Origin of the sequence: Desulfofundulus thermocisternus DSM 10259, assembly GCF_000686645.1 — a bacterium.
Classification (GTDB): domain Bacteria; phylum Bacillota; class Desulfotomaculia; order Desulfotomaculales; family Desulfovirgulaceae; genus Desulfofundulus; species Desulfofundulus australicus.
Window position 1 is genome coordinate 57,672 of sequence record NZ_JMLG01000001.1, and the last position, 115,343, is coordinate 173,014.

Consider the following 115,343-nt stretch of genomic DNA (forward strand, 5'->3'; position numbering starts at 1 on the left):
TGCCCCTTTCTCGCGAAGGGGCCAACAGCACCCGCAGGCAGGTATCCTGGCTCCCGGATCATTGCCTGCCCTGCGCCTTCCCTGGCGGTGGCATTGCAGGGCTACTCCCCGGTTACAGTGGCGGAGACCGCTCAGGTTTTTCACCTGATTCCCTATTCTCCCCTACGGGGCACCTGCAGGTTAAAAACTTTTTTAAATTTTTCCTTACTTGCTTTATTCGACAGAGTAACTTCAAAATCCTTTTACATCCTGATAATTCCTGTTAAATTTCTGTTACCACCAGCATCTAATGCCTGTCTTCCCCCAGGTATTCTTTCACCCGCTGAACCAGTTCTTCAATCAAATGGGGAAGAGGCTCAGCCCGCAGGCCCACCAGCTCTACGGAACCGCGGACCAGGGGTAACAGGATTTTTTTGGCCGGGCTCGCGGCAATGGCCGTGGCCATGGACGGTGTCAGCTCCCCCATCATGGCATGGGGGAAAAGAATACTCACCGGGCCTACGATCAGATCTACCCGGGGTGCATTGAAAATTACTGCATTCTCTCCAGTGGCCCCCTCGTTGGCACCGGCGCGAAGCATCATTGAAGTAGCCAGAGCATTGGTACCCAGCGCCAGGATCTCCACGTCTTCAGGCAGCTCCCGGCGCAGCCTCTCCATAATATGCTTTCCAATGCCACCCCCCTGCCCGTCCACCACAGCAATACGCATGTTCTTCGCTCCCATATCCAAAATTAAAATTTAATACAGGCATTTGTTTCATAAATCAGCTCCCGGGATGACGGGACATATAATCTTTTAATCTCGACTCCAGTTCGAGAATCTGGATATTTTTTCGCAATAAAGATCGCGCATACCGGTAATTGGCCCGGTGCAGGCGCTTATTCTCTCTTTCCAGCCGGGCCAGGAAGGCGGACTTTTCCCTTTCCATCCGCTCAATTAAATTCATCAAGACCCGGCGGCTTAAGCGGAGCTGCTCCACCTTTTCTTCTAATTCCTGGATTCTCCTTTGCATTTCAAGCACATCCATTGATCCACCACCCCAGGCAGCAGGTCTGATTTTAGTATATGCTACCCCTGGTGGCAATAGACGAAAGGCTACCGGAAAGTAAATGCGCTACCAATACGCTCCACAGCCTCAGCCAGCACTTCCTCCTCCTGGACCAGCGCCATCCGTACATATCCTTCTCCTCTGGAACCAAAAGCCAGCCCCGGAATAACCAGCACCCCTGCACGCTCCAGCAATTCCAGCGCAAACTGCCGTGAAGACGTATAACCGCCGGGCAGGGGAGCCCAGACAAACATGGAAGCATTGGGTTTGGGCATATGCCAGCCATACCGGGCCAGCCCGTCCACCAGTACGTCTCGCCGACGCTGGTAAGTACGGGCTGTCTCTTCTACACAATCCTGGGGACCTTCAAGGGCTGCTATGCCTGCTTCCTGGACCACCCTGAACACACCATAATCTATATTGGACTTAAGGCGAGACAGGGCTGCCAGCACATCCCGGTTTCCCACGGCAAAACCTATGCGGCAACCGGCCATATTATAGGTTTTGGAAAGAGAATAAAACTCCACACCAACTTCCTTTGCACCGGGTACTTCTAAAAAACTCATGGGCTTAAAGCCATCATAAGCCAGCTCGGCATAAGCAATGTCGTGACATACCAGAATGTCGTACCGGCGAGCAAATTCAACTACCCGTTCAAAAAAATTACGGTTGGCCGAAACGGCTACAGGGTTATTGGGGTAGTTAAGCCACATCAGCCTGGCCTTTACAGCCACTTCTTCGGGTATGGAGGCCAGGTCCGGAAGGAAATCATTTTCAGCCAAAAGGGGCATGGGATATATTTCCCCACCCGCCAGAAGAATACTGCACGCATAAATAGGATAGCCTGGATCGGGAACCAGGGCTATATCCCCGGGATCTATATAAGCCAGGGCAATATGAGCCAGGCCGTCCTGAGAACCCATCAGCACCAGCACCTCATGATCCGGATCCAGTTCCACCCCAAAACGCCTTTGATACCAGCGGGCCACCGCCCGGTAGAGAGCCGGCAGGCCCTCCAGCGGATAACGATAGTTAGCCGGATTATCAATTGCCCGGTGCAGGGCGGCAATAATATGGGGGGCCGGGGGGCGGTCCGGGCTGCCTACACCTAGATTAATCACCTTTATTCCCCGGGCCTCCACCTGCTTCTTATAATGTTCCATCTCGTTGAAAATAGCCGACTCCAAACTTTTAATGCGCTGAGCTATTTGCATTTCCCCACCCCGTTACATAAAAATGTTTTTCAAAAAGCAATTCCTGGCCTTTGGCTAAATATTTGCCGGGCCCGTCTGCTGCCCGGCCAGTTCCTTTAATGACCATATTACTTCATCAGGAACAGTGGATGCCCCCAGGCAGCCGTGTTCACGGTGACCTGAACCGTGGTAATCAGAGCCTCCGGTGGCCACCAGGTGGTAGCGACGGCAGAGCTTTTCATAGTACCATACCATCTCCTGGGAATGGGCAGGATAATAGACTTCCAGACCCTGGAGGCCATGCTCAACCAGGCGGGGGATAAGATAATCACAGCGGGTCAGCCCCGGATGGGCCAGCACGGCTACTCCGCCCGCCCGGTGAAGCAAGTTTATTGCTTCCCGTGGAGCCAGTTTATACCTGGGTACGTAAGCCACCCTGTCTTTACCAATATATTTTTCAAATGCTTCCCCTATCGTAGCTACAGCCCCTATCTGAACCAGCGCCCGGGCTACATGGGGACGCCCTACAGCCCCTTCACCGGCCAGCTCCAGAACCTGTTCCAGCTCTACCGGAATTCCCAGCCTGCGCAGCCGCTCCACCATCTTTACCACGCGCTCTAACCGCGTCTGACGGAAAAAAGCCAGCTTTTCCAGCAACTCGGGATGATCAAGCTGAAAAAGGTAGCCCAGGATATGCAGCTCATGGCCATTTTCTTCGGTACTGAACTCCACTCCCGGAAGTACACAAATCGACAGTTTTCTACCCGCTTCCAGAGCAGGAGGAATTCCATCCACGGTATCATGATCCGTAATGGCCAGGGCAGACAGCCCCGCCCTGTACGCATCCTCTACTACCTTCTCAGGAACGTCGGTACCGTCAGAAGCGCTGGTGTGTACGTGCAGGTCACAGGGCATCATTTCACCTCATTCGACATTGCCGGGGATTGTTCCTGCCTGCCGGGCAGAACCTGGTGCAGCACCCGCAAGAAGTTTCCACCCAGGATAGCAGAAATTTCTTCGGCCCGGTACCCCCGCTGGTATAAAGCTTCGGTTAAAAGAGGGAGGCAGGATACATCCTTCAATTCCGGAATAGCCTCCTCAATACCATCAAAATCCGAGCCTATTCCCACGCAACCTATACCACCCACCTGTACCATATGATCGAGATGATCCAGCAGCTTGCTCAAAGACGGCTGCGTGGGATGAACAAATGGAGGGTAAAAACACAACCCTATGACCCCCCCTTGAGCGGCCAGGGCCCGGATTTGCTCATCGCTCAAGTTGCGGCGGTGATCGCAGATATATCTGCTGTTGGCGTGGGTGGCAACCACCGGCCGGCTTGATACCTCCAGCACATCCCAGAAACCGGCTTCAGAGAGATGGGAGACATCCACCAGCATTCCCAACCGGTTCATTTCCCGGACCACTTCCCGGCCGAAACGCGTCAGCCCCCCTCTGGTACCCTCTTCGGCCACCCCGTCAGCCAGCTCGTTGCGCCCGTTCCAGGTAAGGGTGATGCTCCTCACCCCCAGGCGGTATAAAATGCGCAGCACCTCAAGACTGCCACCCAAAGCCTCTCCCCCTTCAATGGTTAAAAGAACGCCCACCTTACCTGCTGCTCGGGCGGCAGCAATATCCTCATAACAGGTAACCATCATCAATTCTTCCCCATTAGCTTCCAGTTCACTATAAAAACGGTCGATAAGGATCATTGCCCTGGCCACGGCCCGCTCCCGGTAAGCCGGGGCAATGAAGGCAGCCATGAACAGGAGATCAATTCCTCCCCGGCGCAGGCGTTCTAGGTCCACGTGCCCGCCCTTTCCTGCCTCATTTAACCGCCGGTTCTGCACCTCCATTGCTGTAAGCACGTCACAATGAGCATCTACCACCACGCTCTGGTGGTGTAAAGATAACCAGTCCATCGACCACTTTCACTCCTATGGAAAACTTATATTTTTTCTCCGCTCAAACTAAAAAACCTGTTTATTCATTCCATAGAATAAACAGGCCGCCTGCAAAAAAATTTTGTTTTAGTCTCTATCTTGGTTCAACTATTAACTTTATAGCCGTTCTCTCTTCACCATCAATTATAATATCCGTGAAGGCAGGTATGCAGATCAGATCCATTCCATGGGGTGCAACGAATCCCCGCGCAATGGCTACTGCTTTTACGGCCTGGTTAAGGGCACCGGCACCAATGGCCTGTATTTCCGCGCAGCCACGCTCACGGAGAACTCCGGCCAGAGCTCCAGCGACAGAATTGGGGTTGGATTTTGCTGAAACTTTTAATACTTCCATCCTTTTAAAGACCTCCTTCTTCTCTGAAAATATTTTCCGGCAACTGCTACAGTTATAAGTTATATATTCGCTAAGGTCAAAAAAATTCCTTTTTTACGTTGCACCCTTTCGCGATCTTTTTTTATCACTTGTTTGATTATTCATAATTTTGAATCCGCTTTATCTGCCGCGCCTCGCCGGTCTCATCGTCAATATCAATAACCACAGCGTTAAACTGGTATGGACCGGAGGCCACTTCAAACCGGCGGGGTAATTGAGTAAGAAATTTGCTCAGGACCAGTTCCTTTTTGACACCTATTACTGAATCCCGGGGACCGGTCATGCCCACGTCGGTAATATAAGCTGTACCGCCGGGTAAAATACGTTCATCGGCCGTCTGGACGTGGGTATGGGTGCCGCAAACTGCCGATACCCGCCCGGCCAGATACCAGCCCAGGGCCATTTTTTCCGAAGTTGCTTCAGCATGAAAATCCACCAGGATTACCTTTTGGGAATCACCCAGCTGTTCCAGCAGCTGATCTGCCACGCGGAAAGGGCAATCAAGCTCCGGCATAAAGACTCTCCCGGCCAGGTTTAAAACAACAATTTCAACGCCACCCCTTGTTTCAAACACACCAAGGCCAACTCCCGGTACCCCGGGCGGGTAATTGGCCGGGCGTAAAATTCTTTTTTCCCGTTCAATAAGCTCAAAAATTTCCTTATGATCCCACACGTGATTACCCATGGTAATAACATCAATACCGCTGGCCAGAAGTTCTCTGGCCACTTCCCGGGTAATACCGTTGCCCCCGGCAGCATTTTCACCATTGGCCACAACAAAATCTATATCCAGCTCCCGTTGTAAACCGGGCAGGTTTTCCTTTAAAGCCCGCCTGCCGGGGCGCCCTACAATATCACCAATAAAAAGCAAACGCACTGGAATTTTCCCCCTGCCTACTTGTTAAAAACCAGAACACGGCCGCCTTCACGAAAAGCGAAAAGCGGCTTGTCTTCGGCAGTTACGCGCATACTGTCGAGCATATGTTCAATAATTTCCTCCTGGATCAACAGATCTTCTTCAAAGAAGGAATCATTGGCTTCGGCAACCAGGTTGTCATCGAGAAGCTGGCGCAAAAGCTGTACAATCAGAGCTATTTCTTCCTGAACCAGCGTTTCCACGTCGCGCTGAACCTCAATCATGGTCAGGTGGTCACAGATTTGATGACTAATATGGCTAATGCGGGTTTGTTTTCCTTCCAGCATGCTGAAAACCTCTATACTGTCGAGCAGTCGTTTCTTTATATCTGTCAACTCCCTGCGGTTGAGAACGCGGGATACAATGAAATTAAACTTCAAAACCTGCCTGCCGGGGTCAAAATTAATGGTAGCCACTTCGGGATAACGTACCAGTATGGAAATTAACAACCCCACGCTATCCGTAACGTCTTCCCTACCTGTAACCAAAGAAGTCACCTTCCTTTTTCCCTCATACCAAGCAATACGTTTTAATTCGGTTTCAGCGGTTAAGTTCCTGCTTTTCTTTCGAGTTAGTCCCAAAAAATTTTATTCCATAAAAGGAAAAACCCCTGACGGGGTTATTACTTGGCATACTCCACCACCCGGGTTTCCCGGATTATAGTCACCTTAATCTGACCTGGATAGTCCAGTTCCTTCTCAATTTTCCTGGCTATCTCCCGGCTCAGGCGGATGGCTCCCAGATCGTCAACTTTATCCGGTTTTACCATAATCCTGATCTCCCGCCCGGCCTGGATGGCATAACACTTTTCCACACCTTCAAAGGAGCCAGCTATTTCCTCCAGTTTTTGTAACCTTTTAATATAAGCCTCCAGGGTTTCCCGCCTGGCCCCCGGGCGGGCTGCAGATATGGCATCAGCCGCCTGCACCAGCACCGCCGTAATGGACTGTGCTTCCTGATCCCCATGGTGGGCAGCAATAGCGTTAATCACTTCGGGGTGTTCACGATACTTTTTCGCCAGCTCCACACCAATAGAGACATGGGGACCCTCTACCTCGTGGTCCACTGCTTTACCGATATCATGCAGTAAACCAGCCCGCTTGGCAATCTGCGGATCAACACCCAGTTCAGCAGCCATCAATCCGGCCAGATGGGCAACCTCTATAGAGTGCTTGAGGACATTTTGCCCATAACTGGTGCGGAATTTTAAACGACCCAGAAGGGTAATCAGTTCAGGATGCAAGCCATGCACCCCGGTTTCGAAGGTGGCCTGCTCTCCCGCCTCACGGATTTGAGCTTCCACCTCCTTACGGGCTTTTTCCACCATTTCTTCAATGCGAGCAGGATGAATGCGCCCATCCATGATGAGTTTTTCCAGGGCGATCCGGGCAATCTCCCGCCGGATAGGATCGAATCCAGATAAAATTACCGCTTCAGGAGTATCATCAATTATCAGGTCGATCCCGGTGAGAGTCTCAAAAGCGCGGATATTACGCCCTTCCCGGCCAATAATGCGCCCTTTCATTTCATCGCTGGGCAGGGGAATAACCGCCACTGTAGTTTCAGTGACGTGATCTGCAGCGCAGCGTTGTATGGCCAGGGAAATTATCTCCCGGGCGCGTCTTTCCGCTTCCTCCCGGGCTTTATTTTCTACATCCTTAATCATCAGGGCGGCCTCGTGCTGCACTTCCTTCTCAATGCCAGCAAGAAGCTGCTGGCGTGCTTCTTCCGAGGTAAGCCCGGAGATCCGTTCAAGTTCGCTAACCTGTTGTTGATAAATTTCATTCAGGCGCGACCTCAAACTCTCAATTTCCGCTTCCTTGCGATTGAGAGCTTCTTCCTTGCGTTCGATGGATTCGATTTTGCGGTCGAGGGTTTCCTCCTTCTGCAACAGCCGCCGTTCCAGGCGTTGCAATTCGGAACGACGCTCTTTATTTTCCCTCTCCATTTCGTTCCGTAACCGCAACACCTCTTCTTTAGCCTCAAGGATAGCTTCCCGCTTTTTGGCCTCAGCAGCCTTTTCCGCTTCTTCTATTATTTTCTTTGCTTCAGCTTCAGCCGAAGCAAGCCTGGCCTCAATTAGATACCTGCGGACAAAATATCCTGCGGCAAAAGCAACCAGTGCCGTGCCTGTAACAACCAGGAGCACTGTTATAGTCTGCAATTAATCTCACCTCCTTAACCCATCTTTTACAGCCAGTACGGCTTCAGATCATTTACCTGTTGTAATTGAAACAGGCGTACAAAAAAAAGACCGAGTCAACCTCGGTAGAAAAAGAATCGGTACTACCTTCTTCTTCGGTTACGGGCAGAAAAAGAGCCCCCCTCCCCCATTGCAGAGGACAATTCAGGATTATATCCCTTCCTGGAGAAGGTTGTATCTATTTCAAGCCCGCACCAGTAGTAACCAATTCTATTTTCTCCCAACGTTAATTCTATATTTTTTATTAAAGAATGTCAAGGTTGACCCTGCTCACTGGTAACGGGCAGTATGACCGGTTACCCAATATGCACGGCAAAATAGATTGTCCGAAGGGATGGGTAAAATCATCCGCCATGAAGCATAACCCGCTTTAAATACTTTCCTCCCCCGTTCTGGGGTCCTCGGCCGAAGGCATTTTTATACCGCCAATCTGCAACTGCTGGCGAATTTTCTGTTCAATTTCATGAGCAACCTCTGGATGCTCGCGCAAATACTCCTTTACATTTTCCCGACCCTGTCCCAACCGCTCTTCACCATAAGAGTACCAGGTACCACTCTTGCTGATAATTTTCATTTCCGTGGCCAGATCCAGGAGCGTCCCCTCCCGGGAAATCCCCATCCCGTACATGATATCAAAATCCGCCTGTTTAAAGGGCGGAGCCAGCTTATTTTTGACCACTTTTACCCTGGTGCGGCATCCGATAATTTCTGACCCCTGCTTCAAAGCCTCCAGCTTACGCACTTCCAGGCGCACCGAGGCATAAAACTTCAACGCCCTGCCGCCGGGCGTGGTCTCGGGGTTACCAAACATCACTCCCACTTTTTCCCGCAGCTGGTTAATAAAAATAGCCGTAGTACGGGATTTACTGATAGCACCGGTCAGCTTGCGCAGAGCCTGGGACATCAAACGGGCCTGCAATCCCACCTGAAGTTCGCCCATTTCCCCTTCTATTTCCGCCTTTGGCACCAGGGCTGCCACCGAATCGATAACCACCACGTCAATGGCACCGCTCCGTACCAGCGCCTCACAGATTTCCAGGGCCTGTTCACCGGTATCAGGCTGGGATACCAGCAGGTTATCAATATCTACCCCCAGGTTCCTGGCATAAACCGGATCCAGGGCGTGTTCCGCGTCAATAAAAGCAGCTATTCCACCGGCCTTTTGAGCCTCCGCAATAATATGCAGCGCCACAGTGGTTTTACCTGAAGATTCCGGACCAAAGATTTCCACCACCCTGCCCCGGGGTACTCCACCCACCCCCAGAGCAATATCCAGGGACAGGGCACCCGTAGGGATAACTTCCACGCTAAGCCTGGCAGTTTCCCCCAGCCTCATAATAGCCCCTTTGCCAAAATTTTGCTCAATTTTACTGAGAGTTGCTTCCAGGACCTTTAATTTCTCACTAGACATAAATGCACCACCCTTATTAAATAAAGTAATAACACGGGACCTGCCCGGAGACCCTGGTCAAAACCGGGCAGATGAATTATTATTATAAAGGTGAGAAAGGAGAACAGGCAGATAAATGAACAAAAATCATTTTTTCCTGGGAGCCAGAGATGCCCTGCCCATTGTACTGGGTTACTTCCCCCTGGCCATGACCTTTGGAGTACTGGCCCGTTCCAGCAATCTCTCCCTGGACCAGATAGTGGCCATGTCATTGATGATTTACTCCGGCTCGGCCCAGTTTATTGCTGTGAGTATGCTGGGCAGCGGTGCTACCCCGCCCGGCATCATAGCCACAATTTTACTGGTTAATTCCCGGCTGATCCTCCTGAGTGCCTCCCTGGCACCCTATCTTCCCCGTATGGCAGCCCCTGTCCTTTCATTCCTCGCCCACGGACTTACTGACGAGACATACGCTGTAGCAGTAAGCCGGACAGGCGAACCCCCACCCACCAGGTGGTACCTGAGCGGGCTGTTCATCACCTCTCACCTGGCCTGGGTAGGCGGCAGTGCGCTGGGCGGATTTATGGGTGCCCTGCTCGGTGATACCTCCAGGTGGGGGTTCGATTTTGCCCTTACGGCTATGTTTATTTGCCTTTTAATCATGCAATTAAAAAATAATATTACCATTGCGGTAGCCTGCCTGGCCGGGCTGATTTCGATTACTGCCGCCACCATGCTCGGTAGAGGCTGGAATATCATACTGGCTACCGTTCTTGCTGCTACCATAGGAGTGCTGATGGAAAAATGGAACAAACCGTCTGGATAATCATCCTGGTTATAGCTGCCGCAAATTACCTGTTTCGCGTAACCCCGCTTTTACTTCTCAGCCGGTTCCGGATTCCCCCATCCTGGATCAGGTGGCTGGGTTATGTGCCGGTAGCTGTTCTGGCGGCCCTGGTTGCTCCGGAAATATTTCTCAAGGGAGATATACTGGTACTCACGCCGGAGAATAAAAATTTAATAGCTGCCATTCCTGCTTTTGGAGTGGCCGTTAAAACCAGAAGTTTACTTTTTACTCTGCTGGCGGGTGTAGCCTCAATGGCCCTTCTCAATTCCCTGCCTTAAGCTGCTCCAGTAAATGCAGGCGGATCATGTTCAGGGCAGCGTTAGCTGCACCCTGCCTTACTGCCTGGCGATGGCCGGGGAAATGAAATTCCTGACAGGTAGTTCCTTCTGCGGTAGCCAGAGCAATATATGTCAGGCCCACTGGTTTCACCGGTGTGCTTCCGCCAGGCCCGGCAATACCGGTAATGGATAAACCCAAATGCGTGCCCATAAGGTTTCTTACTCCTTCAGCCATGGCAATGGCTGTTGGCCGGCTAACAGCTCCGTGGGTTTCAAGAACCCCGGCCGGAACTCCCAGAACCTTTTCTTTAACCCGGTTATCGTAAGCTACAACGCTGCCCCAAAAATAGGCAGAACTACCCGGTATGGAGGTTAAACGCGCGGCTACCAATCCTCCGGTACAGGATTCTGCCAGGGCACAGGTCAGGCCCTTTTTAACCAGTAATTTACCCACCACTTCTTCCAGAACCTCGTCATCCATTCCAAAAACGTAGTCGGCCAACCGTTGCCGTACTTTCTCCAGCAATTCATCGATCATCCGGTCAGCAACGGCAACACTGGGAGCTTGAGCACTGATTCGCACATGAACCTCACCCGGCTTGGCCAGGTATGCTATTCCGGGGTTACCCTGCCCTCCCAGGTTACCTATACGTTCCTGAACTTCTGATTCCGAAATACCGGTTATCTTGAGCAACCTGGTACGGGTAACCATACCCCTGTTCCCCAGCGAAATCAGGTAGGGAACAACGGAAGCTTCAAAAATGGCCTTTAATTCCCGCGGCGGACCAGGGAGAAGGATTATTATCCTGCCCTGATATTCCAGCAGGGCACCCGGGGCAGTTCCCGCAGGATTGGGTAAAACCCTGGCTCCTGCGGGGAAATAGGCTTGCCGCGCCATACTTTCGGATAGAGAAGACCCCCGCCGGTCCACAAATTCCCGCAGCAGCTGAAGAGTTTGCCCGTCAGGTAGCATGGGCAAACCCAGTACACGGGCAACAATATCCTTGGTCAGGTCATCGCTGGTGGGACCCAGGCCGCCGGTAATAACAATTAAATCCGCCCTCCGCAGGGCAATCTCAAAAGCTTCTGCCAGCCGGTCCCAATTATCACCCACAGTAGTATGTAAAATGACCTCAATCCCAAGGGCTGCCATTTGCTGGCTCAAGTACTGGGCGTGGGTATTTAAAACCTCTCCCAGAAGCAATTCGGTTCCGGTAAAAATTAATTCGGCCTGCATTTGATCATTACCTCACTCTTCTCCCTTCCTGCCTGCCCCTTCCATATTGTTTTCGCCAGGATCTCTTTAAAACCTGCCGGGGCCTGAAAAATGTAATACAGGGAGGTCAAGAAGACCTCCCCCCGTTATGCAGCCGGCAGGTCAATCAAGCTACGGAATTCCTCGCCGGTAATCTTTTCCTTTTCCAGGAGCAACTGGGAAACCCGTTCCAGTACATCCCGCCTTTCGCTCAGGTAAGAACGTACACGTTCCTCCTGTTCCCGCAGGATTTCCGTAAGTACACGGTACCTCAATCCACCGGGAAGATTGTCCACATCCACTACGCCCAGGCGGGACATACCGTTCCTGATAATCTGTTCCGCCACCCTGGTAGCTTCTCGAAAATCGTTACCGGCACCTGTACTGCGATTGCCAAGAATTATTTCTTCCGCCACCGCTCCGGCCAGCATAATGGCAATCTGATTCTCCAGGTAATCCCTGGTATACAGGTAAGTATCATCCTCGGGAATCTGGCGCATGTAACCCAGCGCCTGCCCCCGGGGAGTTATGGTCAGGGTGGAGACGGAACCGCTTCTAATCAGCTCGCTAACCAGGGCGTGACCAGTTTCATGAATAGCTACCCGCCTTAATTCGGCCGGAGCAGGTCTGCGATCCAACCGGTCGCCCATCATCACCTTATCCACCGCTTCATGGAAATGCCGCTGGTGGATGGCCTCACATCCCTCGCGCATAGCCAGGATAGCTGCCTCATTGGCCAGGCTCTCCAGGTGAGCGCCGCTAAAGCCAAAGGTCTCCTTGGCCAGTTCCTCCAGAGAAACATCCTCTGCCAGGGGTTTATTTTTGGTATGCAACTTGAGTATCTCCAGTCTCCCCTGCTTATCCGGCAGTTCCACCCTTACCTGGCGGTCAAAGCGGCCGGGCCTCAACAGCGCAGGGTCCAGCATATCCACCCTGTTGGTAGCCGCCACCACCAGTACCTGTACCTTATCATCCACCTTCAGGCCATCCATTTCTACCAGCAACTGGTTAAGAGTTTGATCATATTCATGGTGGCTGGTAGTTTGCCCGCGCCTTGCTCCGAGGATATCTATTTCATCTATGAAGATCAAAGCATGCTTTTTGCCCTGTCTTAAAGCGCTTTCCCGGGCTGTTTGAAACAGGCGTCTTACCCGCTGTGCACCTACCCCTGCATACATTTCAATGAATTCCGAGCCGCTGCAGGCTACAAAAGCAGCATCTGTATAGCTGGCTGCAGCCCTGGCCAGCAGGGTTTTCCCCGTACCGGGCGGCCCTGTTAATAAGATACCCTTCAATGGCCTGATGCCCAGCTTCTGTATATACTGATAGTTTTTTATAAAATCAAGGGCCTCGCGCAACTCCTGAATGGCAGCCGCCTGGCCACCGATATCAGCAAAGGATACCTCCTGCCGGGAAACCACCTGTTCACCTGCAAAATTACGGGCCAGCAGGCCGCGGGAACGGGCTATATAATATAAACCTGCCGAGGCTACAGCCAAAAAGATCAGGGGAGTTACGTCATAACCATTTATAAGCAGGAAAAGGATACCGGCCAGCACCAAACCCAGGCCAATTTCCTTCAACATGAGCTACCTTCCCTTCAAACCAGCTGATTTACCGGCAAGTCATTTGTCCAGAACATTAATTATTATATCATACACAGGCTAAAGACCGTTCAGGGAATCTATACCATATACACATGGTGACGGGACCGGCCTCTACCGGTAGGAATCAGCCGTTTCCGGGTTCAAATTAACCCTCCGGGGTACCACCGCATAAAGATGATGTTCCCCGTGCTTCATATGCACATAAATGTTTTCATCATCAAGGGAAATATTGGCCTGTGCCCCTACCGATGCCGCGCGTTCCTCAATATAACGTACCATTTCCCGGTAATTACCCCGTACTTGAGCCTCATACAGGGCAAACTGGCTGTAATAATAGGCATTGTTCAATTCCTGATCACGATTATCTCTTATTTCTAAAGTATAAGGATGGCGCCCCAAAACATCCTCAATGGATTTTTTCAATTTGCGGTAAGTTTCACCCAGGTCAGCCGTACCTTTAAGCTGCACGGTAATATTAAATAGCCCATCCCGCTTTTCTATAGAAAAACTCTGGATCGCTTCTTCCGCTCTTAAAACCCTGGACAGGGGTTCTTGATAATTGTAATGGTTATAAAGCCACTGAACAGCAAAGAAAAAGGAAAGACCAACCACCAATGCTGCCAGGATAACTGGAACACGCCAACCGTACCACTGCATATACCCGATTCCCTTCAATCTTATATTTCAAATAAACAGCAGTTAAAACCACTTTCTTAAAAGCCGCCTTTTTTCAAGATACTCCAGCCCCGGTTTAGATAATCCAGCCCCGACCAGATGGTAAAAATAATGGCTACCCACATGGCCAGGTTACCAGGAGTAAATCGCATTACGCTGAAAGGAGTATCCTGCAAAAGGAGGCTAACAATGGCGATAATCTGGGTAATGGTTTTAAGTTTACCCGGAATACTGGCTCCAAGAACGACCCCTTCGGCGGCCATCAAGGAACGCAAACCGGTAATGGCAAATTCCCGCCCGATTATAATCATAGCCACCCAACCGGGCAGGCGATGCAGTTCAACCAGTGAAATCAGAGCACTGGAAATTAAAAGTTTATCTGCCAGGGGGTCCATTAACATGCCCAACCGGGTAACGAGATGGCATTTCCTGGCAATATAGCCGTCAAGTCCATCGGTGCTTGCGGCTAAAATAAAGACGGCGGCAGCAAGATAATCACCATAGGGCACCTGAAGAGAAACCACCGTTACAAAAAGGGGAATTAAAAAAATCCTGGCCAGAGTTAAACGGTTGGGCAAATTCATGGAAGCTCCCCCATCAGGTCGTACTCACGGGCCAGGGTTATCTTAACCGGTACAAAATCGCCCGGTCTGGGAGAAATCCTGCCGGCAGTAAAATAAACCTGGCCGTCAATCCCGGGAGCGTCGGCTTCAGTACGGCCAGAATAGTAATTGCCCTTTTTACCTTCCACCAGAACTTTCAGCTGGCTGCCCACCAGGGAACGATTGTATTCCAGGGATATTTGTTGCTGCAAAGCCATGGCCCTGTGGAAACGCTCCTCTTTAACATTTTCCGGCACCTGGCAGTCCATACTGGCAGCCGGGGTACCCTCTTCGGCACAAAATTTAAATACTCCCACCCTTTCAAACCGCATTTCCCGCATAAAGTCGAGCAGCTGTTGAAAATCCTCCTCTTTTTCCCCCGGAAAACCAACCATAAATGTAGTGCGCAGGATCAATCCGGGAATATCCCGGCGCAACCTGTGGAGCAAGGCTCGTAACCCGGCAGTGTCATTACTGCGGCCCATGCGGGCGAGAACCGGGGGACTGGCATGCTGTAGAGGCAAATCGAGATAGCGGCATATTTTCTCACATGACGCAAAAACATCAACAAGTTCATCGTTAATCCCGTCGGGATGGCCATAAAGAACGCGGATCCAGTGAATTCCGGGTATCCTGTTTAATGAACGCAAAAGACGGGCCAGCATCCTTCTCCCGTAAAGGTCAAGACCATAAAAAGTGGTATCCTGGGCTACCAGGATTACCTCTTTAACCCCTTTCGCGGCCAGGTCTTCGACCTCCTGCTGGATGGATTCCAGGGGACGGCTGCGGTATGGACCGCGAATAGAAGGAATGGCACAGTAAGTACAGCGGTTACTGCAACCCTCGGCAATTTTTACATAAGCCGTATATTTCCCCGTGGTCCGGATGCGGGGTAGATCTGCGCCATATTCAAAACGCGGCTCTCCTACGTTCAAAACCCGCTCTCCAGCCAGGGCCCGCTGGATCGTTCCCACTACCTGGCTAACCATCCCGGCACCCAAAATAGCATCTATTTCGGGTATTTCCTTCATCAAATCCCCGGGGTAACGCTGGGCCAGGCAACCGGTTACCAGAAGTACCCGGCAACGTCCTTCTTTTTTATACCTGGCCAGATCCAGGATTTGATCAATGGATTCTTCCTTGGCGGGAGTAATAAAGCCACAGGTATTGACAATCAGGACATCGGCTTCCCGGGGGTTGGGGGTGATGATAAACCCGGCAGCATCCAGTTGTCCCAGCATTAGCTCCGTATCTACAAGATTTTTGGCACAACCCAGGCTAACCACACCAACACGATAGGACATTTCTTTCTCACCAGCCCACGATAAGTATAACTTAAAAAAAACGGCCCTGTCAAAAAAAGGTGCGGCCCGCCAAGGGCCGCCCGGAGGAAAACCGGGATTATTCGCCCAGCAAGTTGGCCATCCCTTCATGAATATGGGAACTGATCTGAATAATGATCCTTTGTAGAGAAGAATAATCTTTAAGAACGTAACCTTCGCCCCACCGGGTCAACAGGTACTGAACGAAAGCAAGGTACCCCTTGACGGATGCTACCCGAAAGAGCTCACGGGAAACATTGTTGCCTGGCTGCCCCAAACAATATTGACCGGGGCGGTGGGTAATGGTAAAATTACCCAGTTCCTGTCCTTCCTGATGCCACGAAAGAATGCCATCAAAAAGGCCAACCTCCCGGCCACAGGAGTCACAGATGAAAAACCCCATTCCGAGCCCTCCTTATTCCAGGGTGGCAGCGGAAAATTCCCGGCTTACCACCTGCCCACGTTTACCCAGCACTCCCAGGTCCCGGCCGTTAACCTTTACATTGACCACGCCGGCATTACCCAGTTTAATCCAGATACGTTCCCGGCCCTGAAATGATTTGGACTGGCTGGCGGCTACTTCACCGGTAAACATGGTCCTGCCATCAACCATCACACTCATCCAGCATGTTTCATCGATTACATTGAGCACCAGGTGAACTCCTTCCGACGACTTATCTTCCGGACGGGGTGCATCCGGCTTATTATTAGCCCGGTCACCGTCCCTGGAAACCCGGTTTTCGGGAACATTTACCTGTTCCCCCTGAAATGCAGCAGGCTGTTTTCCCGCTCGATCATCAGGAGCTGTATGCCCGCTACCCCCTAAAATCCACCAGCCACCCCATAAGAGCAAGAATACCAGAAGCATTCCTGCCATTATATAAACCGCTCTACCGAGAGGTAGACGACGTAGTTTTTCTCCTGTTCCAGGAATCGCCCGTACGACAGGCTCTACCTCTTCTGGCAGCATTTCTTCCAACCGAGCCACCAGGGCCTCGGCATCCAGCCCCAGATACCTGGCATAAGTACGGAGAAAGCCGCGTACATAAACCCTCCCCGGGAGCAGATCAAAGGCCTCTTTCTCCAGGGCCTCCAGATACCTGCGGCGGATCTTCGTTTCTTTTTCAACCTGCTCCAGGGACAGGCCGCGGGCCTGGCGGGCCTCCTGCAGTATTTTCCCCAATTCCATCGAGTTCACCCCCCTTAACCCGCTCATACTCGGGTAAACTCATGATCCATCTCTTAACCCGGCTAACTGCTTCATCCATATCAGCCGTGGGCACACACAAATCATAATCCGGGCTGGGTTCAGCCGGGTATTTATATAAGGGATCATAATGTCTGGTTAAAAGAAAAGAAAAAACCTGGTCAAATTTCTCCCGGGCCAGCAACTGATTTAACTCCGCCACGCGGCGAGCCCCCAGATATTTTTCCAGCGCAGAAGTAGCTTCCTGCAGGGCCGGTACATTTTGCTGAGGCCCACGGGTATATTCCTGGCAAATGCGCCTCACACGGTTTTCCAGCGTATCATAAAGCAATACCCGGTATCCCCTCTCCATTGCCCTCAATATTACTGCCGGAACCAGCAGATTACCCAGGCGACGGCTCTCACATTCCACAATAAATATACCCTTCTTTTCTGCTGCCATAAGGTCCCGGACAATAAAGCCTTCAAACATTTTCTGGCTGGGAGAAGGGGGCAGGCCAATCTTGCCGTAAACTGAACCCCGGTGCCGGGCAAGGCCCTCCAGATCCAGAACAGGCAGGCCTTCCTCCGCCAGGCGACGGAGCAAAGCGGTTTTGCCCACCCCGGTCAGACCATGAATGACCACAGCTTTCAACGGCAGTTCTTCCACTCCCAGATAGGAGTTAACATAACGCCGGTAGGCTTTATATCCCCCCAGGATGCGGTATACAGCAAAGCCCATGGTATCCAGGACAGATGCGGCAAAATGACTGCGCAGCCCTCCCCGCCAGCAAAAGAGAACTACTCTTCTGCCGCAGGCCAGGCGATCAACAGCCTCCACCCAGCGGGCAAGGCGGGGAGAAACCAGTTCCAAACCCAATTTCCGTGCCTGTGCCGGGCCCTCTTTTTTATAAACTGTTCCAACCAGCGCCCGCTCCACATTATCCAGCAGGGGAACATTTACTGCTCCGGGAATGGTTGCTTCGTTGTATTCGCCTTCCGAACGCACATCCAAAATCAGAGCATCATTTAAAGACAGGGCTTCTGTAACATTAATTTCTTTAATCATAATGCCACCTTAAAAAATCGGCTGTATTTTATTGTTCTTTACCTTATTATACCTTAAGATTATACTTTTTACTTTTTTGCTCTTAATGATTGGACCGGTCTAAAATCCAACACAGTGATTTCTACGCTTAATTGCTGTTTCCTTTTTTCTTTATTCTTTTAATCTATCTTTTTTTGAAAGTCTGCTTGAACTGTTCCGGTGTTATCAGTACGGAGCGGGGTTTACTCCCCTCATATCCTCCTACAATGCCCTTTCTTTCCATTATATCCATCAGACGGGCTGCCCGGGCGTATCCCACCCTCAGACGCCTTTGCAGCAGGGAAATGGAAGCGTGACCTGTTTCCACGAAAATTTCTACGGCCCGGGGCAATAACTCATCTTCCAGCTCCTCTTCCTGTTCACCTCGACTTTCTTCCTGAACAAGCTCCGTTTCGAAATGAGGGCCAGCCTGCTTTTTCAGAAAAGAAACCAGTGCCTCCACTTCTTCATCTGACAGATAAGCCCCCTGCACCCGGATGGGCTTGGGTGCCTCCACCGGGAAAAAGAGCATATCACCTTTTCCTAATAGTTTTTCCGCTCCCGCCATGTCCAGAATGGTCCGGGAATCAATCTGGGAGGACACAGCAAAGGAAATCCTGGATGGAATATTGGCTTTAATCAAACCTGTAATAACATCCACGGAAGGACGCTGGGTAGCTACCACCAGGTGGATACCTGCAGCCCGGGCCATCTGGGCCAGGCGGCAAACCGCGTCTTCCACATCAGCAGGTGCTACCATCATCAAATCAGCCAGTTCATCAATTATTATTACAATTAACGGAAGGGGTAACCGGACCTCTCCGTTAATTTCCCGGTTGCTGCGACAGAATTCATTGTAACGGCTGATGTCCCTTACCCCAACAGCGGCAAATAATTCATAACGGTGCTCCATCTCTTTGACGGCCCAGCGCAGGGAGGTAGCTGCTTTCTTGGGATCCGTAACCACGGGAGACACAAGGTGGGGAATGCCGTTGTAGGTAGCCAGTTCCACCATCTTGGGATCGATAATTAAAAATTTAACCTCCTCCGGAGTGGCCTTAAAAAGAATGCTGGCAATAATGGTATTCAAACAAACGCTCTTACCGGAACCTGTTGCACCGGCAATAAGCAGATGGGGCATACGGGCCAGGTCGGCCACTACCGGGTTGCCCGCAATATCCTTACCCAGGGCGACAGTAAGCCGGGAGGATGCTTCCTGGAAATCGGGTGTTTCCAGTAACTCCCTTAAATAAACCATGGAAATTTCCCGGTTGGGCACTTCAATTCCTATAGCTGCTTTACCCGGAATAGGTGCCTCAATGCGCACGTCCGGAGCAGCCATAGACAGAGCAATATCATCGGCCAGGCTGACTATACGGCTAACTTTAATCCCCGCCGAAGGCTGAATTTCATAACGGGTAATGGCGGGCCCACGGGAAACCTGAATAACCCTGGCCTTGACTCCAAAACTGTTCAGGGTTTCCTCTAAAATACGGATATTTTCCGTAATATCCCTGTTGTTCTTGATCCCCCTGTTCCTCAGTGGCCTGGCAAGCAGGCTTAGAGGAGGAAACTGGTAAGCCGGTGAAACACCTGAAATAGCCACTTCTTCATCTCTCACGTCAGAAGAAGATGTGGCAGGAGGGGCAAAACGTAAAACCCTGGGCGACCCGCTTTTAACTGCATTATCCCGGTTCTTCTCTTCAGTTACCTGCGATGCTGCTTCTTCCCGAGCCGGGGACCCGCCCTGATCGATGATTACCGGCCCCGGTTCAGGCTCTTCCACTTCTTCTTCCCCTTCTATAAATAAGAAACCACCAATACGTTCATATAAACTTCTCAGAACACCTGCCAGGCCGGCAAGAAAGGCATGCAAAGAAATATTACAGCTCAAAAGTGCTCCCATTATAATTAACGTAGCCAGGATAATCCAGGTTCCCACCAGGCCAAATGAACGCTCCAGCAGGAATAAACAAACGGCTCCGATCAGGCCACCGCCCTCCCCGGCCAGGCCGGCCTGCAGGGAATTTTCCCCGGAAATCAACATGTGCAATAAAGTAAGAGCAACCACCAGGAGCAGGGCACTTCCATATAAGCGCCGGGCGAGCCCTTTTTTAACTGTCTTCCCCTGAATTAATCTCAAACCCCAAAAAGCGAGCAGGAGGGGGAAAAAATATCCCCCCATACCGGCAACAGACCTCAGTAATCGTTCGACTCCCCGGCTAACCAGCCCAACAGCAGGATTGACCAGGCTGATCAAAGCTAAAAGGGCCAGACAGAGCAAACCAATACCGAGAATTTCATATTTTTGCAGGTCTCCGGCCGTCCTTACTTTCACTCCAACCAGCCTCCATCTTCGTACATAATTATACCATAACTATTTGGGAGTGCACTACAATAATACTATATATTACCACCAGACGAAACGATGAAGGCTCCTGTATTCAAACGGCCAGTACCGCTCAAGTAAAGTCAGCCAGTTACAATACAAAGACTCCGGAAAATCCCGGAGTCCCGTAGAAAGTAACTTTATTGCACCCGGCCGTCACTGGCAAGGCAACGGGCAAGCACCTCGGCCGTATGCATAACCTTAACCGGCAAATTACGGCAATCCAAACCACCTTCAATCTGCAAGCGGCAGCCGGGGCAGTCCAGGGCCAGTATTTCAGCACCAGTTTCCAGCAAGGATTCCAGCTTGCGGTCCAGGATGGAATTGGAGAGTTCGGGGAATTTGAGAGTAAAAGATCCCCCAAAACCACAACACACGTCCGGCCGGCTCATTTCCACCAGGTCAGCACCGGCATCTTTAAGCAACTGGCGCGGCTCCATGGTAACCCGCAGGTAGCGTTTGAGGTGGCAGGAGTCATGATAAGTAACCTTATGCCGGAAAGGAACCAGCTGTGGGATTAGTTCTTTTCTATTAGCATATACGAAAGAGGAAAATTCCACCACTTTTTGCGCCATTTCCCTGGCCCGCTGGCTCCATTCCCTATCACCGGCCAGTATCTCCGGGTACAGGAACTTTAACGCTTCCGCACAGGTAGGGCAGGCGGTAAGTATATGCTCAGCATCTATATCCATAAAGGCCGCAACATTTTGGCGGGCCAGTTCAGCAAAATTGTCCATTAAACCGACCTGTTTGGCCGGGAAACCACAACAGGTCTGATCTTCCGGGTGAACCAGCTCAAATCCCATGGCTGCCAGAACCCCGGCCACCGCCTTTCCAATACCGGGATAAACAAAATCAATCAGGCAACCTGAAAAGAGGGCTACACGACCATTTTTTTTCTTTGGGCGGGGCAGGGTAGTGATCAGATCCCGGAAAGGAACATAGGCAAGGGCAGGTAAAGTGCGCCCGCTGGTTAAACCGGAAAAGAACAGGGGTAAATGCCTGATTTTCCCTGCCCGGACAAAAGGTTTTTGTAGTTGGGAGGCTGTTTTTAAAAATCTATGGAATAACCTGCGCCTGGGTAAAATTTTATCAAATATTACCTTTTCAGTATACCCTGCTCCTTTACTCTCCACCGTTCGCCTTCTGAGCTCGCCAATTAAAGCCGGAAGATTAATGTTGCCCGAACAGTAATCCCGGCAACGCCCGCAATCAATACACAGATTTTGTAATACCTGCGCTTTTTCCGGGTTGGTGAAGAAGGCAGTGAGCAGGGTACCTATAACCCCGGTATAAACGTCACCAAAAACTCCTCCTAATTGCTGGTAAACAGGACACACATTTAAACAGGCAGCACAGCGCACACACTGCATCGCTTCTTTGAAGACGGGATCGGCGGCCATCCTGGTACGCCCGTTATCCATAAGGATAATATGCAGTTCTTTTTGTTCATGGTATTTACCCTCAGGATCTATGGCAGGCACGGCACCGGTAATCATGGTCACATAAGAAGTTATGTGCTGGCCCGTGGCGCTGCGCGGCAGCACTTCCAGTATGGGCACGATGTCTTTAAAGCGGGGCACCAGTTTCTCCAGGCCGACGATGATTACATGAACCGGAGGCAGGGTGGTGGTCAGACGCCCGTTACCTTCATTGGTGACCATGACAATGGTGCCTGTCTCAGCCACGGCAATATTGGCCCCGGAAATACCCATCCAGGAGGACAGGAATTTCCGCCGCAATTCCCTGCGGGCCAGCTGGACCATAGAAGATATTTCCGGTTCCACCGCCTGTTTTATTTCCCTTCTAAAGACTTCAGCCACCTCGTTCCGGCTCATATGAATAGCCGGCATAACCATATGAGATGGCCGCTGGCGAGCAAGCTGGATGATCCATTCACCCAGATCTGTCTCCACAACATCCAGATCCTGTTCCTTTAAATGATCATTCAGGTGAATTTCCTCACTGGCCATGGACTTGGACTTGACAATGGTTTTGATACCTTTGGATCTGGCCAGGCGAGCAATATATTCCCGGGCCTCACCGGCAGTGGTAGCCCGAAAAACAGTGGCGCCGCGGCGGGTAGCTTCGCGGGTAAACTGAGCGGCCAGTTCTTCCAGGTGTTCTGCCGTTTCCTGCTTAATCCTGGCTACCTCCCGGCGCAACTCTTCAAAATTTTTATGCTGATATACCTGTTCCCGGGAGATAACATAACTATCGGCAAACCGGGTTAAAGCCGATCTGACGCTTGTATTGGCCAGGGCTTCCCGGGTCGCCTGCCGCAGAGTTGCCTTAGACAACGACATCTCCCCCTTCGTCAATAAAAATAACTGCCAACCTGCCCGGCCCGTGCACACCGATGGTGAGGACGCGCTCGATATCGGCAGTGCGGCTGGGTCCTGAAACAAAGGCAACGTAACCGGGAACCTGTCCCCTGGCCGCCAGGTTGTTGATTGCTTCTTTTAGAGTAGCCACCAGACACCCGGTGGGTACCAGGGCCAGGTGAACGGGAGGTAACATGGATACCAGCCGCCGGTTGATATCAGTGGCATCCTGCACCAGGGTTCCGGTCTCGGCAACTGCCATTTCAAAGGACGAAATGCCCAGGTCTGCCGTTTCAGCTACCTCCCGGGGGTTACCCTTAATAACCTCCGCCCTGCATCCGGCAACCGCTTTACCAAGATCAGCATAACTAAAAAGAGGTGATTCGGATAGGGCAACCTTTTTTGCGCCCATTTCCTTAATTAACCTGCCAATCAAATCCCTGGCCTCAGACATATCACGGACCCGGTGAACCTCAGTCCCTAAAGCCCGGGCCCTAACTACAAATGTCGCATACAGATGTTCCAAATCCTGGTTGACACCTGGCAAAAGCGCACTTTTCAAAGCCACGTACTGCTCCTTCCTTTCCCTTGCGGATCCCGGCCGGATGGAGTCATCCGGCCGGGAATACTTTTAGAGTCCTTCCATGCACTTCAGGATTATGCACTCCGGCGACCATTAAAGCTCAAGTTGCCCTTCTGCCGGGAAGCAATTAACCCCAGCACCAGGATAAACAGTGCCGTTAGCAGCAGGATGGTTACCCCACCGCCGGAAGTCACGCTGGTTGAGGCAGCAGCTTCAGCAGCTCTGGCCATGGCGGGTATCATCCATTCGAAAACATAGGCCTGCAGCAAGGTAATTATACAGATGATCAGGGTAAAGAAGATACTGTGACCGACGGTGAAACGGAACAATTCCCCTTCCCGGCCGACCAAACCCGTGGAAGCTGCACCTACGGCAATACTCTGGGGTGAGATCATCTTGGCCGCCACACCACCGCTGCTGTTGGCGGCTACGGTAAGCACAGGGTTGACCCCAATCTGTTCGGCCGTAACCTGCTGCATCTTGCAGAACAAAGCGTTGGACGAGGTATCACTACCGGTGACAAAAACACCCAGCCAGCCCAGGATGGGAGCTACAAAGGGGAAGAACGCACCGGTAACCGTAAAGGCCTTCCCTAGAGTGGGGGTCATTCCGGACCAGTTGGCCACATAAGCGAAGCCCAATACCGCAGCGATAGTTAATAGAGCAAAGCGCAGATCCTTTATAGTTTTTGCAAACACTTCCATAAACTGGCCGACACTGACCCGCAGGATCATAGCACTGATGATGGCTGCAATAAGAATGGCCGTACCACCGGCAGATAGCCAGTTGAAATTATAGACTACGGACAGGGGCTTATCGCCGGCTATGATGGCCTGGTCCAGTCCGCTAAACACGATCTTGATACTGACTTTATCCAGAACAGCCTTGACGGACTGGAGACCCCAGTCGCTAATCAGTACCGTCAATACGATAAAGGGCGACCAGGCCTTCAATACGGCCCCCGGGGAATGCTTTCTCACCTTTAAAGTAGCTTGAGGCTCATCGGCAAAACGCCAGACCGATTTCGGTTTCCATACCCGGAGCAGCAACACCAGGGCGACAATGGAAACCAGTGAGGACAGGATGTCCGGCAGCATGGGAGTCATGTAGTTGGAAGAGAACCACTGGGCTAACGCAAAAGAGACGCCGCTGACCAGGATGGCAGGCATAACCTCTATAGCTCCCCTCCACCCGGCCATTATAAAGACCAGCCAGAAGGGTACAAAAACGGAAAGGAAAGGTAGCTGGCGTCCAACCATCTGGCTGATAGCCATGGCGTCGATGCCGGTTACCGCACCGGCAGTTATGATAGGAATACCGATCCCACCAAAAGCCACCGGGGCAGTGTTGGCAATCAAACAGATACCAGCTGCATACAGCGGGTTAAAACCCAGGCCAGCCAGCATGGCTGCAGTAATGGCCACGGGAGTACCAAAACCCGCGGCTCCTTCCAGGAAGGCACCAAAGGAGAAAGCAATCAATAGCGCCTGCAGACGGCGGTCTTCGGTAATGGAAGCAATGGAATCCTTGATAACCTCAAAATGGCCTGTTTTTACAGTAAGGTTATACAGGAATACCGCCGTAATTACAATCCAGCCAATGGGGAAAAGACCCATCATCACACCATAAACAGTAGTTAGTAACGCCATGTTCAAGGGCATTCCATGAACGCCCACAGCCAGCACCAGAGCCAGAGCCAGGGTGATCAGGCCGGCAATATGACCCTTCATTCGCCATAAAGCCAGGGCGCAGAAAAGGAAAATGATGGGCAGGGCATCTACCAGAGCAGAAAGACCCAGGTTGCCCAGGGGGTTAATTGCCTGTGTCCACGTCATGGCTTGGATCCTCCTTAATTATAAATTTGCTATAGCCTGGAACTGAAATAGAATTTCATATTATTCTTTCTGCATTGGTTGGCTACCAGAACCGGGCTCAAAAATTTTACAAGAAAGTGATTAGTCCCAAAACTCAACTTAAAGAAATAATGTTAATTATCAGTCCTTATAAATCCCACCACCTTCCGATATTCTAATGTAGGGATGGCCTGACCACAGGATCTGTATTCGCTCAGGTCACAAAAAATCCTGCTCCTACCAACATTTTTTTAAAATCGCACGAAATTTTTAAAAAAGTGACCGTGGGGGCCGGAGCCGTGCAGCCCCCACTGCCCCGTTTCTAAAACACATCCACTACCTTGCCGGGGTTCAAAATTAGATTGGGATCCAACGCCTTCTTAATGGAACGAATCATGTTGAGCTGTACGGGATCCATGAACCGGGCCATAGCATCCTTCCGTTTAGCTCCAATGCCGTGCTCTCCGGACAGGTTACCACCCAGGTCATACACCACCCGGTACATCTCTTCCAGCACCTTTTCCTTAACCTCATGCCAGCTATGTTCATCCCGGTTCTCCCGCAACAAAGTGGCATGAATGTTACCATCCCCGGCATGACCGCAGCAGGGAATTTTGATCTGGTACTTTTCCGCTATCCGGTTGATGGCCTCCAGTGCCCGGGGAATCTGACTGACCGGAACGACAATATCTTCCATACAGTAAACCGGGCTGATCATGCGCAGGGCCTCAGCATAACAACGACGGGCCTTCCAGATGCGCTCCTGAGTGGATTTGTTGTCGGCTACAAAAACCTCCAGCCCGCCATTTTCCAGGCATAGCTTACCGATGGTTTCATAATCTTCCTGCACCTGGCGTTCTGAATTGCCGTCCACCTCTACGATTACATAGGCAGCGGCATCGCCATAGGGCAGTTGCTGGTTCAGATACAGCTCGGCTGCTTTGATGGACAGGCTATCCATAAACTCCAGGCAGGTGGGAATAATTCCCCCGTGGGTCATAATAACCGGAACGATATTGATGGCTTTCTCAACGTCATCAAAGGGAACCAGCAGGTCTGCCACATACTGGGGCAGGGGCATAAGCTTGAGATAAACTTTGGTAACAATACCCAGTGTCCCCTCGGAACCGACCATCAGATGCACCAGATCATAACCCGTAACGTTTTTCACACATTTCCCGCCAAGGGTAACTATGTCCCCATTGGGCAAAACCACTTCCACCCCGTAAATGTGCCGGGAAGTGGTACCGTACTTCACCGCCTTGTTGCCCCCGGCATTGGTGGCTACATTACCACCAATAAAAGAACTATCGGCACTGCAGGGATCGCCGGCATAAAGGTATCCCTCGGCCCGGGCGGTACGCTGCACCTCACCGGTGGTCACCCCGGGCTCGGTAACCATGAAGAGATTTTCCTTATCCACTTCCAGGATTCTGTTCATCCGCTCCAGGGACAGAACTATTCCACCCAGCACAGGTACCGCCCCGGCAGCCAGACCCGTTCCTGCCCCCCGGGGGGTAACCGGCACCAGTTCCCTGTTGGCCAGTTTCATAATTTCGGAAATTTGCCGGGCATTTTCTGGTTTCACCACCACTTCGGGCATGTGCTGCCACATAGCCTCGGAGACTTCATCCCTGCCGTAGACTTCCATTTTTTCAGGATCCACAATTACATTGGCTTCCCCGACTATTGACTTAAGCTCATCGATAATTCCGGTGGTAATCCGATTGTAGCGCATCTACCTCAAAAGCCCTCCCTTCTGCTCAGGCGCCGGCCTTCAATTTTTTCAGCGTGTTAATTAACTCCGGAACCACTTCAAAGGCATCACCAACAATTCCAAAATCAGCCACCTGGAAGATTTGTGCATCGGGATCTTTATTAATAGCCACTATAGTTTCCGAGGTTTGCATACCGGCCAGATGCTGCACCTTACCGGAAATACCCACAGCTATATAAAGCTTGGGTGAAACGGTCTTCCCGCTCAAACCGATCTGGTGGGAATAAGAAATCCAGCCCAATTCTACCGCATCCCGGGTTGCACCTACACCGGCACCCAGCACCCGGGCCAGATCTTCCACCAGTTTAAATCCTTCCCGGTTCTTCAATCCCTTTCCACCGGATACAATAATATCGGCATCCTGTATATTAACCTCCTGGCTCGGATCAGCCATAAATTCCAGGAAACGCTCGGTTAGAGAAACCAGCATATCGCCATAATTCTTCACAGCTATCTCGCCGGTCCGGGATTCGTCCCGGGGTGCCGGCCGGGTCGAACGGGGCCGTACCGTAGCCATCTGGGGCCGGGTAAAGGGCGTCTTGATGGTGGCCATGATATTGCCCCCAATGGCCGGCCTGGTTTGCAACAGAATCCTCTCCCCCGGGTCAATATCCAGATAAGTACAATCCGCCGTCAATCCGGTTCCCAAACGGGCTGCCACCAGGGGCATTACCGTACGGCCGGTGGTGGTGGCTGCAGCAATGACAATTTCGGGTTTTTCTTCCTGAATCAATTGCACCAGTGCCCTGGTGTAAGGTCCGGGAAGAAAAGTAGCCAGGTCCTGGCTGCAAACATGAAAAACTTTATCTGCTCCCCGCAGGATCACTTCTCCCAAATCGTCCACCCGGTCCCCGAGTATAGCACAGGACAGCTCAACACCCAGTTTGTCCGCCAGGGAACGTCCCCGGTTTAAAAGTTCAAAGGTCACCCGGTGAATGGATCCATTCCTTTGTTCCCCGAGAACCATTACACCCCGATACTCCTTCACATCCATAACCCGCACCCCCTTATACAATAATTTCACGAGCACTAAGGAAGTTAACTAACTCACTAACAGCCCTTCCTGTATTATCGTGGTGGTACATAATTGTATCCCGGGAAAGTTTGGGGCTAAAGATTTTAACCACCCGTGTAGGGGAGCCTTTCAAACCAATCTCATCCGGCACCAGTCCCACATCCTCAGGACCCCAGATGGGCACCTGCACTTCCTTAGCCCGCAGTTTTCCAGCCAGAGTTGGAAAGCCGGGCTGGTTGATCCCCTTGACAACTGTAACCAGGGCCGGTATTTTTACTTGAATGCGCTCAAAGCCTCCCTCCACCAGCCTTTCTACCGTAATGATACCGTCCCCCACTTCCAGTTTCTGCACATAGGTCTGTACGGGAATGTCCAGCATGGCGGCAACCATGGCCCCGGTTTGACCGGTTTCACCATCGGTGGCCCGTTCACCGCACAGGATCAGATCCACCGGCCACAGTTTCCTAATGGCACTGGAAAGGGCCCGCGCTGTGGCTATGGTGTCTGAACCAGCAAAAGCACGCCCCGATAAAAGTATGCCGCCATCGGCACCCATGGCAATTGCTTCCTTTATGGCCTTCATCGCCGATTCCGGACCCATGCTGATGACCGTGACGGTTACATTTTTCAAGCTCCGCTTCAGCCGCAAGGCTTCTTCCAGCGCATTTTCGTCCAGGGGGTTGATGATATTATCCTTACCGGTGCGGATCATGGTACCAGTTTTTGGATCCATTTTTACATTATCCGTTCCCGGCACCTGTTTAATGAGAACAACAATATTCATGGCACACCTCCTGACTCAGAAAAATAATGAGGTTAAGACAACAGAATAAGGTGACATCATACCAAATGTAGTGCTAGACCAAAATATTATCTGGTGGCCTGACCACTTAAATCATTCTATACCGGGTATCAAAATCCTTCCGGAATATATAATTTTCGCAAAAAAAAGTTTCCCTTAAAGCAAAAAAATTAGAATTTAATTTTAATAAAATACGTAAAAAAACACCGGGCCTGCCGGTGTTAGAATCAATTATGTTTTTTGTTCATGTTGATCCGCGCCAGTTCAACCTCCACCTTCCACAGGTGACGGTACATTAACTCCCTGGCCCGGGCCCTATCCCGTGCAGCCACAGCCAGGTAAATATCACGGTGCTCCTCAAACAACCTGCGGGTAGTACCTGATGTAGCGGAAAGCCATAGTGCTCGTGTTACCTTCAGGGTCTGACCAATGATTTCCTGGACCGTATTCATTAAACGGCTCAACAGGGGGTTCTGGCTGGCCTGGGCCAGGGTGAGATGAAAGCTAAGGTCCAGCTGTTCCGCCTTCTTTCCTGCTGGGAGGTCCTCTTCCATTTCCTGTACCACTTTTTTCAATTCCTCCAGCAGTTCCGGCGGGCATCTCTCTGCAGCCAGGCCGGCCGCCTCTACTTCCAGAGCTTTGCGTACCTCCAGGATGTTCTGCAGCTTATCCTTTTCCAGGAGCAAAATAAAGGTTAATGGTTCTATAATGGAATCAGGCCCCGGCCTCTTGATATAAATACCTTCCCCATGCTTTATTTCCAGAATACCTGCCAAATTCAAGGCCGACAGGACCTCCCTCACCGAAGCGCGGCTAACCTGCAAGCGCTCGGAAAGCTCCCTTTCCGTAAGCAACTTATCACCGGGTGCCAGCTGGCCTTCTATGATTAGCTTTTTGATTTGTTCCAGAATACTTTCGGAAGTGCGTTTGGTTTTAACGGGCCTGAACTCGGTCATAACTACCCCTACCTTAATCCTACCTGCCCCCGGCAAGAGCCAGGAAAATAACCGCCAATCCTAAAATCATGCGGTACCAGATAAAAATCTTGAAGCTATGCTGGGTTAAAAAGCGTAAAAGGAATTTAATTGAAAGAAAGCCCACAACTGCCGACACAATAACCCCTGTTAAAAAGGGCAGATTCAGGTCAGCAAGTGTTAGCTTGGGCAACTGCATTATCCCGGCACCAAAAATTATTGGTGTGGACATAAGAAATGAAAAGCGCGCCGCTGTCTCCCGGTCCAGACCGGTCATGCGACCAACGGCCATGGTTATGCCAGAACGGGAAACCCCGGGAATAATTGCCAGAGCCTGGGAAAGACCGATCCAGATGCTTTCCCCCAGACCAATTTCATCCAATTTCTTATAGGCCGGTGACCGGCTATCGGCCAGATAAAGAATTATTCCCATCACAATGAGCATAACCCCTATAAGCAGCGGCTCCCGGAAAACGGTTTCTGCCTGCTCCTCAAACAAGTAACCAATTGCTGCGCCTGGAACAGTGGCAACCACCAGGTACCAGAATAAACGCCCTTCAATAGTTTTTTGCCTTAATAACCCATCATGAAGTAAAATCAACCAGTCCCTCCAGAAAAAAGCCACCACTGCCAGAAGGGTTCCCATATGTAATGCCACATCAAAGGTTAATCCTGCATACTGCCACCCCATCAGCCAGGGAACAAGTACCAGGTGTGCCGAGCTGGAAATGGGTAAAAATTCTCCTACCCCCTGAACAATACCCAGTACAATAGCTTCGAACACTCCCAACCGGATCACCCCGTATACTTATGTTTACAGGTCTATAACGCCAGCTATACAATTATAGCATACGGGGAAAATACATACCAGCTAATTATTTTATTTTATACTTTAAGAAATTTATTTGATAAGTATATTGGCGTAACGACCGGATACCGGCCGTCACGCATAATATCCCTCTTTGCTGGTACATTGGTATAACTTTACGACTGCACCCGGGCAAAGATCGCTCCTTAAATAATCCCTGGGATCAGTACTTAACAGGCGTACCACCTTACCTTCCCCTGGCCCGGTATCCTGTACCAATACAGGTACGCCCCCCACTTTCACCTCCCTGACAGGAACATGCTGCATCTCCTCCAGGCCATCAAAAACCAGTTCCAGCTGCATGGGTGTATACAAAATCACTGCACCGGCACCCCGTTTCGTAGTTTATACTCTTCAATCATAGACTTAAGCTTATTTACTGCCTGCCCGACACCTCCTACCTCATCAATCAGGCCTTTTTCCACTGCCTCTCTCCCGATGAGAACGGTGCCAATATCCCTGGCCAGCTCCCCCGTACGGAACATAAGATCGCGAAAAGCAGCTTCACTGATCCGGGAATGCTGCGTCACAAAACGTACCACCCGGTCCTGCATTTTATCGAGATACTCATAGGTTTGAGGCACACCTATTACCAGGCCATTTAAACGAATGGGATGAATGGTCATGCTGGCCGTTTCGGCAATAAAACTATAGCGGGCAGCAACGGCTATCGGCACCCCGATGCTGTGCCCTCCACCCAGTACAATAGATACTGTGGGTTTGGACAAGCTGGCAATCATCTCAGCAATAGCCAGGCCGGCCTCCACATCTCCCCCCACTGTATTCAAAACCACCAGTACCCCTTCTACTTCCGGGCTCTGCTCCAGGGCTACCAGCTGGGGTATCACATGCTCGTATTTGGTAGTCTTATTTTGAGGAGGCAGCACCAGGTGGCCTTCAATCTGGCCGACTATAGTTAAACAATGTATATTGCTCTTTACCTCAGGAACAGGACTCGTCCCCAGTTCTTTAATGGATTCCATGCTTTCTTTCGGGCGTCCCTGTACCCGCTGGGGTACCGGGGAATTGCCGGGATTACGGGGATCTTGCTGAGGAGCTTTGTCGGGTTCTCCCGGAGGAGCCTGAGGTGGGGTGTGGGGGAATTCCCCTTCATGTCCCCAAATACTATAGTAATCATCAAACATGCAACCCATCCCCTCATTCTTTTTTCATTTCTAGTATGGTTTATGTTACAGATAAAATACATGAAGAAAAATAAACGGGTTACTACCCGTATCAAAAGAAACAGCGACAAATAAAACAGCCGGAGAGCCATTTTCTGACTCCCCGGCCCCTGGTAAAGACGGTGTCATACTTCCATGATGATGGGCAGTATCATTGGCCTTCTCCTTGTTTTTTCATAGAGGAACTTACCCAGAACGTCCCTAACCTGAGCTTTAATAGCCGCCCATTCTGAAAGACCCCGATCGTTGCATTTCTCCAGGGCCTCCTTCACTCTCTCCCGGGCTTCCTCCATCAACTGTTCTGACTCACGAACATAAACAAAGCCCCTGGATACAATATCCGGGCCGGCCATAACCTGACCGAGTTCCCGACTAATGGTTACCACTACGATCAGGATCCCGTCCTGGGAAAGCTGCCTGCGGTCCCGCAGTACAATGTTACCCACATCTCCAACGCCCAGGCCGTCCACCAGTACGCGCCCTGCCGTTACCCGCCCGGCAATACGACCGGAACGACGGGTAAACTCCAGTACCTGGCCGTTTTCTGCCACGAAAATATTTTCTGCCGGAATACCCATGCTGCGTGCAAGTTCCGCATGCTTGATTAACATCCGGTACTCACCATGAACCGGTACAAAAAACCGCGGCTTAACCAGGTTGATCATCAACTTGAGTTCTTCCTGGCTGGGGTGACCACTCACATGGGTACCTGAAACTGCCTCATAAATTACATGGGCACCCTGCTTGAACAGCTGGTCGATAATCCGTGCCACCAGCTTTTCATTCCCCGGAATAGGGGTGGCGGAAATTATGATGGTATCACCGGGGAGAATTTCCACCTGACGGTGGTCCCCCAGGGCCATCCTTGTCAGGGCCGACATAGGTTCACCCTGGCTTCCCGTGCACAAAAATACCACTTTATTCTTGGGTAAACGGTTAGCTTCTTCCAGCTCCACGAGGGTTCCTTCAGGAACATGCAGGTAACCCAGTTCGTGAGCAATATTGGCTACATTTATCATGCTTCGACCAATTATTGCCACCTTACGATCATAACGGTAGGCAGTGGTAATGGCCTGTTGCAAGCGGTGCACGTTGGAAGCAAAGGTAGCTATAATAATGCGCTCTCTAGCCTGCCTGAAAATATCATCAAAGGTGGCCCCAACCATCCGTTCCGACATGGTATAACCCGGGCGCTCCACATTGGTACTGTCCGATAGCAATACCAGAACGCCTCGTTCACCTAACTGGGCAAACCGGTAAAAATCCGTTACTTCTCCATCCACTGGAGTCTGATCGATTTTAAAATCACCGGTATGCACAATTACCCCTACTGGTGTATGAACAGCCACAGCAACAGCATCGGGAATACTATGTGAAACCCGGATAAACTCCACTTTAAAAGGGCCGATCGTCACTGTATCCCGGGGTTTAACCACATGCATACTTGCCTCGCCGGCCACCCCCTGCTCCTTAAGCTTACCCTGAAGCAGGCCGAGGGTAAGCCGGGTTCCATAAATGGGCACGTTCAACTGCTTCAGTACATAAGGCAGGGCACCGATATGATCCTCGTGTCCGTGGGTAAGCACTATACCGCGCACAGCATCTTTATTTTCCAGAAGATAAGTGATATCGGGGATCACCACATCGATCCCCAACATCTCTTCCTCTGGAAACATCAAACCGCAGTCTATAACCAGAATATTTTCCCCGAATCTCACCGCCATCATGTTTTTCCCGATCTCACCAAGTCCCCCCAGGGGGATTAACGCCAATTTCGGTTCCTTGGCCAAACACGCACCTCCTAACCTGTTTTTCAAAAAACATGATCAAGCAAAATATACCGGTGAGAAAAAACAGGAGAAGGCGGGGAAAATATTCCGTTTTTCAGTTTTAAATCACTCAGTGCTTAATTGAATCCCCAAGCTATTATACTGGATCCCCTCCCGCAAGACAAGGGTTGCCAGAACAGGGCCTAATAAAATATTGGCCAGAAAGCCATAGCTCTATTACCCCGATAAAAAAATGGGGCTTTTATTCCCCAAAATTATCCAACAGCAGCAAAGGCGGCCCACCTTTTTCATGCTGGCCGCCTCCGGGCAGTTTCCATTTCTATCCACCTTTAAGTTAAATTAAGTTTAAGCCAGCCAGTACATTTTTAACGGCTTCCTTTTCTTGAACCGTAGCCTCAACCAGGGGTAAACGGGGCGCCCCCACCTGATAACCCAACAAATTCAGGGCTGTTTTTACAGGTACCGGGTTGGTAGTAATGAACATAGTTTTAAATAACGGGAAAAGCTCCAGGTGAATTTGTGTGGCCAGAGTAGTGTTCCCAGCAGTAAAAGCATTAACCATCTCCTTGATTCGCGGACCCACAACGTGGGAGCAAACGCTAACCACGCCCCTGGCCCCCAATGCCATCATGGGAAGGGTCAGGGAATCATCCCCGCTGTAAATGGCAAAGTCATCAGGCAGGGATCTGCGCAATTCACTTACCTGGTCCAGGTTGCCGGATGCCTCTTTAATAGCTACAATGTTCTCGATCTGTGCCAAACGTACCACCGTTGCGGGAAGAATGTTAACCCCCGTCCGGCCGGGAATATTATACAGCATAACCGGAAGGTTGGTATTGCTGGCCACAGCTTTAAAATGTTCATAAAGCCCATCCTGGGACGGCTTGTTATAATATGGCGCTACCAGCATTACACCATCTACCCCTACCTTTTCAGCCATCTGGGTAAGGGTTATACTCTCAGCAGTATTATAACTCCCGGTTCCAGCAATTACCGTGGCCTGCCCGCCAACCTCTTCTACCACCACCCGAAAAAGTTCAATTTTTTCGTCCCTTGTCAGTGTAGGCGACTCACCGGTAGTTCCGCATACCACCAACCCGTCGGAACCAGATTGCACCAGATAACGGGCCAGCTTCCTGGCTTGCTGATAATCCACCGCCAGATCCTTGCCAAAGGGCGTCACCATAGCGGTGAGCACACGCCCAAAATCAACGGCCAAAATATTCACCTTCCTTCTTCCGTTTTAAGGCTTAAGGCCTGCCGATATAAACCCTACCTGGCACCATTGATAAATTCACGGTGTAGTGCCTGCACAGCCTTTTCCATGTCCTCCTGTCTGACCAGTACCCAGATGGTTGTATGGGAATCGCTGGACTGCAAAATGGGTATATTTTCCCTGGCCAGAGCGTCCACAATTGATGCCATTACCCCGGGAACACCGGTCATACCGGCACCTACGGCCGCCACTTTGGCACAGCCTGGTATTACCTCGGCGATAAAACCCGTATTTTCCAGCACCTGGGCAGCTTTCCCGGCTACCTCCTCCTTAACAGTAAATACTACCTGATCGGGATAAACATTAATAAAATCCAGGCTAATTCCCGCCAGGGCGAGCCCTTTAAAGAGACGACGCTGTTCTTTTAATCCCTCCGGACCCGCACTTGTGTTTACTTTAAATTGTACTATATTGGGAATCTGGGTGATACCGGTAATTGTACGGTCCCTGGTTATATCAATGGTTCCTTTATATACTTCCCCGGAACTGGTCACCAGCGTACCCGGAGCATCGCTAAAAGTAGATTTCACGCGCAGGGGAATATTTTTCTGTTTCACTATTTCCACTGCCCTTGGATGCACCACCTTGGCCCCTTCCTGGGCCAGCTGGCATATTTCATCATAGGTAACCACTTCCCTGGTCACCGCATCGCTTACAATGCGGGGATCAGCAGTCATTATTCCCTCTACATCGGTATAAATGTCAACATATTCGGCATTAAGAGCCACTCCCAGTGCGGCTGCGGTAGTATCGCTCCCTCCCCGACCAAGAGTGGTAATTTCACCTTCTTCACTGATTCCCTGAAAGCCGGCCACCACCACTATCTTACCCTCCCGGGCATGCTTTAAGACAGCCTCGGGTTTAACGCGAAGAATTCTTGCTTCTGTGAAATGGTTATCGGTAATAATGCCGGCCTGGGCACCGGTAAGAAAAATTGCCGGGTGTCCCATTTTTTCCAGGGTAGCTACCATTACCACTCCCGAAATAATTTCCCCACAGGACATTAATAAATCCAATTCCCGCAAACTAATATTGCGGTTCACCTGCTTTACCATATTGATCAGGGTATCCGTAGCATAAGGATCACCGTTACGCCCCATAGCAGATACAACCACTACCGGGATATAACCTTCTTCCTTCGCTGCCACCACCTTGGTAGCTACCATCTCCCGCCCTTGCGATGTAGCTACAGAGGTACCGCCAAATTTCTGGACTAAAAACTTCATTTACTACCTATTGCCTCCCCGTAGACAGCGGTATTTAATTAATAATTCAGCAATCTGAACTGCATTGGTGGCTGCACCCTTGCGCAGCTGGTCAGCCACGACCCAGAGGTTAAGCCCACGTTCCACGGAGTTATCCTCCCGGATACGACCCACAAACACTTCATCCCGCTGGGAACAGAAAAGTGGCATGGGATATTCTTTCCGGGCGGGATCATCCAGAACAACTATACCTGGAAAACTGGCCAGTACCTCTTTAGCTTTCCGGGCAGTTAACTTTTCCACAGTTTCAATATTGATGGATTCGGAATGGCTGCGGTAAACCGGAACCCGCACTGTAGTTGCCGTTATTGCCAGCTGGTCATCATGGAGAATCTTCCGGGTTTCTTTAACCATTTTCCATTCTTCTTTAGTATAGTCCATCTCTTGAAATACATCAATGTGGGGAATGAGGTTAAATGCTATCTGGTAGGGAAAAACTTTGGGCGGATAATCCTGACCGTCTAAAACAGCCCGTGTCTGGGCAGTTAGCTCATCAATGGCCTCTTTTCCTGCACCTGAAACAGCCTGGTAAGTAGATACAACCACCCGTTTAATCCCCGCCACATCTTTAATTGCCTTTAAAGGAATCACCATAATAATGGTGGAACAATTCGGGTTAGCAATAATTCCCTGATGCCATTTCACATCTTCAGGATTAACTTCCGGTACCACCAGGGGAACTTTTGGATCAAGCCGGAAGTTACTGCTGTTATCAATAACCACGCAACCACGTTCCACAGCTGCCGGGCCAAACTCTTTACTGGCCGCTCCCCCGGCAAAAAGGGCAATATCCATCCCTTCAAAAGAATCAATACTGGTTTCCTGAACTGTATAGACCTTGCCCCGGAAAACCATTTGCTTTCCGGCTGAACGACTGGTTGCACAAAGTCTCAGTTCCCCGACGGGAAAATTTCTTTCCTCCAGCACCTTTAAGATTTCCTGTCCCACCGCACCGGAAGCACCTACAACTACTACGTTATACAAAGAAAAAATCCTCCTCTCAAAATATTACTTTGTTTCTGGATGTAAATAGTTATGGAACCACTAAATGGCACGTCCATACTAAAATCAAAAAACCGGCCCGACAGATTCATGGTACGGGCCCGCCGTTACCTGGAAATTTCCTTAAATTTGCATCTCTCACCGGACCTGCGATACATTTACGAGTACGGGCTGTATTTGCTTTCCCTCCAGCGCTAAAAGAATCGTATCGATAATAAGATCCATCCTTGCTTTCAGGGAGTTGGGTTTCTCCACAGGATTATCCTGACCAAAGGGAACCAGATAAATATTCTTCGTATTTAACAGCAAACCCAGGTTTTTGGCATTCATACCCAGACCATCATTGGTCGATATAGCGAGTACAACCGGACGCTGGTTACGCAGGTGAGCTTTAATGGCCATTAACACTGGCCCATCGGTAATACCGTTAGCCAGCTTGGCCAGCGTATTTCCTGTACATGGCGCCACCACCAGCACATCAAGAAGCTTACCGGGCCCGATGGGTTCAGCGCCGGTAATACTGTTTATAGGCGCACGACCGGTTATTTTTTCCAACATATCTTTCCACTTTTGAGCCGGGCCGTACCTGGTATCAGTGCTATCTACCATTGTGCTGATGATGGGGTAAACAATAGCACCTTCCCTTACTATATTTTCCACCTCAACCATCACTTCGTCAAGCGTACAATGGGAACCGGTAACGGCAAATCCCACCCGGACATCCTTCAAACGCATGACTAGCACCTCCGCTGGAAAGCCATAAGCTAGAGGGCCAACTGTTCAGCCAGCAGCCGGGGGACAACCTTAGCCAGGATTTCACCTGCTGTTTGGGGTGCTACCCTGCCGGGCAATCCTGGAAGTAAAAGTGCAGTAATACCTAACCGCCTTGCTGCCTCAAAATCGGTACCACCCGGGGAAGATGCCAGATCCAGAATTAACGTACCGGGCCGTACCCGTACCAGGACCTGCTCATCCAGTACCAGAGCCGGAATGGTATTAAAAATAACATCCGCCTCCGCCACCACTTCCGGCAGTCCTGTTAAATCAGCTGTTACCAGCCCCATCTCATAAGCCCTGGCACGCTGGGCAGGGTTACGGGCCACCACCACGGTACGAGCTCCCAGGGCATGTAATATACGGGCCAGCGTAATTCCCGTCCGTCCAAAGCCCAGAACTACGGAATTACTCCCGTGAATGGTAATAGGCAATCTCTCCATGGCTACCTGAATAGCTCCTTCAGCCGAAGGAATGGAGTTTAAAATAGCCACTTCATCCATATCCATTAGTTCAATGAGGCGGAGATTTGCCCGGGCTACCATTTCCTTGAGCTTTGGCCTGGCCATACCTACCAGAACCGGCGAACCGGGAACCAGCAAGGTCAGGTGTTCTTCCAGTAAAATAAGCGGCTGTTCCAGGTATCTCGAATGAATACGACCCCCGTCATCAATCCCGGGCACAGGCAGAATTAAGGCGTCAGCACCAGCCAGGACCCGGGCGATTTCATGGCAGGAGATAATCCTCTCTCCTGCAACTGGCAGTCCCACTACTTTCAGGTTTGCCCCTGATGCCGCCAGCCGTTCAACCAGGATCTTCTCCCTGGCATCACCGCCAAGAACGGCTACTGTGACCCCGCTTAGATCTGGCTGCATGGCCGGCAAACCCTCCTTGGCCTTTATTTACCACCAATATATGAGGGCCAGAAAATGGAGGTGCTTGTCATAGTTTACTCAAAGAGGAGGTTCTCCAGGCCGTATACCACTCCTTCCAGATGCATCACCCGGCGAACAGCCAGCAATACACCGGGCATAAAGGATTCCCGGGAAATAGAATCATGTCTTATACTCAGGGTTTGTCCGAGGCCACCAAAAATTACCTCCTGATGGGCTACCAGCCCCGGCAGGCGTACACTGTGAATGCGGATACCACCATCATAAGAGCCGCCACGGGCACCAGGAATTTTTTCTACCTCCGTTGGTAAACCCTGCTGAAAATCTCCCCTGGCGGCAGCCACCAATTCAGCAGTTTTAATGGCCGTACCTGAAGGAGCATCCAGCTTCTGATCATGGTGCAATTCAATAATTTCTACATGGGGCAGGTACCTGGCTGCTTCAGCTGCAAATCGCATCATTAAAACTGCCCCGATAGCAAAATTAGGAGCAATTACACAACCCAGCTTGAGGCTTTCCGCAAGATTACGGATTTCTTCCAGTTCACCGCTGCTCATCCCGGTGGTTCCCACCACGGGACGTACGCCACTTTTAAGAGCTGTCTTAATATTCCCGGCTACCGCGTCGGGAGTGGTAAAATCAACCATAACATCGGGGCGGGCTTCGGCCAGTACTTTCTCCAGGTCCCCCTGCAGGGTTATTCCTATTTCTGGACCACCCCACAGGGGCCCCACATCCTGTCCTTCTCCCCGCACATCCACTGCTCCTACCAGAATCATATCATCAGTTTTATAGACAGCTTTTAAAACTTCACGACCCATCCGGCCATAAGCACCAGCTACTACAACCCTGATCAATTTTAAACCCGGTTTGTGTCCCCGCAAACGGTATTTTTTGCAGCCCCGTTGCGGTATAAACCAGTTTCCCCCTTCCTGTCATTTGTTAAAATTTAAACCACATAACCTGGATTATGTCAAGATAAAACAAAAAAAGTACCAAGCCAGGTAAATTATAATGTAACATTATTAAAATTATAAAGTATACCGTCTTAAGCTAAGATGGGCCTGGTCAAGATCAACAATAATAACTTCACTGCCAATTTTGCGCACAGATTCCCAGGGAATTACCAGGCTCTGCCGGTCCAACCAGAAACCCAGGGGATTTCCCCGGCGGGGCAGAATTATGGACTGTACCTGCCCGGTCTCAATATCAATGGTCAAATCACTTTCCCCTACCACTCCCAGACGGGCGCCATCATAAATATTTACTATTTCCTTGCCGGCCAGCTCTGTTAACCTCACCATATCCCCCCCTGTTAGAACCTGCGTCTTAGCTGGAAAATCCTTAGGAAGAAAGGCTGCACAACGGCCAGGGCAATGGACAGCGCTGCCAGGGGCTCCACCTGAATTTTCCCCAGATAAACCCGCTCGGGCAATTCATAGCCAAGGAAGGTAAACAATAACACCAGGGAAAGGTAGATCCCGCCCGCCGTTCCCACAAGCCCTGTCAGAGCCTGGGATAGGGGGGATGGTGTGCTCAACTCGGATACATCCCACGCTTTACTCCTTAAAACCGCCAGGCGCATCCTTTCCCGAATGGAAAGGATAATCAGGACAACCAGGAGAAGCGTGAACGACATTATTAACATCTTGACCCCACCCCCGCTAGCATTATATGGGAGTGGGACATGTTTTAGAACGCCATTTAAAAACCTGAAAGCTTTAACAACAAGAATTACTTCCCAAAAAAGATTTCAAGGTGCCACCATCATCCCACGGACCTACCGTGGCAATGGCAAAGGACTCAGGATTGAGCATTTCACGTGCCAGTTCCCGGACATCTTCCAGGCTAACTTTTTTCACCTTCTCGGCCACCTCTTCCGGAGGTAATACTTTGCCCAGGTAAAGCTGGGATTTGGCCAGCCTGCTCATCCGGGTGCTTACACTTTCCAGGCTCAACCACAGATTTCCGATAATCTGCTCCTTAGCACGCCGCAACTCCTCACTTTTAACCCCGTTTTGCTGGATATCCCTGATTTCTTTAAAAATAAGCTCCATAACCCCGGGCAAGTTTTCCTTACTTAACCCGGCATAAATACAAAATAGCCCTGCATCGTGATAGGAGCTGTGATAGGAATAAATGGAATATACCAGCCCCCGCTGCTCCCTGATCTCCTGAAACAGACGGGAACTAATACCCCCGCCCAGGATGGTATTAATTACCTGAAACACGTAAACCTTTTCGTGATCCAGGGGTAACCCGGGTGCACCCACACATAGATGAACCTGCTCCGTCTCTTTGGGCCGGCAGGTAACCATCCGCCGGGGAACCGGACGTATTAACCTGCGCGTAACCGGTTCTCCATTCAGCGGCTCAAAAATAGGACGCAGCTTTTCTATTACCCGTTCGTGAACAATATTTCCTGCCACGGCCACAACTATATTCTGCGGGCGATAATGGTGGCGATAGTAGTCCAGGATTTCCTCCCGGGATATCCGGCTGATTACCTCCGCATTACCTATAATTGGCCTGCCCAGTTCATGACCCTGCCAGATAGTGGTGGCAAAGACGTCATGAACCAGTTCATCCGGTGCATCCTCATACATCTTTATTTCTTCCAGGATCACATTGCGCTCCCGTTCGATATCCCCGGAATCAAACCTGGAGTGAAACAACATATCCTGCAAAATATCAAGGGCCAGGTCAAAATGCTCATCCAGAACCCGGGCATAATAACAGGTATATTCCTTGGTGGTAAAAGCATTTAACTGCCCACCAACGGCATCCAGTGCCTCTGCAATATCCCGGGCGGTTCGGCTTTCCGTACCCTTGAACATGAGGTGTTCAATGAGATGGGAAACACCTGCTATGTCCGGGCTCTCGTCCCGCGAACCCGCCTTTACCCATATACCCAGAACTACTGAACGCACGTGGGGAATATCCTCGGTAAGTATGGTAACCCCATTTTTCAGCCTGACGGTTTGAAACAACCAGCCGCACCTCCGATTCAGTCTGAGCCAGACTCACCCAAATAACAGGTTACTTTTCGCCACCGCCCACAAAAAATCCTCTAAAGTTCGCTTGAAAGCAGGTAAACCGGCAGGACATTTTTCTTAAACTCATACTGGCCTGAAGCGGGCACTTACTCTCTTCCACCATAACCTGCAGGCCGGCAGCCTGTGAACTGAACTTCCGGTTAACAGGCGGGCCCTGGCAACCGGTTGGCCTTCCACCCAGATATCAACAGTACCTGCAGGCCAGTCCCTGAAGACCGGCGCATTCACTGCAGAGGGTACATGAAATTGTTTTTTCACATCAGGCGAACGATGCACCGGCACAGCTACTGCCAGGGTGCGATCACTGACCAGTGGTACTGTCAAAACAGTACCCTCGTTTACTGGCAGTTTATAACAGGGTTCTCCTCTTTTCGTTACAACCAGTGTTTTAAAACAGGAGAATCCGTAATCCAGAAGCGCCATGGTGTCACCATAGCGATCATCGCTGTGCAAAACCACGCTGATTAATTGCCTCCCCCCCCGGCTGGCCGATGCAACCAGGCACATTCCCGCCTCACTGGTAGTGCCGGTCTTAACCCCATCCGCTCCCTGGTAGCTCCACAGGAGACGATTGGTATTATGAAGATGATACTCTCCCCAGGGAGGATTTACAAAACCATAATAACGGGTGGATACCAGTGCCCTGAAAGTGGGGTTCCGCAGAGCGTATCTGGCCAGAAGGGCCAAGTCATACGCCGAGGACACATGACCCTGAGCTGGTAAACCATGGGGATTGCAAAAATGGCTCTGGCGGGCACCCAGTTCCCGGGCTTTTTGGTTCATCAGAAAAACAAAATTTCTTTCACTGCCCGCTATATGTTCGGCTATGGCCACACAGGCATCATTTCCTGAACGCAGGAGAGCGCCGTACAAAAGTTGCTCCAGGGTAAGACGCTGGCCGGGGAACAGGTGCATGCTGCTCTCCCCTACCGCCGCCGCCCGGGAACTCACCGTCACCACTTCATTCAACCGGCCACCTTCAATGGCCAGCAGAGCAGTAAGAATTTTGGTGGTGCTGGCTGGTGGCCGTGCTTGATGGGCGTTTTTAGCAAAGAGAACCTGCCCGGTGGAAGCTTCCATCAACACCGCTGCCTCGGCAGTTATTCTGGGCTCCTGTCCTCCAAAAGAAGAAACGGGCAATTCCCCTAAGTTTAAAAATACCGGTAGAGCAGGCTGCATACAGGGCCCTGATGCACCCGCAGCCAGTGCAGGGGGCAGGCCGGCCCCCAGAACCATATATCCCAGGAAAAGAGAAAAAATCAACCGGGAAAGCACTGCTGTTCACCTCTTAATTACTATAGACATATCCAGACTCTAAGCTTCCCGGTTTGAGGGCAGTTTATGATGTTTTATAATGCGGTTTATAATCAGCCGTACTAAGGTTTGCTTTCCAGGTGATTTAGAAGTTGTGAAACGGTCACCAGCCTGTAGCCGCGGGATTTTAATTCCTTAATTATAACCGGCAGGGCTTCAACGGTCGGAGCTGTAGGATGCATCAGTATAATGGCACCATTATGAACTTTACCCAGAACCCGTTCAATGATTACCCGGGCTTCAGGGCGCTGCCAGTCCACGGTATCCACACTCCATAATATGGTCCGGTACCCCGCTTCAGAAGCAGCCTGGAGTACAGGTTGCCCGTGTTCACCATAAGGAGGGGCAAACAGCCGCGGGCGCTCCCCCGTTATTTTCACCAGTATTTCTTCTGCCCGCCTGATGTCCTGTAAATTATCGCTTACGGAAAGCTGGTCCGGGTGAGGATGGGCATAGCCATGGCTGCCAATTTCATGCCCTTTCTTATAAATTGTCCGGGTAAGTGCTGGAAATTGTTCCGCCCATTGTCCACCAATAAAAAAGGTGGCCTTTACCCTTTCCTTTTCCAGTATACTCAGCATTTGCGGCAGGTACTCTTCTCCCCAAAATACATTTACGGTTAGGGCAACCTCCTTTTCCCTGCCACTGCCCTGGTAGATAGGTAGTGATGCTGCCGGTAATGCCTGCAGGGACTGGTTATACCAGTACCCCCAGGCCAGAAGTGAAAAGCTAAGTACTGCCAGCCAGAAACCTCTCCATAATCGCTGCCGGCTAAAGTAATACACACGCATACCTGCCACCCTTTCCCATTTCATCACCACATTTGTATGCAGGGAAAAGATGCGGTATTGCCACTTTTTTTCTCCAAAATTCTCGGAAGGTGACAGGTATGTCTCTCAAAATAATTAAACCCCTCCACGAAAACTCATGGTAGGGGGGGTAAAAAACCGGGTTAATGACGGCCCTGACGGCCCTTGCTGCGCCGGTGGTGAGGAGTTGATTCCTTAGGTTCCGGTGGCAGGGCCTCCTTACGGGATAGTTTCAGGCGTCCCTGATTATCGAACCCGATGGCTTTCACCACAATGGTATCTCCCTCCTTCACCACATCTTCCACCCGGTTAACCCTGTGGTGAGCCAGATGGGAAATGTGCACCAGGCCTTCCTTCCCCGGCATACCAAAGACACCGGGCACCACTTCTACAAAAGCACCAAAGTCGGTAACCCTGGTTACCCTGCCGGTATAAATTTCGCCCACAACCACATCTTTGGTGATATTTTCAATAATCTCCAGGGCTCGCCTGGCTGCTGCGGGATCTACGGCTGCAATATATACCCGGCCGTCATCTTCAATATCAATCTCCACACCTGTTTCATCGATTATTTTTTTGATCACCTTGCCGCCCGGACCAATGACTTCACGAATTTTATCGGGGTCAATAACAGTATGAATGATCCGGGGCGCGTAAGGTGATAATTCCGGGCGGGGTGCGGGAATAACCTCGAGGATCTTATTTAAAATATAGAGCCGTCCCTCCCGGGCCTGAGCCAGGGCTTTACCCAAAATTTCCGTATCAATACCGGGGATTTTAATGTCCATTTGCAGGGCTGTAATCCCCTTGGCCGTACCGGCTACTTTAAAGTCCATATCTCCCAGATGGTCTTCAATACCCTGAATATCGGTAAGGATGGCCACCTTATCTTCCTCTTTAATCAATCCCATAGCCACGCCAGCCACCGGAGCCTTAATTGGAATACCCGCATCCATTAAGGCCACGCAACTACCGCATACACTTCCCATGGATGTGGAACCATTAGAGGAAAGAACTTCAGAAACCAGACGAATGGTATAAGGGAAAGTATCTTCTCCGGGAATCACCGGCTCCAGTGCCCGTTCTGCTAAAGCTCCGTGCCCGATCTCCCGTCGCCCGGGGGAACGCATGGGCCTGGTTTCCCCGGTGCTATAGGGGGGGAAGTTATAATGGTGCATAAACCGCTTGGTTTCCTCTATGCCCAGATCGTCCAGTATTTGTTCATCGGAAATAGGACCCAGGGTAACCACTGAAAGCACCTGAGTCTGACCCCGTGTAAAGAGCCCTGAACCGTGGGTACGGGGCAAAATCCCGGCCTCCACACTTATAGGCCGGATTTCATTTAAAGCTCTACCGTCTATGCGCACTCCTTCCTCCACCACGAAGCGGCGCATAATTTTTTTCTCCACTGCCTCAATGACCGCCAGTATGGATTGTTCCTGTTCAGGGAATGTTTCCCGGAAAGACTCCAGCAGTTTATTCTTAACTTCTTCCAGAAAGGCATCCCGGGTTTGCTTGTCCATCCGCTGTTCTATACATTGCCTTATGGCGGCGGTCATTTCCTCTGTAGCCGGGCCGCTTACCGCCTCCTCCACCTGAGGGTCTACCTCGGCGAGAACAGGAGTGACCTTTTCTTTTGCCAGCCCGAGGGCCAGGGCTTCTTCCCGGAATTCCTCAATAAACTTGACGATTTCTTTTACTTTTTCATGACCAAAGGCAATGCCCCCCAGGACCTGGTCTTCAGGCACTTCTTTAGCACCCGCTTCAACCATCATCACAGCGTCACGGGTTCCAGCTACCACCAGGTGCATCAAACTTTTTTCTGCCTGAGTAAGGGTGGGGTTGATAACATACTCCCCTTCCACCAGTCCCACTATTACACCGCCAATGGGGCCTTGAAAAGGAATCTCACTGATATGCAGGGCCGCAGATGCTCCAATCATGGCAGCTATTTCGGGAGCATTATCCTGATCTACCGACAGAATAGTAGCTACTACCTGTACCTCATTACGACATCCTTTGGGGAAAAGAGGCCGTATGGGCCGGTCGATTAAACGCCCGGAAAGAATTGCCTTTTCACTGGGACGACCTTCACGTTTGATGAACCCGCCGGGTATTTTACCCACAGCATATAGCCTTTCCTCGTAATCAACAGTCAGGGGAAAGAAGTCAATTCCTTCCCTCACCGTTTTGGACATTGTGGCAGTAACCAGCACTACTGTATCACCGTAACGCACCAGGACAGCTCCGCCGGCCTGCCCGGCCACCCGGCCTGTTTCCAATTTCAATATACGGCCACCAATTTCACATTCTTTAATCAAAATAGGTTTCGCTGACATGTAAAGCTACCTGACCTCCTGTTACATACCTGCCTAAATTTTCATAACTGATAGTTATTCTACATAATAAATATTATTTCCTGCTGATAAAGCAAAAAATACTGGTTATCACCCGGGCGTATTTAAAAAGGCGGGTTAACACTCCCGCCCTTCTTATTTTCGCAAACCCAATTTTTCAATCAGTGCCCGGTAGCGGTCAAAATTCCTGCTTTTCAGATAGTTAAGCAATGCCCGCCTCTGACCCACCATTTTTAACAGGCCCCGCCGGGAATGATGATCCTTTTTATGCACCCGCAGGTGCTCCGTCAGGCTGTTAATCCTTTCGGTCAGAATGGCGATTTGCACCTCGGGAGAACCCGTATCGGTTTCGTGCAGCCTGTGTTCGGCTATAAGGGCCTGCTTCCTCTCAGGAGTCAGTGCCACCGAGAACTCACCTCCTTCTAACCATAATCGCTGCTGGCCAAGCTAACCGCCGGAGAAACGAGTTCCCTAGCCAACAGTTCACGGGAAACTACTTCCCGATTATGGTAATTACCAGGCGTCCGCCCGGTATATCTTTGGCCACAATATCAAAAATTCGACCAGAACGCGCTATAAAACCGCGAAAACGGGTTGCCGTAGGAATACGTCCGGGAATATTGCTGGCAGCCACTGTAATATCGGCGATGGTAATACCTTCCTGGCGCAAATCTTTGAGCCGCTTTTTAGCATGCTCGGTAATAATAACACGCATGGCTCTATATTAAAAAATATCACAGGGTTCCGGACTGGCAAATCAAATTTTCCTCTTCCTGGGCAACAAAAGCATACAACGCATCTACAAAGGCCGCAAGGGCATAATTTTCAACTTCTGATTGGCGGTAAATCTGCTCCAGTTCCTTTTTGAGTTCCTGGAACTCTTCACTCAAGCAAATCAGAGCTATATGATTGAGCCACCTTTTAATCTCCTCATCCTGGAAACCCGGTCTGGGAATCCCCATTGAAAAAGTCACCCTTCCCCATATCCGGGAAGCTTAATGGCTTCATTTTAGCATATTTCCATTGAGAAGTAAACTCTACTTGTATTTATATGTTCTCTGTTCTCCGCTGTATTCCATCCTGGCTTGAAGAATATCTTTTTGAATCTGCGCAATTAGTTCTGCTGCCGAGGCAAAACGCCTTTCTTCCCGCAGGCGCCGCCTGAAACGCACAAGGATCTGGCGCCCGTATAAGTCACCATGAAAATCAAGTAAATGCACTTCGATATTGGGGCGGAGGTTTCTGGTATTGAAGGTGGGTTTTGTACCTATATTGGCAACTCCAATATAATAATCACCATCCACCTCCACCTCCACCGAATATACACCATGGGCCGGTATTAAAATTCCTTCCTCCGGGTTTATGTTAGCCGTGGGGAAACCCAGTTTTGCCCCCCGCCGGTCACCGGTAACTACCCGGCCTTCCACAAAGGGGTAATAACCCATAAAGCGGGCAGCCTCTGCAACTTCCCCGCACAGCAACAGGCTGCGAATAAGGGTGCTGCTCACCACCTGGCCGTCCACGGTAACCGGGGGCATTACATGTACCTCAAAGCCGTATCTACGGCCATACTCCTTTAACAGTTCCGGATTGCCCTCTCCCCGATAACCAAATGTATAGTTATAACCAACAAACACAGCTTTAACACCCAGCCCCCGGAACAGCACTTCTTCGACAAACTCCCGGGGACTGATCCGGGCAAATTCGACAGTAAATGGAACACGCAGCAGAACCTCCACTCCCAGCCGGCACATAATTCTTTCCTTTGCCCGGGGAGTAAGCAACAACAGGGGAGCATGTTCCGGGTCCAGCACAGCCAGGGGATGGGGATGAAAGGTAAAAACTGCCGGCGTAGCTTTCCTTTCACGAGCTGTAGCCACCATTGTAGAAATCAGCTGCCGGTGCCCCAGGTGCACTCCATCAAAGTTCCCCAGGCCGACCATCAAACTGGCGTAACGTTCCTTTATTCCTTCCCATGTTTCGTATACTTTCACGACCATCATCCCCCTGGCAAGAACAGCAGAATTCTATTCTCAAATTAAGCAAGTATTCTCACGGGCTTAAATTGATAATAACCAGGCCGTTTGGAATCGGCAACGGTCCTGGCCACAGCCAGTACGGCCCTGTCAGTGCACAGCCGAACCAGCTGACCTTCCTGCAAAAATTCCGGCGCCGTAGCCACTCCCGGCCAGTACAAAGGGCTGCCTGATTTGATGCTGTTTACTGCTCCCGGCCGGACATAGATGGCGGGAAAATGCTCCAGCGCCTGCTCCAGCCTGACCAATTTACCGGAAAGCCTGCCCTCCCGGAAGAGTTCCTCCACCTCTTCCAGGGTAAGCGCTTCTTCCAGGGAAAATATACCTGCTCTGGTGCGTAAGAGAAAGCTCATGGAGGCACCACACCCCAGCAAGTGGCCTATATCGGCGCATAAGGTACGTATATACGTCCCCGCAGAGCAGGCCACGTCTACCAGAGCCCGGGGGTGGGGCGTGCCTGTCCCATATAATTGCACCAGGCGCAATGAGTAAATGCTCACCTGCCTGGGCTCCCGGTGCACCTCTATTCCCTGTCTGGCCAGCTCGTAAAGCCTTTTCCCCCGGTAACGAACAGCTGAAGTCATAGGGGGAACCTGAGCAATTTCGCCCACAAAAGCCCTTAAAACTTCTTCCAGAGCCTCGCTGGTTAGTGAAGAGGCACTATTCCGGGAAATTACTTCCCCAAAAGTATCTCCCGTGGAGGTAGCCAGCCCGAATATAATTTCTACCCGGTATTCTTTATCGTTGGGTAGAAACTGGATTACCCTGGTGGCCCGCCCCAGGCATACCGGTAATACTCCCGCTGCTCCGGGATCCAGAGTTCCGGTATGACCCGTTTTAATGCCGCCCAGCAAGCGCCGGATAAAATCCACCACATCATGGGAGGTCATCCCGGGCGGCTTTAAAATGTTCAGAATCCCATCCATTATTAATCCCCCTGCATGACCTCCAGTACGGCCCTTACCACCATTTTAATAACCGCTTCCCCTTCCCCCCTGACTACCGCTCCGGCAGCCCGGAGATGTCCTCCGCCATTAAACCTGGAAGCCACCTGCTGCACATCCACCTGACCCCGTGAGCGAAAACCTACTTTCCAGCAGCCGGATTCGATTTCCCTGAACAGCAGGGCCACCTCCACCCCGCGCAGGGAGCGTACATAGTCAATAAGCCCATTGGTATGTTCTTCCCGCGCGCCCAAACTATCCAGGGTCTCGCGGGTGACGCTCATCCAGCCTACCCGTCCACAGGGGGTAAAATCCAGGGTCTGCAGGGCTGCCTGGAGAACCCGCAGGTGTAATAATGATTTCTGCTCAAAAAGCAGTACGTTTAGCCGGGCGGCGTCAACTCCTTCTTCCATCAACCTGGCCACCCGGCGGTGGGTAAGGGGAGTGGTATTCTGGTAGCGAAAGGATCCGGTATCGGTAACAATGGCCGTATACAGGCAGCTGGCTATATCTACCCGGGATGATACATGCAGCAGATCCAGTAGATCCTGAATAATTTCCCCGGTTGCCGCGGCTTTCGGGTCTACATATATAAAGTGACCAAAGTCATGATTGCCCACATGATGGTCAATAACACAGACCACCAGATCACGAACAAGCAATTCCTTTAACGGCCCCAGCCGGTCGGGAACAGAGCTATCCAGAACCACAAAGGTATCATAAGTTCCTTTTAGGGCCTCTTCCCCAATCAAAAAGCGATCCGCCCCGGGTAAAAACTGATACAATTCAGGCAGGGGATCGGGGCTGGCAAGGGTTACCTGCTTACCCAGTTCCATAAGACCGAGGCCCAGGGCCGCCACTGAACCCAGGCAGTCCCCGTCAGGCATGACATGCCCGCTCAAAATAACCTGCCTGGCTTTTTGAAGGCATTCCGCTATCTTATCCAGGCCAGTCATTACCCGCGGCACCCCGTTCTTTCACGTCTTTTAACAATTCCATCACCCGAATACCCCGCTGAATCGAGGGATCGAGCTTGAAAGATATCTCCGGAGCATGCCTCAAGCGGATCCGCCGGGCCAGTTCACTGCGCACGTAACCACGGGCGCGATTCAAGGCTTCCAGGGAGGCCCTGGCCTCCTCCTCTGAACCCAGGACACTGAAAAAAATCTTGGCATAGCGCAGGTCAGTGGAAACCTCAACCCCGGTAATAGTGACAAAACCAATACGGGGATCTTTAAGTTCATCCCGCACCATATCAGACACTTCTTTTTTAATGATCTCGGCTAAACGTTCCGGACGATAGGACATGGTCCGCACCTCCACTTTTACCTGCACAGGGGCTAGGCCAGTTCTCTTTTCACTGCCTCCATGGTAAAGGCCTCGATTATATCACCCTCTTTGATTTCATTGTACTTTTCAATAGCCAGACCGCATTCGTACCCCTGCATTACCTCCCGGACATCATCCTTAAAGCGTTTTAACGACTCCAGCCGGCCTTCATAAACAACCACGCCATCCCTGATAACCCTGATGCCAGCATCACGGGTAATTTTACCGTCGGTGACATAACAGCCAGCAATGGTGCCCACCTTGGAAATCTTAAAGGTTTTTCTTACTTCCGCCCGGCCCAGAATCACTTCACGGTACTCAGGCTCCAGCAACCCGCTCATAGCCTTCTTAACATCTTCTATGGCATCATAAATAACCCGGTAGAGCCGGATGTCCACCTTTTCCTTTTCTCCTACGCGGCGGGCATTAACATCGGGACGCACATTAAAACCGATGATAATAGCGTTGGACGCAGAAGCAAGCATGATATCCGACTCATTAATTGCCCCGACTCCCTGATGGATGATATTTACCTTTACTTCATCCGTGGATAACCGCTCCAGGGCCTGCTTTAGAGCCTCGGCTGAACCCTGCACGTCAGCTTTAATGATCACGCGCAACTCTTTGATTTGCCCTTCCTGAATCTGGTTAAAGAGATCTTCCAGGGATACCCGGGGCATGGCCGCTCTAAACTCTTCTTCACGCTTGCGGCTGGCCCGTTTTTCTGCTATCTGGCGAGCCGTTTTTTCATCGGGTACAACAAAAAACTGATCACCGGCATAGGGCACTTCCGAAAAACCAAGAACCTCAACCGGCATGGAAGGGGTAGCTTTTTTAACCCGCCGCCCCTTATAATCCATCATGGCCCGTACCCGGGCCCAGGTGGTACCTGCCACCAGATTGTCACCCACGGAAAGGGTACCATTTTGCACCAGTACCGTGGCCACCGGCCCACGTCCCTTATCCAGCTCTGCCTCAATAACCGTTCCCCGGGCAGGGCGGTTGGGGTTGGCCTTCAGCTCCAGCATTTCTGCCACCAGCAAGATCATTTCCAGCAGATCCTCGAGGCCCTGGCGGGTCTTGGCGCTAACGGGAACCATGATCGTATCCCCGCCCCACTCTTCAGCCACCAGGCCGTATTCCGTGAGCTGCTGTTTAACCCTTTCCGGGTTGGCGTCCGGCCGGTCGATTTTGTTAATGGCCACGATGATGGGTACGCCGGCAGCCTTGGCATGGTTGATAGCCTCCACGGTCTGGGGCATAACCCCGTCATCAGCTGCCACCACCAGTATAGCGATATCCGTAACCTTGGCTCCCCGGGCGCGCATGGCAGTAAAAGCTTCATGCCCGGGTGTATCAAGAAAAGTAATCTTTTTGTTATTATGCTCCACCTGGTAAGCACCAATATGCTGGGTAATCCCGCCAGCCTCCGTTGCCGTAACGTTGGTTTCGCGAATTGCATCCAGCAGAGAAGTTTTTCCGTGGTCCACGTGTCCCATAACCGTAACCACGCATGGACGCGGTTGTAAATCGGCAGGATCATCTTCTGGCTCCTGCATATAGAGAGTCTCTGCATCCTGTTCCACTTTGACTTCTACTTCAAAACCGAACTCCTGAGCAACAATGGTTGCTGTATCGGCATCAATTTCCTGGTTGATGGTCGCCATTACACCCAGCATCATCAACTTCTTAATTACCTCAGCCGGGCTCTTTTTCATTTTTTCGGCCAGTTCTTTTACCGTAATGAATTCACCAATAACAATGGGCTTTTTCTCCACTGCAGGTTTGGTTTCCGGCTCTTCGGATGCTGCCTTCTTTTTCTGGCTGGCCAGAGGCCGCAGTTTACGGTCAGCCAGCGTTTCATGTAACAGTTCTTTTCTATCGCGCACCCGGGCCGTATGCTCTCTATCCTGCTTCTTTTCCCCTCTGGTCTTATCGGAACGAACCTTTTCGCTAACAGCCTTAACTTCCTGCGGAACTTTGGGTACTTTCAGATGTTCTGGCCTTGCTTTAGCCGGCTGGCGGCTGGATATTTCTGCCGGAGCGGGGCTAACCTGGGCCTTTCTCTCGTTGGGTGTCCTGCGGGTTGCAGGCGGCTGTCCCTTATTAACCATCTGTTGAGCCTGCTGCTGGGCCTGCACCCTTGGTAACTGGGGCGGCTCCACCTTTAACGGCCGCTCCTGGAAGCGCCGGTCCGGAGGACGGGCTGGTACCCGGTCAACCAACCCCGGGCCACGATCATAGCGCCGGCTATCATGGTGATGGCGCGGGCGTTCCGGAGAACGCTTTCTCTGGTTAATATTGTTTTTGACCTCTCTGGGTTTATCTGTTTTGACCTGTGCCTGGGGCGCGGTTACCCTGGCTTGAGACGGAGATGTTTTTTCGTTCGTATCTTTCAACTCCGCCATTACCCGTTCTACTTCTTCGTCCTGCAGGGTGGAAAGAGGCGACTTTACTGAAATACCCATATCACCAAGTTTTTGAATTAATTCCTTGCTTTCCAGGTCCAGTTCCTTGGCCAATTCATGCACCCTTTTTTTAACCATGCAAACACCTCCAGATTGGGTGGCTGGTGGTTAGTCATCAGTCGTTAGTTGTAGCTGTTAGCTGCCACCAACCACCAACAACCAACAACCAACGACTAGCCACTATCTCTCCTTTCCAAATGTTGTAAAATACCCCGGGAAAAATTTTCATCAGTAATGGCCATCACGGCACAGGTAGCGCGATTCATGATGCGTCCCAGCTCTTCCTTCAGATTCCAGATGATTACAGGAACCCCCATGGAACGGGCCAAAAACAAAAAGTTTTTCCTGGTACGCATGGAAGCATTTGTAGCCAGGAGTACCAGCCTTGCGCTACCCCGCCGGATAGCCCATCGCACAGCCCTATCTCCTCCAACGATGCACCCTGCACGCCGGGCCAGATAAAGCATCTGTTCTGCTCCCCTGTCCAGCATCATTTTTGCAATCCCTCAACCAGGGACTGGATGATTTCCGGAGCCACAGAGCGTTGCAGGGCCTTCTCCAGTCTCTTACCTTTTATGGCTTTCTGTAAGCACTCTAACCTGGGGCAAAGGTAAGCTCCGCGTCCGGAACGCTTGCCCGTGGGATCAATTTCAATGGTATCCTGGGGTGTACGTACAACCCGGATCAACTCCTTTTTGGGCTTCATTTCCTGGCAACCCACACACATACGCAGAGGTACCTTTTTTACCCTGGGCAAACGGATCACCTTCCTTCTGCCCGGAATTTACAATGCGCTGTCATCACCATAATACTCCCTGTATTCCTGGGCATATATCTCCTGCATCTGGGATTCGCTTTTTATATCTATCTTCCATCCAGTGAGTTTGGCTGCCAGGCGGGCATTTTGACCCTCTCTTCCAATGGCCAGGGACAGCTGGTAATCCGGCACAATTACCCGGGCGATTTTTTCTTCTTCCCAGATCTCTACCGCTATTACCTTGGCCGGGCTCAATGCTGCGGCCACAAACTTGGAAGGATCGGGGTTCCACTTAATTACATCAATTTTTTCCCCGTTTAACTCATTGACAATAGCCTGGATGCGTGCCCCCTTCGGTCCCACGCACGCACCAACGGGATCAAGTTTTTCTTCCCTGGAATAAACGGCAATTTTGGACCGGTAACCTGCTTCCCGGGCAATGGCCTTCAATTCCACCAAGCCTTCCTGGAACTCGGGTATTTCCAGCTCGAGAAGCCTTTTTAAAAGGCCCGGGTGGGTACGGGAAACCAGTATCTGCGGACCCTTGGTGGTCTTGCGCACTTCCATGACATAGGTTTTAATCCTGTTGCCGGGGCGATACACTTCCCCGGGCATCTGCTCTGGAGGAGCCAGAATCGCTTCTGTCCGGCCCAGACTAATGTAAACGTTCCTCTGCTCCACGCGCTGGATAATACCTGTAACGATATCACCTTCCCGGCTGGCAAATTCCTCATAAACTATATTACGCTCCGCCTCCCGGATACGCTGAACCACTACCTGTTTGGCCGTCTGGGCAGCGATTCTTCCGAAGTTTCTCGGAGTGACCTCACTTTCAATGACATCCCCCACCTGGTAACGCGGGTCGATCTTCCGGGCCTCCTCAAGGGAAATTTCCAGCCGCGGATCCGTCACTTCCTCTACCACCGTACGCTGGGAGTATACTTTGAAATCACCGGTCTGGCGATCAATAACCACCCGGGCATTTTGCAGGGAGCCGAAATTGCGCCGGTATGCAGAAAGCAGAGCCGCCTCAAGGGCCTCAAAAAGGATTTCAGCTGAAATACCTTTTTCTTTTTCCAGTTCCTTAACAGCTGCTAAAATCTCGGTATTCATTTTTCGCCTGCCTCCTAGAGCCAGCTTGCCTTTAACCTTGCAGTTGCCACTTCTGAAAAGGGGATGCGCCGCTCCTGCCCATCATCCAGGGTAAGCACTACCATCTGGTTTTGTAAGCCCTCCAGGCGACCGGTAAATTTTCGCTGCCCATCCTGTGGAGTAAAGGTAGTAAGCTGAACCCTGCACCCTGAGAAGCGTTCAAAATCGGCAGGCTTCTTCAAAGGCCGTTCAATGCCGGGGGAAGATACTTCCAGATGATAGGAATGGGGTATGGGATCAACTTCGTCTAAGATGGGATCCAGGGCCTCTGATACCGCCTGGCAGTCATCAAGAGTTACTCCTCCGGGCTTATCTATAAAAATGCGCAGGTACCAGCGTCTTCCCTCCTTTACATATTCCACATCCACCAGCTCCAACCCCAGGCTGTTTACCAGGGGGGTGGCCAGCTCCTCCACCGTCGCCACGACCTTATTTTTAGTCACGGCCGCATCCTCCCTCTCAAATCTTTAAAGGAATCATATACTGGCGTTTTACTTGCTGTACCCGTATTATAAGACGAAAGAGTGGGTATTACCCACTCCTGTTCCTGACAAAAGGCAGCTGACATAAACCAAATGATAGTATACCACATAAAGCGGTTACTGGCAAGGTCTTTAATTGTGCCGGTGTTCGACCCGGTATACACCGGGCAAGGAGGCCAGCTTGTTTAAAATTAATACACGGTTCACATGGGGGCGAAACTGAACGGTAATTTTTAACAGGTGGCGCTCTCCATCACCCATCTTTTCCACTTCAATATTTTTAACTATCAAACCAAATTCCCCGAGCAGGGTTCCTACCCTCTGAATGTCTTCCGGAGCACTGGCCACCACCAGATTTAATACATCTTCCTGCTGTCTTTTACGTACGTAATCTTCTATTGCCCCCAGGATAACCAGGGCAAACAGAACCAGAACGGTACCCAGAGTGGCCGCCAGGTAAAACCCTCCCCCCGCTGCCAGACCCACGCAGGCCACCACCCACAAACTGGCAGCAGTGGTAAGGCCGCGTACCAGGGGGCCTTCCCTTAAAATGGCTCCCGCACCAAGAAAACCAATTCCACTAACCACCTGGGCCGCCACCCGGGCTGCATCACCCCTGAACTGGTAATGGAGGCCCTCCGAAACAACCATAGCCAGGGCCGCACCCACACAGACCAGAATATGGGTGCGAAAACCCGCTGAATAGGTACGGATGGAAACGTAAAGCCTTTCCCGTTCCAGGCCGATCATCCCACCCAGAACCACTGCCAGCACCAACCGCAGGATAATCTCCTTCTCCGTTAACACTAATATCCCCCCGCCGCTATTCCCGCGCTGCAGCCGGTATTTCCTGCTCTAAAATCCTACTCATCAGTTCCACAGCCTCCCGCGCCGCACAAGGTTTACCCAAACGGGCAGCCGCTGAAGACATGGCCTGAAGGCGTCGGGTATCTGACAGGCAGGACTGGATCTGCGGGGCTACGTCCTGAACCCTGTCTACTTTTACCGCAACACCAGCCTGACATAAAAATTCCGTATTACGTTCCTCTTGACCGGGCAGGGGATCCACAATACATATGGGCAAGCCTTTGGCCAGGGCTTCCGCACAGCTCAGCCCGCCTGCCTTACCCACCATGATATGAGCTACGGACATAAGCTCGTGAATATTATCGACGAACCCAAAAATTCTGGTGGGGTAACAGCAGGATCTGGCCACCTGCATCAGTCGCTTCCGAAGCTGCTCATTATGCCCGGCAACCACCAGCAGCTGGCAGGGCATGGAACCGTTACCCAGGTATTGCACCACCTCGGCCAGTGGACCCAACCCCAGGCCGCCTCCCATAACCAGTACGGTAGGTAGAAAAGGGTTCAGCTCAAGTTTCTTTTGAATACTCAAGCGATCCACCGGCCGGGCAAATGCAGGATCTATAGGAATTCCTGTGGCAAACACTTTCTCCAGGGGAAAGCCAAACTCGGCCACCGGGCCTTTTAAGTCTTCACAGGCTACCAGATAAGCATCCACCCCGGGGAAAATCCAGAAGGAATGGATGGTAAAATCAGTAATGGTGGCCACCACCGGTACACGTAAAAGGCCCTGGCTTTTCAACCGGTCAAGAATACCTACCGGGAAAGGATGGGTACAGACAACCAGCTGGGGGCGGGCCTGATTTAAAAATTTAACCAGCTTGGGGGCGGTCAATTTGTTTAAGATACGGTTGAATTCCTGTTTGGCAAATACCGAAAAGGGCTGACTTTTTTCCGCCCGGCGGTACAGGTAGCCGTAAACCACCGGTGTAATCTTAAGCATCTCCATATAAGTACCCAGAACTACTTTTTCTAAAAAAGGGGCGGTATACCGGAAAGTATCCAGAACAATTACTTCTGCCGCCGGATTGCTTTCCCTAATAGCCTCCCGCAGGGCATACGCTGCCCGCATATGGCCCGTACCCGCCATAACCGACAAAATGACCACCCGTTTAAGAGCAGGCATAATTATCCCCTCACAATACCATCACAATACCCTCACAGCACGGTCAATATACTCCCGGATATGCCCGGCAATCTGTTCCCGGGACACCAGCTGCATTTCCCTGGTGGCCCGGTAGCGCAATTCCAGTTTTCCCGTCTGTACCGCCTGGTTCCCCACAGTAATGCGCATGGGATACCCCACCAGATCCGCGTCTTTAAACTTTACTCCTGCCCGCTCAGCACGATCGTCCAGCACCACTTCCACCCCGCCTGCCCGCAACTCCTGATAAATCTCCTCGGCCAGGCTCATTTGCTGTTCATCTTTGTGATTAACCGGTATGACCACAACATGAAATGGAGCGATGGAAACCGGCCAGATAATCCCATCCTCATCATGGTTTTGCTCCACGGCTGCAGCCATGGTTCTCGTCACACCAATACCGTAACACCCCATGATCATGGGCCTGCTCTGGCCCTGTTCATCCAGATAGGTGGCTCCCAAAGGGCGGCTGTATTTATCCCCCAGCTTAAAAATCTGGCCCACTTCAATACCGCGGGTTTCCCGAAGAAGGGCGCCGCATTTGGGGCAGGGATCCCCGGCCCGCACCACACGAATATCCGCCACCATGTGAGGGACAAAGTCACGTCCTGGATTTACATTGACCAGGTGAGCATCGTCCCGGTTGGCACCGGCAACGGCATTGACCAGCAACATCACTTCATCATCGGCCACCAGCCGGACATTTTGGAGCCCCACCGGGCCGGCATAACCCACCCGCGCCCCGGTGATCTTTTCCACGGTAGGAGCATCGGCCAGTTCCAGGCGCAGCACGTCCAGAACCTTTTGCAGTTTAACTTCATTAACATCCCGGTCACCGCGCACCAGCGCTGCCACCACCCCCTTTTCAGTCTGGTAGAGGATAGTTTTTATAAGGCGGCGCGCATTTAATCCCAGGTAGGCGGTAACCTGCTCCACCGTGTGCATGCCGGGAGTATCAACCAATTTAAGGGGTTGAGAGGTTTCTTCCTCAACAGTATCACGCTGTACCGGCGAGGTAGCCCGTTCCACGTTGGCTGCATACCCGCATGACTCATCAGGACAGAAAACCACCAGGGCCTCGCCGGAATCGGCCAGCACCATAAATTCGTGGGTATCATTGCCGCCAATGGCGCCAGAATCGGCTTCCACCGGGCGGAATTTCAAACCACAACGGGTAAATACCCGGGTATACGCCTCATACATTTTTTGATAGCTCACTTCCAGGCCTGCTTCGTCCCGGTCAAAAGAATAAAGATCCTTCATGATGAACTCCCGCCCTCGTAGCAGGCCAAAACGGGGGCGTCGCTCATCGCGATACTTATTTTGAATCTGATAGAGCAACTGGGGCAACTGGCGGTAGGACCTGATTTCCTGCCGCACCAGGGCCGTTATAATTTCTTCATGGGTCGGCCCGAGGCAGAAATCCCGCCCGTGCCGGTCTTTCAAACGGAAAAGTTCCGGACCGTAAACATCCCAGCGGCCCGACTCCTGCCAGAGCTCCGCCGGTTGAATAATGGGCATCATTATTTCCTGCCCGCCCTGGCGATCCATTTCCTCCCGGATGATCTGTTCTATCTTCTTGATCACCCTCCAGGCCAGGGGTAAAAAGGTATATACTCCGGCCGCTGCTTTACGGATAAAGCCTGCTCGCAGCAATAGCTGGTGACTGATAACCTCTGCCTCAGCCGGTACTTCCCTTAAGGTCGGTAAAAACAGTTGACTGATACGCACTTTATAATGCTCCCCCTTACCAAATCTAAAGTGTGCTCAAGCAAGCAGAATATGGAATGAGAAAAGAAACAACTGGCAGTACCTCAGTCTGAAGATTTCTTTTCCTGCAAAATTTTTTCCACTTCCCGTACCAGGGCATCTACCAGGTCTTTTTCAGGAAAACGGCCGATAATACGACCTCCTCTGAAGAGCAACCCGAATCCCCTACCCCCGGCAATGCCCACGTCAGCGTGGCTGGCCTCACCGGGACCATTTACCGCACAGCCCATAACGGCAACCTTGAGAGGTTTGTCCACCCAGGACAGGCGTTCCTCCACTTCCAGGGCAATACGCTCGAGATCGATGCATGTCCTCCCGCAGGTAGGGCAGGAAATAAGATCAATTCCCCGCTGGCGCAAGCCCAGGGCCTTAAGAATAGCATAGCCCACGCGCACCTCCTCCACCGGATCACCGGTTAGAGATACCCTGATGGTATCGCCAATTCCCTCTGCCAGCAGGGCACCGATACCAACAGCAGATTTAATTGTACCCGAGCGCACAGTTCCTGCCTCGGTTACACCAACATGAAGGGGGTATTCCACCTCCCGGGCCAGCAAGCGGTAGGCTTCAATCATCACCGGCACATGGGACGCCTTTAACGAAACCTTAATTTCCCGGTACCCCATTTCTTCCAGCAAACGAATATGGCGCAGCGCACTCTCCACCATGGCCTGGGGAGTCGGCCCACCATACCGGGCAAGCAGGTCTTTTTCCAGGGAACCGGCATTAACCCCTATACGAATGGGAACCTTTTTTCCCCGGGCAGCATTTACTATAGCCGCCACCCGTTCCCGTCCCCCGATATTACCCGGGTTAATCCGCAGACCATCGGCACCACTTTCCAGGGCTGCCAGGGCCAGGCGATAATCAAAATGAATATCGGCCACCAGGGGAATCGGACAACCCGCCTTTATTTCTTTTAATGCCCGGGCCGCCTGCAAATCGGGGACGGCCACCCTTACGATTTCACAACCTTCCCGCACCAGCCTGTGAATCTGGTCCAGGGTGGCCCGGACATCACGGGTGTCGGTATTGGTCATGGACTGTACCGTAACAGGTGCCCCTCCACCTACCTGCACATTGCCAAGAATTACAGGGCGGCTGTATCTCCGCTGCACTAACCTCCCCCCATTAAAGCAATCCCAGGATATCTTTATAGGTGATCACCATAATCAGGAGCAACAACAGGCCAAACCCTACCAGGTGGACAAAATTTTCCTTGGCGGGATCTACAGGTCGCCCTCTCAACCCTTCCAGGGCCAGGAAAATAAGCCTGCTGCCATCCAGGGCAGGGATGGGCAGGAGGTTGAACAGACCCAGGTTAATACTTAAGAATGCTGCCAGCTGCAGGAGATAAAAGAACCCCATCCGGACAGCGGTATGGATTTCCTGAACGATGCGTACCGGTCCACCAATTTCTGCCGGAGCCTGCCCGATTATCATCCTGCCTATAAATTCAAGGATCAACCCGCTGAGGCGCACCGTATACTCCATACCCCGGTACAGGGCTGCAAGGGGCCCCAACTGGCGCATCTCCTGCCGAGGGTAAATACCGATCATTCCCTTTCCTTCGTTATTAACGGCTGTTACCAGTTCAAATCTCTTTTCCTCCCCATTGCGCAACACAATCACGGTAATAGGCTGGCCGGGATGGGCGTTGACCAGGGCAGTAACATCTTCCCAGCGCTCCACCGGTTTATCGTTGATGGCAACGATTTTATCCCCTGGCTTTAAGCCGGCATTATCGGCAGGCTGGCCGGAAACCAGTTTGCCAATGGTGGTAGTGGGCGTAGGGAAGCCTTGAACCATAAAAATTATCATTAGCAAAAGAGCTGCCAGGAGAAAATTCATCAATGGGCCGGCAGCAATCACTGCTGCCCGCTGGCCAACGGTTTTGTTCTGGTAACTTCTTTCTTCTTCCTCCACCTCTTCCGACGGATCCATGCCGGCCATACGGACAAAACCTCCCAGGGGAAACAAACGCAGGTTATAGGCAGTTTCTCCCCTGGGAAAACTTAAAAGTTTGGGGCCGAATCCTACGCTAAACTCGTGTACCTTAATACCCACCCGCTTGGCAGCAATAAAATGGCCCAGTTCGTGAAAAATAATCAGCAACCCGAAGACAAGAATGGACGCCCAAAACGTCTGCACTACCATCACCTTCTTATTTTTTCCCGCGCCACCCGGCGAGCCCACTGATCGGCAGCCAGAATTTCCTCCAGGGTGGGCCTGGAAATAACCGTATGTTCATCCATAACCCCGGCTACAACCCGGTATATACCGGTAAAGGGAATTTCCCCGGATAAAAATGCCTCCACGGCTACTTCATTGGCTGCGTTCAGTACTGCCGGCATGGTTCCACCAGCACGGCCCGCGGAATAAGCCAGGGTTAAGCAGGGAAAACGCCCGGTGTCGGGGGGCTCAAAAGTAAGTTCACCTACAGCAAACCAGTTAACCCGTGGCAATTCACCGGGCCAGCGATCGGGGTAAGAAAGGGCGTATTGAATGGGCAGGCGCATGTCTGGAAGGCCCATCTGGGCGATAACCGAACCATCTACAAATTCTACCATCGAATGAATTATGCTCTGGGGGTGAATCACCACTTCAATCCGATCATAGTCCATATCGAAAAGCCAGTGAGCTTCCATCACTTCCAGGCCTTTGTTCATCAGGGTGGCCGAATCGATGGTTATTTTCTTACCCATCTTCCAGTTGGGGTGCGCCAGTGCCTCGTTTGCCGTAACCCTGGAAAGATCCGGAGGTCCTATGCGAAAGGGGCCCCCTGAAGCCGTAAGAATAATTTTCTCCACTTTTTTTAAAGATTGACCCGCAAGACATTGCCAGATGGCCGAATGTTCACTATCCACCGGCAGGATACGGGCTCCTCTGTTGCGGGCTAGCTTCATAACCAGCTCACCCGCAACCACCAGCGTTTCCTTGTTGGCCAGAGCTACGTCCAGGCCCTTTTCGAGAGCCGCCATGGTGGGTCTCAATCCCGCAGTACCCGTCAGGGCATTTAAAACCATCCCATCATCTATAGAATTTACCAGAGCCAGCAAACCCCCGGAACCACAAAAAATTTCAGGCCGCTCCCCTGGAGGAAGATGCCTGGCCAGTTCCCGGGCAGCTTCTTCCCGGGCCAGGGCAACCACCCGGGGCTTAAATTCTCCGATCTGCTCAACCATGAGAGACCAGTTGGTGCCGGCAGCCAGGCCAATCACACGAATTTTATCCGGGTAACGCCTGGCCACGTCCAGAGCCTGGCGACCAATGGAACCAGTGCTTCCAAGAATAACAATATTTTTCATACGTGAACCGTCTCCTACTTGCGATTTAAAGGCCTGATAGTGCTTACAGCAGCCTGCAAAGCAATAAGGCTCAGAGGGCCCAGTACCAGACCCACCACCCCGATGGTTTTAAGCCCCACGTACATGGCCACCAGAACGGCCAGTGGATGCAGACCCAAACTGGCCGCCACAACACGGGCCTGCAGGACTTCCCTTACCCCCCACACCAGAAGATAAAGCACTACAAGCTTGACCCCAAAAGCAAATTGACCGGTAAGAAAGGACCAGAGAGCCCAGGGTATGTAAATGGTAGCAGGTCCCAGTACGGGGATAATATCAAAAAGTCCAATCAGTAAACCAACAGTCAGAGAATACTTCGCCCCAATTATATAAAGTCCTACAATGCTCTGCACGGTGGTCAGGGTTACCAGAAAAGACTGCGCACGCAAATAACCGAAGGAAGCTCCCACAACCCTCTGGCTTACCTCCACCACCCGCTGGCCCCAGGGTTCAGGGGAAATCTTAAGCCAGAACTGTATGAGCAACCGGTAATCCCGGCTTATAAAGTAAGTAGCTATAAGCGCCACTATTATGGCCACCAGCGCATTGGGCAGGGAAGTGACCAGGTGGAGTAGCGAAGTGGCCAGCAGACCGGCCAAATGAGAAAGCCAGCCCGTAAGGGTACCTATGTTTTCCTGCACGCGCTCGGTAACCAGCGGCGGCAGGTGGAAATAAAATACCCTTCCTTTCTCCACCAGCCGGTCAATTTCCGCCTGCAAAGGCCCCAAATATTGGGGGAGGCGTACCGAAAGCTCGGCTAACTCTGTGGCCAGGCGCAACACCAGCAGGACCAGCAGGGCACCTGCCCCGCCAATAACCATCAACATGGACAGGCCGACAGATAACGAGCGGTTCAGACGACAGGTTTGTTGCAAAAAACGCACCACCGGTTCGATGAGTACAGCTATAACCACCGCCAGAACAAAAGGAATAAAGGCCGTTAACAGGAAATTTAAAATTGCTATTATTTCTGGAACAACGTATTTCCAGGCCAGATAAACAAGTAAAACGGTTGTAATTAAAATGGCTACCCGCAGTGACCTGGGCACCCGTGTCACCTCAGCTTATTATAAACATCCCTACATAGTAGTATACCAGTGGAGCAGTGAAGAGCATACTGTCAAAACGATCGAGGATGCCACCGTGACCGGGAATTATATCCCCCGCGTCCTTAACTCCTGCCTGTCGTTTAAAGGCCGATTCAACCAGATCCCCCAGTATGGCCGCCACCCCCAGCAACAAACCCAGAAGAAGCAAGAGACCACGGGGAAGAAAAGGATAAATGATGATAAAAGCTACTGCTGCCAGGATACTGCCAACAATGCTCCCCAAAGCCCCCTCCACGGTTTTACCAGGGCTCAATGCCGGGGCCAGCTGACGGCGGCCCCAGCTTTTCCCGACAAAATAAGCTACGGTATCGCTGGACCAGGTGCCCACCAGGGTAAAGGTCAACCATACCCAACCGTCAGGCAACAAGCGGAGCAAATAAATATAAACGAATAACCCGGTATAAAGTATTGCCAGCAGGGTAACCGCACCTTCCACCGGGGAGAAAGCGGGATATAAAAACACCATAAAGATAAGGATAATAAATAATACCAGCACCACTGCTCCCGCCAGGCCGGCATCCCTGTAAAGATATGAGCTACCCAGCAGGAACAGGCTTCCCAAAATAGCCAGCCCGTGGGGTGGATACAAATTTATACGTTGAAACAGGGCAACTATTTCCACAGCAGCCAGTACCATTAATAACCCCGTAAAAACGAGGAGAAACAGGTTTCCATACCATACAGCAGCAATAAAGAGGGGAATACCTACCAGCGCACTCAAGATTCTGTGCCCGAGCACTTTTGTTCACCTCTAACCAGGCCGCCGAAACGCCTTTCCCGCCGTTGAAAATCCACCAGGGCCTGTAAAAGGTGGACCCGCCTGAAATCTGGCCACATTACACTGGTCATCCAAAACTCGGTGTAAGAAAGCTGCCAGAGTAAAAAATTACTGATCCTGTAATCACCGGAAGGACGGATTAACAGGTCGGGATCCGGCTGCCCGGCTGTATAGAGGTGACCGGAAATGGTTGATTCGTCAACCTGGTCCGGAGTTATTCTTCCAGCCAGCGCTTCTTTAACAATGGATCGCACGGCATCTACCAGTTCAACCCGTCCACCATAGTTCAAGGCCAGATTGAGGGTCATTCTCCGGTTATTCCTGGTGCGGTGGGTGGCCATTTTTAGAGCTTCCTGCGCACTTAAGGGTAGCTCTACAATACGTCCAATGGGGTGAAGACGAATGTCGTTGGCACAGAGTTCATCTATTTCTTTATGCAGGTATTCGACAAGCAAATCCATTAATACATCCACTTCATCCCTGGGTCGTTTCCAGTTTTCCGTTGAAAAAGCATAAACGGTAAGATAGCCAATGCCCAGTTCGGCACAGGTGCGTACCGTATCCCGCAAAGACTCCACTCCAGCACGGTGCCCGTAAGTTCTGGGCAACCCCCTTCTCTGCGCCCAGCGTCCATTTCCATCCATAATAATAGCCACATGACGGGGCAGGCGACTTAGATCCAGCTGCGCCAGAAGTCTTTCTTCTTCTAGATTTTTATTTCCACTGCGTTGCCAAATACGCACCAGGTTCTTCAGCAGCAAATGGCCCTCCCCCTCTTCAAACAGATAAAGAAAGGCATTACCATAAATTATATGTAATATTCTTATTAAAACAACCCCCTCCGGAAGAGGGGGTTAACTTAATTACTCTTCAATAATGGCTCCGGTAGGACAGGCCTCAATACAGGTACCACAGCTCTCGCATTTGTCGGGGTCGATCCTGTAAATATCACCTTCAATGATGGCTTCGTTCGGGCAGGATTCAAGGCAGGTTCCGCAAGCCTGGCAGTCCTCGGTTATACGATAGGCCAATGATCACACCTCCTTCCCCGTTTTTTCCCGCGCCACAGTCAACACACCTTTACCGGGCGCAGTTACTGTAAAGCGTACAACCCTTTCCGTTCCCCCGGAAATCCCCCGGGGAGGAGCTGTCGTTTGCACCTCAACCTGCCATCCCATCTGGTTACATATGGCTAAAGCTTCTTCCAGTTTAAGAGCCAGCACATCCGGAATTTGCTCTTCCCTGGGCATGACTTTATATCTGCATAATCTCCTGTTCTTTGGAATTCAAAAGCTGATCAATTTCCTTAATGTACTTGTCCGTAAGCTTTTGAATCTCGTCCTGTGCACGGCGCAGTTCATCTTCGGAAATCTCACCGTTTTTTTGCAGCTGCTTTACCTTATCATTAATTTCCCGCCGGATGTTTCGAATGGCAACCCGACCCTCTTCTGCTTTCTTCCTGACTACCTTAACCAGTTCAGCCCTGCGCTCCTGGGTTAGCTGGGGAATAGCCAGGCGTATAACAGTTCCATCGCTGGCAGGTGTAATCCCCAGGTCAGATTTTAAAATAGCCCGTTCAATTTCCGGAAGAACGCTTTTATCCCAGGGCTGAATCACCAGAAGACGTGGTTCGGGCACAGATATAGTGGCCAGCTGGTTGATCGGGGTAGGGGTACCGTAATAAGATACCATAATCTTATCCAGAAGGGCAGGGGTGGCACGACCTGCCCTCAAGGATGCAAATTCCTTTTTTACCAGCTCCACGGTTTTTTTCATATTGCTTTCTGCCTCGGCAATTCTGGCATTAACCACCATATTCACCCCCGACATAGGTACCTACATTTTCACCCAGTACCGCACGTTTAATATTTCCTTCCTGATTAAGGTTAAAAACCACCAGGGGGATCCGGTTATCCATGCACAGGGAAGTAGCTGTAGAATCCATAACGGCCAGCCCTTTATTAAGGAGTTCAATATATGTAAGCCGTTCATAGCGCCGGGCATTGGGGTTCTTAAGCGGGTCAGAGTCGTAAACCCCATTAACCCTTTTGGCCATCAAAATGACATCCGCTTCTATTTCAGCTGCCCGCAAAGCAGCGGTGGTATCGGTGGAAAAGTAAGGATTCCCGGTCCCCGCCGCAAAGATAACCACTCGTCCTTTTTCCAGGTGCCTTATGGCCCGCCGGCGAATGTAAGGTTCGGCTACTTCCCGCATTTCAATGGCCGTTTGCACCCGCGTGTTCACCCCTTGCTTCTCCAGGGCATCCTGCAGGGCCAGGGAATTGATTACTGTGGCCAGCATACCCATATAGTCAGCGGTAGCCCGGTCCATCCCCTTGGCACTGCCGGCCACTCCGCGCCAGATATTCCCTCCGCCAACTACAACCGCCACCTGCACACCCATACGCACAAGCTCGTCTATCTGCCTGGCAATGGACTTGACTACATCGGGGTCTATACCATAACCCTGGCTGCCGGCCAGAGCCTCACCGCTGAGTTTCAAAACTACACGTTTATACCTGGGTACCTGAGTCACCGGCAGAACCTCCAATTTACCCAGTTTTACTTCTACAGCGTCAGGAAAAATCCTTTTGCCAGGACGGGAATTTTATCCTATATCAACTCCTGGCCATAGCCGCAACCTGTTCTGCAAAATCGTCCTGCCGTTTGGCCAGCCCTTCACCCAGCTCATAACGGGTAAAACGGCGAATAACAATATTCTCACCAATTTTAGCAATTTTCTCATTCAACAAATCCTGCACTGTAATATCGGGATTTTTAATAAAAGGCTGTTCCAGCAAGCATACCTCTTTAAAGAATTTTTCCAGCCGTCCCTGTACTATTTTATCGATTATTTTTTCCGGCTTTCCTTCATTGGCCGCCTGGGCCTTTAAGATTTCTTTTTCCCGGGCAATTACGTGTTCAGGTACATCTTCGCGCCTTACATATTCAGGCCGGGCTGCAGCCACCTGCAGGGCAATATCACGTACAAAAAGTCTAAATTCATCAGTCTTGGCCACGAAGTCGGTTTCACAGTTCACTTCAACTAAAACTCCAATACGTCCTCCTCCGTGAATGTAAGCATCCACCACGCCCTCGGCAGCAATACGGCCGGCTTTTTTGGCCGCTGCAGCCAGACCTTTCTCGCGCAACAGGTCTACTGCTTTTTCCAGATCTCCATTGGCTTCCATAAGGGCCTTCTTACAATCCATCATGCCCGCACCTGTGCGCTCTCTTAATTCTTTGACCATGGCCGCTGTGATTTCAGCCATTGATTACCCCCCCTTTAATTATGCCAGGTTTTTCCTTCGTTATTATATCCATTAAAAAAGCAGATCAAACAAAAGGCCTTAGAAAAAAGCAGGGGTTCCCCAAAAGCAGTGATCTCCTGCGGGGGCCCCCACCAAAATCCACCCTTATTGCGCTGCTGCCTCAACCTGTTCCCCCTGCCGCCCCTCCAGGACAGCATCGGCAATTTTACTGGTAAGCAGGCGAACTGCCCTGATGGCATCGTCATTACCCGGGATCACATAATCAATTTCGTCAGGATCACAGTTAGTATCCACAATGGCTACAATGGGTATTTTCAGCTTCCGGGCTTCAGCCACTGCAATGCGCTCTTTACGGGGGTCAATGATAAAAACAGCATCGGGTAATTTGCGCATATTTTTAATGCCGCCGAGAAACTTCTGCAATCTCTCTTTTTCATGCATGAGCTCGGCTACTTCCTTTTTCGGCAGCACGGCCAGCGTCCCGTCAGCTTCCATACGCTCCAGCTCATGCAGGCGCTCGATGCGCCGGCGAATGGTCTGGAAATTGGTCAGCATTCCACCCAACCAGCGCTGGTTAACGTAAAACATGCCACAGCGCTCAGCTTCCTCTTTTACCGATTCCTGCGCCTGCTTTTTGGTGCCTACGAAGAGAATTGTTCCCCCTTCGGCGGCCAGATTACGTACAAAATTGTAGGCCTCTTCTATTTTGCGCACGGTTTTTTGCAAATCAATAATGTAAATCCCGTTCCGGTCCGTAAAAATATACGGAGCCATCTTGGGATTCCACCGACGGGTCTGGTGTCCAAAATGAACTCCCGCCTCCAGAAGCTGCTTCATGGAAATGATAGCCACCCTCACACCTCCTCCCCTGCTGGTTTAATTCCTCCGCCGCCATCATTCTTCTACATAACCCTCCCGGGCACCCCTGTAGAAGTCTGGCGGCGTGTGTAATTCACACCAGGATGTATTCTAACATAAACCGACCGCCCATGCAAGATTGAGTACACAAGTACCGGATACTAAGGAAGGGTGGCGTAAGCTTCGTCATCAAAGTATAATTCACGCCCGGCCGGAACATTTTCCTGTTCGGGTATATCAGGCCTGGCTATTGCTTCCAGGCGGAAAAAGTTAGAAGTATACCAGTTGATGTCCGGTACCGGTAAGGGACCGAAGGATTTTTGAACCAGCGGGTAGTCTTTATTGATAAAGCCTTCCCTTTCCAGTTCGTATTCCTGGAAATCATGGATTATATCGGTAATTACAAAATTCATATTTAATATCAATCTTTGTATGGCATGCCATTTATCTCTGGATGCCTCCAGGTGAGTCAACCCAAAATAACCGGCACTACCCCTGCCGCGCAGGGAGAGAGCACAACGGGAAAGAAACAGCCGGATTCCCGGCAGGGTTTCCACCGGGTCGATTAAAAATGTATCAAACTGACCCTCGAGTTCCCGGGGGAGTGGATCGCGCACATCATACCTGTGAACGGAAAGATTGGTCCAACCTTTTTCTCTGGCCTGTAAAGCTATGAATTCAACCAGTCGTTCATCAATCTCCAGGACAGTGATCCGCCTGGCCATACCGGTAAGCGCAATAGCAATGCTGGTTAAATCATCATCTCCTATAAGCAAAACATCCTGATTTTCCAGATCGCCCCGCTGATACATAACAGCTACCCGGGCTACGGTACTCACGGGATCCACATAGCCCTGGTCAAATTCAGCCCTGGCCGGCGGCCTCTGCCGGACAATCTCCTCAAATTCATTAAGTATACGGGAAAAGCTACCCTGCAGGGTTACGGTTTTTCCGGCACATACAGGGCAGGTCAGCGGTTGCAAAGGCGACAGACCCTGGTTGCGGGCCTCCATTTCTCCTTCCGGGGTGAGATGAATATACCCGTTCTGATAGTGGATCAGGCCCCGGCGAAACATATCTTTGATTTCTTGCGTAAAACTGGCCAGGTGCCCATCCTGTTCCCTGATGAGTCTCCAGTATGAGCTGGGCTTGGCCATTAGAGCTCGGATGATCTGTTTCTGTGTCCTGTTCAACATCCCACCTCCGTTTACTTAATTAAGATGACCATATTCTTTTATACCATAGGACGATAAAAAATAAAATCTCGATTATTATCAGGAAATGTCTGACACCAAAGGCAGGAAAATGTTAATATGCGTTGAAAAATTAGTTCTTTGAAAGGTTGAGCAAAGGGTGAAAACAGGTTGTTTGCTCGCATCTGGTTACCGGTCCTGAAAACAATTCCTTTAATTGGTTTATCTTATCTGGTCTATTCTTTAATCACTTCCTTACCCAAGCGTGATTTACTTGACATTTCCAGAGATTTTATCACTCCCCTGGGTTACACCATATTATACACCATATTAATCCTGGAAACGATATTTCTTATTTTTACCAGATATAAACGCCGCCAATTGCACCGGTTTCAACTACCCGCTATTGCCGGCCGTGCCAGATCCCAAGTACGCCAGAAAATTTATAACGTACTTGATACCACGCCCCTGGCAATAATGATTATAGACGGTAAGTTAAATGTAAGCTACGTCAACGATGCGTGGCAAAATATGACAGGATATACTGCTGAAGAAGTGGTGGGAAAAAAATTAACGGAATTATTTAAAACCCTTTTGAAAGAAAATAATACCGGCCTTCATAACTTAAAAGATAACCTGTCCCTCCCCCTTTACCGGGAAGTTGAAATTATCGGCAAAAACGGTGCCGCAATCCACGCAGTCCTGGAAGCAAAATCCCTCATACCCGGAAACATCAGAGAAGGCATAGTTATTTATCTCCAGGATATTAAGGTCCGGGTTAATTATGAGCAACTAAAACTCATTTTTGATACCATCCTGCACCAAATGGTGGGTGGAGTAATTGTTGTTGACTCCACCGGGAAAATACAAATCGCCAACCAGGAAATAAAACGGCTCACAGGACAGGAACAAGAAGATCTAACGGGTAAATTTATTTGGGATATTTTCCCGGATATGGACAAAAATAAACTGGTAACCATGGTGGCCCTGCAAAAAGGGCAAGCAGTAGGCCCCCTGGAATTATGCTATAAAATTAACAACAAAAACTTCCATCTGCTGATCCGTTCCGATGTCCTCCGGGACAGACATGGTCGGATAAGCGGCGCTGTTACCGTTATCCAGGATGTCACAGAAATTCATCGTCAGCAGGAATTGCAAAACAACCAGGAAAAGCTGGCTGTGGTTGGCCAGATGGCTGCCGGCATGGCCCATGAACTGCGCAACCCACTTACATCCATTAAAGGATTTGCCCAGATTCTCAGTGAACGGGTGAAAGACGCCAAAAACAAAGAGTTCCTGGACGTAATTATCCAGGAAGTGAATCGAACAAACGAAATTATCAGTGATTTTCTGGTACTGGCCCGCCCCCATCCTGCCCGCAGGGAGGAGGAGGTTAACCTGAATTTACTGATCCATGAGCTTTTACCCCTGGTTGAAAGCCAGTGTCTCCTGGCTCAGGTAAAGCTCATCCTGGATCTTGCCCCGGAACTACCATCCATCAAAGCACAACCGGACCAGATTAAACAGGTGCTGCTGAATTTAATCCACAATGCCCTGCAGGCCATGGAGAGGCAACCGGTGAGAAACTTGACCATTATTTCCCGCTGGTCAGCCGGTACCAGTGAAGTGCTGGTGGTTGTTAGGGATACAGGACTGGGCATGTCCGATGAGATTTTATCCCGGCTCAGCACACCATTTTTCACCACCAAGAACGCTGGAACCGGCATGGGATTAACCATCTCCTACCGCATTATAGAAAACCATGGCGGTAGAATTGAGGTTAGCAGCCAGGAGGGGGCAGGCAGTGAATTCAGGATCTACCTGCCCGCACGAGATCCCGGGCAAATTCACTGAGCCAGGCCAGTGGATCCCCGCTGGCACCCAGGCTATGCCATTGTAAACGGGAGGGATCGTACCCTATCTCCTCAAATAACTTCCTGAAACGCTCCAGCTGCTTTTTAACCCGGGCCGCCCCTCCTTTATGACGGCAACTGTCTTCATCACAGGTGATTACAGCCACTCCCCAGGCCCCTGCCTCCAGGGCTTTCAGCAACCACAGGGGGTCAAGAGCACCGGCAGTGGGCAGCGCTACCACGCGGGCCCGGCTCAATCCCGGGGTAGAATAGAGAGCTTCCAAATCCAGCCCCTGAAAATATGCTCGCTGGCAGACAAAAACTGCCAGTGGGGGATCAAGCTCAGGATTTACCTCTTCATTCCAGGACAAAGCCATCTCTTTCTCCGGTAGCCCTTTGATTACAATAGCCCCGGCCGGACAGGCTGCTGCACAGATACCACATCCCTGGCAAGCTTCAACCGGTATACTTGCCCTCCCTTCCACCAGTGGCACCCCGTAGGGGCAAACCCGCTGGCAGGTCAGGCAGGCAGCACAACGTTCTTTAATCACCTCTGCCCCCAAACCACAACGCAGGCAGCGTTCTGCTTCCCGCAGGGCCTGGACCCGGGGAAATTCCAACTCCTGTACTACAAAGGAAGAGCAGCGCTGTTCTGCAGGAAGAACAGGTACTTCTTCCCGCGGGAAAGAAGGCAGGCGGGTGCGAATTCTTGCGGGTAAATCACCAATACTTACCACATTATGGACCGCAGGGGATGTTCCTTCCAGGTAAGCCCGTACGGCAGCTGCGGCACGGTGGCCGCTGGCCACAGCAGCAATAGCCGCACCGGGGCCGCAGGCCAATTCCCCGCAGGCAAATATCCCGGGCACACTGGTTTCCAGGGTATCACGGTTCACCACCAACCGCCCGTTTTCCACTGCCACAGGGCTACCCGCCAGGAACGATAGATCAGCGCACTGGCCGATAGCCTGGATAATCATTTCCCCGGGAATAAATGATGTTTTTCTTTCGTCAAAAGAGGGGTTAAAACATCCGCGTTCGTCAAATACTGACAGAACACCTTTTACCTGGAGTCCCTTAAGCAACCCGTTCTCTACCACCGCCTCCAGGGGCCCCCAACCGGGGTGCAGTTCAATCCCTTCTTCCAGGGCTTCGCGCACTTCCCAGGGATGAGCGGGCATAATATCGCGGGTCTCCAGGCAGACCACCCGTACCTCCCGGGCACCCAAACGCAAAGCAGTACGGGCTACATCCATGGCCACGTCGCCGCCGCCGATGACAATCACCCGTTTTCTAATTTTCACCGGCCGGCCCAGATTAACACCCTGCAGGAAAGGGAGAGCCAGCAGTACATCGGGGTGATCAAATCCCGGCAAATTCAAGCTCCGGCTTTTAGAAAGACCTGCAGCCAGGATTAACGCATTGAATTCCTTGATCAGATCATTTAATGAAACATCTTTCCCGACTTCAACACCCGTCCGAATTTCCACACCGGCAGCAATGATGCGGCCCACATCTTCTCTCACCACCCGGCGGGGCAGACGGTAAGTGGGTAATGAAGTATATAAATGCCCCCCGGCCTCCGGCTGGCGCTCAAAAACCGTCACGGAATACCCGGCCCTGGCCAGATCCCAGGCCGCAGTCAATCCCGCCGGACCAGCCCCTACTATGGCCACCCGGTAAGGGAGGGATTCCAAAACCGGGGCAGGAAGAACCTCCTCTTTCCCGGCCTTTTCCAGGGCAAACTTTTTCAAAGCCCTTATTGAAAGGGGGGCATCCACCTGTCCCCGCCGGCAATGTTCTTCACAAGGATGAGGGCAGACCCAACCGCAAACCGAGGCAAAAACATTGTTGGCCCGGATTAAGCCTGCGGCTTTCTTATAATCTCCTCGAACAATGGCCGCCAGATAACCCGGTACATCAGTATGGACCGGACAGCTGGCACTGCAAGGGGGTAATAATGAATACATGTTTGTAATCCCTCCTTGAAACAAACAAAGCATCCCTACCGGAATATTTAAATAATAAAAGTTCTATACAAGAAGTTTAACTCCTTCATTCCCGGTTCAAAGCAAATTGTAAATTCTTAAATTTTAAAACCACCCGGAAAAGGGATGGGGTGGCAGCTTTTCAGCGCATAGTGCTTTATGTCACATTTAGCCTGCCCGGTTGCCCGGACCCGGCCCGTTCTTGCTCTTGTCACGCTAGTTTTTGCATTAAAACTCCTGCCCAATAAAATTATCGATAAAAAATGGGGCTTTCCACCTGTCCAGCCGTTGCAATAATAATTAACTTATGGTATTATAGCGTAAAAATATGTGCTAGTTATCACATGCACACAACCCGGTGACTTTTCTGCTTCCAGGAAACCGGGGAGGGTTTTCCATGAATCCAGCTCTTTGTTTCCTGACCGGCATTGCCGGAGGATATTTATTGCGCGCCGGCGGACCGGCCTACCGGCTATTAACCGTTCCCCTCTTAATAATAATTGGTTTCCCCTTACCCGCAGCTGTAGCCATCGGTATTCTCCTCAACGCAGCCGGAAAACTCAAGTTAATATACCAGCCCGATATTACCCGCCAGGCCCTTAAGCGAACAGGTATAACCATATCCGCTGTAACCATTCCATTTATATTAACGGGAAAACAGCTTCTTCTCTGGTTGGATACAATGCTTCAGGGTAAAGGGTTTATCCTTTTTATCTACAGTATTATTCTCCTTACCGCTGCACTAATAGCGGGCGGACGTTACTGGTGGTACTACCACCATTCACTTCCCAAGGACGCATCCCAAACCCTCCCGTCAGTCCCATTACTTAAGAAAAATCCCCTTGCAGTACCCGGTTTTGCCTTTCCCAGATATCTTACCATAGGTAGAACGGGACTGGTAAGTGTGCTTCTCGGTCTTGGTACAGGATTGCTTGGTTTAAACACCCGCGCCTTTCTGGAACCACTTTTGATGTACATAACCGGTTTGCCCCGCCGCCGGGCCCACGCCACCGCATCTTTTATCCTGTACTTGACCGGTGCTTTTGCCCTGCTTATTTATCTTCCTGATTTGTTCACCTTTCCAGGGTCAGGAGCTACCATCACCTGTCTTTGCTGCGGTTACCTGGTCGGCTACATCCAATTCCGGCATCACCATTGGAAATTACAGCAAAACCCGGAAAATAATATTACTTTTGCCTGCTGGGGATTTAGTTCCGCCATAATACTGCTGGGCAGCCTGGCATCCGGATTGACACCAGCTTACACCATCATGCTGATGCTGGGACCGGCCCTGGTTACCATGATCAACCTGTTTTTAAACCATACTTTTCAGAAAAATTTTTAATAATGTTAAATAAATTATATCCTGCAAAAAGAGGAGGCGAAGGTATGTCACGGGTCATTTTTAACAGCAGCCAGCAACGGAAAAAACAGCCTGCTTTCCACCAGAGGAAAAATCTCATCTATTTATTTCCATCTTCCAGTTATCCGGTGGTACCCCCGGTATTTTTACCTCCGGGCAACTGGGAAAAAAAACTGAGCCACCCATTTGCGGCAATTGAAGTTTCCCGGGCTTTGCGGGCGGAAAAGGATGTCCGGGTTAATCAATGGCAAATTCTCCTGCCCGTACTCACCCTGAGCATACCCACCGTTCTCTGCATATATGGCTTTGTGAAATATTTCATTCTTTAATCTTGTGATATCAATTACATATCGGCCAGAAGAAAACGACCCTCTTGCCCGGATCTTGGAACACCTGGCACCAGGGCCGCATTCATAAACCTGCTCTCCCGCTCTTTATCAGTGCCCGCCCACTGCAAGAATACCTGAAGCCGCCAGTACCAGCACCACTATCTCGGTGAGAACTATAAAAGTATAGGGCATATCCTTTTTAGATAAGTAGGCCGGCAACAGGATCAAGTACCCGATAATAGTCAGTGCACCCAGAAGCGCCATACCTATAAAATTCAGGAAATCGCTGTAACCGAGCATGCTTATCCAGCCCCATCCGGTGGGTATATGCGCTACCTGGACAAATTCACTGGCCTTCATTCCCCAGTACTGTGGAAGCATTGACGGCTCAATATACGGCCTGACCAGGCCAGTTAGATAAATAACATTGGTCAAGAGCAAAAGAGCAATACCCAACCAGGAGCCATAAAGAAGTACGTTGGCATAAACAAGTTGTTCCGGTGCTACTTCCACCTTGGGCACGGCAGGTGCTTTTACCACTGCTTCTTTCGGAGCGGGACTCTTCAGCATTTCTGCCTGCGGTTTGGCCATTTTTCTCCCTCCTCCTTCAATTTTTAGGTACCGTTTTTTAAGACTAGTTCCAGATTCCCAGGCCCTTAAGTAAAGATCTCAGGCCGGAAGCCAGGAGCAGTATAATTACCAGATATTTCACGGCTTTAGGCTTGGCTTTAGCCAGCAGCCTTACCCCCACAAAGGAACCCAGCATAATACCCACAACAGAGGGTACAGCTATAATGGGTAATACAGCTCCCTGGTTCAAATAAACCCAGGCCGCTGAAGTATCAGTAATGGAAAGGAGAAATTTACTGGTACCTACAGCTACTTTCAGGGGTGCACCCATGAGCAGGTTCAGCACCGGAACATTTGCCCATCCGGCACCAAGACCAAACATACCGGCCATAATACCTATGGCAATAAACAGGAGTAAACCCTGCGGTGTTCGCCATACCGACCAGTTCACCGTTTTTCCGGAAGAGTGCTCGTAATAAGTACCGCCCAGGTTCAAAAACCGGGCCAATCTATCGCTATTCCCCACCTGGGGAAACTCGGTATTTTTCGAAATAACGAATAAAATGGCAATAAGTACAATCGTCAGGCCCAGGGCAGCCTGAACCACGTTATTGGGCAAAGCCAGGCCAATAAAGGCTCCCACCACACTGAAAGTGGAGGCGATCAGGGCCACCGGCAGGGCAAGCCTTAGATTGGCCAGGTTGAGCTTTAACAGCCCCGGTCCCGCCGCCAGGGCTCCGGCAAGAGCTACCAGCAACCCGGCCCCACGCACAAAGTCCAGATTGAAGGGGAAAAAGCTACCTACGATAGGTACAAATAAGACACCGCCGCCCACGCCTCCAAGTACTGCCACAATACCCAGGACAAAAGTAGTAACAAACAGGAGTAACGGCCACACCCACCAGGGTATAGCTGTATTTCCGGCAGCATTGCTTACCGCTACTCCAGTGGTGGTAACTGCTGCAGTTGCCTTAGCCGCCAGGCCTCCACCTGCAATGGCAGCCAACCAGTCAAACATTCCTATCCCTCCAGAATCTTAAAATCTGTGTGGCCTTAAATCTCGTTCATATCCGGGTAGTTTACCAGAACTGCCCGTTCTTATTGATAATATTTGCCAGAGGGTTTCACCCCCTTCTTCTATGCCATCTTCAAGCCCCGGATTATTAATGCTGGTTAGTGTATACCCAAACTGTTAATTAGCGGTTTGGTTACAGCAACGAAATCGGCAAACTTGCGAGCTGCCAGCCAGGTATCTCCTTTGTGGACCACCTCAAATGGCAGGATTACTTTCAGGCGGTATTTACCTGTCGCCTCAACCTTGGGCAGTTCTCTTTCCAGCATAGCCCCTATACGCTTTTCTATTTCCGACTTCAGTTTTAAAAGTGGGAGAAAAACCTGCTTTTTATAGCCATCCATTACCAGATCAATAACCAGCAACTCCTGACCCCGGTATGGTCCCTTACGCGGGCGGGTCCGGCCTATGCGATAGTAAATATTGTTATTACCAAAAACCTTTACACACTTCCACGATTCGCTGATGCCCAGGTTTTGACCGGGTAAAGTATAAGTAACATCGATATTCTGTTCAGCCAGGATCCGCTTGGTTTCGGCCAGCACCTCATCTAAAAATTGATCAAAAGATTTTTCCCCGGGGATGGAAGTATCTTCTTCTATACCTGCACTATCTTCACTTTGAAGCCAGTACTCAAACCGGTCCAAAAACTTCTTAAATTCTTGCAGTACCCTGGTCCTTTCTTCTCCATCTCCCCCGTCCTGCTGGGAAATTTTTTTCAGAAACTCTTCTTTATACCGGTTAAAAAGTTGTACGATATCCCTCTCTGCCATAACCCTTCCTCACCTCACCCGACCAGTACCGCAAAAGTATGTGCTTGTAACCCCATGCACATAGGTGGTTAAAAGTTCTTCAGCAAATGGCCTCCAGCGATGTTCCTTAGATGTTCCTAAAAGGGCCCGTGCATGATATAATACAGACAGGGGTTTGTGAAAAAAGTTATAAATTCATAATGCATTTTACATACCAGCTACAGGCCCCGAAAAATGTGGGAGTTTTGCTTTTCGGCCAGACGGGTATGTTTAAAAACATACAGTCCTTAAAAATAAATAAAACAGTTAAGTAATAAAGAATATGTGAAGGTGATTACAAAAACATAGCTCTGTCTGTTTTCATACAACAGGTGTCTGTTATCCATCACCCTGGCCGGATGAAAGGGGTGGAGTATGTTCAAGGTAAACTGGCGCAGCCTGCGTTTTCAAATCATGGCCATAACTGTGGTACTATTGCTGATTCCAGTTCTATTGCTTCTTTATGACCTTATTTTTGCTACCAGAAGCGAAGAGGCAATGATCAGCTCCCTGGAAGAACGACTGGGTTCTCTATTGCACAAGCAAGTTGTCCCCGGCCTGGAGCAAGCTTTACAAAAAAAGCTGGAGGGTAAAAATTTTCACAACCTGGAACCCGAAATACAGGTCAGATATCTGCATTCCAGCTTCGAAGAAGTTACCAAACCCCTGGTCCCAAACCATCCCGGTGTAAGGTTCGGCCTTTATCTTCCTGAACAAAAGCAGATTTTTGTGCAGGGCTTCCTGCACGAATACCGCCAGCTTTCTCCTCAGGAAAGCCGGGAAAGGGAAAGGCGCATTCTAACTGAGGCTGATTCCGGTTTAATGGCTGTAGTGGCCAGCAAGCGTCCCCTGGCCCGCCTCACCACCAGCTTGAACGATGAAACTTTTGAATACCTGACACCCGTAATCATTGATGGGAAGCTGGCTGCGGTGGCATGGGTTGATGAACGCCTTCATCCCATTTTTGCCCAGAGCCGCTACTTCCGGCTAATTTCCCGCTACGTAACCCTGTTTGTTTTCTTTGCCTGCACCGGCGGAGTTCTCTTCCTGGTTCATAATCTAGTAAAATCTGTTAACCAGATCAAAGAAGGTTTAAGCTACCTGGAAAAAGATTTAAACCACCTGCTTCCGGATTTACCCGGGGAAGCCGGTCAAATTGCCCGGGCCATAAATCGTATGGCCCGCACCATTGCTGAAAAAGAAAAGCTGGAGGAGCAACTGCATAGAAACGAACGCCTGGCCGCCCTTGGCCGCCTGGTAACCGGCATCGCCCATGAACTGCGCAATCCCATCTCTGTGGTAAAAACCATCATCCAGGTAATGGAACAGGAATTTAAAACTATCCCTGATATAAAGCAATATACTTCCATCATTAAAGAACAGGTTGACAAACAGAACAGGATTATTCAGGAATTACTGGATTTTGGCCGGCCAGCCAAAAACTTTGTTCACCCGGTGTCGATAAATTCCCTGCTGGACAAAGTGCTCACTTTTACTACCCCCATGCTGAGACAGCACGGGGTACGGCTCAACGTGGTAAAAGACCCCGATATTCCGCTTATCGAAGTGGACAGTGAACGTATCAAGCAGGTATTCGTCAATTTAATCCTGAATGCCATTCAGGCCATGCCCGGTGGCGGCAGCCTTACCATTAAAACGGGTACCTGCAACAACCGGGTATGGATCCAGTTCACTGATACCGGACCGGGAATCGCCAGCGAGGATATTTCACGGATCTTCGACCCTTTTTACACCACCCGGAAAGATGGAACGGGTCTGGGCCTGTCCATCAGCCACCAGATTATTACCAGCCATGGCGGGACCATTGATGTGACCTCCACGGAAAAGGGAGCCACCTTCACCATATGTTTACCCATTACGGAACTGACGGGAGGGCAAGCCAACCATGGTACCAACAATTCTAATCATTGATGACGAACAGCACCTCTGCTGGGCCCTGGAAAGGGCCATGCAACAGGAGGGATATCATGCCCTATCCACCACTTCCCCCTTAAAAGGGCTGGAACTCATCCGCGAGAAACAACCTTCTCTGGTAATTCTTGACCTGAAAATGCCTGAAATGGATGGTATGGATGTGCTCCGCAAGGCCAGGGAAATACAGCCCAAAATTCCGGTGGTCATCCTCACTGCCCACGGCACCATAGAAACGGCTATAGAAGCTATGAAAATAGGGGCGGCCGATTACCTCACCAAGCCTTTTGATTTGGACGAGTTAAAAATGGTCATCAAACAGAACCTGGTGATTACCCAGCTGACCACGGAAGTTAATTTCCTGCGCTCCGAATTGACCAAAAAATATGGCAAGCTGGTGGGAAACAGCCCGGCCATTCAAGAAGTCAAAAAATTAATTGAGCGGGTGGCCATAAGCGATGCCACTGTATTGATCACCGGAGAAAGCGGTACCGGTAAAGAAGTGGCCGCAGTAGCCATTCACCAGAATAGCCCCCGCCGGGATGGACCCTTTATTGCCGTTAACTGCGCAGCCCTGCCCGAAAACCTGCTGGAAAGTGAACTTTTTGGCCATGAAAAGGGGGCATTCACCGGAGCCACTGCCCGCAAGCTGGGCCGATTTGAACTGGCTGATCGGGGCACCATTTTCCTGGACGAAATTACCGAAATGCCCCTCTCCATGCAGGCCAAGCTATTGAGGGTACTTCAGGAAATGTCCTTCGAGCGGGTGGGGGGTACGGAAACAATTCATGTGGATGTCCGGGTAATTGCTGCGACTAACAGAAACTTGACCGAAGCTATAGAAAAGGGCATTTTCCGGGAAGATTTATATTATCGCCTCAATGTTTTCCAGATCCACCTGCCACCCTTAAGAGAGAGAAAGGAAGATATCCCTCTTCTGGCCAACCATTTTCTTGAAAAATTACGACCCAAATACCTGGTTAATAAAATCTCCCCGGCAGCAATGAAACTTTTATGTAGCTACCACTGGCCGGGGAATATTCGAGAACTGCAGAACGTTATTGAGCGGGCGGCTATTATTTGCCAGGGCAATGAAATATTACCCGAACACCTGCCCAAGGAACTGCTCCATACCTCCCCGGCTGAAAAGGAACTGGTAATCAACTTCCCCGATGAGGGCATATCTTTGGAACAGGTGGAAAAAGAACTGATCATTAAAGCACTTCAGAAAAGCGGGGGTAATCAAACCCGTGCCGCCCAGTTGCTGGGCATTACCCGCTCGGCCCTCTTATACCGGGCGCAGAAATATGGTATTATCAATTAACAGGATTCAATTTACAGGAAGCCTGTCACCTTAAAAAAGCCGGAAAAACTTTTTCCGGCAGCAGGATTTTGGGTGATTTTATCAGAATATTTTTATAACCGGAGGAACCTCGCCTGGCCGGTAAAGGTTGAGGCAAATTAAAGAGAATTTTAAATGAAAGATCGGTGGGTAACCATGTTAACAGCCAGTGACAAAATAACCGAAACAAAACAATTAATCACACCACGGGGCATGGTTTTTATTGAAGGACCGGTCAGCAAAGAATACCTGGCCACCCTTAACATGAATGACCGGCTGCGTAATTTCCGCAACCCCGCACGGCAAAAAGAGGCTCTAATGATTGCTGCCAGCTCCCCGGAAGGTCTGGTATACATTGCCCGGCATGCCCAGGAAATTATTGGGTATGTGCTCTTTCACAAACCCAGCGAATATACCCGCTGGAGCAGGCATCCCCGCCTGCTGGAGCTGGGAGCCATAGAAGTCAGCCGGAGCTGGCAGAGAATGGGGATAGCAAAAGAATTGCTGCAGCAGGCTTTCAAAAATGAAATGCTGGAGGATTATGTGGTTATAACCACTGAATTTTTCTGGCACTGGGATCTGGAGGGAAGTGGCCTTGACACCTTTGGCTACCAGCGCATGCTGACCCGGCTCTTTGGAAGTGCAGGTTTTAAAAGACGGGGAACCGATGATCCGGAAATTCTGGAACATCCCGCAAACATGTTAATGGTACGGTTTGGTAAGAGGGTAAGCAAGGTTCATGTTAAAGCTTTTGAGGATCTTACCTACCAGAATTCCCTGGTGGATTAAAAATTTTTTATTGACGGAGGTGGAAGTTTTTTGTATACTGTTATGTGAAAGTATTCACAAAACCGCCTCTCCTTTCCCCAGCAAAGCCCCCGGAAATGGGGGCAATTTTTTCTTATATACTGTATGCACCTTCATAACATAACCATAATTGGTACTTGTGAGGTATAATTATATTGCCTGCTTTTTGAATACAGGTTAGCGGTAATTCTTTTACCAACGGGATAATTTCTACGGTCAATTTAAGGAGGGACGAATCATGGGCATTTACGAATTCAAGGGCTTTAAACCTCAGCTGGCGGAAGATGTATTTATCGCTCCGGGAGCCAGAATTATTGGCCGCGTGGAAATAGGCCGCAACAGCAGCGTATGGTTTAATACGGTAATCCGGGGAGATGCGGACAGGGTAACAATTGGCGAAGAGACAAACATTCAGGATGGATGCCAGTTGCATGAGGATCCGGGCTATCCTTTGAAAATTGGAAACCGGGTTACGGTTGGCCACGGGGCCATTCTCCACGGATGTACCATTGAAGATGGTTCACTCATTGGTATGGGAGCTATTATTCTCAACGGAGCCCGGATTGGCAAAGGATCAGTGGTAGGCGCAGGCGCACTGGTGGTAGAAGGCCAGGAAATACCCCCCGGATGCCTGGCTCTGGGTTCACCAGCCCGGGTGATACGGCAGATCTCGGCACAGGAAATGGAAAAGCTCGAAAAACTGGCCCTTATTTACAGGCAACGGGCCGGGGATTACCGGCTCAACCTGTCTTCTTCCTCCCCTTAATAAAAACCGGCAGGTCTTCCCTTAAATAAGACTTTCAAGGGAAATTATTTTGTGTAGAAAATTAAAAAATTTTTGTGGAAATGAAGGAGATTTTTAGATTCTACAGAAATATATGCCAAAGAATAACTTTAAATGGCACTATATGGGGAAGACTGTGCCGGGGCGTGAAGCATGATGGGTGGTGTAGTTCTTGATTGCACACTTATACTTAAGTGGAGAGACAACCATGGACAAAATGCCTTTAATAGCCCTAATTTTTCAGTCTATCCCCGAAAGCATCCTCATCCTGGCCCTGGGGTTAACCCTCATGGGCGTTGAAATTAAATGGCAGCGGATTATTCCGGCAGCGGTAATTTCTTCATTATGTTCATATTTTGTACGTGAACTACCCATACCCTATGGGGTACATACTTTAATCGGGATAATTGCAATTGCTGTTCTTGTGCATATCTTTTTTAAAACCTCTATTCCTATTGCCATCTGTGTGGCAATGATAGGGATTGTTATCCTGGCAACAGTGGAAATGCTTCTATGTCCTTTATTGTTGTTTCTTATGGGCAAAACAATCACTGAAATTTGGGAATCTAAAACCCTTCGAATTTTATTAGCCATCCCGGAACTAATTGTGCTGGCTCTAATAACGTTTTGGTGTATAAGAAAAAAGTTTACATTAAGGTCACCAAGATTTTACTTTTCTAACCGAACAAGAGACCGGGAGTCTGATTAAGCGATGAGTACACTATCATTTCCAAACTATTTAATGGCAGTTTTTAGTTTGGGTCAGGCATTGCTTATTTGTCTTTTTACTCAGTACCTGGTTTATTTCAATACTTCTATTCCACTGGGTTGGATAGTAATAGTTGACATGGTAATTTTTGGCAATACTGTCTTGGGATTTATTTTATTACGAAAGTCACTAGTTTTAGAAGAACAGGACAATTTAATACGCCAGCAGGCCAAACACATTCAGAACCTGGAGGAAATGATCCGGAACATCCGGGCCCAGCGCCACGACTTCATCAGCCACCTGCAGGCCGTGTACGGCATGCTGCAGATGGGTAAGCTGGAAAGCGCCCGGGAGTACCTGGCCGAGGTGACGGGGGACATCCGCATCCTCACCCAGACCCTGAAGCTGAAATCACCCGAAGTGGCCGCCCTGGTCCAGCAAAAGGCGGCCCTGGCGGCCGGCCGCAACATAAGCTTCGGCCTGGTCATTGAATCCGACCTGGCCAAACTGGCCGTACGCCCCCACAACCTGAACCGCATACTGGGCAACCTGCTGGACAACGCCATGGATGCGGTAATGTTTTTAGCGACAAAAGACCGTTTCGTCAGGCTGGAAATAAGAGAAGACGAGCAAAACTACATCCTCTCGGTGGGCAATTCCGGCCCCGGCATCAGGGAGGACCTGATGGAAAAGATCTTTGAACCGGGATTCTCCACCAAGGGGGAAAACCGGGGCCTGGGGCTGGCCATTGTGCGGGAGATTGTGCAGCAGCACGGCGGGAAGATAAAGGTCTCCTCCCCGCCCACCATCTTTACGGTAACCCTACCCAAGGCAGGTGGAGAGTGATGATCCACAACCTGGCCCAGAGAATCGCCTCCTGGCTGGGCGAAGAACTGCAGCAGGAGGAGCGGGCGGCGGTGATGGCCTACGGCCTGGAGCTGCTCCTGGGCACAGTGGTGAAAGTGGTATGCTTTGTGACGATACCGCTGCTTTTGGGCATTTTCCCCCAGGTGATGGCGGTCCTGCTGGCCAGTGTGGTTTTCCGCCTGGCGGCCGGAGGTGCCCACTGCACCGCCTACTATCGCTGCCTCGTAGGTTCGTTGGTCACCTTTACGTGCCTGGGCTTTCTGGCCCGCTGGCTCTCGGAAACGGACATTCCCGCCCAGGGTATAGCTCTGGCCGCAGCCCTTTTCGCCGTTATAGTTGCCTTAATCTGGGCACCGGCGGACACCCCGGCCAAACCAATCACCGGCGAGGGCTACCGGCGGGCGCTGAAAATAATCTCTCTGATGGTAGCCCTCTGCTACATAGCAGTTACCTGGTTCCTTCCCCTGCGGGGGGACTTGGTGGCCGCCAGCGCCCTGGGCTTGGCCTTTCAATCCTTTACCGTCACCCCGGCCGGCTACCGCTTCATGGAGTGGCTGGACGTTCTCCTGGGCCGGCTGCACTCTATACTTATATCAGGTAAAGGAGGTGTGAACAATGCGGCTTAAGCACTGGCTCTTGGGGGCCGTAGCTACTTTAGCCATGGTAATGGCCGCCACGGGTATTTATCCCGCCAGTTGGGTCACGTGGTACCAACCGGAAGTGCCCGAAGAACTGCGTAAGTAAGGTCAAGTAAAAGCCAGGTATAAGCTAGAGAGAAAAAGCTACTGCTGGAGCGCCACCGGTGGTCATTCTGAACACAACTCCTTAACAGCCAGCTCATTCACAACTCCTGTTTGATAGCAAAAATATAACGGGCGAAAAGCCCGCTTTTTTCTTTACACCCCCACCACGGCCACCTCATCACGGTCCAGCTGCCGGCGTATATCCCTGGCCAGCCCGGCCAGAGCACGGTCTTCCCCGGCCGCCCGTTCAATCTGGCGCAGAAGATCGATCTCCCGGCGTATGATGGAAAAGATATCCCCTTCCTGGAGATTGGTCATTTCCAAAAGCTGTTCAAAACCGGCCCCCTGGTACCAGGCTGCAGCCAGAGCGGCAGGGAGGGGTGACCAGATACAAAAATGTTCCGGCACGCCGCTTTCGATTAAAAAGCGGCGCAATTTTTCCACCTTCTCCAGGGAAAAAGGCGGTGGGCTCACCTGTTCATCCCGGCCGGGCTGGTAATCCACACCGGCCAGGATAGCAGCTACCTCAACGGGAGGAGATTCCAGTAATATACCGGAAAAAACCAGTTCGGTGACCAGTATTTCCTGTACGTGTATATAAAGGGCGAATTTTCCTCGTGGTAAAAGTTCCCGGCCCCGCACATAGCCCAGCTTTTCCAGGAGAACCCATACGCTTTCAAAATCCCGGACGTAGTCCCGGGCATGCTTATTCAACTGTTTCAAACGTTTATGCAGCAGGTGAATTCTTTCTTCCAGACGGCGTATTTTCCGTGACGCATCCAGACAGGCTTTATAATGGCATTTCTTGCGCCCTTTTTGGAGCAGGATTTGAATCTCCTGCCGCCTCATCTTAATATCAGCACGATGGCGATACTTGCTTTTCTTAAGCTGATTCAGTTCTTTGCGCAGCTTAACCCGGTAAAGTTCACAGCGCTCCTGGCCCCGATCAGGACAGAAACAACGGGATAGCTCTGCGGCTTTATTTTCCAGCTTTTCTACTTCCTGGCGAAGCTGGCGGCTCTCTTTAGTGCTCTGGTAGACAGATAAATTCTTTTCCAGTAAGCGCCGAATTTCTGCATCGGTTTTCCAGCATAACAGGCTCAATACTGTATTGGGGGAGATGACCAGCCTGCCCCGGACAGGTTCCACCCCATCCTCCTGGTAAAAGCCAGTCTGGTCGGGAAAACGCTCATCTATACGAACGAAAACACGCCCCACCTCATCATAGCCGCGCCTACCCGCACGGCCGGCCATCTGAAAAAACTCCCGGTTTAAAAGAGGGCGAAACTCCTGACCGTCCCACTTACGACAGGAGTCAAAAACCGTACTGGCAGCAGGAAAGTTCACCCCTACAGCAAAGGTTTCCGTACAAAAGAGAACATAGACCAGCCGGGATTCATAGAGCCTTTCCACCAGATCTTTAAGCAGTGGCGGCAGGCCGGCATGGTGATATCCAATGCCCTGAAGCAGCAAGCGACGCAGGTTCTGGCGCCGGGGGCTAAAAAGGCCCGGCGCGTTCTCTTCCGCCTCCTGAATCATCTGACGGACAAGCCGCTTCTCCCTGGAAGTAAGAAAATCCCACTCCCGCCCCAGTTCTTCGGCCAGCAATTCCGTACGCCCGCGGCTAAAGGCAAAATACAGGGCCGGGAGATAATCCTGTATGGCTTCAATTACTTCATTACAGGTCGGGCTGGAAAATATAACCGCCAAATTTACACCACCTGTCTTTTCCTTTTAGTGATCCTGCTCCCATCCAGCAGCTGTCACCCTATCCCAGCGATGCCGGCGCCAGCGACGAATTTCCTGTCTTTCAGCAATTTCCTCCCGCGCCTCTTCCTCGTTCAACACATCTCCTCCAGGCGCAATCCAGGAAATTTCCAGGGGGACAGCCCGGCACCTCTCTTCTATCACCTTAACCTCTTCTCCCCGCACCTCAGCTACCCAGGAAGAAATCTCATGAATATTGGGTACAGTAGCGGAAAGACCCAGAATTTTTATATGGGGCGGGGCAAAAATAATGCTTTCCTCCCAGGCCGTACCCCGCTCGGGGTCATCCAGGTAATGCATTTCGTCAAAAATAACGTGCGTGGTCTGCTCCAGTTCTTCTGGATTGGCAAAGCACCAGTTACGGAAGATTTCCGTGGTCATCACCAGCAGCGGCGCCCGCTCGTTAATGGAGAGATCTCCCGTAATTAAACCCACTTTGTCTGAACCGAAAAGCTGCCTGAAATCCCGGAATTTCTGGTTGGATAGAGCCTTAATGGGCGACGTATACACCGCCCCTTTACCCCTGGCCAGTACGTGTTCCAGCAGTTTCTCGGCGATCAGGGTCTTGCCCGTTCCCGTGGGAGCAGCTACCAGAACGGTATAACCCTCCAGCAAAGCAGCTATGGCCTCTTCCTGGAAACGATCGAGTTTAAAGGGGCCTGCAGGTAAAATAAACTTCGAAGGGCGAAATCGAGGCCGGCGTTTACTCCGAATACCGCTCCCTTTCTTCTGTTCCAAGGCCCAAAACCTTCCTTTCTCCGGTACTTTGCTCCTTAAGCCCATTATACAATATTTACCGGGCTGAGTTAACCGAATAAATTTACTTGTTATAGATTTTTCGCTATAATAGAAAAAATACCCTTAAGGAGTGATTCCCTGTGAACCAGAAACCCCCGGTAGACTACCGGGTCAATTACCTCCCGGATGGACGACTGCTCAGTGTAGAAATTACCTGCTGCGGCCAGTATACAGGTGAAATCCGCTTTGCGGACGGGCAATCCCTTACCTGCTCCCGGTGCGGGACGCGACATGTTTTGCATATCCAGCATAACCACTTCCATCTCCGTCAATTCAGAAATGAATAAAACCAGAGACTTGCCGGGAGGGTATTAAGGCTCCCACGGAAAATAGTTATGATCAAACAATGGTTTTCCTGGTTATATCTGGAACCGATTACAATTTACCTGACCCACCAGCTGTTAATAATACTGGCCGGATACGCTGCGGAAATTTTTTTCCCCGGCCATTACCACCCAAAAGAGTTTTTTGCCATTGTGGGTCAGGGCCTTAACCGCTGGGATGCCGGCTGGTACCTGAGGATCGCCCAGGAAGGTTATAACGAAAAATCCGCCGCTTTTTTCCCCTTCTACCCCCTGCTCATATACCTGCTTATCCGTCTGGGGATGAACCCGGCAGCAGCCGGTATCCTCATCTCCAACCTTTCTTTAATGGGCATACTTTTTATTTTCCACCGGCTGGCCAGGATGGACCACGACCTGTCCACTTCCCGGAGGGCTACATGGTACCTGGCCCTTTTCCCCACTGCCTTTTATTTATCCGCCATTTATACTGAATCCCTTTTTCTCCTCCTGGTACTCCTTACCTTTTATTTCCTGCGCCAGAAACGATGGCTTCAGGCCGGACTCTGCGGTATGCTGGCTGCATCCACGCGAAACCTGGGTGTTTTTTTACTCTTTCCCGCCCTGTGGGAATACTTTCAGGCCACGAAAGGGAAAATAAGCAAGGACATTCTTTTCCTGGCCTTAATTCCCGCAGGCCTGGCGTTTTATATGATTTTCCTGCAAATAGAAATGGGTAACCCCCTGGCTTTTATTGAAGCCCAGCAATTCTGGTATCGCACCTTTGCCTGGCCCTGGACAAGTTTTGAACGGGCAGTGATATTGTTATGGGAAAATAAGCACTTCAGCCGCCAGTTACTGGACCTTTCCTTTACCCTGGCGGGGCTGGTCATGTTCTTCCTGTCCCTGGGAAAGGAACGCACTTCCTATACATTGTTTACCCTGGCCGGTCTCTGGTTACCCCTTTTCTCTCCGGCATCCCACGCCCCTTTAATGAGCATGCCCCGCTTCGTAATGGTGCTGTTTCCGTTCTACCTGACGCTGGCCCGGCTGGTTAAAGGAGAAGCTGGACATAATTTTATTCTTGCCCTGAATTCATCCCTGTTTTTTCTCCTTTACCTGCTGTTTACCCGCGGGCACTGGATTGCTTGAGTAGGGAGGTATTACCCTTGCTTACGATAATCATTCCAACCTGTAACGAAGAGCAAAATATCATACCTCTAACCGAACGTATTTGCAGCTCCCTGCAGGGACAAGCCTTTGAAATCCTGTTCGTCGATGATAGTAGCGATGGAACCACCAGGGTTCTGGAAGAACTGAGCCATAAAAATCCACAAATCAGATTCATCCACCGGCATAACCAGCGGGGCCTGGCCACCGCCGTGGTAGAGGGGTTCAAAGCAGCCAGGGGGAATATACTGGCAGTTATGGACGCAGATCTTCAGCACCCACCGGAAATCCTTCCCCACATGCTGAAGAGCATCAAGGAGGGGAATGATCTGGTCATAGCCTCCCGCTTTGTACCCGGAGGAGATGACGGCGGTCTAACCCCTTTAAGAAAACTGATATCCCTGACGGCCCGTTTAATTGGACGGTTGGCCTTAAAAAAAGTGCGACCGGTAAAGGATCCCGTGAGCGGATTTTTTATGTTGAAAAGAAAAGTTATTGATGGTGTCACCCTCTCCCCTCTGGGGTGGAAAATACTTATGGAAATACTGGTACGGGGGCGTTATCACCGGACGGCCGAAATACCTTATGTTTTCGAACGTCGCCGGGGTAACCACTCCAAAATGAATATAACTGAACAGGTTAATTACCTGCGCCACCTGGTGCGCCTGGTATTAAGCAGCCCGGAAGATTTGCGTTTCTGGAAATTTTGCCTGGTGGGAACTGCTGGAGTAATGGTTAATATGCTTTTCTTCCTTCTCTTCAATCGCTTGTTTTCCCTGGATGTGGTACTTTCTGCTCTCCTGGCCACCAGTCTGGCTATTTTTGGGAATTTTATGCTTAACGATCTTTTTACCTGGACACAGCAAAAAGAGGATCACCTGCTAAACCGTGCCATAAAATTTTATCTTTGCTCCGGCGCGGGCATGGTTATTAATGTGGCTGTTTTAAGCGCTTTACACTGTTACCTGCGCATACCAGCCATCCTGGCCAACGGGGCAGGAATTCTTGCTTCCACAGCATGGAATTATTATGCCAATAATCGCTGGACCTGGGCAAATACAACTTCCCGGCAACTGGCCAGCGAAAAATCCGACTCCCATTAAAAATTTTCTTAAAATATAACAGCCTATTTAAAAACACGAAACCGGACTGTCATTTTTAACAGTCCGGTCTTTTATGCTGTGAGCAAACCTGTAAGCCGAGTTCTGTCTTGGGTGATCATCTATCTGGGACGCCAGTTGCCTGACGCCTCTAGCGACCTTTACCCGGGGACGGAGCGGGCCACCCCATTGTCCCCCTATTCGGTCTTGCTCCAGGTGGGGTTTACCTAGCCGGCCCGTCGCCGTGGCCGCTGGTGCGCTCTTACCGCACCGTTCCACCCTTGCCCGGCACACAGCCCAGCGGCTAAAGTGCCGGGCGGTCTGCATTTCTGTGGCACTTTCCTTGGGGTCGCCCCCACTGGGTGTTACCCAGCACCCTGCCCTGTGGAGCTCGGACTTTCCTCAGGCACCTGCAAGGTGCCCGCGATCACCCGGTTTACTCACAGCAATTTATCACGCTTAGAGGATTATAACACATTCGAATTATCTTTTCAAATGTTTTATTTATGCAAATTTCATGCCTTGTTATTTACTTTCCTGCAGCAGACGCAAGCGCTCCAGTTTCTCTTCCAGTTCTTCAAGCCGCTCTACCATTTCTGCTTTCACAGAATGAGCCGGCCAGCGTCTCTTTAATTCATCAATTTCTTCCTTCAGAAGAATTATTTGCTTTTTTAAGTCTTCGCCACCCATTCAATCACCCCCGATAAAATATCCCGCAACGGAACGCCCGGAGCCATTTTGGTATTATAAAACCGTCCGGCCAGGACACCGGGGCGGTTTCACCGCCTATTCTTCCCGAACCCTAACCGCATTTTCCTTAACGGCTTCACCGGGTACTGCTCCCTCTTTATCCTCCCCCCTGACCGGGTTAGCCGCCCGGCGAAATTCTCTCAACCCCTTTCCCAAAGCCTGCCCCACTTCCGGCAGTTTGGACGGTCCAAAAATCACCAGGGCAATAATTAAAATTAAAATCAACTCCCACGGTCCCATACCAAACATATAAACCCCTCCTTTACTGATTGAAAATCAGGTGCTAACCTCCAACATACGTGCTTTATTACCCACTTTAGAGCGGTAGAACCGGTAGACCAGGTAGGACACCACGACACCTGCCTCGTACAGCAGCACCATGGGTAAGGCCATCATCAACTGGGAAATCACATCGGAACCCGGAGTTAAGATGGCAGCCAGAATGAAATTGAGCAGCAGAGCGTACTTCCGCTTCTTCACCAGCCAGCGGGGAGTGACCAGCCCCATCCGGGTTAAAACAAAGGCCACCAGGGGCAACTGGAAAACCAGGCCAAAGGGAATAAAGAAAGCCAGCACAAAGGAAAGATAATCACGCACTGTAATCATGGGCTGCAACCCTTCCGTTACCAGCACCAGCAAAAACCGAACGGTGAGGGGAAAAACCGTAAAGTAGGCAAATATAATGCCGGTCGCAAAAAGGGCTACCGAGAGGGGAAAGAGGACCAGTAAAAGGCGTCTTTCCCCCCTGGTGAGGGCGGGCAGGATAAACCCCAGCACCTGCCATACCATAACCGGAAACCCAAGGATGAATCCCGCCAGGAGGCTGACCTTAATTTTGGTTATGAACGCCTCACCCACCCGGGTGGCAATTACGGGCACACCCAGCTCTTTCAAGGGCCTGGTTAAGAAGGCCAGCAGCTGATCGCCAAAGGTAAAGAAGGCAATGATCGCACAGGCTATTAAAGCTATGGTTGAGACAATAACTACTCTACGCAGTTCCCCAAGATGCCCCGCCAGGGACATGGTCTTCCCATCCATCCCCTTCACCTCCCGCCTTTGCTGGCCAGCATTAAACAGTCATGTCCTGTGGTAAATTAGCCGCCCGTTCCCGGGAGCCTGGAGATTGGGCCCGCTTTTTAACCAGGCGATCATACCACAGGGGATGCCGGTGTTTTACGTATTCCAGGTCCACCTTGCCGGTAAACATACCCCGCAAAAGAGGCCTGTTAGCTTTGAAAAGAAAAGCTGCCAGGTGGGCCAGAATGCCGAAAATCAACATAAATGTAGCCAGCGTATGAATATCGCTCATCCAGATCATGGTGTTGCCCGGAAGAGAAATGCCCGGCAAATTTTTTAATACTTTGACGATGCCGGTGATAATGATTACCAGCAACCAGAAGCCAATATAAGCATAGGCCAGTCTTTGCTCGGCCAGGAACTTGTCGCTGGGTGGTTCCTTACCACCGGTAAACATGGCCCTGATGATCATGTATGATTCTTTAAGGTCGCCCCTCCTGGGCAGGATACCATATTCCCTGCGCAGGACATGAAACACAATATGATATGCCACCGCGAACATCAACACAGCTGCAGCTACATAATGCAAGTAGAGGGTTGCCGCAAAATCTGCCGACCAGCCCAGGCCGGGAATTTTATAAATCATGTAACGCCTGTAGACGGGCATCTGACCAATTCCGCTAAAGATAAGCAGAATGGTTGAAATGGCTACAGCCCAGTGAACAAAGAGCACCGAGGCACTATGCCGGCGAATTTTTTTATCTTTTTCCCGGATCCTATCCACCATGGTCTTCTCCCCCTTTTATGGTCCTGTAAGCAGCATAACCGGCCGCAAAGGCTCCCGCCAGCGGAGCTGCCAGCAGGGCGCCGGCAATACCGTTAACCGAATCAAGGAAGTTTCCCACACCCTCCGGCATACCGGGAAATCCCGGGGCTTCCGGGTTCGGTTGCCTGTTTTTTTGCATCATCAACTGCTCATGAATTTTGGCAAAGGAAACTGGCGAAACGTAAAAGGTGGACGTCCCCCCGTTCTCCTTATCTCCGTATATGTACCCGCCAATTTCCCGGGCCCTTTTCCTGGCCTGCTCACGCATTTCTTCCTTATCCCCAAAGACAATGGCACCCCTGGGGCAGGCTTCCACGCAGGCCGGGATTTTCCCTTCTTTAATCCGGTGGTAGCACAGGTCGCACTTGTACATTACTCCCCCTCCCACGTACCTGGGGGCCAGCTTCATGTACAGTCCCACTCCTGCCTGCCGGGCAGGTATTCCCCAGGGGCAAACGTCCCGGCACTTGGCACCTCCCAGGCAAAGGTTGGGGTTGATGATTACAGAGCCCTCGGGGGTTTTGCTCTGAGCACCGAAAGGACATAGATTAGCACAGGGCGGGTTGTCACAGTGCATGCACCGCCGGGGGATAAATACATCCAGCACACGACCATCCTGTTTCACCTGCACATGCTGCACAAAAGTCCAGTTGTAGGGCGTCAGGCGTGTGGTCAAATCCCTTTTGTCCTGCCAGTCTTCTTTCTTTTTCTGGGGCCAGTAGTATTCAATACCTTCGGCTGGACGAGGAAACTTGAAATTATTCTCTTCCCGGCAGGCACTGACACACCGGGGTACCTTCAATCCCTGGCAGCCGTCGCATTTCGTTAAATCATAGAAGGTTCCCCGGGGGGTGATGGTGGCACCCCCTGCTGTCTTTTCCAGCCCGAACAGTACCAGCCCGGAAGCGAGGCCCGCCGCCAGAGTGCGCTTGATAAAATCCCGCCGCGATAACAAGGGCATCTGTTACCCCCCTTTAAATTTGTAAAATAACCGGGTTTCCAGCCCGGAGTTTAAAAAGTAAAAACAGGAACAGTGAATCCGGCCGGACTCAGCTACCTATACCTGTAGGGGTATATGGTGATTATAGATTATCATACAGCTTCCACCCTGTCAATACTCTTATATAAAAAGACTCAGCAATAATAAATTAAAGAAAATAAATACCCCGCGGGGTAAGGCCAGGCCTTTTACTGCGGGGACATGCCGGGAACAGGGGTATTCTTATGGGGCAACGCTTCCAGGTATATAATGGTCCGTTCGGCCACCACCACCAGTTTCACTTCCAGAACATATTGTCTTCCGTCCACTTCCACCTGGCGCTGATCAATCACCCGGGGGATCAACAGGTGATCCAGGCGGCTCACCTCCTGCCCCAGTAAAGGATGTAACCACTCCCGCACGTGATTTTCTATAACCAGACGAGCCCGGGCCTGATCCAGACCAGGTATCTCCTTTTCCTGCACCAGCGTAACGTTTACTTCCAGAGCAGTAATGGTTTGAGGATGGTGACCGGCCAGGTTTTCTTTAACCTGCTGCAATTCCTTTTCCGTAGCCGCCAGCTTTTCCTGCAGCTCGTTGTTGGCCAGGGTCAGCCGGTCCACCTGCTGTCCCAGCAGGGCATTGACCAGGGCCCCGCCTGAAAGCATACCTATCAGCATGGCCGCCACTAAGCGAGTTTTCATTTATTACCTCCGCACAGGGCCAGGATCAGATAGTGAGCAGTCTGGGTTCCCGCCAAAGCACTGACAATATAAAAAAGCTGCTTGATCACCGCGCGGACTTCCCCCTGGAAAAGCCCGCTCTCTAAAATTTCAAAAGTGGAAAAGGTACCGCCGATGGCGGCGGCAATGGCCCAGATTTTGATATCCCGGGCCAGTTTAAGCATGGTGATCACCGGCGGTTCCCGAACCAAAACGGCAGCCAGGGAACCTACCATCGATGCTCCCAGCAGGATGCCCAGGGCCGTAAAATAAATTAACACCATTTTATTGAGAAATGTCTCCACGACGGATCACTCCCGGGACAAGTTTGTAATAAAAGTATTTTTTTGGCAGGAAAAATATGACTGGTCGGGGATTTTTAAAATGTTTAATTAAAAAACAAAGAAAAACCCCCTTTCGCAAATTGGCCTGCAAAGGGAGTTTTTCTATGAATGTGGTGGGGAATTTAAGTGAAATTCCAGAGAACCCTGCTCAAGAAATCCCTGGTGCGGCTCTTTTGTGGCCGGCTGAAAACCTGGGCCGGCTCCCCTTCTTCCACAATGCGTCCCTCATCCATAAAGATCACCCGGTCTGCCACCTCCCGGGCAAAACCCATTTCGTGGGTGACCACGATCATGGTCATGCCTTCCCTGGCCAGTTGCTTCATTACCGCCAGCACTTCCCCCACCAGCTCCGGGTCCAGGGCTGAAGTGGGCTCATCAAAAAGCATCAACCGGGGGTGCATGGCCAGGGCACGGGCAATGGCCACCCTCTGCTGCTGCCCGCCGGAAAGCTGACAGGGATAGGCGTCTACCTTATCGGCCAGCCCCACCTTATGTAAGAGGGCCAGTGCTTCTTCTATGGCTTTTTCCCTGGGCACCTTTTTCACCATAATTGGTGCTTCGATAATATTTTCCAGCACACTCATATGGGGAAAAAGGTTGAAATGCTGGAAGACCATGCCTACCTCCCGGCGTAAAAGATTGAGGTCATCCTGCCGGGGGTCGATCACTTTACCGTCAAATATAACCTGGCCCTGTTCGGGCTGTTCCAGGAAATTCAAGCAGCGCAGCAGCGTGCTTTTGCCGGAACCGCTGGCCCCGATCAGCACCGCCACCTCCCCCTCCCGCACCTCCAGGTTGACGTCCTTGAGGGCATGCAGGCGACCAAACCACTTATTGAGATTGCGCACCTTGACCAGGCTCATTTCCCCTTCCCCCTTAACTTTCTACTTTCAAACGGCGTTCCAGGCGGTTGACCAGGAAGGTAAAGAGAACAACCAGGGCCAGGTAATACAGGCCGGCGATGGTATAAAATTGTAGCTCCGCAAAGTGGGTGGAAGCCAATTGCATGGAAACACCAAACAACTCTTTCATAGTTACGAAGGCGGCCAGCGATGAATCCTTTAAACCGATAATAAACTGGTTGCCTAAAGGAGGTACGACCCGCTTAAAGGCCTGGGGTAATATAACGCGGCGCATGGCCAGGCCGTAGCTCATGCCCAGGGAACGGGCAGCCTCCATTTGTCCCCGGTCAATGGATTGAATACCGCCACGAAAAATCTCCGCAATGTAAGCCCCGTTATGCACGGCCAGGGCGATAGCCGCCGACCAGAAGCTGCCAAAGTCCACAATGGTAGCCAGGCCAAAATAAATGGCAAAGAGCTGCACAATGAGGGGAGTGCCGCGAATGACAGTAATGTACGTGTCGGCGAGATAACGCCAGAATCTCCGCCCGGATATTTTCATGAGAGCAAGCACCAGTCCAACAACCATGCCCATAGCCAGGGCGGTAGCGGTGAGTTCCACCGTAACCGCCGCAGCCCGGATAAAAAAGGGTATGGAGGTTACCAGATAATGCAAGAAGTCCATTTTGCGTCCTCCCGCAAGTGATGTCTATCCAGGCAGCGCACCGGGGTAATACAATATTACTTACTTATATCGGTACCGAAGTATTTTTTGCTGATGGCCAGATAGGTCCCGTCAGCCTTGATTTCTTCCAGGGCTTGATTTACCTTTTCCCTAAGCGGATCACCCTTGCGAAAGGCTATGCCCACGTTTTCAACAAAAAGCAAATCCCCCACCGGCCTGATGTCCAGCTTTTGCTCGCGGGCGGCAATCGTACCCACAAACCGGTCGGTAATTACCGCCTCCACCCTCCCCCGGGCCAGATCCTGCAGGGCGGTCACATCACTGGTGTAATTCTTGATGTTTTTGGTATATTTCCGGGCCTCCTGGTCGTAAACACTGGAGATCAGCACGCCCACGGGCGTGTTGTCTTTTATGTCACGAATATTCTTGATATTAGAATCATTACGAACAAAAAGTTGGGGGCCGGAAACGTAATAGGGATCGGAAAAGTCCACCTGCTTTTGCCTTTCCGGCGTGATGGTCATACTACCAAGAATGGCATCGTACTTTTTCGCTTTTAAGCCGCTGATCAACCCTTCCCAGGGGGTGGCTATGGGTACGGGCTTCATGCCCATCTTTTCGGCCAGGGCCCGGCCAATTTCCACGTCAAACCCGGTGAGCTGGTTGTTTTCGTCGAAGTAGTTAAATGGACGGTACTGGCCGGACATGGCGTAGGTAAAAGTAGGCTCCTGTTCCGTACCACCACTGGAATTGCAGCCGGCCAGGATGACCAGCGCAAAGACAAAACCCAGCAATAAAGAAAGCCACTTATTTTTTCCCACTTTTAGTCCCCCTTTTTCATCCAATTCTTATTTCACCGGTCTAACCCAGATATTCATGTTTTCAAACCCGCCATCAATGTGGCAGTTGTTGATGAGCGTGCCCCGGAAGACATAACCCAGGCGGTGAAGGACCAGGTTCATTCCGTAAGACGAGGCCCGGGCCAGGCTGTAAAGACAGTTAATATTGCGTTCCAGGCATTGTTTTTCGATGTGCAAAAGCAAAAGGCTGTTCAAACCCATACCCCGGTAGGCGGGATCGGTGGCACAGTTGGTCAGTTCGGCCCTGCGGTGCTCACATTGAATTTCGGCTGCCGCCACGCTCGCCAACCGGTCACCGTGATAAACAACCATGAAAAGATCTCCCTTTTTCATGGAGCAGGCCAGGTAAAAGGGATCATATACCGGCGTGGGGTAGCTGCGGAAAACCTTTTTGAACAACCTGGCCATGGGGAATATGTCATCCCCTCCCGCCTGGCGCAGGGTGAATCCCGGCGGCAAACTACCCCGCCAGTCCTTTTTGCAGGCCAGTATCTCCTGGAGCACTTTTTGTTCCTGGTTTAAAACCCTGGAGTCTCTCCGCTCTGCCCGGGGGAAGGCTGCCAGGAAATAGGCATTCCCCCCTTGAAAATAACCATCGATCATACCTTCCACATGAAACCCGCCGCCCTGGATTTTGAGCAAATCGCCGGATTTGACCGGAAAGATAATTTTACCCATACCCCGCCTTAAAGCCAGCTTCTTAAGAAAGCTGCGCAGTGCCGCCGGATTCCCCGCCTGATAATCAATTACCCAGATCCGTTCGCTGGTTTGGTCCAAACGGGCCGACACCCAAAAATCCGGTCCATAATGCCTGATCATCCGGTCACCCAAGTCAAGTACCCCCTTTGACCTGGGCCACCCTGCTCTCCTTGTTTGCCTGGAAGGTAACCGCCTTTCCCTGTAATAATCCGGCTACTCCCGCGCCCTTGCCGGCGTATCTCTTTTCCTCCCAGCCAGGTTCCGTGTAGACGTGGATGTTTCCTTCAAAGTTGCGCAGGACTATCTTCCCCTGCCCCTGGGATAAGACGTAGTTCGGCCCCAGGGGTATTTTGCCACCTCCTCCCGGAGCGTCAATGACAAAGGTGGGGACGGCCAGCCCGCTGGTATGACCGCGCAGACTTTCAATAATTTCTATCCCGGTGTTTACCGGCGTGCGGAAATGACCTATTCCTTCGGAGAGATCGCACTGGTACAGGTAATAGGGACGCACCCTGATTTGCAGTAACTTATGCACCAATTGGAGCATGACGTCCGGCCGGTCGTTTACCCCCCGTAAAAGTACCGACTGGTTGCCCAGGGGGATACCGGCACCGGCCAGGCGGGCACAGGCACTGGCTGCCTGGGGGGTAACTTCGCGGGGGTGATTGAAATGGGTATTAATCCACAGAGGGTGATATTTTTCCAGCATGGCACAGAGTTCCGGAGTTATGCGCTGGGGCAGAACCACGGGAGCGCGGGTACCAATGCGGATGATTTCCACGTGGTGAATGGCCCGTAATTTGCGCAGAATGTATTCCAGTTGCTCATCCGTTAAGGTGAGAGGGTCCCCACCGGAAATCACCACGTCTCGAACGCGCGGATTGTTCTGGATATAGGCAATGGCCCTGTCCAGGTGGGATTTGGGCAAGGCCCGGTCCCGCTGGCCGGTCAGCCGCCGGCGGGTACAGTGCCGGCAGTACATAAAACAACAATCGGTGACCAAAAGGAGCACCCGGTCGGGGTAACGGTGCGTCAGCCCGGGCACCGGTGAATCGACTTCCTCATGAAGGGGGTCGCGCATATCCCCGGGCACCGTTTGTAGTTCTTCGGGTTGCGGTACGGCCTGGAGCCGTATAGGGCATTTACGATCGACCGGATCCATTAAGCCGGCATAATAGGGCGTTATGGCCATGCGAAATTTTTTCAGGCAGGCTGTAATGTCCCTCATTTCACCGGCAGTAAGTTTAATAAACCGGGTCAGCTCATCCACGGTGGTAATGCGATGCTTCAGGTGCCAGCGCCAGTCGTTCCATTCCTCTTCAGTTACCTGCCACCTTTCCCACAACTTTAACTGGTTATTCATTAGACCACTCCCAAGAGTTTTTCTAAAAGATACCTGACAACTTTATCGTAGTTTATAAGTTGCCATGTTTCCCCTATTATAACACACATAATTGCAAGGCAAACAGTTCAATAATCCACCCATTTTTGCCATCAGGCTGGATATGGCTTGATTAACAAGCCATATCCGGAAGATGCTTTTAAAAACAAAAAAATCCGGCAACCATCCGGTCACCGGATTCTGGCCATACATTAGTAGGCCGTAAATATAATGTGCTCGTGGTTCAGAAAGGAACAGTATTATCCTGAGCTAACGTGTAGCACCGGTAAGGGGCAACCGGGCAGCAACCCATCGGCGCGCCAAGAGTCACTTAAGATAGAAATAAGGATCCCCTTCCGCATTGCTAAGCAAGCACTCTACAGCCAGACCCCTTTCCCGGCAGGCCTGGAGTAAATATTCCTGCAGGACCGGCAGGATTACCCTTTCGGTACCAAAGTGACCGGCATCCACAAAAGCCAACCCCGCCGCAAGCATATCCCGGGCAGTATGATAGCCCACATCCCCCGTTACGAAGACGTCTGCATTAAGTGCCCGGGCCCTGGTCCAGAGATCACCGCCAGAGCCGCCACAAAGGGCCACCCGCTTAACCGGGCGTCCCTTTTCTCCTCCCCAGCGTACCGCAGGCAGTTCGAGAACTTCTTTCACATAAGTAACAAAATCCCTCAGGGGTAACGTTTCTTCCAGGACCCCTATCCTTCCCAGACCGCTGGAAGGGGTGACCTGGTTGGCCAGGGGATAGAGATCGTAGGCCACCTCCTCGTAGGGATGGACCTCGAGCATAGCCCTCACCACCCGCTCCACAAGCCTCCGGGGGACGATGGTTTCCAGCCGAACCTCCCTTACCTGCTCAAGGCGGCCCTGCCGGCCGATATAGGGATTGGTCCCTTCCAGGGGCCTGAACGTACCTGTTCCCTCCACCCCAAAGGTGCAATCACTGTAATTCCCAATCCACCCGGCCCCGGCTGCCCCGATGGCCGAGCGCACCGCATCCACGTGATCCAGGGGCACAAAAACCACCAGTTTCAAGTATTGTTCCTTTCCGGAACTCAGTACCTGGATATCCCGCAACCGCAAGCGCCGGGCCAGGACGTCATTTACTCCACCGCGACAGCGGTCCAGATTGGTGTGGGCGGCATAAACGGAAACACCGGCGCGGATGAGGCCGGCCACCAGTGCCCCACCGGGCCGGTCCGTCCGGATTTGTTTTAACTCTTTAAAAAACAGGGGGTGATGAGCCACAATCAGCTGAACATCCCTTGCCAGCGCTTCCCGGTATACCGCCTCGTTCACATCCAGGCAGAGCAATATGCGCCGGACTGGAGCCCCCGGATCACCCAGCTGCCAGCCGGGGTTGTCCCATGGTTCCGCCAGCTCCAGGGGGGCCATTTCTTCAATAATATTGGCAATGCTTGCACCACTTACTGGCACTTTTTTAACACCTCCTGCAAACGGACCAGTCTGGCTGCAATTTCCCGGGACTTATTTTCAGTTCTGGGACTGTTACTCCGGGCCAGGGATTTTAGAATATGCTGGCATTCAGATATTAATTTATGTATGTACACAGGGAGGAGGGGATGTTTTTTTTCCACCAGGCGGGGCCCGATCTCCAGTATGAAGGGATCGGTTACTCTTTCCGGACCTGGCTCGGCCACCATAACCACATAAAGACGGCCGTCATCTTCCACCAGCGTTTCATCAACCAGCCGCCAGCCATTCTCCGCCAGCCATAACCGCAGATCCCCCGCATCCGCCATGGGCTGCAGGATCAATCGCCTGGAGGCGGCCAGCACCTCCGGGGCAGCAGCCAGGATCTCCCGGATGGTGTTTCCCCCCAGGCCGGCCAGCACAATTACCTGAGCTTCCCCGGGTAAAAGGGGGCGCAGGCCGTCACCCTGGCGTACATCAATTTTACCGTCCAGGCCCTGCAGGTGAACCGCTGTACGGGCGCTACGGTAAGGCCCGGCATTTAACTCGGTAGCCACCGCTTTGGGACAGATACCCTTCGCCACCAGATAGATGGGCAACAGGGCGTGATCGGTCCCGATATCCGCCACCACCACCCCGGGCGGTACATAGGCGGCAATGGCCGCAAGACGCCTGGTCAGACGCAATAAATAGGTCCCTCCACTTTTTCGTTGTTTATTTTAACAAGCGTCACGTCAAATAAAACGCCGAAGTTTAGACCGGGGGGGGAGGCCGGCAAGGAGCACCGGAGCACGAGGGACAACCCCTGGCATTATGCTACGGTATATTGTAACATTTACCAGCACCCAACCGCAAGAAAAGGGCGGCCAAAAAAAACTAAGGCCCCCACTGGCGGGGGACCTAATCTTTAACCTCCGGTTTATTTGCAACCTGCCGGGATTGTGCGCACAATCACGGTATAAAGCTCCGGGCCGAAACTTTCCCGACCAGCTTTTTCCCCTTGATAATGTTGGCACCGAGGGCCAAAGCAATCAAGATTAAGCCGATGATATCTGTGTATATACCCGGATAAAGGGTCATCAGGGAACCGGCCAGCAGCATGGCTCTCTCCGGCACGCTGGCCGCCCGCACCACAAAGCCAATGGTACTCCCGGCCAGGGCCATTACCCCGATAACCGCAGTCAGCACGGCCCAGGCAATGTGCCAGAAGTCGCCTTCTGCGATCAGGGTCGGCTCGTAGGCAAACATGAAGGGCACGATAAAGGCGGCCAGGCCAATTTTACAGGCCGTGAAACCTATTCTCATGGGATCGTCCTTGGCAATACCCGCCGCGGCATAGGCCGCCAGGGCCACCGGCGGGGTAATAGCGGAAATAATGGCAAAGTAGAATACAAACAGGTGGGCAGCCAGGGGCAGCACGCCCAGCTTGATCAGCGCCGGCGCGGCCATGGTACCGGTCACGATATATGCGGCGGTAGTAGGCAGGCCCATGCCCATGATCAGGGCCACCACGGCTGTCATCAAAAGCGCGAGCCACAGGGTGCCGGCGGAAAGGGCTACAATGAACGAGGAGATCTTCAACCCGGCACCCGTGATATTGATGCTGCCGATCACCAGGCCCGCCGCGGCACAGGCCAGGGCCACGGTACACGTATTTTGCGCAGCCGCCACGGCTCCTTCTTTAAAGCGCGACCAGTTTATCCGGGTTTCCTTATTAAAGAAGGAGACAATGAACATGGCGATAATGGCGTAAAATCCGGAGCGGATGGGTGTGTACTGGAGCACGGCCAGGAAGTAGACCAGGACGACCAGGGGAATCAGGAAATGGCCGCCCTCCCTCAACACCTTCCAGGCGTTGGGCAACTGCTCCCTGGGTAACCCGGTTAAGCCCAGCCGGCAGGCTTCAAAGTGAACGCCAAAGAGAACGCACAGGTAATACAAAAGCGCCGGGATGATCGCCGCCACCACCACGTTGATGTAAGGAATACCCAGGAATTCCGCGATGATGAAGGCCGCCGCACCCATAATGGGCGGCATGAGCTGCCCGCCGGAGGAGGCACAGGCTTCCACCGCCCCGGCAAAGTGCGGCTGATAGCCGTTGCGCTTCATGAGGGGTATGGTAAAGGTACCGGTACCCACCACGTTGGCCACCGCGCTGCCCGAAATGGAACCCATGAACCCGCTGGCCAGCACGGCCGTTTTGGCCGGTCCCCCGGCAAAGCGGCCCATCAGGGCCATGGCCAGTTTGAGCAGGAAATCGCCCATGCCCAGTTTTTCCAGCATGGAGGTCAGGAAAATAAACAGGAAAATATAACTGGCCGAAACCCCCAGGGGCACGCCAAATATCCCCTCGGTGGTCAAATACATCTGGGAGACAACACGGCTTACAGAGTAGCCCTTATGGCCCAGCAATCCCGGGATATAGGGCCCGATAAAGTTATAAAGCAAAAACGTGCCGGCAATGATCACCAGCACCCACCCGGTGGCCCGGCGGGTGGCTTCCAGAATCAATCCGATCATAATGATACCAAAAACAATGTCGGAGGTGTTGGGCGCACCCAACCGCTGCACGATATCCTGGTAATTTACCACGATATAAGATCCCGACGCCAGGGCTAAAGCAATAAGAACCCAGTCCAGAATGGTGGCCCGGTTCCGTTCACCGCCCCTGCGTGCCGGTAGTGCCAGGAACACTATAATAAGGATCAAAACCAGGTGGATGTCTCTTTGTATCCAGGCCGTAAGCATGGATACACCTGCAGTATAAAGGTGAAAGAAGGTCAGGATCAGGGATACGGCCGTGATGGCAAGGGGAGTTAGAAAATCCCTTTTCCTTCTTGCCCCGCTGGGGCTCAATGCGGGATCACTCATAGTGCGCTCCTCCTTTCCAAATAAAACTATTTTACTTCGATACGCACCAGCGCCTGCCCATCAAAGTGGTCGCTCAGGTGAATTTCCCGCCCGCGGTAAAGCAAGGTGTGGTCGGCAATGGTACCTACTCTCAACGGCAGGGAACCCACTCGCCGGTACATGCCCTCGATAATGTTCCACTTGCCTTCGCCGCGCAGAAGTCCCTCGCCAGTGTACCCCAACCCCGCTCCGAAAGAAAGGAACCTGGTGCCGGTGAGAACCAGTTCGCCATTGATTAATTGAAACTCTTCGTACACGGGCAGGCGGTCGACGGAGTGTATGTAACGAATCTCAAACTTCTCCCCCTGGTTGAGGTAGCCCACCCGTAACTCACGGCCTGAATTAACCTCACGCACCAGCAGCATATGTGGTCGCGAAGCCATATGATAACCCAGCAGAACCAACACCGGCACCAGCAACACAAAAATCAGGAAGAAGCCCGGCACGGGCACCCAAACCTTACATTTACCGATTTTGATCAAACTACTTCATCTCCGGGGGAATAAGGTGCTGGGGAACTTCCAACCCAATTTCCTTAAAGTATTTCACCGCACCGGGGTGCAGGGGCGCCACAGCGTTTTGGATGGAATTTTCGGGAGTGGTGTACTTGGCACCGGAGTACACCTGGACGATTTCTTCTTTGTTTTCAAAAATAGCTTTGACAATCTTGTAGGCCAGGTCTTCGGACATGTTCTTGTGTACCATCACGCTGTTCCATACCGACGGGGCCGTTATTTCCTCGTCGACGCCTTTGTAGGTCCCGGCCTCCAGCTTCATCTCACCGTAATAGGGGTACTTCTCGTGGACCCTGGCCATCTCTTCCTTGCTGAAGCTCAAAAGCTTGATCTGGTGCGTGGTGGCGAGATCCATGATGGAGGACGTCGGAGGGCCGACCGACCATATACCCACGTCAATTACCTTATCCCGCAAGGCTTCAGTATTTTCGGTAAAGGACAAACGGAATACCTGGAACTGGTCGTAACTCAGGCCGAGGGCGTTTAACACCTGGTTGGCCATGGTCTCGGTGCCGCTACCCGGCGCTCCTACGGAAACTTTTTTGCCCTTCAAGTCGGCCATGGAATTAACTTTGCTGTCTTTCAACGTCACCACGTGGAAAAAGTGGGGGTACATGGCAAACAGGGTACGCAACTCCATGGGCTTGTTAAAAGCCTGCTCTCCCTTGATGGCATGGTAAACAACGTCGTTCATCATCAGTGCAATTTGTGCCTCGTTGCTGTCCAGCAGGCGGGCGTTTTCCACGGAGGCACCGGTAACTTCGGCCGTAGCCTCAACACCCTGAACGTGCTTGTTAATTATTCCCGCCATGGCGCCGCCATAAGGATAGTAAGTTCCCCCGGTACTGCCGGTGGCAATGGACAACCGCTGCACTTTACCGCCGCCCTGGCCGCCGCACCCGGCTAAGGTCACAACCAGCAAAACTGCCAGCGTTAAAGCTAATAAAACCTTAAACCTTTTCGTGAAAAGCACCTCCATAAAACCTCCTTCGCATAATTATTTGGTATTAAAGCAACTATGAGAACTGCAAAGTACCCCTGAAATTCCCTCCTTTCCATCTGGTTTTTAAATTTTAAAACATACCAAACTAATCTAATCTTTATAATGTTTCGAATATTTTATTTTTTAAAAGGCTTTCATGTTTAAATATATTAGAATGACACTTGCAGTCAGGCCTAAAACGGGACGGGAGAGCGGCCTTCCTAACATTAAGCTTAAGAAGGCCTCTCTTCCCGGAATAACTGCTTTTTACACTGGACATGGAAATATACTAAAATTTTATAAGCCCTGGCTTTAACTTATTCCAGAGTTAAAATTACCGTATCGGGATTAACCACATCGCCCGGGTTGGCCTTAATCTCTTTGACTACACCGCTGGCCGGGGCGTAAATTTTAACGTACATTTTCATGGCCTCGATGGTAGCCACGGGATCGTTTTCCTTGACCTGATCACCTATTTTAACATCAACCGAGACAAGCTTGCCTACCATAGGGGAGTTAACTGGAATACTCACGGAACTATACCTCCTGTTATATAAGGTTCAACGATCCTGTAAAACGGCTTGAACACTCTTACTCCTTGCCGAGGAGCTTTTTGAACTCCTGCGTCAGCAGGGGCACCACCTCGAAGAGGTCGCCCACAATGCCGTAATCGGCCACCTTGAAGATGTTGGCTTCGGGGTCCTTGTTGATGGCCACAATCACCTTCGAGGAGCTCATCCCCGCCAGGTGCTGGATGGCTCCCGAAATGCCGCAGGCAATGTACAGCTGCGGGGATACGGTTTTGCCCGTCTGGCCCACCTGCATGCTGTGCGGCGCATAACCGGCATCCACCGCCGCCCGGGAGGCTCCCACCGCCGCACCCAGCACGTCCGCCAGTTCTTCCAGTATGCGGAAGTTCTCCGCCGCTTTCATGCCCCGGCCGCCGGATACGATGATGTCCGCTTCCGTGAGCTCCGGCCGGCTGGATACCTGGCGCACCACGTCCCTGACTATCTGCCGGATGTCGCCCGGTTCCGCGGCCACCGTCACCACTTCCGCCGCGCGCCCCGCCTGGGGTTGGGGCACCGGCAGGGCGTTGGGCCTGATGGTGGCCATTACCGGCCGCGCTTCGGGTATCTGGGCCTGGACAAAGGCTTTGCCCGCGTATATGGGCCGGGTGAAGGTTATTTGCCCGTCCTGCAGTTCCACCCCCGTGCAGTCGGTGCAGAGCCCCGCCTGCAGCCGCTGGGCCACCTGCGCCGCCAGGTCACGCCCCTGCACGGTGCAGCCCAGGAAAATGGCCAGGGGCTGGTGTTCTTTTGCCAGGCTGGCCAGCGCACGGGTGTACCCGTCGGTGGTGTACCCGGCCAGGGCTTCGTGTTCCACCAGGTATATCTTGTCGGCCCCGTATTCCCCCAGGCCGGCCGCCAGTTCCCCTGCGTTGTGGCCGATGATTACCGCCGCCACTTCTTCCCCCAACCGGTCGGCCAACTGGCGGGCCGCACCCAGCATTTCATAGGTGACTTTTTTAATCTTACCATCTTTGTGTTCGGCGTAAACCCAGATTCCTTTCCCCATTTCCTTCCACCCTCCTTAGATGACCTTTGCTTCTTCCCGCAGCAGCCGTACCAGGGCGGCAGCTGCTTCCGCCGGTTCTCCGGGTACGATCTTCCCCTGTGCCCTGGGAGAGGGCAGGAAGTATTTGAGGGCCCGTACCCTGGGTGCCACTTCTTCCGCGGTGAAACCCAGGTCGCCCAGGGTGAGTTTTTCCATGGGCTTCTTCTTGGCCTGCATGATCCCTTTCATGGTGGGGTAGCGCGGTTCGTTCAGACCCTTCTGGGCGGTGAGCACCGCCGGCAGGGGGACTTCCACCACTTCGCTGCCCCCTTCTATTTCCCGCGTGGCCAGTACTTTGCCGTCCGCCAGTTCCAGCTTGATCACCATGTTGACCACCGGCAGCCCCAGGATCTCCGCCACCCGGCCCGCCACCTGGGCGGAACCGTCATCTATGGCCCGCCAGCCGCCCAGTACCAGGTCATATTCCAGGCGCGAGAGCACCCGCGCCAGTATGGTGGCCGTGGTGTATTCGTCTATTTCTTCCAGTTCGGGGGTGACCAGCACCGCCCGGTCGGCTCCCATGGCCAGGGCCTGGCGCAGTACGTCCTGGGCTTTCGGCCCGCCCATGCTGATTACCGTTACTTCCCCTCTGGTCTTTTCTTTGATGCGCAGGGCTTCTTCCACCGCAAATTCGTCGTAGGGGTTCATGATCAGGCTGACGCCTTCCTGGTTGATCTTGCCCTGCGCGTCCAGGGTTATCTTGGCTTCCGTGTCGAAGGTCTGCTTGGTAAATACTGCTACCTTCATCTTCTCCCTCCTTACGTCAGTTATTTGAGCAGATGATTGGCAATGACTATGCGCTGAACTTCACTGGTACCCTCGTAAATTTCCGTAATCTTGGCATCCCGCATCATGCGCTCCACAGGGTACTCCCTGGTGTAACCGTAACCACCGTGAATCTGCACTGCCTTGGTGGTTACCCACATGGCCACCTCCGAAGCGTAAAGCTTGGCCATAGCCGACTGTTTGCTATAGGGCAGCCGGTTATCTTTCAGGAAGGCAGCCTGGTATACCAGCAGGCGGGCGGCCTCAATCCGGGTGGCCATATCGGCCAGCATCCAGGCAATGCCCTGATTGGCGCTGATGGGGCGGCCGAACTGCTCCCGCACTTTACTGTATGCCAGGGCCTGTTCGAAAGCCCCCTGGGCAATACCCAGAGCCTGGGCGGCTATACCGATACGCCCCCCGTCCAGGGTGGCCATGGCAATTTTAAAACCTTCACCCTCTTTACCCAGCATGTTTTCTTTGGGAATACGGCAGTTATCAAAAACCAGCTCGTAAGTATAAGAAGCCCGGATACCCATCTTATGTTCCTTCTTGCCGAAGGTGAACCCGGGTGTGCCCTTTTCCACAATAAAAGCGGTTGTTCCCCGGTGCTTTTTGCTCATGTCGGGGTCCGTGCGGGCAATAATAACATAAACATCGGCCCGCCCTCCATTGGTAATAAAGATTTTCGTTCCATTCAGGACATACTCATCCCCATCCCGGACGGCACTCAGCTTTACCGACCCGGCATCGGAACCGGCAGAAGGCTCGGTCAGGCCCAGAGCACCGATCTTTTTTCCTTCGGCCAGGGGAACCAGGTACTTTTTCTTTTGCTCTTCAGTACCAAAGGCATATATGGGCCAGCTGCACAGGGAGGTATGGGCCGAGATAAGTACCCCCGTGGAGGCACAGACCCGACTTAACTCCTCCACTGCAATGGCATAGCTGAGGTTATCCATGCCGGCCCCACCATACTCCTCGGGAAAGGGGATGCCTGTCAGGCCCATTTCGGCCATCTTGTCCCATAAAGACCAATCGTACTCTTCCGTTTCATCCATTTCGGCGGCTTTGGGAGCCACCTCATTTTCGGCAAACTCCCGGACGGTTTGCCGGAGCAATTCCTGCTCCTCCGTAAGCATAAAATTCATAAACCTCTCCCCTTTTTGAACCGATTTTTATTTTCAACAATTCCTCCTACTTTTAAACCCCTAGCTACAGGTCAGGTGGTACGGCTTTTAATCATTATTCCTAGCAAGCTTCATGCCGGACTTTTTAGAAAACTCTAACTAGACCAGCAAGGGCAGCAATTCCAACAATCCATACCCCGCCCTCCATCAATCCAGGGCCTTCAACACGTGCCTTCAATATAGACATCATACATCCCATAAAACAACGGGCAGCCCCGGGAAAAAGCTTGCCTTTTGCGGTCTATTTAAGGAGTGTTTACATAAGTAAACATAGGGCCCCTTTTTAGACATTCGCTCCCCCTGTTTACCTTCCCTGCAATAGCATATTCCTTTTCCCGGAAAGAAGCAAGATAAAACCGTAAGGGCCGGGTGTTAACCCGGCCCCTTGCTCCTCTAACACTACCTGCGCTTACCGGCCCACTCCCGTTCCCGCAGTTCCACCCGGCGGATTTTACCGCTGATGGTTTTGGGCAGGGACTCAACAAACTCGACCTTCCGCGGGTACTTGTAGGGCGCGGTAACTTTCTTTACGTGTTCCTGCAGCTCTTTCACCAGCTCATCGGAGGGCTGGTAACCCGGTGCCAGCACAACGAAAGCCTTAACCACTTCCCCCCGGATCTCGTCGGGACTGGAAACCACGGCCGACTCGGCCACCGCCGGGTGTTCCAGCAGGGCACTTTCCACTTCAAAGGGGCCAATGCGGTAACCGGAAGTAAGGATTACATCATCGGCGCGCCCCACGAACCACAAATAGCCGTCCTCATCTTTATAGGCCCGGTCGCCGGTAAGATACCAGTCGCCACGGTGCACGCTGGCCGTTTTTTCCGGATCTTTCCAGTATTCCTTGAATAACCCCACCGGACGCTCGGGTTTTACTCTAATCGCCACATCGCCCTCGGTGTTGGGCGGCAGGATATTGCCTTCCTCGTCAATAACCTGGACGTCAAAACCCGGGGAAGGTTTGCCCATGGAGCCAAAACGGGGCTCGATACAGGGGAAGTTGCCACAAACCAGCACCGTTTCGGTCTGGCCGTAACCATCACGGATGGTAAGGCCAGTAGCCTTTTTCCAGACCTCAATGACCTCCGGATTCAGGGGTTCACCGGCACCGACACAGTGGCGCAGGGTGGTGAACTTGTACTGGCTTAAATCTTCCAGCACCATCATCCGGTAGTTAGTTGGCGCTCCACAAAGGGTGGTAATGGGGTATTTCTGCAACAATTCCAGGGTTTTCTTTGGACTGAAGCGGGGGGAATGGTGGACAAACAGGGCCGCCCCCATATTCCACGGGCCAAAGAAGCTGCTCCAGGCTGCCTTGGCCCAGCCGGTATCGCTTAAATTCCAGTGCAAATCGTCCGGGCGCAGGTCCAGCCAGTACTTACCGGTTATTATATGGCCCAGCGGGTAGCTGGCATGGGTATGCACCGTCATCTTAGGATAACCCGTCGTTCCCGAGGTGAAATACAGGATGGCATTGTCGTCGCTCCTGGTATTTGCGGTAGTAAAATTGTCACTGGCCCTGGCCACTGCTTCCCTGTAATTCAGCCAGCCCTGGCGTGGCTCGCCCACGATAATGCGGGACTTAACCGTGGGACATTCCCCTATAACCTCGTCCACCCTGGGAGCAACGTCGTTATCGGTAATAACACAAACCGCTTCCGCTGTCTCCAGGCGATATTTGATATCCTTGGCAGTAAGCTGGGTGGTACCGGGACTGACTACCGCGCCCATGCGCAGGCAGGCCAGGTTGATCTCCCACCACTCAATCAACCGGGGCAGAATAACCACTACCACATCGCCCTGCTTGACCCCCTGCTCCCGCAGGACATTGGCCGCCCGCCGGGAAGCGACGGAAAATTCATAAAAAGTCTTGCGCACCTCGTTACCCTCATCATCCACCCAGAGCATGGCCAGCTTAGCGGGATCCTGAGCCCATTTATCAATAACATCCCGGGCAAAATTAAAATATTCGGGCTTTTCCCACCTGAACTCCGCGTAGGTTTTTTCATAATCCACCATGTTGTGCTGGCTCAACTTTGCTTCCTCCTTTATCAGGTTTCACAGCCTTGAAAAGATAGTTTAAAGTTAATACCCGGTTGCGGGATTGTTTTTACCAACCCCGCAACCGTATTTACCAGGTGCCCCTTCCATACAGGATGCCCTTTCTACCACCTGTTCCCTTTAAGTCCTTAGAAGACCCCGTCACCCCCCTTTATTTGAGTGCCGAAAATTTCACCATGCAAAAATTAAACCACTATTCTGACTATTTAGCTTCTTTAGAATTGCTTGCACCGAAATCCTCACCACGTATAAAAAATTTTAATACCGGCAGCAACGATTAAAGCAGATATTTAACTCCGGCTCCCGTTTAATGCAGTGTAAATATTACTATACATGTTTTTTAGCGTTACCAGGTAAAAGAACTATTTTCCCGCTTTCCTGGCCGCCACAATGCTTTTGATCTGCTCCACCGCACCTATATCTTCCAGACCGGTAATATCACCCTTGATCTCACCGCTGACCATAATTTCTTTCAGCAGGCGGCGCATGATCTTGCCGCTGGGAGTCTTGGGCATGACCGGGGTGAAGTAAATGGCTCCGGGAACGGCAATTTTGCCGATATTTTCTATGACCTTATTTTTAATTGCCTGCTCCATTTCGGGACCGGGCTGATAACCCTCCCGGAGGGTGACAAAGGCCACGGGAATCAACCCTTTAATGGGATCCGGAACACCAATTACCGCCGCTTCAGCTACCCCCTCACATTCAATAATGGCACTCTCCATTTCCATGGTCGAAAGGCGATGGCCGGCCACGTTGAAAACATCATCAATCCGGCCGGTAACCCAGAAATGGCCGTCCTTGTCCTTGATGGCAGCATCATGGGTGTAATAGCATCCTTCCACCTGGCTGAAATACTCCTGGATATACCTCTCCGGCTCCCTCCACAGGGTACGTACCATCATGGGAATGGGGCGCCTGATGATCAGGTTGCCCGGTGTTTCAGGGGGAACCGGTTTTCCTTCCTCGTCCACCACATCCAGCTGCGCGCCTAAAAATTGAATGCCGCAGGAACCGGGTTTCATGGGCGTTAACCAGGCTGCCCCGGCCAGCGGGCAGCCGGCAGTTTCCGTCTGGCCCCAGGTATTATTAATGTAAATGCGCTTCCGGCCCAGTTTTTCATAGGCCCAGTGCCATGCCTCCGGGTTAAACGGTTCCCCCACCAGGGATAGAACATCCAGGCAGGACAGGTCGTAAGGCTCCATCCAGCTTTCTCCGTACCGCATGAGCATACGGATAGCGGTGGGGGCAGTAAACAGCTTATTCACCCGGTACCTGTCGATAATCTGGTAGAACCGGTCGGGCCGGGGGTAGTCCAGAGCCCCCTCGTAAAACAGGGTTGTTACCCCATTGGACAGGGCACCTGCAATTCCCCATATATGCATGGTCAACCAGCCGATATCGGCGGTACACCAGAACATATCATGGGGATGGTGATCCATATGGAATTTGGCGTAAACATAATTATTTACCACAAAAGCTACGCTTGAATGTACTATACCCTTGGGTTTGCCCGTGGTGCCACTGGTATAAAATACCAACCCGGGCTCATTGGCCTCCAGGGGTTCAGGCGGGCACTGCCGGGATACCCCGGCCATCAATTCATGCCACCAGTAATCACGTCCTTCCTTCATGTATACCTCCGAACCGGTACGCTTTACCACCACCACAGCCCGGATGCTCTGCATATCCTCAATTACTTCATCCACCTTTGGTTTCAAAGGAATTTCCCGGCCGCGACGGTAGCCGCCGTCGGCAGTGACAACCAGCTGGGGTTCGTAGTTAATAAGCCGGTCCCGCAGGGCCCGTACGGAAAAGCCCGAGAATATGGTATTAAACAGCACTCCCAGGCGGTAGCAGGCCAGAACAGCAATTACTGTTTCCGCCAGGTTGGGCAGGAAAATGGCCACCCGGTCACCCTTCTGCAGGCCGAAACTTTTAAGAATATTGGCAAATTTACATACCTCGCTGTGCAGCATCCGGTAGGTATAAAACTTGCTCTGATAGTCTTCCCCCTCCCAGATCAGGGCCAGCTTGTTATCTGCGCCCTTCTCCAGGTGCCGGTCAATAAGATTGTAGCAGGGATTGGTAACGCCGCCGACAAAAAACTTGAAATGCGGCATTTCCCCTTCCATAACCTTTTCCCAGGGCTTGATCCAGTAAAGCTCGCTGGCCACGTCGGCCCAGAATTTTTCCGGTTCCTCCCACGATTTGCGGAGCAGTTCATTAAAAGCATCCACACTGCCCAGGACTGACTCTTTTACTTTTCCGGGTTCGGGATAATAAAGTTTGCTCTCCTTAATCATCTTTAACTCCTCTGGCCTTACCTCGATCACCAACCATACCTCCTTTTTTCGAACTATTTTGATTTTTTAAAACCCCGGCCGGGGAAAAAATTCATTTTTCACCTCCCACTCTTTTTACTTCGCCTTCCCGGCCGGGGTTCGGGAAAAAAGAGCCTAGCAACTATCCCTGCTTTCCCACCATTTACTTAAGGGATCGTGCAGGGTAAATATGCCCCCGGGTTTTTGCTGCACCCGCCCGCGCCTGACCAGATCCTGCAATAACTGTTCAGTTACTTTTTCGTCCAGCCCCAGATGTTCAGCTACTTCGGAAATACTTCCGGGAACACGTCCCAGCAAGCTGACAATGGCCTCCCCGGCAGCCTTTTTCTGCCGGCGGGTCAGGGGAATACCTGGAGGGATGATCTTCCTGTGAAACCCGCGAGTCACCTCTACCCCCCACTTTCACCACGCCTCAACAACCCAGCGCCCGGGAAATGACCAGACGCTGGATCTCGGAGGTGCCTTCCCCAATTTCCAGCAGCTTGGCATCCCGCAGATGGCGCTCAACCGAAAACTCCTTCATATAACCATATCCTCCATGTATCTGGATGGCATCCAGGGCAGCCCGGGTAGCCATTTCTGATGCAAACAGCTTGACCATGGCCGCCTCCCTGGTATAGGGCCGTCCCTGATCCCTCAACCAGGCAACCTTCAGGTACATGTTCCGGGCCAGCTCAATGTTGGTGGCCATATCAGCCAGCTTGAAAGATACGGCCTGGAACCTGGAAATGTTTTGCCCGAACTGGGTCCTCTGCCGGGCATACTCCAGGGCTGCATCCAGGCAGGCCTGGGCAATACCTACGGCCATGGCCGCAATGGCCACGCGACCGCCATCGAGCACCTGCAGAAATTGCTTGAAGCCATGGTTTAACTGGCCCAGGAGATTTTCCCTGGGAATTCTCACATTATCAAAGAACAATTCTGTGGTATTGGATCCGGACATACCCAGCTTCTCGTAGCCGGCTCTTATAGTCAAACCGGGAGCGTCGGCAGGCACGATAAAGGCACTGATGCCCCTTTTACCTTTACTGCGGTCAGTAACCGCTGTAATGGTAATAAAGCGGGCGTAGCTGGCATTGGTGATGAAACACTTGGAGCCATTTATCACCCATTCATCTCCCTCTAACACTGCCGTGGTCTGGGTCCCACCGGCATCCGAACCGGCATTGGGCTCGGTGAGCCCGAAAGCACCGAGACATTCTCCCCGGCACAGGGGTACCAGGTATTTTTGCTTTTGCTCCAGTGTGCCGAATAGATAAATGGGCATGCAGCCGAGGGAAATATGTGCCTCATAGGTAAGGCCGGTGGAAGCGCAGGCCCTGGTAATTTCTTCTAGAGCCAGGCAATAGCTGACGTAATCTCCTCCGGCACCTCCGTATTCCTCAGGAAAGGGCAGACCCATGAGATCCATCTCTGCAAGCTTCTTTATAATATCCAGAGGGAACTGGCCGCTCCGGTCGATCTCTTTTGCTCTGGGGAGAATTTCTTTCTGGGCGAACTCCCGCACCACATCACGAATAAGCCGCTGATCTCTGGTAAGGTCAAAATCCATCTCACACCCCTCCCGGAAGAAAATTATTAACTGGTCCTGTTGCCCCCGTAAAAGGTGACGGGCCTGCTCGAACAACGCACCCCTTTCCCGGCCGGTTTTGTCACCCGGCCCATTTTTTAATGCAAATCAAGAGTAGCAGGCCGCTTTTCAACTGCCAGTAACCATAAAATGGGGGCGAGATATCAAAATTCAAGCCCCAGTTGCATATGTTCCAGACATGGTCCCGGCTGGTGTTAACAAACTTAACACCAGCCGGGACCCTTACCCGGCATATCTCCGGCTTTTCCGGGAGAATAAAGGGTGGGACGGGGAACAAAGAAACTGTTTATATTTATTTACATCAAGTTATATTTAACTAATTTCTTATACAGGCCGGGCCGGGAAATCCCCAGCAGCCGGGCCGCCCTGGCCCTGTTTCCCTTGCTTTCGACCAGGGCCTGCAAGATTATATACTTTTCCACCTGTTCCAAAATCTCAACCAGGGTTTTCCCCTGCCTGAATGCCTGCGTAACCTGGCCGGGAAGCCCCGTGTCACGGAGCGGTTGTTTTTCACCGGACAGGGAATACAGGTGAGCAGGTAAATGGTGCAGCTGGATAACTTTATTATCATCTATCAGGTTAAAAGCGCGTTCCAAACAATTTTCCAGTTCGCGAACATTTCCCGGCCAGGAATACTGCATGAAGGCGTTCATCACCTCCGGAGCAACTCCACTTACCCGGGCCTTAAAAGAAAGGTTGAACTTCTGGATAAAGGCTTCCACCAGCAGGGGTATATCTTCTTTGCGTTCTCTTAAAGGGGGAATGTGTAAATTAATCACGTTCAGGCGGTAAAAAAGA

Annotated in this window: 118 protein-coding genes, 1 other RNA gene and 1 riboswitch (1 of these 120 only partly in view); of the genes, 15 read left to right on the top strand and 104 right to left on the bottom strand. The window is 51.4% G+C overall.

The genetic code is table 11. From position 1 onward, the window contains the following. Positions 1 to 19 precede the first annotated feature (19 nt). A riboswitch (cobalamin riboswitch) is annotated at positions 20 to 192 on the bottom strand. A gap of 94 nt (positions 193 to 286) precedes the next feature. The 10 genes from BR83_RS0100310 to recA all read right to left on the bottom strand — a co-directional run bounded on the left by BR83_RS0100310 (position 287) and on the right by recA (position 9,109). Continuing rightward, positions 287 to 709 (bottom strand): DUF3842 family protein, encoded by a 423-nt coding sequence (locus BR83_RS0100310; protein WP_027355397.1) that lies wholly within the window; start codon positions 707 to 709, stop codon positions 287 to 289. A 55-nt stretch (positions 710 to 764) separates the two neighbouring features. Beyond that, complete coding sequence (locus tag BR83_RS0100315; protein ID WP_027355398.1) at positions 765 to 1,028, bottom strand: hypothetical protein; 264 nt, start codon at positions 1,026 to 1,028, stop codon at positions 765 to 767. A 68-nt stretch (positions 1,029 to 1,096) separates the two neighbouring features. After that, the gene (locus BR83_RS0100320; RefSeq protein ID WP_027355399.1) at positions 1,097 to 2,263 is read right to left on the bottom strand and encodes an LL-diaminopimelate aminotransferase; all 1,167 of its coding nucleotides are present in this window, start codon (positions 2,261 to 2,263) and stop codon (positions 1,097 to 1,099) included. Between the two features lie 54 nt (positions 2,264 to 2,317). Then, positions 2,318 to 3,157: a PHP domain-containing protein gene (locus BR83_RS0100325; protein ID WP_034634156.1), complete on the bottom strand. Its 840-nt coding sequence runs from the start codon at positions 3,155 to 3,157 to the stop codon at positions 2,318 to 2,320. Next, the gene (locus BR83_RS0100330; RefSeq protein ID WP_027355401.1) at positions 3,157 to 4,164 is read right to left on the bottom strand and encodes a dipeptidase; all 1,008 of its coding nucleotides are present in this window, start codon (positions 4,162 to 4,164) and stop codon (positions 3,157 to 3,159) included. Before BR83_RS0100330 ends, BR83_RS0100325 begins: the two co-directional genes overlap by 1 nt. A gap of 115 nt (positions 4,165 to 4,279) precedes the next feature. Continuing rightward, positions 4,280 to 4,540, bottom strand: a complete 261-nt coding sequence (locus BR83_RS0100335) for a stage V sporulation protein S (protein ID WP_013823423.1) — start codon at positions 4,538 to 4,540, stop codon at positions 4,280 to 4,282. 136 nt (positions 4,541 to 4,676) lie between these two features. After that, positions 4,677 to 5,456, bottom strand: coding sequence for a TIGR00282 family metallophosphoesterase (locus tag BR83_RS0100340; RefSeq protein WP_027355402.1), 780 nt, complete (start codon positions 5,454 to 5,456; stop codon positions 4,677 to 4,679). A gap of 17 nt (positions 5,457 to 5,473) precedes the next feature. Then, positions 5,474 to 5,983: a hypothetical protein gene (locus tag BR83_RS0100345; RefSeq protein WP_027355403.1), complete on the bottom strand. Its 510-nt coding sequence runs from the start codon at positions 5,981 to 5,983 to the stop codon at positions 5,474 to 5,476. 134 nt (positions 5,984 to 6,117) lie between these two features. Then, entirely contained in the window at positions 6,118 to 7,659 is a 1,542-nt protein-coding gene (gene rny, locus BR83_RS0100350; RefSeq protein ID WP_027355404.1) for a ribonuclease Y, read from the bottom strand. Between the two features lie 409 nt (positions 7,660 to 8,068). After that, positions 8,069 to 9,109, bottom strand: a complete 1,041-nt coding sequence (gene recA, locus BR83_RS0100355) for a recombinase RecA (protein WP_027355405.1) — start codon at positions 9,107 to 9,109, stop codon at positions 8,069 to 8,071. Between the two features lie 115 nt (positions 9,110 to 9,224). Here recA and BR83_RS0100360 point away from each other — a divergent pair, with 115 nt between their 5' ends. Both BR83_RS0100360 and BR83_RS0100365 read left to right on the top strand, forming a co-directional pair. Beyond that, on the top strand, positions 9,225 to 9,914 hold the full coding sequence (locus BR83_RS0100360) for an AzlC family ABC transporter permease (RefSeq protein WP_027355406.1): 690 nt from the start codon (positions 9,225 to 9,227) through the stop codon (positions 9,912 to 9,914). Next, positions 9,893 to 10,213 carry an AzlD domain-containing protein gene (locus tag BR83_RS0100365; protein WP_027355407.1) on the top strand — a complete coding sequence of 107 codons (321 nt, stop codon included), beginning with the start codon at positions 9,893 to 9,895 and terminating at the stop codon, positions 10,211 to 10,213. Before BR83_RS0100360 ends, BR83_RS0100365 begins: the two co-directional genes overlap by 22 nt. Here BR83_RS0100365 and BR83_RS0100370 read toward each other — a convergent pair. From BR83_RS0100370 to BR83_RS0100680, 60 genes are all read right to left on the bottom strand, one after another. Further along, positions 10,197 to 11,450, bottom strand: coding sequence for a competence/damage-inducible protein A (locus BR83_RS0100370; protein ID WP_027355408.1), 1,254 nt, complete (start codon positions 11,448 to 11,450; stop codon positions 10,197 to 10,199). The two genes, BR83_RS0100365 and BR83_RS0100370, sit on opposite strands and share 17 nt — an antisense overlap. 125 nt (positions 11,451 to 11,575) lie before the next feature. Continuing rightward, positions 11,576 to 13,054 carry an AAA family ATPase gene (locus BR83_RS0100380; RefSeq protein WP_027355409.1) on the bottom strand — a complete coding sequence of 493 codons (1,479 nt, stop codon included), beginning with the start codon at positions 13,052 to 13,054 and terminating at the stop codon, positions 11,576 to 11,578. A gap of 132 nt (positions 13,055 to 13,186) precedes the next feature. Then, positions 13,187 to 13,732 (bottom strand): hypothetical protein, encoded by a 546-nt coding sequence (locus BR83_RS0100385; RefSeq protein ID WP_027355410.1) that lies wholly within the window; start codon positions 13,730 to 13,732, stop codon positions 13,187 to 13,189. A 56-nt stretch (positions 13,733 to 13,788) separates the two neighbouring features. Next, positions 13,789 to 14,334, bottom strand: a complete 546-nt coding sequence (gene pgsA, locus BR83_RS0100390; protein ID WP_027355411.1) for a CDP-diacylglycerol--glycerol-3-phosphate 3-phosphatidyltransferase — start codon at positions 14,332 to 14,334, stop codon at positions 13,789 to 13,791. Next, a complete protein-coding gene (gene rimO, locus BR83_RS0100395; RefSeq protein ID WP_027355412.1) occupies positions 14,331 to 15,656 on the bottom strand; it encodes a 30S ribosomal protein S12 methylthiotransferase RimO in 1,326 nt (441 codons plus the stop codon). Before rimO ends, pgsA begins: the two co-directional genes overlap by 4 nt. Before the next feature lie 97 nt (positions 15,657 to 15,753). Beyond that, positions 15,754 to 16,077, bottom strand: coding sequence for a hypothetical protein (locus BR83_RS0100400; protein ID WP_027355413.1), 324 nt, complete (start codon positions 16,075 to 16,077; stop codon positions 15,754 to 15,756). 12 nt (positions 16,078 to 16,089) lie between these two features. Beyond that, positions 16,090 to 16,863 carry a helix-turn-helix domain-containing protein gene (locus tag BR83_RS0100405; protein ID WP_027355414.1) on the bottom strand — a complete coding sequence of 258 codons (774 nt, stop codon included), beginning with the start codon at positions 16,861 to 16,863 and terminating at the stop codon, positions 16,090 to 16,092. Next, a complete protein-coding gene (mnmH, locus tag BR83_RS0100410; protein WP_027355415.1) occupies positions 16,799 to 17,929 on the bottom strand; it encodes a tRNA 2-selenouridine(34) synthase MnmH in 1,131 nt (376 codons plus the stop codon). Before mnmH ends, BR83_RS0100405 begins: the two co-directional genes overlap by 65 nt. A gap of 163 nt (positions 17,930 to 18,092) precedes the next feature. Further along, positions 18,093 to 20,285, bottom strand: a complete 2,193-nt coding sequence (locus BR83_RS0100415; protein WP_027355416.1) for a DNA translocase FtsK — start codon at positions 20,283 to 20,285, stop codon at positions 18,093 to 18,095. Between the two features lie 191 nt (positions 20,286 to 20,476). Continuing rightward, positions 20,477 to 22,636 carry an L-lactate dehydrogenase (quinone) large subunit LdhH gene (ldhH, locus tag BR83_RS0100420; protein WP_027355417.1) on the bottom strand — a complete coding sequence of 720 codons (2,160 nt, stop codon included), beginning with the start codon at positions 22,634 to 22,636 and terminating at the stop codon, positions 20,477 to 20,479. Next, positions 22,629 to 23,228 (bottom strand): LutC/YkgG family protein, encoded by a 600-nt coding sequence (locus tag BR83_RS0100425; protein WP_084327016.1) that lies wholly within the window; start codon positions 23,226 to 23,228, stop codon positions 22,629 to 22,631. Before BR83_RS0100425 ends, ldhH begins: the two co-directional genes overlap by 8 nt. Positions 23,229 to 23,317: 89 nt before the next feature. Continuing rightward, the gene (locus BR83_RS0100430; protein WP_027355419.1) at positions 23,318 to 25,078 is read right to left on the bottom strand and encodes an L-lactate permease; all 1,761 of its coding nucleotides are present in this window, start codon (positions 25,076 to 25,078) and stop codon (positions 23,318 to 23,320) included. A gap of 340 nt (positions 25,079 to 25,418) precedes the next feature. Next, positions 25,419 to 26,834 (bottom strand): FAD-binding oxidoreductase, encoded by a 1,416-nt coding sequence (locus BR83_RS0100435; protein ID WP_027355420.1) that lies wholly within the window; start codon positions 26,832 to 26,834, stop codon positions 25,419 to 25,421. 25 nt (positions 26,835 to 26,859) lie between these two features. Then, on the bottom strand, positions 26,860 to 27,867 hold the full coding sequence (locus BR83_RS0100440) for an electron transfer flavoprotein subunit alpha/FixB family protein (RefSeq protein ID WP_034634165.1): 1,008 nt from the start codon (positions 27,865 to 27,867) through the stop codon (positions 26,860 to 26,862). A gap of 13 nt (positions 27,868 to 27,880) precedes the next feature. After that, positions 27,881 to 28,672 (bottom strand): electron transfer flavoprotein subunit beta/FixA family protein, encoded by a 792-nt coding sequence (locus BR83_RS0100445; protein ID WP_027355422.1) that lies wholly within the window; start codon positions 28,670 to 28,672, stop codon positions 27,881 to 27,883. Positions 28,673 to 28,917: 245 nt separating this feature from the next. Beyond that, entirely contained in the window at positions 28,918 to 29,646 is a 729-nt protein-coding gene (locus BR83_RS0100450) for a FadR/GntR family transcriptional regulator (protein ID WP_027355423.1), read from the bottom strand. Positions 29,647 to 29,665: 19 nt separating this feature from the next. After that, positions 29,666 to 30,454, bottom strand: coding sequence for an undecaprenyl-diphosphatase UppP (uppP, locus tag BR83_RS0100455; protein WP_027355424.1), 789 nt, complete (start codon positions 30,452 to 30,454; stop codon positions 29,666 to 29,668). A 153-nt stretch (positions 30,455 to 30,607) separates the two neighbouring features. Continuing rightward, positions 30,608 to 30,853 (bottom strand): YlzJ-like family protein, encoded by a 246-nt coding sequence (locus BR83_RS0100460; protein WP_027355425.1) that lies wholly within the window; start codon positions 30,851 to 30,853, stop codon positions 30,608 to 30,610. After that, positions 30,850 to 31,677: a ClpP family protease gene (locus tag BR83_RS0100465; RefSeq protein WP_051617701.1), complete on the bottom strand. Its 828-nt coding sequence runs from the start codon at positions 31,675 to 31,677 to the stop codon at positions 30,850 to 30,852. Before BR83_RS0100465 ends, BR83_RS0100460 begins: the two co-directional genes overlap by 4 nt. Before the next feature lie 164 nt (positions 31,678 to 31,841). Beyond that, positions 31,842 to 33,506: a ribonuclease J gene (locus tag BR83_RS0100470; protein ID WP_027355427.1), complete on the bottom strand. Its 1,665-nt coding sequence runs from the start codon at positions 33,504 to 33,506 to the stop codon at positions 31,842 to 31,844. Positions 33,507 to 33,840: 334 nt separating this feature from the next. After that, positions 33,841 to 34,725, bottom strand: coding sequence for a 4-hydroxy-tetrahydrodipicolinate synthase (dapA, locus tag BR83_RS0100480; RefSeq protein WP_027355428.1), 885 nt, complete (start codon positions 34,723 to 34,725; stop codon positions 33,841 to 33,843). Positions 34,726 to 34,778: 53 nt separating this feature from the next. Further along, positions 34,779 to 36,008, bottom strand: a complete 1,230-nt coding sequence (gene dapG / locus BR83_RS0100485; protein ID WP_027355429.1) for an aspartate kinase — start codon at positions 36,006 to 36,008, stop codon at positions 34,779 to 34,781. A gap of 3 nt (positions 36,009 to 36,011) precedes the next feature. Then, a complete protein-coding gene (locus tag BR83_RS0100490) occupies positions 36,012 to 37,031 on the bottom strand; it encodes an aspartate-semialdehyde dehydrogenase (RefSeq protein WP_027355430.1) in 1,020 nt (339 codons plus the stop codon). Between the two features lie 156 nt (positions 37,032 to 37,187). Further along, positions 37,188 to 37,784: a dipicolinate synthase subunit B gene (locus tag BR83_RS0100495; RefSeq protein ID WP_027355431.1), complete on the bottom strand. Its 597-nt coding sequence runs from the start codon at positions 37,782 to 37,784 to the stop codon at positions 37,188 to 37,190. 29 nt (positions 37,785 to 37,813) lie between these two features. Continuing rightward, positions 37,814 to 38,698, bottom strand: a complete 885-nt coding sequence (dpsA, locus tag BR83_RS0100500; RefSeq protein ID WP_027355432.1) for a dipicolinate synthase subunit DpsA — start codon at positions 38,696 to 38,698, stop codon at positions 37,814 to 37,816. Between the two features lie 74 nt (positions 38,699 to 38,772). Continuing rightward, positions 38,773 to 39,573: a 4-hydroxy-tetrahydrodipicolinate reductase gene (dapB, locus tag BR83_RS0100505; RefSeq protein ID WP_027355433.1), complete on the bottom strand. Its 801-nt coding sequence runs from the start codon at positions 39,571 to 39,573 to the stop codon at positions 38,773 to 38,775. A gap of 174 nt (positions 39,574 to 39,747) precedes the next feature. Further along, complete coding sequence (locus BR83_RS0100510; RefSeq protein WP_027355434.1) at positions 39,748 to 40,017, bottom strand: YlmC/YmxH family sporulation protein; 270 nt, start codon at positions 40,015 to 40,017, stop codon at positions 39,748 to 39,750. A gap of 14 nt (positions 40,018 to 40,031) precedes the next feature. Next, positions 40,032 to 40,355 carry a hypothetical protein gene (locus BR83_RS0100515; protein WP_242839593.1) on the bottom strand — a complete coding sequence of 108 codons (324 nt, stop codon included), beginning with the start codon at positions 40,353 to 40,355 and terminating at the stop codon, positions 40,032 to 40,034. 82 nt (positions 40,356 to 40,437) lie between these two features. After that, positions 40,438 to 41,706, bottom strand: coding sequence for a M16 family metallopeptidase (locus BR83_RS0100520; RefSeq protein WP_027355436.1), 1,269 nt, complete (start codon positions 41,704 to 41,706; stop codon positions 40,438 to 40,440). Between the two features lie 129 nt (positions 41,707 to 41,835). Then, positions 41,836 to 43,047, bottom strand: a complete 1,212-nt coding sequence (locus BR83_RS0100525) for a D-alanyl-D-alanine carboxypeptidase family protein (protein ID WP_027355437.1) — start codon at positions 43,045 to 43,047, stop codon at positions 41,836 to 41,838. A 101-nt stretch (positions 43,048 to 43,148) separates the two neighbouring features. Beyond that, positions 43,149 to 43,877, bottom strand: a complete 729-nt coding sequence (locus BR83_RS0100530; RefSeq protein ID WP_027355438.1) for a polysaccharide deacetylase family protein — start codon at positions 43,875 to 43,877, stop codon at positions 43,149 to 43,151. A gap of 161 nt (positions 43,878 to 44,038) precedes the next feature. Beyond that, a complete protein-coding gene (locus BR83_RS0100535; protein ID WP_027355439.1) occupies positions 44,039 to 46,234 on the bottom strand; it encodes a polyribonucleotide nucleotidyltransferase in 2,196 nt (731 codons plus the stop codon). Positions 46,235 to 46,387: 153 nt separating this feature from the next. Next, a complete protein-coding gene (rpsO, locus tag BR83_RS0100540) occupies positions 46,388 to 46,657 on the bottom strand; it encodes a 30S ribosomal protein S15 (RefSeq protein WP_027355440.1) in 270 nt (89 codons plus the stop codon). Positions 46,658 to 46,745: 88 nt separating this feature from the next. After that, entirely contained in the window at positions 46,746 to 46,967 is a 222-nt protein-coding gene (locus tag BR83_RS0100545) for a hypothetical protein (RefSeq protein ID WP_027355441.1), read from the bottom strand. Between the two features lie 19 nt (positions 46,968 to 46,986). Then, a complete protein-coding gene (locus BR83_RS0100550) occupies positions 46,987 to 47,214 on the bottom strand; it encodes a hypothetical protein (RefSeq protein ID WP_027355442.1) in 228 nt (75 codons plus the stop codon). A 75-nt stretch (positions 47,215 to 47,289) separates the two neighbouring features. Continuing rightward, complete coding sequence (locus BR83_RS0100555; RefSeq protein ID WP_027355443.1) at positions 47,290 to 48,246, bottom strand: bifunctional riboflavin kinase/FAD synthetase; 957 nt, start codon at positions 48,244 to 48,246, stop codon at positions 47,290 to 47,292. Positions 48,247 to 48,290: 44 nt separating this feature from the next. Next, positions 48,291 to 49,214: a tRNA pseudouridine(55) synthase TruB gene (gene truB, locus BR83_RS0100560; protein ID WP_027355444.1), complete on the bottom strand. Its 924-nt coding sequence runs from the start codon at positions 49,212 to 49,214 to the stop codon at positions 48,291 to 48,293. Between the two features lie 2 nt (positions 49,215 to 49,216). Further along, positions 49,217 to 50,188 (bottom strand): DHH family phosphoesterase, encoded by a 972-nt coding sequence (locus BR83_RS0100565; protein ID WP_027355445.1) that lies wholly within the window; start codon positions 50,186 to 50,188, stop codon positions 49,217 to 49,219. After that, on the bottom strand, positions 50,172 to 50,540 hold the full coding sequence (gene rbfA, locus BR83_RS0100570) for a 30S ribosome-binding factor RbfA (protein ID WP_027355446.1): 369 nt from the start codon (positions 50,538 to 50,540) through the stop codon (positions 50,172 to 50,174). Before rbfA ends, BR83_RS0100565 begins: the two co-directional genes overlap by 17 nt. Before the next feature lie 32 nt (positions 50,541 to 50,572). Next, complete coding sequence (gene infB / locus BR83_RS0100575; RefSeq protein WP_027355447.1) at positions 50,573 to 53,107, bottom strand: translation initiation factor IF-2; 2,535 nt, start codon at positions 53,105 to 53,107, stop codon at positions 50,573 to 50,575. A gap of 95 nt (positions 53,108 to 53,202) precedes the next feature. Then, positions 53,203 to 53,523, bottom strand: a complete 321-nt coding sequence (locus tag BR83_RS0100580; RefSeq protein ID WP_027355448.1) for a L7Ae/L30e/S12e/Gadd45 family ribosomal protein — start codon at positions 53,521 to 53,523, stop codon at positions 53,203 to 53,205. Then, positions 53,520 to 53,786, bottom strand: coding sequence for an RNase P modulator RnpM (gene rnpM, locus BR83_RS0100585; RefSeq protein WP_027355449.1), 267 nt, complete (start codon positions 53,784 to 53,786; stop codon positions 53,520 to 53,522). The genes BR83_RS0100580 and rnpM overlap by 4 nt, the downstream gene beginning before the upstream one ends. 27 nt (positions 53,787 to 53,813) lie before the next feature. Next, entirely contained in the window at positions 53,814 to 54,899 is a 1,086-nt protein-coding gene (gene nusA / locus BR83_RS0100590) for a transcription termination factor NusA (RefSeq protein ID WP_027355450.1), read from the bottom strand. A 14-nt stretch (positions 54,900 to 54,913) separates the two neighbouring features. Further along, positions 54,914 to 55,381 carry a ribosome maturation factor RimP gene (gene rimP / locus BR83_RS0100595; RefSeq protein WP_027355451.1) on the bottom strand — a complete coding sequence of 156 codons (468 nt, stop codon included), beginning with the start codon at positions 55,379 to 55,381 and terminating at the stop codon, positions 54,914 to 54,916. A 171-nt stretch (positions 55,382 to 55,552) separates the two neighbouring features. Then, positions 55,553 to 56,227 carry an MgtC/SapB family protein gene (locus BR83_RS0100600; RefSeq protein WP_027355452.1) on the bottom strand — a complete coding sequence of 225 codons (675 nt, stop codon included), beginning with the start codon at positions 56,225 to 56,227 and terminating at the stop codon, positions 55,553 to 55,555. 16 nt (positions 56,228 to 56,243) lie between these two features. After that, the gene (locus BR83_RS0100605; RefSeq protein WP_027355453.1) at positions 56,244 to 57,410 is read right to left on the bottom strand and encodes an MGDG synthase family glycosyltransferase; all 1,167 of its coding nucleotides are present in this window, start codon (positions 57,408 to 57,410) and stop codon (positions 56,244 to 56,246) included. A gap of 21 nt (positions 57,411 to 57,431) precedes the next feature. After that, complete coding sequence (locus BR83_RS0100610; RefSeq protein ID WP_027355454.1) at positions 57,432 to 59,159, bottom strand: proline--tRNA ligase; 1,728 nt, start codon at positions 59,157 to 59,159, stop codon at positions 57,432 to 57,434. 83 nt (positions 59,160 to 59,242) lie between these two features. Continuing rightward, positions 59,243 to 60,316: a flavodoxin-dependent (E)-4-hydroxy-3-methylbut-2-enyl-diphosphate synthase gene (gene ispG / locus BR83_RS0100615; protein WP_027355455.1), complete on the bottom strand. Its 1,074-nt coding sequence runs from the start codon at positions 60,314 to 60,316 to the stop codon at positions 59,243 to 59,245. Between the two features lie 13 nt (positions 60,317 to 60,329). Next, positions 60,330 to 61,349 carry an RIP metalloprotease RseP gene (gene rseP / locus BR83_RS0100620; RefSeq protein ID WP_027355456.1) on the bottom strand — a complete coding sequence of 340 codons (1,020 nt, stop codon included), beginning with the start codon at positions 61,347 to 61,349 and terminating at the stop codon, positions 60,330 to 60,332. Positions 61,350 to 61,354: 5 nt separating this feature from the next. Then, entirely contained in the window at positions 61,355 to 62,506 is a 1,152-nt protein-coding gene (locus BR83_RS0100625; protein WP_027355457.1) for a 1-deoxy-D-xylulose-5-phosphate reductoisomerase, read from the bottom strand. A 14-nt stretch (positions 62,507 to 62,520) separates the two neighbouring features. Continuing rightward, positions 62,521 to 63,594, bottom strand: coding sequence for a sporulation integral membrane protein YtvI (gene ytvI, locus BR83_RS0100630; protein ID WP_027355458.1), 1,074 nt, complete (start codon positions 63,592 to 63,594; stop codon positions 62,521 to 62,523). Between the two features lie 10 nt (positions 63,595 to 63,604). Further along, complete coding sequence (locus BR83_RS0100635) at positions 63,605 to 64,393, bottom strand: phosphatidate cytidylyltransferase (protein WP_027355459.1); 789 nt, start codon at positions 64,391 to 64,393, stop codon at positions 63,605 to 63,607. Continuing rightward, positions 64,372 to 65,190: an isoprenyl transferase gene (locus BR83_RS0100640; RefSeq protein ID WP_027355460.1), complete on the bottom strand. Its 819-nt coding sequence runs from the start codon at positions 65,188 to 65,190 to the stop codon at positions 64,372 to 64,374. Before BR83_RS0100640 ends, BR83_RS0100635 begins: the two co-directional genes overlap by 22 nt. 105 nt (positions 65,191 to 65,295) lie before the next feature. Then, on the bottom strand, positions 65,296 to 65,463 hold the full coding sequence (locus tag BR83_RS0100645) for a DUF362 domain-containing protein (RefSeq protein WP_027355461.1): 168 nt from the start codon (positions 65,461 to 65,463) through the stop codon (positions 65,296 to 65,298). Positions 65,464 to 65,466: 3 nt separating this feature from the next. Continuing rightward, positions 65,467 to 65,682 carry a hypothetical protein gene (locus tag BR83_RS0100650; RefSeq protein WP_027355462.1) on the bottom strand — a complete coding sequence of 72 codons (216 nt, stop codon included), beginning with the start codon at positions 65,680 to 65,682 and terminating at the stop codon, positions 65,467 to 65,469. A gap of 4 nt (positions 65,683 to 65,686) precedes the next feature. After that, positions 65,687 to 66,247, bottom strand: a complete 561-nt coding sequence (gene frr, locus BR83_RS0100655) for a ribosome recycling factor (protein ID WP_207640161.1) — start codon at positions 66,245 to 66,247, stop codon at positions 65,687 to 65,689. After that, on the bottom strand, positions 66,237 to 66,968 hold the full coding sequence (gene pyrH / locus BR83_RS0100660; protein ID WP_027355464.1) for a UMP kinase: 732 nt from the start codon (positions 66,966 to 66,968) through the stop codon (positions 66,237 to 66,239). Before pyrH ends, frr begins: the two co-directional genes overlap by 11 nt. Before the next feature lie 82 nt (positions 66,969 to 67,050). Further along, positions 67,051 to 67,704 (bottom strand): translation elongation factor Ts, encoded by a 654-nt coding sequence (gene tsf, locus BR83_RS0100665; protein ID WP_027355465.1) that lies wholly within the window; start codon positions 67,702 to 67,704, stop codon positions 67,051 to 67,053. 144 nt (positions 67,705 to 67,848) lie between these two features. Then, a complete protein-coding gene (gene rpsB / locus BR83_RS0100675; protein WP_027355466.1) occupies positions 67,849 to 68,556 on the bottom strand; it encodes a 30S ribosomal protein S2 in 708 nt (235 codons plus the stop codon). Between the two features lie 167 nt (positions 68,557 to 68,723). Continuing rightward, the gene (locus BR83_RS0100680) at positions 68,724 to 69,755 is read right to left on the bottom strand and encodes a bis-aminopropyl spermidine synthase family protein (RefSeq protein ID WP_027355467.1); all 1,032 of its coding nucleotides are present in this window, start codon (positions 69,753 to 69,755) and stop codon (positions 68,724 to 68,726) included. Positions 69,756 to 69,926: 171 nt separating this feature from the next. Here BR83_RS0100680 and BR83_RS14610 point away from each other — a divergent pair, with 171 nt between their 5' ends. Continuing rightward, a complete protein-coding gene (locus BR83_RS14610) occupies positions 69,927 to 71,609 on the top strand; it encodes a PAS domain-containing sensor histidine kinase (RefSeq protein ID WP_051617702.1) in 1,683 nt (560 codons plus the stop codon). Here the strand turns inward: BR83_RS14610 and BR83_RS14615 are convergent. After that, a complete protein-coding gene (locus BR83_RS14615; protein ID WP_051617703.1) occupies positions 71,566 to 73,578 on the bottom strand; it encodes an FAD-dependent oxidoreductase in 2,013 nt (670 codons plus the stop codon). The genes BR83_RS14610 and BR83_RS14615 overlap by 44 nt on opposite strands. 415 nt (positions 73,579 to 73,993) lie before the next feature. Here BR83_RS14615 and BR83_RS0100695 point away from each other — a divergent pair, with 415 nt between their 5' ends. Then, positions 73,994 to 74,941 (top strand): TSUP family transporter, encoded by a 948-nt coding sequence (locus tag BR83_RS0100695; protein ID WP_027355468.1) that lies wholly within the window; start codon positions 73,994 to 73,996, stop codon positions 74,939 to 74,941. Positions 74,942 to 74,985: 44 nt separating this feature from the next. Further along, positions 74,986 to 75,288: a hypothetical protein gene (locus tag BR83_RS0100700; protein WP_027355469.1), complete on the top strand. Its 303-nt coding sequence runs from the start codon at positions 74,986 to 74,988 to the stop codon at positions 75,286 to 75,288. Between the two features lie 108 nt (positions 75,289 to 75,396). Here the strand turns inward: BR83_RS0100700 and BR83_RS0100705 are convergent, their stop codons facing one another. The 3 genes from BR83_RS0100705 to BR83_RS0100715 all read right to left on the bottom strand — a co-directional run bounded on the left by BR83_RS0100705 (position 75,397) and on the right by BR83_RS0100715 (position 77,703). Then, positions 75,397 to 75,879, bottom strand: a complete 483-nt coding sequence (locus BR83_RS0100705; RefSeq protein ID WP_051617704.1) for a hypothetical protein — start codon at positions 75,877 to 75,879, stop codon at positions 75,397 to 75,399. 43 nt (positions 75,880 to 75,922) lie between these two features. Beyond that, the gene (locus BR83_RS0100710; protein WP_027355471.1) at positions 75,923 to 76,876 is read right to left on the bottom strand and encodes a sulfite exporter TauE/SafE family protein; all 954 of its coding nucleotides are present in this window, start codon (positions 76,874 to 76,876) and stop codon (positions 75,923 to 75,925) included. A 155-nt stretch (positions 76,877 to 77,031) separates the two neighbouring features. Beyond that, positions 77,032 to 77,703, bottom strand: a complete 672-nt coding sequence (locus tag BR83_RS0100715) for a hypothetical protein (RefSeq protein WP_027355472.1) — start codon at positions 77,701 to 77,703, stop codon at positions 77,032 to 77,034. A gap of 393 nt (positions 77,704 to 78,096) precedes the next feature. Here BR83_RS0100715 and BR83_RS0100725 point away from each other — a divergent pair, with 393 nt between their 5' ends. From BR83_RS0100725 to BR83_RS16540, 8 genes are all read left to right on the top strand, one after another. Further along, the gene (locus BR83_RS0100725; RefSeq protein ID WP_027355474.1) at positions 78,097 to 79,653 is read left to right on the top strand and encodes an ATP-binding protein; all 1,557 of its coding nucleotides are present in this window, start codon (positions 78,097 to 78,099) and stop codon (positions 79,651 to 79,653) included. Next, the gene (locus BR83_RS0100730; RefSeq protein ID WP_027355475.1) at positions 79,628 to 80,977 is read left to right on the top strand and encodes a sigma-54-dependent transcriptional regulator; all 1,350 of its coding nucleotides are present in this window, start codon (positions 79,628 to 79,630) and stop codon (positions 80,975 to 80,977) included. Before BR83_RS0100725 ends, BR83_RS0100730 begins: the two co-directional genes overlap by 26 nt. A 174-nt stretch (positions 80,978 to 81,151) precedes the next feature. After that, positions 81,152 to 81,784 (top strand): GNAT family N-acetyltransferase, encoded by a 633-nt coding sequence (locus BR83_RS0100740; protein WP_027355476.1) that lies wholly within the window; start codon positions 81,152 to 81,154, stop codon positions 81,782 to 81,784. Between the two features lie 256 nt (positions 81,785 to 82,040). Continuing rightward, entirely contained in the window at positions 82,041 to 82,568 is a 528-nt protein-coding gene (locus tag BR83_RS0100745) for a gamma carbonic anhydrase family protein (protein WP_027355477.1), read from the top strand. A gap of 226 nt (positions 82,569 to 82,794) precedes the next feature. Next, a complete protein-coding gene (locus BR83_RS0100750; protein WP_027355478.1) occupies positions 82,795 to 83,295 on the top strand; it encodes a hypothetical protein in 501 nt (166 codons plus the stop codon). Between the two features lie 48 nt (positions 83,296 to 83,343). Then, positions 83,344 to 84,141: a sensor histidine kinase gene (locus BR83_RS0100755; protein WP_051617705.1), complete on the top strand. Its 798-nt coding sequence runs from the start codon at positions 83,344 to 83,346 to the stop codon at positions 84,139 to 84,141. Further along, on the top strand, positions 84,141 to 84,788 hold the full coding sequence (locus BR83_RS0100760) for an accessory gene regulator ArgB-like protein (protein WP_027355480.1): 648 nt from the start codon (positions 84,141 to 84,143) through the stop codon (positions 84,786 to 84,788). The genes BR83_RS0100755 and BR83_RS0100760 overlap by 1 nt, the downstream gene beginning before the upstream one ends. Beyond that, a complete protein-coding gene (locus tag BR83_RS16540) occupies positions 84,778 to 84,906 on the top strand; it encodes a cyclic lactone autoinducer peptide (RefSeq protein WP_083543050.1) in 129 nt (42 codons plus the stop codon). The genes BR83_RS0100760 and BR83_RS16540 overlap by 11 nt, the downstream gene beginning before the upstream one ends. Before the next feature lie 152 nt (positions 84,907 to 85,058). Here BR83_RS16540 and BR83_RS0100770 read toward each other — a convergent pair whose 3' ends face one another. The 3 genes from BR83_RS0100770 to BR83_RS17810 all read right to left on the bottom strand — a co-directional run bounded on the left by BR83_RS0100770 (position 85,059) and on the right by BR83_RS17810 (position 87,721). Beyond that, positions 85,059 to 86,615, bottom strand: a complete 1,557-nt coding sequence (locus tag BR83_RS0100770; protein ID WP_084327020.1) for a helicase-related protein — start codon at positions 86,613 to 86,615, stop codon at positions 85,059 to 85,061. Positions 86,616 to 86,639: 24 nt separating this feature from the next. Beyond that, positions 86,640 to 87,410: a DEAD/DEAH box helicase gene (locus tag BR83_RS0100775; RefSeq protein WP_027355482.1), complete on the bottom strand. Its 771-nt coding sequence runs from the start codon at positions 87,408 to 87,410 to the stop codon at positions 86,640 to 86,642. An 89-nt stretch (positions 87,411 to 87,499) separates the two neighbouring features. Next, positions 87,500 to 87,721, bottom strand: coding sequence for a hypothetical protein (locus tag BR83_RS17810; RefSeq protein ID WP_157832935.1), 222 nt, complete (start codon positions 87,719 to 87,721; stop codon positions 87,500 to 87,502). A gap of 84 nt (positions 87,722 to 87,805) precedes the next feature. Between BR83_RS17810 and BR83_RS0100785 the strand changes: the two genes are divergently transcribed. Continuing rightward, positions 87,806 to 88,903 (top strand): hypothetical protein, encoded by a 1,098-nt coding sequence (locus tag BR83_RS0100785; RefSeq protein WP_027355483.1) that lies wholly within the window; start codon positions 87,806 to 87,808, stop codon positions 88,901 to 88,903. Positions 88,904 to 88,920: 17 nt separating this feature from the next. Beyond that, on the top strand, positions 88,921 to 90,024 hold the full coding sequence (locus BR83_RS14620) for a glycosyltransferase (RefSeq protein ID WP_051617706.1): 1,104 nt from the start codon (positions 88,921 to 88,923) through the stop codon (positions 90,022 to 90,024). 75 nt (positions 90,025 to 90,099) lie between these two features. On the opposite strand, the gene rnpB is transcribed toward BR83_RS14620, so the two are convergent. The 27 genes from rnpB to BR83_RS14635 all read right to left on the bottom strand — a co-directional run. Continuing rightward, an RNA gene (rnpB, locus tag BR83_RS16300) (RNase P RNA component class A) lies at positions 90,100 to 90,464 on the bottom strand. Positions 90,465 to 90,546: 82 nt separating this feature from the next. Continuing rightward, on the bottom strand, positions 90,547 to 90,711 hold the full coding sequence (locus BR83_RS0100795; protein WP_027355484.1) for a hypothetical protein: 165 nt from the start codon (positions 90,709 to 90,711) through the stop codon (positions 90,547 to 90,549). Positions 90,712 to 90,807: 96 nt separating this feature from the next. After that, the gene (gene tatA, locus BR83_RS14625) at positions 90,808 to 91,020 is read right to left on the bottom strand and encodes a twin-arginine translocase TatA/TatE family subunit (protein WP_051617707.1); all 213 of its coding nucleotides are present in this window, start codon (positions 91,018 to 91,020) and stop codon (positions 90,808 to 90,810) included. A gap of 27 nt (positions 91,021 to 91,047) precedes the next feature. Beyond that, positions 91,048 to 91,809: a twin-arginine translocase subunit TatC gene (gene tatC / locus BR83_RS0100805; RefSeq protein ID WP_027355485.1), complete on the bottom strand. Its 762-nt coding sequence runs from the start codon at positions 91,807 to 91,809 to the stop codon at positions 91,048 to 91,050. A 31-nt stretch (positions 91,810 to 91,840) separates the two neighbouring features. After that, positions 91,841 to 92,575: a formate dehydrogenase subunit gamma gene (locus BR83_RS0100810; protein ID WP_027355486.1), complete on the bottom strand. Its 735-nt coding sequence runs from the start codon at positions 92,573 to 92,575 to the stop codon at positions 91,841 to 91,843. Then, complete coding sequence (locus BR83_RS0100815; protein WP_027355487.1) at positions 92,565 to 93,575, bottom strand: 4Fe-4S dicluster domain-containing protein; 1,011 nt, start codon at positions 93,573 to 93,575, stop codon at positions 92,565 to 92,567. The genes BR83_RS0100810 and BR83_RS0100815 overlap by 11 nt, the downstream gene beginning before the upstream one ends. A 227-nt stretch (positions 93,576 to 93,802) precedes the next feature. After that, positions 93,803 to 94,297, bottom strand: coding sequence for a hypothetical protein (locus BR83_RS0100820; RefSeq protein ID WP_027355488.1), 495 nt, complete (start codon positions 94,295 to 94,297; stop codon positions 93,803 to 93,805). Next, complete coding sequence (locus tag BR83_RS0100825) at positions 94,294 to 94,620, bottom strand: YtrH family sporulation protein (RefSeq protein ID WP_027355489.1); 327 nt, start codon at positions 94,618 to 94,620, stop codon at positions 94,294 to 94,296. Before BR83_RS0100825 ends, BR83_RS0100820 begins: the two co-directional genes overlap by 4 nt. Positions 94,621 to 94,781: 161 nt before the next feature. Then, positions 94,782 to 95,516, bottom strand: a complete 735-nt coding sequence (locus BR83_RS0100830; RefSeq protein ID WP_027355490.1) for an amino acid ABC transporter ATP-binding protein — start codon at positions 95,514 to 95,516, stop codon at positions 94,782 to 94,784. A 19-nt stretch (positions 95,517 to 95,535) separates the two neighbouring features. Beyond that, positions 95,536 to 96,186 carry an amino acid ABC transporter permease gene (locus tag BR83_RS0100835; protein WP_027355491.1) on the bottom strand — a complete coding sequence of 217 codons (651 nt, stop codon included), beginning with the start codon at positions 96,184 to 96,186 and terminating at the stop codon, positions 95,536 to 95,538. Between the two features lie 56 nt (positions 96,187 to 96,242). Beyond that, positions 96,243 to 97,007 (bottom strand): ABC transporter substrate-binding protein, encoded by a 765-nt coding sequence (locus BR83_RS0100840; protein WP_027355492.1) that lies wholly within the window; start codon positions 97,005 to 97,007, stop codon positions 96,243 to 96,245. Positions 97,008 to 97,034: 27 nt separating this feature from the next. After that, complete coding sequence (gene ablB / locus BR83_RS0100845) at positions 97,035 to 97,877, bottom strand: putative beta-lysine N-acetyltransferase (RefSeq protein WP_027355493.1); 843 nt, start codon at positions 97,875 to 97,877, stop codon at positions 97,035 to 97,037. A gap of 1 nt (position 97,878) precedes the next feature. After that, positions 97,879 to 99,108, bottom strand: coding sequence for a lysine 2,3-aminomutase (gene kamA, locus BR83_RS0100850; RefSeq protein ID WP_027355494.1), 1,230 nt, complete (start codon positions 99,106 to 99,108; stop codon positions 97,879 to 97,881). A gap of 345 nt (positions 99,109 to 99,453) precedes the next feature. Next, a complete protein-coding gene (locus BR83_RS0100860; RefSeq protein WP_027355495.1) occupies positions 99,454 to 100,575 on the bottom strand; it encodes a Nif3-like dinuclear metal center hexameric protein in 1,122 nt (373 codons plus the stop codon). After that, entirely contained in the window at positions 100,566 to 101,258 is a 693-nt protein-coding gene (locus tag BR83_RS0100865; protein ID WP_027355496.1) for a tRNA (adenine(22)-N(1))-methyltransferase, read from the bottom strand. Before BR83_RS0100865 ends, BR83_RS0100860 begins: the two co-directional genes overlap by 10 nt. Positions 101,259 to 101,523: 265 nt before the next feature. Next, positions 101,524 to 103,443 (bottom strand): TRAP transporter permease, encoded by a 1,920-nt coding sequence (locus BR83_RS0100870; protein WP_027355497.1) that lies wholly within the window; start codon positions 103,441 to 103,443, stop codon positions 101,524 to 101,526. A 26-nt stretch (positions 103,444 to 103,469) separates the two neighbouring features. Next, complete coding sequence (locus tag BR83_RS16245) at positions 103,470 to 103,964, bottom strand: DUF1850 domain-containing protein (protein WP_051617708.1); 495 nt, start codon at positions 103,962 to 103,964, stop codon at positions 103,470 to 103,472. A 1-nt stretch (position 103,965) separates the two neighbouring features. Further along, entirely contained in the window at positions 103,966 to 104,970 is a 1,005-nt protein-coding gene (locus BR83_RS0100880; RefSeq protein WP_157832936.1) for a TAXI family TRAP transporter solute-binding subunit, read from the bottom strand. Positions 104,971 to 105,296: 326 nt separating this feature from the next. Then, on the bottom strand, positions 105,297 to 105,512 hold the full coding sequence (locus BR83_RS0100885) for a biotin/lipoyl-containing protein (protein ID WP_027355499.1): 216 nt from the start codon (positions 105,510 to 105,512) through the stop codon (positions 105,297 to 105,299). Positions 105,513 to 105,570: 58 nt separating this feature from the next. Further along, positions 105,571 to 106,557, bottom strand: a complete 987-nt coding sequence (locus tag BR83_RS0100890) for an electron transfer flavoprotein subunit alpha/FixB family protein (protein ID WP_027355500.1) — start codon at positions 106,555 to 106,557, stop codon at positions 105,571 to 105,573. 15 nt (positions 106,558 to 106,572) lie between these two features. Further along, the gene (locus BR83_RS0100895) at positions 106,573 to 107,343 is read right to left on the bottom strand and encodes an electron transfer flavoprotein subunit beta/FixA family protein (RefSeq protein WP_027355501.1); all 771 of its coding nucleotides are present in this window, start codon (positions 107,341 to 107,343) and stop codon (positions 106,573 to 106,575) included. A gap of 20 nt (positions 107,344 to 107,363) precedes the next feature. Beyond that, positions 107,364 to 108,509 carry an acyl-CoA dehydrogenase gene (locus tag BR83_RS0100900; protein WP_027355502.1) on the bottom strand — a complete coding sequence of 382 codons (1,146 nt, stop codon included), beginning with the start codon at positions 108,507 to 108,509 and terminating at the stop codon, positions 107,364 to 107,366. A 438-nt stretch (positions 108,510 to 108,947) separates the two neighbouring features. Continuing rightward, the gene (locus tag BR83_RS0100905; protein WP_027355503.1) at positions 108,948 to 110,582 is read right to left on the bottom strand and encodes an AMP-binding protein; all 1,635 of its coding nucleotides are present in this window, start codon (positions 110,580 to 110,582) and stop codon (positions 108,948 to 108,950) included. 389 nt (positions 110,583 to 110,971) lie between these two features. Then, complete coding sequence (gene acs / locus BR83_RS0100910; protein WP_207640162.1) at positions 110,972 to 112,945, bottom strand: acetate--CoA ligase; 1,974 nt, start codon at positions 112,943 to 112,945, stop codon at positions 110,972 to 110,974. Between the two features lie 123 nt (positions 112,946 to 113,068). Further along, on the bottom strand, positions 113,069 to 113,341 hold the full coding sequence (locus BR83_RS0100915) for a hypothetical protein (RefSeq protein WP_027355505.1): 273 nt from the start codon (positions 113,339 to 113,341) through the stop codon (positions 113,069 to 113,071). Positions 113,342 to 113,366: 25 nt separating this feature from the next. Further along, positions 113,367 to 114,506, bottom strand: coding sequence for an acyl-CoA dehydrogenase (locus tag BR83_RS0100920; RefSeq protein WP_027355506.1), 1,140 nt, complete (start codon positions 114,504 to 114,506; stop codon positions 113,367 to 113,369). A gap of 335 nt (positions 114,507 to 114,841) precedes the next feature. Further along, positions 114,842 to 115,343: the end of a sigma-54 interaction domain-containing protein gene (locus BR83_RS14635; RefSeq protein WP_051617710.1), read on the bottom strand. It continues 518 nt past the right edge of the window; the window shows 502 of its 1,020 coding nt (coding positions 519–1,020); its start codon lies beyond the right edge, outside the window; the stop codon is at positions 114,842 to 114,844.

Excerpts from the sequence above, each read along its gene's own strand:
- BR83_RS0100750 (WP_027355478.1), top strand. The coding sequence starts at position 82,795 with ATGGACAAAATGCCTTTAATAGCCCTAATTTTTCAGTCTATCCCCGAA.
- BR83_RS0100565 (WP_027355445.1), bottom strand. The coding sequence starts at position 50,188 with ATGACTGGCCTGGATAAGATAGCGGAATGCCTTCAAAAAGCCAGGCAG.
- BR83_RS0100330 (WP_027355401.1), bottom strand. The coding sequence starts at position 4,164 with ATGGACTGGTTATCTTTACACCACCAGAGCGTGGTGGTAGATGCTCAT.
- BR83_RS0100405 (WP_027355414.1), bottom strand. The coding sequence starts at position 16,863 with ATGGAATTGGGGAAAATACTGCAGGAGGCCCGCCAGGCCCGCGGCCTG.
- BR83_RS0100730 (WP_027355475.1), top strand. The coding sequence starts at position 79,628 with ATGGTACCAACAATTCTAATCATTGATGACGAACAGCACCTCTGCTGG.
- BR83_RS0100440 (WP_034634165.1), bottom strand. The coding sequence starts at position 27,867 with ATGGATGTGAAGGAGTATCGGGGTGTAATGGTTCTCGGGGAACAAAGG.
- BR83_RS16540 (WP_083543050.1), top strand. The coding sequence starts at position 84,778 with ATGCGGCTTAAGCACTGGCTCTTGGGGGCCGTAGCTACTTTAGCCATG.
- BR83_RS0100545 (WP_027355441.1), bottom strand. The coding sequence starts at position 46,967 with ATGCGTGTTATTATTACCGAGCATGCTAAAAAGCGGCTCAAAGATTTG.
- BR83_RS0100370 (WP_027355408.1), bottom strand. The coding sequence starts at position 11,450 with ATGCAGGCCGAATTAATTTTTACCGGAACCGAATTGCTTCTGGGAGAG.
- BR83_RS0100400 (WP_027355413.1), bottom strand. The coding sequence starts at position 16,077 with ATGGGGTTTTTCATCTGTGACTCCTGTGGCCGGGAGGTTGGCCTTTTT.
- BR83_RS0100360 (WP_027355406.1), top strand. The coding sequence starts at position 9,225 with ATGAACAAAAATCATTTTTTCCTGGGAGCCAGAGATGCCCTGCCCATT.
- BR83_RS0100725 (WP_027355474.1), top strand. The coding sequence starts at position 78,097 with ATGTTCAAGGTAAACTGGCGCAGCCTGCGTTTTCAAATCATGGCCATA.
- BR83_RS0100815 (WP_027355487.1), bottom strand. The coding sequence starts at position 93,575 with ATGCCCTTGTTATCGCGGCGGGATTTTATCAAGCGCACTCTGGCGGCG.
- tatA (WP_051617707.1), bottom strand. The coding sequence starts at position 91,020 with ATGTTTGGTATGGGACCGTGGGAGTTGATTTTAATTTTAATTATTGCC.
- BR83_RS0100745 (WP_027355477.1), top strand. The coding sequence starts at position 82,041 with ATGGGCATTTACGAATTCAAGGGCTTTAAACCTCAGCTGGCGGAAGAT.
- infB (WP_027355447.1), bottom strand. The coding sequence starts at position 53,107 with ATGGTTAAAAAAAGGGTGCATGAATTGGCCAAGGAACTGGACCTGGAA.
- BR83_RS0100320 (WP_027355399.1), bottom strand. The coding sequence starts at position 2,263 with ATGCAAATAGCTCAGCGCATTAAAAGTTTGGAGTCGGCTATTTTCAAC.
- BR83_RS0100760 (WP_027355480.1), top strand. The coding sequence starts at position 84,141 with ATGATCCACAACCTGGCCCAGAGAATCGCCTCCTGGCTGGGCGAAGAA.
- BR83_RS0100605 (WP_027355453.1), bottom strand. The coding sequence starts at position 57,410 with ATGCCTGCTCTTAAACGGGTGGTCATTTTGTCGGTTATGGCGGGTACG.
- BR83_RS0100445 (WP_027355422.1), bottom strand. The coding sequence starts at position 28,672 with ATGAATATTGTTGTTCTCATTAAACAGGTGCCGGGAACGGATAATGTA.
- recA (WP_027355405.1), bottom strand. The coding sequence starts at position 9,109 with ATGTCTAGTGAGAAATTAAAGGTCCTGGAAGCAACTCTCAGTAAAATT.
- BR83_RS0100695 (WP_027355468.1), top strand. The coding sequence starts at position 73,994 with ATGAATCCAGCTCTTTGTTTCCTGACCGGCATTGCCGGAGGATATTTA.
- rimO (WP_027355412.1), bottom strand. The coding sequence starts at position 15,656 with ATGTCCTATCGTGTTGGTGTGGTTAGCCTGGGTTGTGCCAAAAATCTT.
- tatC (WP_027355485.1), bottom strand. The coding sequence starts at position 91,809 with ATGGATGGGAAGACCATGTCCCTGGCGGGGCATCTTGGGGAACTGCGT.
- BR83_RS0100715 (WP_027355472.1), bottom strand. The coding sequence starts at position 77,703 with ATGGCAGAGAGGGATATCGTACAACTTTTTAACCGGTATAAAGAAGAG.
- BR83_RS0100365 (WP_027355407.1), top strand. The coding sequence starts at position 9,893 with ATGGAACAAACCGTCTGGATAATCATCCTGGTTATAGCTGCCGCAAAT.
- BR83_RS0100515 (WP_242839593.1), bottom strand. The coding sequence starts at position 40,355 with ATGTCGTTCACGCTTCTCCTGGTTGTCCTGATTATCCTTTCCATTCGG.
- BR83_RS0100785 (WP_027355483.1), top strand. The coding sequence starts at position 87,806 with ATGATCAAACAATGGTTTTCCTGGTTATATCTGGAACCGATTACAATT.
- rbfA (WP_027355446.1), bottom strand. The coding sequence starts at position 50,540 with ATGTCCTATCGTCCGGAACGTTTAGCCGAGATCATTAAAAAAGAAGTG.
- BR83_RS0100820 (WP_027355488.1), bottom strand. The coding sequence starts at position 94,297 with ATGAAAACTCGCTTAGTGGCGGCCATGCTGATAGGTATGCTTTCAGGC.
- tsf (WP_027355465.1), bottom strand. The coding sequence starts at position 67,704 with ATGGCTGAAATCACAGCGGCCATGGTCAAAGAATTAAGAGAGCGCACA.
- BR83_RS0100900 (WP_027355502.1), bottom strand. The coding sequence starts at position 108,509 with ATGAATTTTATGCTTACGGAGGAGCAGGAATTGCTCCGGCAAACCGTC.
- BR83_RS0100870 (WP_027355497.1), bottom strand. The coding sequence starts at position 103,443 with ATGAGTGATCCCGCATTGAGCCCCAGCGGGGCAAGAAGGAAAAGGGAT.
- nusA (WP_027355450.1), bottom strand. The coding sequence starts at position 54,899 with ATGAATACCGAGATTTTAGCAGCTGTTAAGGAACTGGAAAAAGAAAAA.
- BR83_RS0100310 (WP_027355397.1), bottom strand. The coding sequence starts at position 709 with ATGCGTATTGCTGTGGTGGACGGGCAGGGGGGTGGCATTGGAAAGCAT.
- BR83_RS0100435 (WP_027355420.1), bottom strand. The coding sequence starts at position 26,834 with ATGCGCTACAATCGGATTACCACCGGAATTATCGATGAGCTTAAGTCA.
- BR83_RS0100530 (WP_027355438.1), bottom strand. The coding sequence starts at position 43,877 with ATGCGTGTGTATTACTTTAGCCGGCAGCGATTATGGAGAGGTTTCTGG.
- BR83_RS0100810 (WP_027355486.1), bottom strand. The coding sequence starts at position 92,575 with ATGGTGGATAGGATCCGGGAAAAAGATAAAAAAATTCGCCGGCATAGT.
- BR83_RS0100705 (WP_051617704.1), bottom strand. The coding sequence starts at position 75,879 with ATGGCCAAACCGCAGGCAGAAATGCTGAAGAGTCCCGCTCCGAAAGAA.
- BR83_RS0100535 (WP_027355439.1), bottom strand. The coding sequence starts at position 46,234 with ATGTCAGCGAAACCTATTTTGATTAAAGAATGTGAAATTGGTGGCCGT.
- BR83_RS0100710 (WP_027355471.1), bottom strand. The coding sequence starts at position 76,876 with ATGTTTGACTGGTTGGCTGCCATTGCAGGTGGAGGCCTGGCGGCTAAG.
- BR83_RS0100895 (WP_027355501.1), bottom strand. The coding sequence starts at position 107,343 with ATGAAGGTAGCAGTATTTACCAAGCAGACCTTCGACACGGAAGCCAAG.
- BR83_RS0100700 (WP_027355469.1), top strand. The coding sequence starts at position 74,986 with ATGTCACGGGTCATTTTTAACAGCAGCCAGCAACGGAAAAAACAGCCT.
- kamA (WP_027355494.1), bottom strand. The coding sequence starts at position 99,108 with ATGAATAACCAGTTAAAGTTGTGGGAAAGGTGGCAGGTAACTGAAGAG.
- BR83_RS0100580 (WP_027355448.1), bottom strand. The coding sequence starts at position 53,523 with ATGATGCTGGACAGGGGAGCAGAACAGATGCTTTATCTGGCCCGGCGT.
- BR83_RS0100380 (WP_027355409.1), bottom strand. The coding sequence starts at position 13,054 with ATGTTGAAGGAAATTGGCCTGGGTTTGGTGCTGGCCGGTATCCTTTTC.
- pgsA (WP_027355411.1), bottom strand. The coding sequence starts at position 14,334 with ATGAATTTGCCCAACCGTTTAACTCTGGCCAGGATTTTTTTAATTCCC.
- BR83_RS0100920 (WP_027355506.1), bottom strand. The coding sequence starts at position 114,506 with ATGGATTTTGACCTTACCAGAGATCAGCGGCTTATTCGTGATGTGGTG.
- BR83_RS0100740 (WP_027355476.1), top strand. The coding sequence starts at position 81,152 with ATGTTAACAGCCAGTGACAAAATAACCGAAACAAAACAATTAATCACA.
- BR83_RS0100430 (WP_027355419.1), bottom strand. The coding sequence starts at position 25,078 with ATGACGTGGACACAGGCAATTAACCCCCTGGGCAACCTGGGTCTTTCT.
- BR83_RS0100335 (WP_013823423.1), bottom strand. The coding sequence starts at position 4,540 with ATGGAAGTATTAAAAGTTTCAGCAAAATCCAACCCCAATTCTGTCGCT.
- truB (WP_027355444.1), bottom strand. The coding sequence starts at position 49,214 with ATGGATGGGATTCTGAACATTTTAAAGCCGCCCGGGATGACCTCCCAT.
- BR83_RS0100315 (WP_027355398.1), bottom strand. The coding sequence starts at position 1,028 with ATGGATGTGCTTGAAATGCAAAGGAGAATCCAGGAATTAGAAGAAAAG.
- BR83_RS0100325 (WP_034634156.1), bottom strand. The coding sequence starts at position 3,157 with ATGCCCTGTGACCTGCACGTACACACCAGCGCTTCTGACGGTACCGAC.
- BR83_RS0100835 (WP_027355491.1), bottom strand. The coding sequence starts at position 96,186 with ATGGACTTCTTGCATTATCTGGTAACCTCCATACCCTTTTTTATCCGG.
- frr (WP_207640161.1), bottom strand. The coding sequence starts at position 66,247 with ATGGTGGTTAATGCCAGAATTGCCGAGGCAGAAAGCAATATGAAAAAA.
- BR83_RS0100550 (WP_027355442.1), bottom strand. The coding sequence starts at position 47,214 with ATGGGGATTCCCAGACCGGGTTTCCAGGATGAGGAGATTAAAAGGTGG.
- BR83_RS0100650 (WP_027355462.1), bottom strand. The coding sequence starts at position 65,682 with ATGCCCAGGGAAGAGCAAATTCCGGATGTGCTGGCTCTTAAACTGGAA.
- dapG (WP_027355429.1), bottom strand. The coding sequence starts at position 36,008 with ATGAAGTTTTTAGTCCAGAAATTTGGCGGTACCTCTGTAGCTACATCG.
- BR83_RS0100795 (WP_027355484.1), bottom strand. The coding sequence starts at position 90,711 with ATGGGTGGCGAAGACTTAAAAAAGCAAATAATTCTTCTGAAGGAAGAA.
- BR83_RS0100495 (WP_027355431.1), bottom strand. The coding sequence starts at position 37,784 with ATGCGTTTGAAGGATGTCCGGGTGGGATTTGCCGTTACCGGTTCCCAT.
- BR83_RS0100385 (WP_027355410.1), bottom strand. The coding sequence starts at position 13,732 with ATGCAGTGGTACGGTTGGCGTGTTCCAGTTATCCTGGCAGCATTGGTG.
- mnmH (WP_027355415.1), bottom strand. The coding sequence starts at position 17,929 with ATGATTAAAGAAATTAATGTTACAGAAGCCCTGTCTTTAAATGATGCT.
- BR83_RS0100465 (WP_051617701.1), bottom strand. The coding sequence starts at position 31,677 with ATGTTTGATGATTACTATAGTATTTGGGGACATGAAGGGGAATTCCCC.
- dpsA (WP_027355432.1), bottom strand. The coding sequence starts at position 38,698 with ATGCAGCCAGATCTAAGCGGGGTCACAGTAGCCGTTCTTGGCGGTGAT.
- BR83_RS17810 (WP_157832935.1), bottom strand. The coding sequence starts at position 87,721 with ATGCTGGATATGCAAAACATGTCGCGTCCCGCACCGGGAGCAGGTAAG.
- BR83_RS14615 (WP_051617703.1), bottom strand. The coding sequence starts at position 73,578 with ATGTATTCATTATTACCCCCTTGCAGTGCCAGCTGTCCGGTCCATACT.
- BR83_RS0100890 (WP_027355500.1), bottom strand. The coding sequence starts at position 106,557 with ATGGGGAAAGGAATCTGGGTTTACGCCGAACACAAAGATGGTAAGATT.
- BR83_RS0100450 (WP_027355423.1), bottom strand. The coding sequence starts at position 29,646 with ATGACCGAGTTCAGGCCCGTTAAAACCAAACGCACTTCCGAAAGTATT.
- BR83_RS0100625 (WP_027355457.1), bottom strand. The coding sequence starts at position 62,506 with ATGAAAAATATTGTTATTCTTGGAAGCACTGGTTCCATTGGTCGCCAG.